Below are 113,484 nucleotides of genomic sequence, written 5' to 3'. Positions count from 1 at the left end.
GCACACGGTTTGCGGAAATCCACACACGTCTTATTTCTCGCAACCTCACGATCATGAGTGAAACCAGCCCACGCCTGCTTGTCGTCTCCCCGCATTTCGACGATGCGGTGTTCGGTTGCGGCGCATTGCTCGCCGCGCATCCGGATGCCGCAGTGTGCACGGTATTCGCCGCGCCGCCCGAGCGCGACATGTGCACCGAATGGGATACGAAAGCAGGATTTACCGGCGCCCATGCGGCGGTCCACGCACGCACGATCGAGGACGACCAGGCGCTGTCCGTACTCGATGCGATTCCGCTGCGCATGCCGTTCCGCGACGGTCAGTACAACGACTCTCCTTCGATCGACACGCTCGCGACCGCGCTCGAGGAAGTGATCTACGGCTCGACCGCGAACACGCTGCTGATGCCGCTCGGCCTGTTTCACGCCGACCACATCCTGGTCTATCGCGCGTGCTGCGAAATCCTGCCGAGGCTCGCGCATCTGTCGTGGTTCGCGTACGAAGACGCGCTGTATCGCCGGACGGCCGGTATCGTGCAGGAACGGCTCGTCGATATGACGCGGCGCGGCATCGTCGCCACGCCCGCGCAACCGGATGAACTGAACACGCTCGATCCGCAGCGTCGCGTGCTGCTCAAGCGCGAAGCCATCGATGCGTACGGGAGCCAGTTGCAGGCGTTCGGCCCTGGCGGCTACGACGATGTGTTCGACGACGAACGCTACTGGCAGCTGAAGGTGTCACGACCGTCAGCGCGACGCAGGACGATCTGACGGTATGCGAACACACGCATGACCGGCACGCATGCGGCACACCGCACAGCGCATTCGCGCGGGATCGCCTACGCTACCTGATAGAGGCACGCGGATGCATGCCTCGCTCACCGAGGCAAAGAGGACGAGGGGCCACGCCATGAACCTCGAGATGCACACCAGTCCGGTTCCCGACCCACTCGCCGATCCGACCCGCGATCCTGAAGGCGATCCGCTGACGCCTCCGCCGCCGGGCCATCACAACGACGAGCCGCAGCGACCCGAAGGTCCGCCGGATAAAGATCCGGTGTAACGCGTTTCGCGAAGCACGCGTCGCGAGCGCCAGAAATAAGCCGGAAATAAAAAAACGCCGGGCGAACCCGGCGCTCACGAAATGGGGAGCCGGTGCCACCGGCACACGCTCCCCCGGACCACAACCGGCGCTACTGCACGAATGCGCCGATCGTCAGGAACGGATTCACTTTGCTCGTATTCGACGGGCTGTTCGTCGTGAACTGCTGGTTCACGCCGTTCATCAACAGACCGTACACCTGACCCACCTTGACGAGCACACCCGTGTCGCCTGCCTGGAAGATCGGCGTCGTGCCGCTCAGCAGATCCTTTGTCGCCGTGACGTTGACGAGGCCGGGCTGTGTCTGCGTGTAGTCGAGCGTGAAGCCGGACGTCACGGTCGCGGTGAACGGTGTCAGCAGCGAACCGTTCGGGTTCTGGAACAGCGTCGCGGTCGAGTTCACGGCTGCGTTGAACGATGCGCTGCCGTCGATGCACGCACCTGCCGACGGGTAGATAACCGAGAACGAGCCATCCGGGTTCGTCACGTTCGTCGCCTGCGCCGACTGTCCAGCGTATTCGACGAGTCCGCATGCCGACGCGCTGTTCGCACCAATGTAGCCGCCCGTCAGCACAGTCGGTGCGATCGTCGTGGCCGGCGCGAGCAGCGAGATGCCGATCTGGTCGTCGAGGATCGACGCGAGCAGATTGCCGTTCGGATCCGAATGGCCCGCACCGACGCGCACGATCACTGGCACCAGCGTCCCGGCCACCTTGCCGACGATCATCACGCCGTGCGCGGTGTTGCCAGCAAACGCAACCTGCAGAGTGCCGACCCCAACCGCCGGATACGTCGACGCGTTCGATGGAATCGCGCTCATGAACACGTTGTCGGCGGAACCGTCCGCGTTGGTCCGCACTACCCACGGCGCACCGGTCGACATACACGAATATTTGGACGTATCGGCCGTGCACGAGCCGTCCGCATTCAGCGTCTCAGAAGCCTGGATCGCGTCCGGCTGCCAGCCGATAAGGCCAGTTATCTGCTGCGCGGGGGTCTCGTTGGGGATGGTCTGGAACGTCGTGCCTTCCGGCGTCATCCGGAAACCAAGCTCGTTGTACTTGCCTGCGACCTGCGAGAAGTCGGTCACCGTCTCGCTGAAACCGATGAACGGGAACGAGTCGAACACGCGGTCCGGTACAACACCAATAAAGATACCCGCTCCGAGTGGTACGCCATTGAACTGGATCTCCGCGCCCGGACTCGAGCCGCCGATGATCCCCTGGCCGACGAACAGCAGCGGCGGATCCTGGAGATTGATGGGGATCTTGTAGCTGCCGTCAGCAGTCTGGCCATCCTTCAGTACGATTGCGCAGCGATTCTGTTCGGCGCTCGGCAGCGCGAGCGGCGCCGTTGTCCCGCCGTCGGTACTGGTGGCCGTGGGCTTGTATGCGTCGGGCGTCGTGTACGAACCCGTGATCGTAAGACCCTGGCGCGTCGCATTGATCTGCCCCGCCCTCGTCGGCACCTCCGATTCGACGAACGTCATCTGATACTGCTTCGTCGCCGAATTGAATTTGGCCTTGATGTATTCGCCGCTGCCCGAGCCGCCGGTGAAGGTCGTCGAGTAGTCGAGTGCGTCGGGGCAGAGTTTGAGCGTCGAGGGCGGCGACGTCGGCGGACCGGACGGTGCGCAGGTGCTGCCCGAGCATTGCGATACGTCGACCGGGCCGGGCGACCCCGGATTACCGCCGCTACAGGCAACCATCAGTACCGCTGCGGCCGCTATGCCAACCAGGTTTGCGACGGCAAAACCGTCGCGCACGATGCGCGCCATCTTATGTCTCCTCCGGATTTATCGTTTGAATAATGCAGCTACTCCGCGCTGTCCGGACTCAATCACCGTTCGAAGCAAAATCGATATGTCGACGAATAATCGGACCGCGCAAATTGGGGAATCTTTTATTTTTAAGGCGGCAGAACGAGGCGATACGAATTCAGCGAAACGTTGCCTCGCATGAGGGTCTCCATTGGCCTGTATTTACTGGTAAGTAGTCGCGCAAAAGTTAAACCGGTTAACGGAGAATGTATATAGAGGCGCCTGTCCAAACCACGGCGAAAGCCGCTGACGGCCTGTACGCGGGCCGCTCGGTCCGTTTCAAACGCTCGTCCATGCGGGATGAATGGCGACAAATCCGCATGCGGCATTGCACCAGAGCGGCTAATGCGCCTCGCACAAGATCTCTGCCGGCGGATATGCCGGTTTCGCGATTCGGCTAACGTCGTCCGGCAAACACCGGGCTCTGCGCCAGTCAAACGGATTTTCGTGGATTCGGTAAAGATGGCGGAATGCCGCGCGCAATGCAGGAATATGTGCCGGGCGATTTATCCGCACGCGCGCATCCGGATGGCTATTGCGCTGCTCGACGCGCCGACGGTCGATCGCTGCGCGGGAATGCGCCACGCGCACCCGATGAAGCGCGGTGCATGCGGATGAAACATTCGTGAGAGGTGGGAAGTGGGAAGCGAGAGAGCCGCGATTGAGGCGACGATGTCACTGCGGATCGTGCTTGCGCCCAACACCGCGCAGCACACGCTAACGGCAGCCTCCCGGCACCACCGTTAGCCGTGTCGCCACAACACCGATATCAACGCGACAGTTCGTCGAACGACGTCAACAGCCGATCGACATCGGCGGCATGAATGTCGCCCATCGTCGAGATGCGGAACAGCTCAGCGGAAAGCCCACCCTGCCCCGCGTAAATCACGAAGCCGCGCGCCTTCAGCGCATCGTGCAGCAGCGGGTACGACACACCGTTCGGCAGACGGTACGCACGCAGCACGACCGACGACTGCTCCGGCGGCAACACGCTGCCGATACCGCGAGTCGCGAGCCCCGCGCGCGCCTGTTCGGCGAGCGCTGCGTAGCGTGCATGACGCGCCTGCCAGCCGCCCTCGTCGTGCATCTCGCGCAGCGCTTCGACCAGCGCGTAATACGCATGCACCGACGGCGTGAACGGCGTATTGCGCTGATCCTGCAGACGCGCGAGCCGCGTCAGATCCAGATAGAACGTGCGGCTCGACGCCTGCGCGAGCGCATCGCGCCGCACGATGACGAATGCCGCGCCCGGCACACCATGCAGACATTTGTTCGCCGTGGCGGCGACCGCTGCGATGCTGCCGTCGTCGAAGTCGATCGCTTCGGCACCGAAGCTGCTCACGCCGTCCACCAGCAGTTGCACGCCCCGTTCGCGGCATGCGGCGCCGAGCGCGCGCAAATCGTTCAGCCGGCCCGTCGTCGTCTCGTGATGGATCACCGCGACGTGCGTGAAGCTGCCGTCCGCGTCGAGCCGCTCGACGATGCGCACGAGGTCCGGCGCTTCCATCCATTCGTGCTTCACGACTTCGTGCGCGATCCGGTACTGCGCGGCGATGTGCGCGATGCGTTCGCCGTACACGCCGTTCTCGACGATCAGCAGTTTGCCGCGTTCCGGCACCAGCGCAGCGATCATGCTCTCGACGGCCGCGGTGCCCGAACCTGTCATCAGCACCGCCGCCCACTTCGCGGGATCGAGCCCGTACACGTCGACGAGCCGCTCGCGCGCCTCATCCTGCAAGTCGAAAAACTCGCTCTCGCGATGGCATAGATCGGTTTGCAGCAGACTGCGGCGCACGCGTTCGGTCAGCGTGACGGGGCCCGGGTTGAGCAACAGCATCAATGCGCTCCTTGCGCGGCGCCGATGTGGCGCATCAGGCGCGTCTTCACGTCGGGCGGGGTAATGGTGGGACGCGGCAGACCGTCGGGCGTGCCTCGCCGGATCGCGAGCCGCACGAAACGCGGACCGCGCTGCGAAGTGGACGCGACGGACGAGACGGGCGCGGCGAGCGCATCGAGGGCTTCGTCGAGCACGGCGAGATCGTCGCCTTCGACTGCCGACGCGTAGCCGCACGCCGCCGCGACACCCGCGAACGACACCTGCGGCGACACGGTGGCCTGGCCGCCGGTGGAATCGTGTGCGCCGTTGTCGAGCAGCACGTGCGTCAGATTCGCCGGTGCATACGCGCCGAGCGTCGCGAACGCGCTCATCCGCATCAATGCAGCGCCATCGCCGTCGAGCGCAACCACCTGCAGGTCGGGCCGCGACAGCGCGAGGCCGAGCGCGAACGGCGTCACGCAGCCCATCGAGCCGACCATGTACAGCTGGTTCGAGCGATCGTCGATTGCGTAGAGTTCGCGGCCGCAAAAGCCGGTCGACGCGAGCACGACCGTCGACTCAGTCGGCGTCCGCGCGATCACGCGCTGCAGTGCCTGCTGACGCGTCGGCAGTGCATCCGCCGACAGACCGCGCGATGTATTGCGTGCGGCAATCGCAGGCGCACGCGTCGGCGTCGCCGCCGCTTTCAGCTCGTACGGCGCGACGCTGCCCTTCTGCATCACGAGCGCATACGGGCGACCGGTTTCATCCATGTGCTTCGTTGCACGATCGAGCGCGGGGCCGATCGCGTCGGCCTCGGTCGGGAAGGTTTCCCACGGGATTTCCATCGTGTCGAGCATCGCGGGCGTCACCGGACCCATCAACGCGTGCTGCGGTTCGTCCGACACGCCGGGCTGGCCGCGCCACGTGACGATCAGCAGTTGCGGCAAACGGAACGTCCACGTGAGCGACGTCAGCGGACTCACCGCGTTGCCGAGCCCCGAGTTCTGCATCATCGTGACGCCGCGCCGGCCATTGCGCGCGCCGAGCGTGACGCCGGCGATCAGCGCGACCGCATCGCCCTCGTTCGCCGCCGACACGTAGTGCAGCGACGGATCCTGCAGCACGTAATTGATGAACGGCGTCAGGTACGAACACGGCACACCGGCATACCAGTCGAAGCCGCGCGTGCGCGCGGCCTCGACGAACTGTGCTGCTTCGATCATTGCGCCGCTCCGCGCGTCGCGTCGCCCGATGCGATCGGCGTCTGCGCATGCGCGAAGTCGCCTGCACGGCGGAAGTCTTCGAGATCGTTGACGCCGCGCCAGTGACCGTGCACGTACTGCACTTCGACTTCCTCGCCCGCTTCGATCAGCGCGTTGAGCAACGCGGGGATGTCGAGCGAGTCGAAATCGGGACGCTGCTGCAATTGCGCGAGCATCGTCTTCAGACGTTCGATGCCGGCGCCGCGCACATTCAACAGACCGATCCACCGGCCGTTCGGCGCGCCATCCGCTTCGTTCGACACGCGGCGCAGCAGCACCTTGTTGCCGAACAGGCCACGATCGTCAGCCGTCGAGCACCACGCGAAGTCGCGCACGCTGCTGTTTTCGGCCTGCGTCAGCGACGAATCGACGACCACGCTGAACGCTGCTTCGCTCTCGACCAGATCGCGCACGATGTAGCTGCGGAACAGCAGATCGCCGTACGAAATGACCGTGTCGTTCTGCAGAGTGCCGGCCGCGCAGGCGAGCGACGCGAGTTCGCCGGTCTGCGCATGGCGTTCGTTGACGACGAGCTTGATGCCAGCCGTGTCGATCGCGTCGGCACGATAGCCGCCGACCACCGTGATGTCATTGACGCCCTGCTTCTTGAAGCCATCGACGAGCCAGCGTAGCAGCGGCTTGCCGGCTACCGGCAGCATCACCTTCGGACGTTCTTCGGTCAGCGCTTCAAGCCCTGCGCCGCGGCTAGCCGCCAGCACGATCGCCGAGCCGCTTGCACGCGACGTCGACAGATAACGGCGCTCGGCTTCCGAATACTCGTCGGCATCCTGCAGGCGGAAAATCTCGTTGACGGTGGCCACGCGGTCTTCGACATCGACCAGCGTTTCGTTGTCGTGGATTTCCTTCGCGACGGTCTGCATCGCGGTGGTCGCCGCGCGCAGCAGATGGTTCGCCCAGATCACCGCGCTGATGCCCGCCTTGCGGAACACTTCGGTCGGCGTGCTGTAGTACTTGGTCGGCACGATCACGAGCGGGCCACGGCCGGCCCATTCCTTCGCGAACGCGAGAATCTCATCGGGACGCGACAGCTTGCTGTGAATCAGGATCGCATCGGCGCCGGCCTGACGGTAGGCTTCCGCGCGCTTCAGCGCTTCGTCCATCCCCCAGCCCGCGATCAAAGCCTCGACGCGCGCGACGATCGAGAAATTCTCGTCCAGTTGCGAGTCCTTGCCCGCCTTGATCTTGCCGCTGAACTCGTCGATTTCCGCGAGCGGCTGACGCTCGCCGTTAATGAAGCTGTTGGTCTTCGGAAACACCTTGTCTTCGATACAGACGCCCGCGATGCCGCGCTGTTCGAGCTTGCGCACGAGACGGCGCATGTTGTTGAAGTTGCCGTAGCCGGTGTCGCCGTCGAGCAGGATCGGCAGATCGCTCGCGTCGGCCATGAACTCGAGCGTATCGACGACCTGAGTCCAGCTCGCCTCGTTGTTGTCGCGCACGCCGAACTGCGCGGAGATCGTCAGGCCCGAGCCCCAGATTGCGCGAAAACCGGCTTCGCGGACGATGCGCGCGGACAGGCCGTTGTGCGCTTCCATCAGGAATTCGAGCTGGTTGCTGGTGAGCATCTGACGCAGCCGGCTGCTGCGCGAAGCGGGAAGGAGAGCGGTGTCGCGTGCGTTCATCTTGTCGAGTACTCCGGTGGCCGCCGTGTGGAGGGCGGCATGTTTGCGGGCCGCGCGGGCGGCCGCTGCGCCGCTCGCCCGCGCGGGTCGCACGGGTTCGGAGAGCGCCAAAAATCGCGACTATAGCGGAAATGAAACGCCGATGTCGCCGACGTGGCGCATTTATGGCAATTGATGTAAATGGTGGGAAAAATGTGGTGTTCAGCACCTGCGTGATGGCCGCTGAGCCCCTGTCCATGCGGGTCTTCGATGATTTGCGGAGCGTCGTCCGCCGGCGCTTTCATTTTGCTTTGGCGAGGCTTTCGCGTGATGGTTCGCGGGTCGCTAAACACGGCCCGTCACGCGTCGAATCGTCGCACGAGATCCGGATCAAACAGCAGAGGAATCAGGGCATACCCGCTCTGCGCCGCGCGCGGCGCGCGCCGTAAACAGAACAAGGAACACCCTTTTTTCCGTTACCCGCATCCGAACGACCGCCATGACCCTGAACAAGAAACTTGCTTCGATGATCGCCGTGCTGTGGATCGGTCTGATCCTGATCGGCGGATTCGGCGCGTGGCAGAACCGCGCGTCGATGATCGCCGACCGGCGCGACCAGTTGACCTCGCTGATCCAGCAGGCGAACGCGATCGTCAACCGCTACTACACGCTGTCGCAGCAACATGTGATGTCCGACGCCGACGCGCGCAAGCAGGCACTCGACACGCTCGCGGCGATACGCTACGGCAAGGACGGCTACATCTCGGTCAACGATTCGCAGCCGGTGATGCTGATGCATCCGATCAAGAAGGAGCTGATCGGCAAGAATCTCGGTCAGTTCACCGACCCGGCCGGCAACCATCTGTTCACCGATATCGTGAAGGCCGGCAATCTCGACGGCGGCGGGTTCGTCGATTATCTGTGGTCGAAGCCGGGACACGACGAGCCGGTCGCGAAGACCAGCTACTCGCTGCGCTTCGCGCCGTGGGACTGGTACATCGTCACCGGCATGTACATGGATGACGTGCAGCACGCGTTTTTCGCGAACCTGCTGCGCTGGCTCGCGATCACCGTCGCGCTCGGCGCGATCGCGACCGTCGTGATGATGCTGGTCCTGCGCAGCGTGAAGCGCGCGCTCGGCGGCGATCTCGAAGTCGCGGTCGAAGCAGCGCAGCGGATGGCGCGCGGCGATCTGTCGGCCGGTGTGCCGCTGCGGCGCGACGATCGCGCGAGTCTGCTGCATGCGTTGCACACGATGCAGCGCGGGCTCGTCGATACGGTGTCGCGTGTGCGGGCCGGCACCGAGAACATCAACGTGGGCGCATCGGAGATCGCGAGCGGCAATACCGATCTGTCGCAGCGCACCGAACAGCAGGCAGCCGCGCTCGTGCAGACCGCGTCGAGCATGGACCAGATGACCGCGAACGTGAAACACAACGCGGACAGCGCGATGCAGGCCGCTCAGCTCGCGGGCCAGGCAGCGGACGTCGCGACGCGCGGCAGCCGCGTCGTCGACGACGTCGTGCGGACGATGGGCGAAATCTCGACGAGCTCGCGGCAGATCGGCGACATCATCGGCGTGATCGACGGCATCGCATTCCAGACCAACATCCTCGCGTTGAACGCAGCGGTCGAAGCGGCGCGCGCCGGCGAACAGGGACGCGGCTTCGCGGTCGTCGCATCGGAGGTGCGCAGCCTCGCGCAGCGCTCGGCCACCGCCGCGAAAGAGATCAAGGCGCTGATCGAAACGTCGACGCACACCGTCGAATCCGGCTCGACGCTCGTCGCGAACGCGGGCTCGACGATGACCGAGATCGTGCAGTCGGTGCGACGCGTGAACGAAATTCTCGAAGAGATCAGCCATGCATCGCGCGAACAGAGCGCGGGTATCGAACAGGTGAATCGCGCGGTCGGCGAGATGGATCAGGTCACGCAGCAAAATGCGGCGCTCGTCGAAGAAGCCGCGGCGGCTGCGCATTCGTTGAAGGATCAGGTGGATGTGCTGCGCGAATCGATCGCGAGTTTCGCACTGCCTGCATGACGTGCGTGCATGCGTGACGCACGCGCAAACTTCATATCAACAGACCTGAAGCAGATAAGCGCAGATAAAAAAGAAGGCGCTCGCGGGAGCGCCTTGAAACACGCCGCGTCGGAGACGACGCTCTTATCGAACGAATCGCCTGCGCGGTTTTTCAATCAGACCAGTTGAATGTGACAGGGGCTTGGCGGGATGCATTCGGTTGTGTGTTCGGTACTGCACACGATGTCGCACCCACGCACGCAGATTAAGCAGAATTTGGCCTTAGCGAATTCTGCTTAATCGAATTTCTTCGGCAGACAGCACTGCCGATAATCGCCGCTTTCGATGCACGGCATCCTGCCGTGCCTTCACGAAGGCCGCGCGATGTTGCTCCACTCCCTCTACTTGCTTGCGATCGTCGCCGAAGCGATGTCCGGTGCCCTGATGGGCATGCGCCGCGGCATGGACCGCTTCGGGTTGTGCCTCGTCGGCACGGTCACCGCGCTCGGCGGCGGCACCGTGCGCGACGTGCTGCTCGGTCATTACCCCCTTGCGTGGATCGCCCATCCAGATTACGTTCTAATTACAATTGGGGCCGCGTCGGTCGCGGCGGCATGCGCAAGGCCTCTGCGGCATCTCCAGGGACTCTTCGTGACCGTCGACGCGATCGGGCTGATCGCGTTCACGATCATCGGCTGCGATATCGCGTCGGCGCTGCAGATCAGTCCGCTGATCGTCGTCCTCGCGGGCGCGATCACCGGCGTATGCGGCGGCATGCTGCGCGACCTGCTGTGCAACGAGATGCCGCTGGTGCTGCGAGAAGACCTGTACGCGAGCATCGCGCTGGCCGCGGGTGCGCTGTATCTCGCGCTGCAATGGGTCGGCGTGGGACGCGGCGCGGCGTCGCTCGTGGTACTCGTCGCGGGGTTCATCGTGCGCATGCTGGCGGTACGTTTCCGCTGGCGGTTGAAGCGTTTCAGTGCCGCCGATGCGGGCACGGGCGGCATGCACTGACGCGCTTCCGGCTGCATCCGCTCATCCGTTTCATGTTTTTTGTCGGGCACCGTACTACTTATGGCACACAGAAAGAAACCGCAGTCTCACGATTCGTACGCTCCCGTCGCGCGCAACGCCGTGCTCGATCCACGTCTGCCGATGTGGCGTTCGAAATTCGTCGTGCTGCTGGTGTTCGCGGCATTCGCTGCGCTCGTGGCCCGCGCATTCTGGGTGCAGGTGGTCAATCAGGACTTCTATGTCGAGCAGGGGCAGAAGCGCTATCAGCGCACGCTCGAACTCGATGCGACGCGCGGCCGCATCGTCGATCGCAACGGCGCGTTGCTCGCCGTGAGTCTCGCGACCTACGAAATCTGGGCCACGCCGAAACTGCTCGACGAAAGCGCTTATCCGCCGCTCGCGAAACTGCTCGACGTGCCGCTTGCCGAATTGCGGCGCCGGTTGAGTCCGGACAAATCGTTCGTGCTGCTGCGGCGCCAGGTCGACGCCGAGACGGCCGGCCACATCGAAAAGCTCGGTCTCGCGGGCATCACGCAGATCGCAGATTCGAAGCGTTTCTATCCGGAGGGCGAATCGGCCGCGCATGTGGTCGGCTTCACCGACATCGAGGACAACGGCCAGGAAGGCGTCGAGCTCGCCGCGAACGAACGGCTCATCGGTGCGCCGGGCCAGCGTGAAGTGATCCGCGATCGACTCGGCCGTGTCGTGTCGGAAACGCGGCCACTCGTGCCGCCGCGCAACGGCGCGACGATTCATCTGACGATCGATCGTCGCGTGCAGCAGCTCGCGTATGCGCAGCTAAAGGCGGCTGTCGCGAAGCACGATGCGCAGGCCGGCAGCGTCGTCGTACTCGACGCGCGCAACGGCGAGATTCTCGCGCTCGCGAACTATCCGAGCTTCGATCCAAACGATCGCGCGCGCCTCACTGGACGGCAGTTGCGCAATCGCGCGGTGGTCGACACGTTCGAACCGGGCTCGACGATCAAGCCGATCGTCGCCGCGCTGTCGATCGACCTGGGCAAGGTCCGTCCGCAAACCCTGATCGACACGTCGCCGGGCTACTACAAGATCGGACCCAGCGTGATCCACGATACGTCGAATCACGGACAGATCACCGTCGCGCAGGCGATCCAGAAATCGAGCAACATCGCGCTCGCGAAGCTCGCGCTGAACCTGCCCGCCGAAACGATCTGGACCAAATACCAGGAATACGGCCTCGGTCACGCGCCCGAGCTGACGTTCCCCGGCGTCGCGACCGGCCGCGTGCGACCGTATAACCGCTGGCGACCGATCGAGCAGGCGACGATGGCCTACGGCTACGGCCTGTCGACATCGCTGCTGCAGATGGCGCAGGTCTACACCGCGTATGCGGGCGACGGCACGCTGCATCCCGCGCATCTGCTGATCGACGACAGCGCAGCCGCTGCGGTGGCCGCATCGCCGACTGGCCGTCAGGTGACGACGCCCGCAACCGCTGCGGCGATCCGCACGATGCTCGAGATGGCGACGGGCGCGGGCGGCACCGGACGCGCGGCAGACGTCGCCGGTTACCGGACCGGTGGCAAGACGGGCACTGCGCGCAAACAGGTGGGCACGTCGTACGCGAAGAACCGCTATCGCGCGCTGTTCGTCGGCATGGCGCCGATGAGCGATCCGCGCCTGGTGGTGGCGGTGATGATCGACGACCCGGCGGGCAAGGCATTTTATGGCGGCACCGTCGCCGGCCCGGTGTTCTCGGCGGTGACGGGCGGCACGCTGCAACTGCTCGGTGTCCCGCCGGACGCTTGACGTGGTGCGGATACCTGTTCGTTGATCAACGCGCAGCGCAAGCGCCTGTACCGCAACATCGCGGAAGGGATCGCGGGCGTGCCGGCCGACATCGTCGAACGGCAACTCGCGCTCTTCGACAAGATCGATCCGGCCTATGGCGCAGGCGTGCGCAAGGCAATCGCTCAGGGTGCCGAAGGATCGGAGACCGCGCTGCCTTGAGGGGCGTGCGGGTTTGGATAGTTCTTCGGATAGTTCGATAGCCGCCGGTCATGTGTGGCCGGCGACATTCACACTGCGGTGTTCATCGCGCAGTGCTCTTAGGTTAACGGCTGATTTCAGGTGCGCTTGAGCGGTATGCGTTGCCGTCCCGCTCAAGCCTCCTCTCGTTTCTTCAGGTTTCCCTCCACTCTCCCCGCCGACGTTTAAATCCCCACGGCACGCCGCGCGTTTTTCGCATCCGCGCGTCACGCCTGCGACGTCTCGCACACCGCGTCGTCACGTCGTTTTAAACGTGCTGTACGCCTAAAGTCCCCCGTCCCCACGCCGATAACAGGTTCGAGGCTCGCACCTCGCCGGTGTCGACGATCGATACCGGCCAACGGAATGCCCGGCCGCACGCCTCGCGCGCGACGGTCCGGAGCAAACCTCCCGAACTGCCCGCATGGCCGCGCAGGCCATGCTGTTTTATCCCGGCATCGCCGGGGACTGGAGATCTTCCATGCGCAGCGTGCGTTCCAAATCGATGGCCGCATGTGCGGTCGTCATGCTGTTCGCTGCCGGTCTGGCCGGATGCGGCGGCGGAGGCGGCGGCGATTCCAGCCCTGCAGCCAGCGGCACCGCCAAAGGCACCGACACCTCGACCAACACTTCAACACCCGCGACGACGACAGCGGTTCTCGCCGACGGCAACATGCACGCAGCCTGCACAGGCTGCGGCGCAAGCGACGACTCCACCTATTCCGGCAGCGGCACCGGCCTCTGGCAGGCACTCAACACGAGCGCAGCAGCGCAGAACGTTCCGGTCTCCATCAAAGGCCTCACGGGGCAGAACGTCACGTTCGTTTTCACGAACGAAAGCACGTCGGCACAGACGGTCGCTGCGCTGAAACTCAACCCGTCGGTCTCGGCTGCTTCGTCGATGTCCGCCGTGATGCGCGCGCAGACGGAGCCGAACGTCGCGACGTCGGGTGCCGGCGAAAACGCAGCGCTCTCCGCGATCCGCGACTTCAACGCGCACGGCTGGGCCGCGTACACATCGAACGCATCGAACCCGTCGGCGGCCGCTTCATCGGTTGCACGCTTCTCGACGGCAGGCACGCCGTCCGCATCGGTCGCATACGCGATCGGCGCACAGCGCACGTTCTACTACCAGGACTTCTCGATCCGTCAGACGACGCTCGAACAGACGGCGACCACGTCCGACGGCACCACCGTGAACCTGTGGGTCGAAAACGGCGAGCTGGGCGCAAGCAAGGTCAGCCCGACGCTGATCAACACGCTGCTCACGCGCTACGCACAGGCGGGCGGCGTGTACGACATGCTGACGCGCATCGGCGGCCCGCTGTACGGCCCGAACTCGCATTCGGAGCTGATCAGCGGTACCGGCCAGCCGATCGATCTCGTCGTGATGAACTTCGATCACAACAACCAGCCGTTCGGTCTGCTCGGTTATTTCTGGGCGCTCAATGACTTCAAGACCGGCTCCGGCCAGCTCGCGTACAGCAATCAGTCGATCTCGCTGTATCTGGATTCCGAAACGCTCTACCTCGGCGGCGCTGCGGGCCTTCAGCAGATCACGACGACGATGGCGCATGAAAGCATGCACATGCAGAACTTCTACCGGCGCGCGGTGCTGATGGGTTCGCAATACGCATTCGATTCGTGGCTCGAAGAAATGAGCGCGATGATGATGGAAGACTGGGCGAGCACGAACCTCGATCCGAGCTACAACGCGATCCGCGATCTGCGCTTCCCGACTTACCTGAATTACGCGGGCCACGGCAGCTACGATTGCGGCCTCACGAACTGGACGCCGTTCGGCACCGATTGCGAAAGCTATTCCGTGTCGGGATCGTTCGGCGGTTTCCTGAACCGGCAGCTTGGGCTGAACTTCTACAAGACGCTGCTGTACGACAAAAACCAGACCGATTCGCTCGCGATCCTGAACGATGCGATCGTCCAGAACCGTGCGGGTTCGAGCGTGCAGCAGGAACTGCGGCACTTCGCCGCGGCGGCGGCCGGCCTCGTGCCGACCACTTCCGCAGGCGTGAGCAATTACCTGTTCGCGGCACGCAGCGAAGGCGGCTTCAATCTGCCCGCGATCGATCCGTCGGCCTATCAGAGCATGCGCGATTTGCCGTCCGCGGTGCCGAGCGCGCTGCCGTCGCTTGGCAACTTCCCGGTGCTGCGTCCTGCCGTCAGCGGAACGTTCAACGAGACGGTGCAGGTGCCGGCGGGGACGACGCTGTCGGTGGTCGTGGACTGACGCTGAGCGGGTCTGTCGTCACGTTGTATCGCAGTAGACTCGAAGCGGCGCAGTGCGCCGCTTCGTCGTTTTCACCGTGCGGTTTTTATTGGATAGCTATCTCAGGCTCCGTCATGCTCAAACGATTTTTTCCGCACGTCACGATGATTGCGCTCGTAGCCGTGCTGCTGGTAGAGACTGCATGTGCGGTTCAGCCTGCTGCGGGGACGTCGACCAGTCGCAGTCCATCCATCGGCCAGTCGATCGAACTCTCCGGCAAGCTCACGTTGCGCGGCAACGAACCGTTCGTCTACCCGGTCGTCCAGGATCCGGGCGGCGTGTGGCAACTCGACGGTCTGTCCGCTGCACGCGCATCGGCACTGCAGAATCAGCAGGTAAAAATTCGCGGCACGGTCGTGAGACTCGATCCCGCTGGCATGCAATTGCCGATGGTGCACGTCGAGTCGCTGACCACGCCCTGACGCTCATCCAGCATGCTGAATACACGCTGATACAGAGCGTCGCCGTGTTTTAAGTCTGGCTTAATTCTTCCCTGCAACCATACGCTCGACATCCCCTGTTGAGCCGCCGGAGTACAGGCGGCACTTTTTTCAGGCTTGTCGCCGCAGCGCCGCACTATCAATCGCATTCCTGCAGGAAAGGAGTCAAACCATGACTGAAGAAGCGGTGTTCACCCATCTGCAGGCCATGTCCGGCAACCTCCATGCCCAGCAGATTCATTCGTGCACGGTCACCGCGCCGCAGCAGCTTCCGTGGGGCCGGTCGTATCGCCTCGTCGAATGGACGCTGAAACACGATCCCGAATGCCGCCGTCTCGCGGTGCCCACCGAATACACGGCTCCCGAAATCGCCGAACTGGTGATCTCGCATGTACCCGGCCGACGGTTTTGCCAGTACACCGAAAACGTGTAGCACCCACGCTTCTTATTTGCTGCGACGGGCCAGTTCCTCGCGATACAACGCGAGTTCTTCGGCCAGCGCCCGTGCCACTGCCGGCCGCTCCACCAGGCGCCGGTAGTAGCGCTCTACTTCCGGCCACTGCGCCAGATCGACGCCACCGTGCGATGCCCAGTTCAGCACCGTCACCAGGTATGCGTCCGCGACGCTAAACGTCTCCACCAGAAATTCATGTGCGTCCAGATGCCGCTGCAGCATGCCCATCCGTGATGCGACCTTGTCGCGCGCGTAGCGTTTCACATCGTCCGATGCATGCCGGTCGAGCAGCGGAACGAACACCGCCTTGTGCAATTCGGTGCTGACGAACCCCAGCCATTGCTGCATCTTCGCGCGCGCCGCCGTGCCCGACACGGGTGCGAGCGCTGCGTCGGGATAACGGTCCGCGACGTACGGCAGGATCGCGGTGTTTTCGGTTAGCAGCCAGCCATCGTCTGTGCGCAGCACCGGCACCTGGCCAAGCGGATTGATCGCGAGAAAGTCGCTGCCGTCGGCAACCTGCTTCGCCTTCGTGTCGACCTGAACGAAAGCCGCATCGGCCCCTGCTTCGTATAGCGAGATCCGCGTCGCGAGCGAACACGCGAGCGGTGAAAAATACAGATCCATCGAATATCTCCGTCGTGATGACGCGTCGATTAGCCTCCGCGTCCTGTTTCTGTACTATATTGGACAAAAATCACCGGCGTCAATAATTTATATGCAAGACAGTACAAAAACCCCAACCCGGCCACGCGGACGGCCGCGTGCATACGATCCGGAACATGCGCTGAAACGCGCGCGCGATGCGTTCTGGCGCACGGGTTACTCGGGCACGTCGCTCGATGCACTCAGCGATGCGACCGGCATGAACCGGCCGAGCCTCTATGCTGCGTTCGGCGACAAGCGCGCGCTTTATCTGGCTGCCGTCGACCGGTATATCGAAACAGGGCGTGACTTGATGCTCGGCGCGCTGAGTCCGGACGTTCCGCTCGCCGACGGATTGCAACAGGTGTACGACGGCGCACTGGCGCTCTACCTGCCGGCCGACGGCGACGCGCGCGGCTGCTTTCTGATCGGCACATCGACGGTCGAAGCGATGACGGACCCCGACGTGCGCGCGCGTCTCGGCGATGCGCTGCGCGCATTCGACCGCGCGTTCGAAAAGCGCTTCAGGCATGCGCAAACCATCGGCGAGATCGATGCGCAGGCGGACGCCGCGCTGCTCGCGAAACTCGCGTCGGCGGTGTTGCATAGCCTCGCGCTGCGCTCGCGTGCGGGCGATACCCGCGCGTCGTTGCGAGCCACTGCGCGCGCGGGTGTGGCGATGCTGTGTGAGACGGTACGTCCTCCGTCTGAAACTTCCGCTGATGGCGAACCCAAGCCTGCTCGCCGCCAAAGCAAACGCCCCCGATAGCAACCCACAGCCAACTTGCCCGCGACCGCAGCAGACAAAGGAGACCCAACACCATGAACGAAAAAAACGCCGCCTTGATCGCCCGCTTCTACGAAGCGTTCCAGCGCCTCGACGCCGACACGATGGCCACGTGCTACGCGCGCGATGTCGTATTCAGCGACCCCGCGTTCGGCGAACTGCACGGCGACGAAGCACGCGACATGTGGCGCATGCTGGCGCAACGCGCGCAGGACTTTTCGCTGACATTCGATGAGGTCGTCGCCGACGATACGACCGGTAGCGCACAGTGGACCGCTCGTTACGTCTTCACGCAAAGTGGACGTCACGTCGTGAACCGGATTCACGCGCGCTTCGTGTTCGCGGACGGATTGATCGCCGAGCACCGCGACACGTTCGATCTGTGGCGCTGGTCGCGTGCGGCGCTCGGCATCAAGGGTGCGCTGCTGGGCTGGGCGCCGTTCGTACAGAACGCAATCCGCGCGCAGGCAAGGAAAGGACTCGCTGCGTTCCGCGCGAAGCGCGGCAACGCGAGTTGACACGAGACGTCAGAGCAGCAGCTTGAGCCTGCGGTCGAGTGGGATGACCAACACGCATGCGAGCAGGCTCAACACGATCGAGATCGCGAACAGCACGGTGCCCGTGTGCATGCCCACGAGTCCCATGAACGCGAAGACGAAAAACGGGTGAATGAAATAGATGACCGTCGAAATCTTCGCGTAACGATCGGTGTTCAGCGTGCCCTTGCGACGCAGCACGAACAGGAAAATCGCCGGACACACGATCAGCAGCGACGCGCAGTTGTCGAAATGGTCCCGCACCGGATGGAAGAAATAGATCGCCGAACTCTCGGCGAGCAGCGCGACGATGCCGACGATCATCCACACGAGCACCGCGCCGTCCGATAGCGCAGCCGCGCGGCCCTTCGCGATCAGATACCCGATCGCGTACATCGGGAAGCCCAGCAGCAGGAAGTTGCGGAACAGCCAGTAGTTGTTGAACAGCTTGTTCAGGTATAGATGGCTGCTGTTCACGTAGTTGAACACGTACTGCGCGATCGCACCGATCACGAACAGCAGCACCGCCGCGGTCAGCAGCTTCGCGTCGGACCAGCGCCGCACCGCATACAGCACGAGCCCCGCGCCGAGCGATCCCGCCAGATACCACAGGTGGTGATAGCCGATCGCGAGCTTCAGCACGAACTCCGCATCCTCCTTCAGCGAATGCGGATGATGCGGGTAATAGAACGGCAGATACAGCACCATCCAGACGACGTAGAGCGTCACCATCCGCTTGACCCACGGCATCAGCGGCTTGCCCTTCGCAACGATGTTGTAGAAGTAATAGCCGTTGATGATGAAGAATACCGGCACCGCCACCCGCAGCAGCCCGTTGACGAAGACGAAGCTGAGGTAGTCGGAGGTTTCCTTGAAAATCTCCGTATGCAGCGCGACCACCATCGCCGCAAGGGCGATCTTGGAGAAATCAACGCTGGCGCTCCGCTGCATACGGTTCCTCGATCGGGTCGGTGGGACCTGCGATCCTAGCCCGGCTCATCGAGCGAAATATCGAACAAAAATGAGAAATAAATGCCGTATTGAGCGCCGCCGCCGGGCCGCCGGCGTGCGATCGCGCGTCAGGTGCGTGGCGGTGCAGACGTGGACGTGCAGCGCGCGAGGGCATCGTCAAGGCGGTCGTTACCCCAGAACATCTCGTCGCCGACGAAGAACGTCGGCGCGCCAAAAATGCCCTTTGCCTGCGCTTCTTCGGTCGCGTGACGCAAAGCCGGCCTGTTTGCATCCGCGAGCGCATCGGCAAGGATCTGCTCTGCGGGCAAACCGAGTTGTGCGAGCACTTCGCCGATATCGGCCGGTGATTCGATATCGCGATCTTCGGCGAAATTGCGCAGCATCACCTGACGGCAATACGCCCCGATCCACGATTCGTGCACGCCGAACGCCGCGACGCGCAGCGCAAGCAGCGGCACGCGCGGAAACACACTGGGCCGAACCCATGGCAAACCGTACTTGCGGCATTCGCGCACCATGTCCTGCCACACGTACGCGCCCTTCTCCTTCTGTTCGACGAACGGGGACGTGTGGTGACCCAGTGCGCGAAAAATCGGCCCGAGCAGAAACGGGTGCCAGCGAACCTCGACGCGCTGCCGCGCCGCGGCTTCCTCGATGCGCATCACACTCAGATAGCTGTAGTTACTCGCGAAGTCGAACCAGAAATCGATCGGGGTCGGCGCGCCGGATGAAGCGGTCTGCATCAGAAGTCTCCTCAACGTCGTGTGCGGGTCATGGGCTTATGCATGACTATCGTAGACGAGAAGCAGCAGACAGCGAAGCACCGCCGATCGATGCCCGCACGCGACGGAGAATAGGGATGAGGACACAGAAGAAGTGTGACGAACCGGCAGATGAGGAGTCCGCCATCGCCCCCAGCCAGGAGCAAGATTCGTCACGGGATTCATTATCCGGCGCGACGCCGGATTCGTCATCGGCTGGCTTCGCAAGAAACCGTTGCCGGATTCGCAGGAATCGCCCTACACCGCCTGCAACGCGAGCACGATCGACACCACCAGCGACACGACAAAAATCGTCGCACCGATCGTGCGACGGCGATTCAGTTCGGTCCACAGAATGACGCCTGTCAGCGACAGCAGGATCATCGCGCCCGCAATCGAATCCGCGAACAGAATCCAGCCGACGCCCGCACCCTGCGAGCGATGCAACCCCTCGAGCGTCGAGATCAGCCCCTGATCGCGGCGTTCGACGTCGACGAACGTGCTGCCCTTCCAGTACTCCGCATCGATCAGATAGCCGGGCGCGACGAAGCGCACGCCCCAGCGCTCCGGCTGAACCACCGACTGATCGCCCCACGTCACTGGACGCGAAGCCTCGCGCAACGTGCGTAGCGGCGGCCGGTCGAGCTTCAGTTCTTCGCGCAGGAACTCGCCGAGCGCCTTCGGGTTTTTCGGCGGCGGGTTCGGCAGCGCGATGTGCACCGTCGATACGATCGGGCCGGCGATCTTGATCTTCATCGTCGCGCGATGGTTCTGCAACAGACCGGTCACACCGAACAGCAGACCGATCACTGCACCCCACAGACCGACCCAGCCGTGAATCTTGCGCAGCCATTTCAGGAATTGGCTGCGCCGCGAACGCGTGCGGTCCGCGGCCTGCTTTGCTGTTTTTTCCAAAACAGCGCCTTCACGCGGCCTGGCATCGACGCGCGTTACGTTGGTACTCATGCTTCTCTCCTGCATGCATTCTCGAATGACCTATGAGCGGCGCGCATCAGAACTCGAGCGTCGAACTCAGTTCGAGCGTCCGCCCAAGACCCACGCCCAGCTGATTCGACCCGGCCGCGCTCCAGTAGCGCTTGTTGGTCGCGTTCTCCAGATTCGCCTGCAGCGACACCTTCTTGCCGTACACGCGAGTCGAGTAACGCAGCCCCGCGGTGAACAACGTGTAGCCGCCGATATACGCCTGGTCCGCGCTGTTCACCGCGCGCGGTCCGATGTAGTACAGACCGCCGTTGACCGACAGCCCCGCCAGCACCGGCACGCGATACTCGGCGAACAGGCTCGCAGTCACGTGCGGCGTGTTTTCCGGGGTCTTGCCGCGCAGCGTCGGGTCCGACGAATCGACCTGCGTCGCGTCGAGATACACCGCCGACGCGATCAGCGACACGTCCTTCGTCACGTCGCCCTGCGCGGAAATTTCGATGCCGCGATAGCGCGCGTTACCGTCCATCACGTACACGTTGTCGGCATTCGTTTCGGCGGCGGGCTGCCGCAGATTGAACAGCGCAAGCGACACGAGCATGCGGTCCGCGACGCGCGTGCGCACGCCGATCTCTTCCTGACGGCTGACCGCTGCCGGCAAAATCTGGTTGGCGTTCGCGGCTGTCGCCGGCGCGCTGCCTGCGGACTCGAGCGCTTCGACGTAACTCGCGTACACGCTCGTGTTCTGCGTGAGCCGGTAACTGAGGCTGCCCGACGGCGAGGTCCGGCTGATGTCCTGATTCGGCGTGCCCGCCTGCGAACTGATGTACTCGGAGCGCCGCACGCCCGCGACAAACTGCAGCCGCGACGTCAGGTCGATCTGGTCGAACGCATAGACGCCGCTGTTGCGCACGTGCTGCGCGAAAAACTGCTTCGGCGTGCCGCTCGCGGTGAGCTTCGTGATCTCGATCGGGTCGTACAGGTTCTGGTTCGCGGTGAAGAAGTACGTCGTGAAATCCGGCTGAAACAGCCAGTTCTGCACGACGCCGGCCGTCAGCGTGTGATTGATCGAGCCGGTTTTGAACGCGCCGTTCACTTCGAGTCGCACGTTCTTGTTCTCGTACATCTGGCCGTTCTGCTCGCTTGCCTGCAGACTGCCCGCGCCCGTCGCGACGTTGTACTTCTGGAACACCCATGCCCAGCGATCGCGTCGCGTGATCGACTGGCCGAGCGTGAAGGTCGCGCTCCAGTTGTCGGAGAACGCGTAATCGGCGCGCAGCAGCTGCGTGTTCGCACTCGACTTCGTCGGATGCACATTGCTGACGAGCAGCTTCGACGGATCGGGCAAACCGGGCAGCGAAATGACGCCGTTCTTCGCCGCGAGCGGCGCGATGCCGGCCTGCTCGACGATGCTCGTCTCGATGTGCTCGAAGTCGTATTGCAGCTTCAGCTTGTTGCTGATCTTCCAGTCGAACGCCGCGCTGATGAACTTGCGATAACCGCGATCGCCGTCGATCGGTGTTTCGACGTGCTCGTCCATCGCGTTCACGCGAATGCCGAACTGATCGTCCTTGCCGAAGCGTCGCGCGATGTCCGCGCTCGTGCCGTACGAGCCGTTCGAATCGCCGAGCACCGACACGCTCGTCACCGGCTCGTCACCCGCGCGTTTCGTGACCATGTTGACGATGCCGGCCGGCGCGCCGAAGCCGTAGTACAGCGCCGATGCGCCCTTCAACACTTCGACGCGCGACTTGTCTTCCATCGGCATCCAGATGTTGTTGTCGATCGGCAGCACGCCGTTGAAGTAGAAGCTCGCGCGGTTGTCGAGCGGGATGCCGCGCACCGACAGGTTGTCGTACGCGAGGCCGCTCAACTGCTGACGCGTGACGCCGGCGACGTTGCGCAACGCGTCGTAGAGTCCGGTGTCCCCCTGCGCATCCATCACGTCGCGTGTGACGACGTTCACGGTGGCCGGCACGCTGAGCGCATCGAGTCCGCGATACGGGCCGGTTTCGACGGTCGCCGGCGCGAAGCGGCGGGTCTTTTCGGCGGTGATTGTCACGGGAGCCAGTTGCTGGCCGTCGGTGGGCGCGGCACTCGTGTCCTTGCTGGCGTCCGCCGTTTCAGCAGAAGACGCGTCGGCGGCATAAGCCCCCTGCATCGACAAACCGATCACTCCTGCCGCCAGCATCGCCCGGTACGACAGCTTTCGCCGCACGCCCGATGAAACCGTCCGTAAAGCCGCGCGCCGCCGTCTGATCCCCGCCATGAAACCGATCCCCGATTGATGAAAGTACTGTCAACAGGGCCGCTTGTTATGCTGAACCGACACTCAGGCGACCCAAAAGGCGCCTATATTAATGCGAATCATTACTATTTGCAGAGAAATTTTACGTACGAAAGCCTTTCATTTTCTCGACATAAAACCGGCTGAAGGAAGGATTCCGAAAGTGGCGAGGCGGAACCGGAAGGAGGCTCGCAGCCCTGGGAGGATCGCTCGGTGCGACGGCATTCGAGGTGCCATGCCGCGCGTCAATGTGCGTGAACGTCACGCGACGCGGAGGAAAACCACATCGACGAATAACGACGGAAACGCGGTGCTTCGACAAGCAAAACACCGCGCCCACCGCATCGTTTTACTTCGACGACTCCAGATACCGCTTCACATCATCGAGCGACACCTTGCCGCTGCCGTTACGATCGATCGCATCGAAATGCGCGGCGACGTAACCGAGTCCCGCCTGCTTCGCCTGCGCACGCGTCATCGCACCTTGTGCCAGCGCGGTGGATTGCAGGCTCGCGTCGAGCCGTGCATTCGCCTGCTGATCGAGTGCTTCGCCGGTCGACGGTGTCTGTCTCGCCGTCGGCAGACGCGACGGAAAAAACGGCCCGTCGACGCCGCCATGTGCGCCCGCATTCGCAGGGGCGATCGCCTGCGTGTCACCTGCCGCGTGCGCGACCGGCAACGTCGCTATCAGTGCCGCGAGCAGTCCCGCGGTCATGCACGTTGTTGTTTTCATACGCATCGTCATTTGCGTCTCCATTGAGTTGAGCGGCGAATGCTGCGACGTCGGACGTCGATCTGCATTCGCTCTGTCTTCATTTCGTCGCGCGTGCCGCAACCTGCGTCGTAGCCGGCGTGTTGGCCGCCGTCGCATCGGGCCACGCGTCGCCGAGACCGGCGAGCGTCGTCGCACCGGTCACCGCGCCCTGCTGGTAGTACTGCACCAGGTCGGGCATCAACTGCTGACGCGAACCGTCGTCGAGATAGATCATGTGGCCGCCGGTGTACTCCTTGATCTGCACGTCGGCCTGCAGATTCACCACCGTCTTCAGACGCGCGAGTTCATGCTCGGTGTTGACGTACGGCGTCGCGAGATCGTGCCAGCCGTGCAGCGTCAGCACCTTGAGCGCCGGGTTCAGCTTGATCGCGGCCAGCAGGTCCGGCACCGTGTCGGGCAGCACCTGGCCTGCATGCGAGAAGTCCCACGCGTTGATGATGTCGTTGTTCAACGGAATGTAGGTCGCGTTCGGCGCCGTGTACTTCAACTCGTTAGGCAACTGCGTCGCGAGCACGTTCGTGAACGGCGTCGAGATCAGGATGTCGGAAGGATCGGAATCGCCTGCCAGTCGCGGGTCGTTGCTCGGCAGCGAGACGCGTCCGTCGTAGCGGCCAATCGTCGAGCCCGGCACCAGTTCCGTGCCGTAGAAGTTCGGCCCGAAATACGCGTTCAGCGCGGACACCGACATACCCGTCAGGCCGCTCCATTGCGAGTACGTGGTCTGATCCGGAAAGACCGGGTTCGTCACCAGCGGCGTGCCGTTCAGTTCGAACGTCTGCCCGTACTTCGCGAGCGTGGTGTACTGGTTCGTGACGAACGCGTTCAACTCGGGTGCGTAGTTGAGCGGACTCGACGGTGCGGGGCTGACCTGGTTGAAGAACGAAGCCACCTGCGCGAACGATGGGAACAACCCGGCCATCGAATCGGTGCTGTACTTGAGCGCCGCGCTGTTGTTGCCGAAATTGCTCGCGAGTCCGGGCATGCCCGAGAAGTAGTTGAGAATCGGCGATTGCAGCACGATGCCGGTCAACGGCACGCCCGCCGTTTCCAGCGACAGCGCGAGCATCGCAGTACGCGGACCGCCGTACGATTCACCGTACAGATAGGTCGGCGAACTGTCGCGATGATTGACCGCGATATAGCGCTTGATGAAATCGCGCATCACGTTGACGTCCGGGTCCGCGCCCCAGAACGTCTTGTTGGTGTTCGGCTCGATCGCTTCGGACAAACCCGTGCCGGGCGGATCGATGAACACCATGTCGGTGGTCGCGATCAGACTTTCCTTGTTCGCGACTTCCGGAAAATTCGGCCAGTTGGTCATATACGGATCGGGCGTCGCGACGCGGGTCGGTGCGAACGAACCGAGGCGCAGCCAGATCGATGCCGAACCAGGGCCGCCGTTATAGAAGAACGTCACCGGACGGGCCACGCCGTTTTGCGCGGGCGCCGTGTACGCGACGTAGGACATCGTCGCTTCGGGATTGCCGGATGCGTCGCGTGCGATCAGGTGACCGGTCGTCGTCGTGTACGCGAGGTTCTTGCCGCTCGCGTCCGTCCATTGATGATTCGCGATCGCGACCTGCTCGTTGGCATCTGACGCGCTCAGGCTGTCGCCGGCCTTGCCGGAATACGCGGCGTTGTCGACCGTCGGTTGATCGCCGGATGCGGTGTTCGCCGTCGTCTGACCGGCAGGCGTATGGATATCGTCACCGCAGCCCGTCAGTGCGAGCAACAGGATCGCTGCGCTCACACTGCCTTGTGCCGCTCGCCGCAGTTTCAGCGGATGTCGTGATCTCACAGTGCTTCGCTTCACATCGTCTCTCCTCGTTAGCGTGCCTCGATCGCCCGGCACTTCGGCGGGTCCGTGTTTTTGTATTCATCCGGTGCGACCTGCGTGCATGACGCACACGATGTTTAGTCGTGTCGACTAAAACTTTTCGTATGCGGTGTCATGCACGCCGGGTCGTCCGGCACGGATGGCGCAGCTTAAGCGGGCGTCTAACGGGAGTGGGTACTTTTGAGCTTCTTTGATGAAGTGTGGAAATGGATTTGTCGTGCGTTGCACAGCGCACGAAATGTTAAGGCAGTAGTACCGTGGCACCCGTCGTCTGCCGCGCTTCGAGTCGCCGATGCGCCGATGCCGCGTCGGCGAGCGGCACGCACGACGGAACCGCAATTTTCACTGCACCGCTCGCGACCACGCCAAACAGTTCGTCGCTCATCGCGAGCACGTCTTCACGCCGCACGAGATGATCGAACAGCAGTTGCGATGTCGCGAAGAGCGAACCCTTCTTCATCAACAGAGCGAGATCGAATGCGTCGATCGCGCCCGACGCCGAACCGAAGTTAACGAAGTGACCGAAGCGTCGCAAGCAATCGAGCGATGCAAGGAAAGTCGCTTTGCCGACACCATCGTAGACGACATGGCAACCCTCGCCGTTCGTGATCTCCTTCACGCGCGCAGCAAAATCTTCGCGTCCATATTCGATCACGTGATCGCAACCGCTCTCGCGCGCGAGCAGCGCTTTTTCCGCCGAACCGACCGTGCCGATCACCGTCGCCCCCAGATGTTTTGCCCACTGCGCGACGATCGTACCGACGCCCCCCGCCGCCGCATGCACGAGCACGGTCTGCCCCGCTTCGACGCGAAACGTACGACGCAGCAGATACTGCGCGGTCAGCCCCTTCAGCATCATCGCGGCGCCGGTCTCGAAGTCGATTGCATCGGGCAGGCGCACGAGAAAATGCGTGGGGACGATGCGCTCGTCGGCATACGCACCGAGCGTGCCGACATACGCCACCCGATCGCCCGGCGCGAAATCCTCGACGCCCGCGCCGACCTCGACGACCTCGCCCGCACCTTCGTTGCCGGGAATGAACGGCAGCGCAGGCGGCGCATACGCACCGGTGCGAAAGTAGATGTCGACGAAGTTCAGACCGATCGCGCGATTGCGCACGCGGACCTCGCCGGGGCCTGGCCGGCCGATATCGACGTCTTCAAACGTCAGCACATCGGGGCCGCCGTGACGATGGACACGGATCGCTTTCATGTTTCCTCCTGGTCGGGCACGGTGTGCGTGCCGGGTTCGGTGCGGGATGGCGTTGTGCACTCGCAGCGAAAGGAAGATAGCGTCCGGTGAACGATGTTTGTAGACTGCTGACGATCACATCAGAGTTCAACGAAAATGATATCGGAGCAAATTGGTCTCGACCTGCTTCGCACATATGTGGCGGTCTGCCGGCAAGGCAGCCTGAATCGTGTCGCGATGCAGACGGGCCGCACGCAGTCCGCGTTGAGCATGCAGATGCGCCGGCTCGAAAGCCTGCTTGAGCGCCGGTTGTTCCAGCGCACCGGACGCGGTGTCGTGCCGACCGCCGACGGCGAGCTTTTTCTCAGCTACGCAACGCGTATCCTCGCGCTGGGCGACGAAGCGGCCGATCGTCTGCAGGAAGCCGCGATCAGCGGCAATGTGCGCATCGGGCTCGCCGAGGAAATCGCCACCGCGACCCTGCCGGCTGCGCTGGGCCGTCTGCATCGCGCGCACCCGGACATTCATCTCGACGTCGTCGTGAACGACAGCCTCGCGCTCGGCACGATCTGGAGCGACGACGCGCTGGACGTGATGATCGCGCCAACCTCTGCCGTGACCGCCGATGCGTTGACGACATGGAACGTCGAACTGCAATGGGTGTGCGCGACAGACTACGCGCCGAACCCCGAACGGCCGCTCGATCTCGTGGCATTCGCGGCGTCCTGCCTGTGGCGTCGACGGATGATCGATGCGCTCGCGGCACAAGGTCGCGAACATCGCGTGACGTTCACCAGTCAGAGCGTGACCGCGCTACACGCTGCAATAGAAAGCGGTCTGGGGATCGGCGTGCTGCCGCCGGAATCGATCGGCACCGCGACGATGCGAACGCTCGATGAGTCAGCGGGTGTACCTGCGCCGTTGCTCGTGCAATACGGGCTCTATGCACGGGACAGGCGGACGACGGTGATCGATGCTGCCGTCGATGGATTGCTCGAAGCCGTGCGAGCAATGAGTCACGCGTGGCCGTCATCCCGATCTGTTGGATAATTCCGGGCTCAGCTTCCTCCACCCGACATGCCCCACTCGCTAGCCGCTCCCACCACTCACGAACTCGACATCCGCAAGAGCCGTTTCATCGGACATGCGATTCCGGTAAACGACCGCGACGCGGCAATGGACGAACTACGCCGCCTGCGCGATGCGCATCCCACGGCGACTCACGTGTGCTGGGCGTTGCTTGCAGGCGGTCAATCGGGCATGTCCGACGACGGCGAGCCGTCAGGCACCGCCGGCCGGCCGATTCTCGAAGTGCTGCGGCATCACGATCTGGAAGGCGTGCTCGGCGCGGTGATCCGCTACTACGGCGGCATCAAGCTCGGTGCGGGCGGGCTCGTGCGCGCATACACCGACGCGATCGCGGGTGCGCTGCTGGACGCGCAGTTGATCGAACGTATCGTGCAGGTGAGTCTGGAGGTTGAAGTCGGGTATGCGGACGAAGCGCGCGTGCGTCGCTGGATCGAACAGCAGCACTACGTGCTTGAAGCGGGCGAACACGGCATGAACGTGCGACTGTCGATCCGTCTGCCGGCAACCGCGCTCGACAGCGCACGCATCGCGTTGCGCGACCTCACACAAGGCCGCGCGATCCTGCCGGAATAAGCGCAGTCCGTCGACAGAAAAAACGCTACGCCGCGCGTGTCGCGAACGCCGGATTCTGCTCGCGACGTCGCGTCACGCTACGTCGTCCATCGACGCTCACCGGCACATCGCCGGCAATCGTCACGCGACGCACGACACGATGCGCGTCGCCATAATCGTTCACTGCGTAATGCTGCGTCGCGCGGTTGTCCCAGATCGCGACATCGCCTGCACGCCAGCGCCAACGCACGATGTTCTCGAGACGCGTCACGTAGCCCTGCAGCAGTTCGAACAGATGCGCGGAAGCGCTCGGCGTCACGCCGATGAAATGCTTGATGAAGTGCCCGAGAATCAGCGTTCTTTCGCCGGTCTCCGGATGCACGCGCACGACCGGATGCTCGGTCTCGTAGCGCGTCGACACGAACTGCTCGCGATACCGCTTCACCGCTTCGACGTCACGGCCACGCTCGCCGCCGCCGTTCGCATGATTCGCGTAGTCGTACTCGTTGCTGTGCACGGCCCACAACTGCTCGGCAAGCGCCTGCAGCGCGGGCGGCAAATCCTGATACGCGGTCGCGGTATTCGCCCACACCGTGTCGCCGCCCACGTCGGGAATCGTCACACCGCGCAGAATCGACGCCTGCGGATAGTCGTCGACGAAGGTCACATCCGTATGCCACGAATTCGCGCGGCCACCGCGATGCGAATCGAGTTCGAGCAGATAGTCGGTGCCGTCGATCACGGGCACCGTCGGATGCGAGACCGGATTGCCGAGCCGTTTCGCGAAGGCTTCCTGCTCGCTGTCGGTCAGATGCGTCTGGTCGCGAAAGAAAATCACCTTGTGACGCAGCAGCGCGGCGCGAATCGCGTCGATCGTCGCGGGCTCCAGTTCGCTGGACAATCGCACGCCATGAATTTCGGCGCCGATGCGGCCGGTCACCGGATGAATGTCGAGTTCGAGTTCGTTCGATGCAGCAAGGCTTAACGTCATCGCGTGTCTCCGTCGGAAAGGGATAATGCCCGTCGACAGATCTAACCAGCGATCGCCGCTGCCGTAAAAGATTTGTTTTTGCTGTGCTTATCAGATGGATGCGGTAATGCATGTGCGTCGGGCGACGCTGCGTGAAGGTGTGAATTCGCACCGGCGCTATCGAAGCGATCGCGATGCGATGGTGGCGCTTTCTTTGTTTGTGTATGTCTGCGATATCGTGGGTGATGCTGCAATCACGTCGATGACTTTTGAGCGCGACCGCGCGCTCAAAAAACTACGCCTTCCAACCCGACGCCCCCGCCTGCCCATCCGCACGATCCAGATCGATGCGCCACCGCCCAGCAACAGACCGCACGCGCAGATTCCGATACTTGATCAGGTAATGCAGCGCCATCGCCGCCGCGCCGAAACCCGATGCCGCGCCGACACACAGCGCCCAGCGCGGCCCCGCCGTATCCGCGATCCAACCCACCAATGGCGCACCGAACGGCGTCGTACCCACTGCGATCGCGAGACGCAGTGCCATCACGCGGCCGCGCATCACGGGCTCGGTGGTCAACTGCATCAGGCTGTTGGTCGAGTTGCTGAAGGTCAACGCGGACACGCCGATCGCCACCAGCGACGCGCCGAACCACCACACGTTCGGTGCCACGACCGCCGCCGCGAAGCCACCGCCGAACACAGCCGCACCGACCACCAGAAACACGAAGCGCGGTCTGTCGCGGCCGGCAGCCAGCAGCGCACCGACCAGCGTTCCCACCGCCATCGTCGACGTCAACAACCCGTATTGATGCGCGTCGCCGTGAAAGACCTTCACCGACATCGTCGAGACGTAGATCGGAAAATTCAGGCCGAACGTGCCGAGCAGAAATAGCATCCACAGGATGATCCGCAGATCCGGTCGCGAGCGCACATAACGAAAGCCTTCGACAAGACTGCCACGTGCGCGTCCCGCACGCACGCCCGCATGCAGATCCGCGACGCGCAGCAACCGCAGCGAACACAGCACCGCGAAAAACGACAGACCGTTGAGCACAAACGCCAAGCCCGAACCGGTCGCGGCGATCACGAGGCCGGCCACTGCCGGGCCGACCATCCGGCCAAGATTGAACGACGACGAATTCAGCGCGACCGCGTTCGCGAGGTCGGTGTCGCCGACCAGATCGGAGACAAAGGTTTGACGCGCAGGCGCGTCGAGCGCGGAGACGCTGCCGGACAAAAACGCGAACACGTACACGTGCCACAACTGGACCCATCCGGTCACCGTCAGCAGACCGAGCGCGAGCGCCAGCACACCGAGCGATGCCTGCGTCGCCATCAGCAGCTTGCGCCGGTCGAAGCGATCCGCGGCATAGCCGCTCAACGGCAGCAGCAAAAGTTGCGGCCCGAACTGCAAGCTCATCACGACGCCGACCGCAGTCGCGCTATGGTGCGTAAGCTGCGTCAGCACCAGCCAGTCCTGCGCGGTGCGCTGCATCCACGTGCCGATATTCGACACGAGCGCACCTGCCGCCCACACGCGATAGTTGTAGACGCGCAGCGAGCGGAACAGCCCTTGCGCCATCGCTCAGGAACCCTTAGGCGTTGGCGCCGCCGTCGGTGCCATTGGTGAGTTGCCGCCGTGGAACTGGCCGAAGTGCCGCGCCGCAAACAGCCCCATCACGAACATGCCGACACCGGCCGCAATCGCATCGCCGGGCACATGCAGATCGAAACTGTCCCTGCCGATCAGCAGCACATACGCGATCACGACGTTCGCAAAACCCCACACGAGATTCACCGTCGACGACGACAGCCCCTTGCCGCGCGGATTCGCGAACGGGCTCTGAAACGGACGCCCCATCATGCCGCTGACGAAATGCGGAATCGCGTTCGCGAAAAACGCACCGCCGAAAAAATACCCGATCATATGCAGCGAGTTCATGCTCACGCTCCCTTTGCGAGCAGATCGAGAATCTGCTGCGTCGTGCCGGTTTCGCCGAACTTCGGAAAGATTCGCGTGGTGCTGTTCGCGTGTGCGTCGATGTCGAGATCGGTCATTGCGTCGATTGCATACGTGACGTTGAAGCCGAGTTCGAATGCGTTGCGCCCGGTCGCCTCGACACCGCTGCTGGTCGACACACCGACGAGCACGATCTGCGTCACGCCTTCGTTGCGCAGATGCGCTTCGAGGTCCGTCTGCGTGAACGCGCCGGGCGTGCGCTTCGTGACGATGTGGTCCTGCGGCTGCGGCGTCATCTCCGGAATGAAGTCGGCGAAACCGGCGGGAAACTCGGCGACGCGACGCGGGTGTTCGGTGCGGCCCTTCGGCACATCGGTCACGTTCACGAGCACGATCGGCAAGCCGCGCTCGCGGAATGCATCGACGAGCGCAGCGGCGCGCGACACGACCCCGTCGATCGGATGCACGACCGGCATCGCGACGATGCCCTTCTGCAGATCGATGACGACAAGCGCGGTCTTCGGGTCAAGCGTGGTGACGGGCATAACGGGTTCCTTCGTGTCGGGTGTCGAATAGGGATAGCGGCACGCGAACGCGATGCACGCTCACGGTTCGCCCAGACGCTTGAACAGCGCAACCGCATCGGCGAGCGTGCGCTGCTCGTCGGGATCGAGCTTCGCGATCGCGGCGATCAGCCAGTCGTGTTTCGCGAGACTGCGCCGGCGCCGCACTTCTGCCCCCTTCTCCGTCAGCGAGAACAGCACCTGCCGGCCGTCAGTGGGATGCGACTGGCGCTCGATCAGCCCTTCCTGCTCGAGATCGGCGAGCGTCGCGCCCATCGACTGCGGCTTGACCATCTCGATGCGTGCCAGTTCGGCCGTGGTCATCGGACCGGCCTTGTCGAGCCGCGCGAGCGCGGACGTCTGCGACCAGCTGAGGCCGCCTGTGTCCGAGCCCTGGCGCAAGCGGCGTAGCAACTGACCAAGCGCAAGCGACAGCTCGGTGACGGTGTGTTCGAGATCGACGGGTTTTTTGCGGGTAGCGTTCATGGCGCAAGTATGGAGTTAAACAGGAAGACTTGCAAGTTTCCCTGTTTAACTAACTCGATCGAGCGGGATCGGCTAGCATAGGCACTCCGCAAAACCGGCACCGCGTTTGTGATGACATTCGATCAGGCAAAGCGACTCACGCTCCCGCATGCGCTCGCGACGATCATGCTGCTCGGCATGCACAGCGGCCTCGCCGCGGCGGATTGCATCGATCCGACCGATCCGTCGCTGGACGGCGTCCGGCGCGGCCAGGTCAATCCGTTCCCCGGCACATCGCCGGTCGTGTGGCGTGCCGCGCAGATGAGCACGGGCCTCGATCAGGCGCAGGTGAGCGTCGATGTCGCGTGGGTCGATCAAGGGGGACAGCGTCGACACCAGACGCTGTTGATGGGCCAGAAGGCGGACCAGGTACCGATCGTCACTCACGACGGACCGGTTCTGATCGTCCACCTCCGTTACTGCGACTTCGCGGGGCCGTGTCGCGCCGGCAACGTGCCGTACGCATGGGATCGCGCGGCACGCCGCTTTATCGCGACGACCACGGTGGGACGGCGGGGAATGGCTGAGGCCGAGGCGTGTGAAGACGGGCAGGAATGAGCCTGCGTCGATGAACGGCTTCGCGATCCGGATCGCGCGGATGCGTTTCGTTTTGCGGTGACACGGATAGATAAGATGCAGGTCGCGAGAAGTCGATGGCTTCGATGACGTCGAACCCGCCGGAGACACGAACAAAGAGCCGAGGCCATCCAGCGACTCGCTCATCGCCATAAAAAACCGGCGGCCCAAACAGCGCCGCCGGCTCCATTCCTTCCCAAACCAAACCCGCCTACCCGATCCCCACCAGCGACCCCGACGGCACCACCTTCAGCGCATCCGGCCGTCTTGCCAGCGGATTCGACCACATCAGATGCATGCTCGCCGGTCCGGTGTTGTGCACGTACTCGACCTTGATCGACACCGGCCGCCGCGTATTCAGCCACGTCGTGCCCTTGACGGTCGACAGCGACGACGTCTTCTTGTTGATGATCTGCACACCGTTGATCCACAGCCGCGCGATGTTGTCGCTGTTGATCGAGAACGTGTAGAAGCCCGGTACCGCCGCCTGGATCGCGCCGGTCCAGCGCACGCCGTAGCCGGTCGCATTGACGCCCGCCGATGCATCCGGCGAATCGGTCCCGCGCTCGGTGTTCAGATCGAAGTCGATCAGCGGCGTGATCGAGCTTTTCACGGGCGCGCTGTTGAACGTCGGGTCGTTGTAGTACGCGACGTTCAACACCGGCAGCTTCACATCGAATCCACCCGTCAGCGCCTGCGTTTCCGATGTCGACCACGGATGGCCGTCGGGGTAGATCGTCCCCTGGAACGGCGTCGCCGGTTCGACGGTCGCGGGTGCGCCCGGCACTTGCCCCCAGTGGAAGCGCGTGTTCGTGCGGCCGATCATCAGTTCCCAGATGATGAAGCCCGTCGTACCGCCGTAGTTCGAGACGATCCCCGACATCGTCTGCCCGGTCGTGCCCGGGAAGCCGCGTTGCAGCGTTTCGGAATTCAGCGCGTTGACAGAGCTGCCGTTCACCGGACCCGTGTACGGATTGTTGTACGGATGGAACGCGTAGAAATCGGAGAAGTACGTGCCCTCGTCTTCCTGCACCTGCGGCGAGTTGATCGGCTGCGTGGCACCGGCGTTCAGGATCGCGATGCGCGCGTCGTTCATCATCACCGCGCGCGTCTCCTGCAGCGAGCCGTTGCCGCTGCAGCCCGGCTCGTTCATCGGCTCCCAGAAAATGATCCGAGGATCCTTGCGGTGCGGCGCGACGAAGTCGGTGATGTAGTTCGCGAGGCTCGCCTTGTACGTGACGTTCGCATTCGACGCGCTCGGCTGGAAGTACGCCTGCTCGATCGGCGTGCCCGGCGACTGCACCCACTGGCTGTTATGCACGCCCCACACCGGCGCGGGCTGCGGACCATACTGCGGCGTCGTGTTCCAGCAGTCGTCGTAGAAGATCGGCGACACCTTGATGCCGTGACGCGCGGCGATCTCCAGCAGGTTCTCGAACTTGCTCAGGAACGCGACGCGGTCGTTGGCCCACACGAGGTAATGCAGATACACGGCGATCGTGTTGATGCCGTAGGTCTGCGCATACGTCAGCTCGCGGTTGACGAGCGCGGGGTCGTAGTTCTCCCAGAAGTCGATCGCGTTCACCGCGTTCGACTGCGTGTACACCATGCCGACGACCTTCGAGAAATCGTAGACCGGTGACTTCACCGCCGGATACGTCTTGATCGTGATGTTGCTGAACGTCGCGCCGACGCCGAAGCGCCGCACGCCGAAGCTGCCCGATGCGAATGCCGCCGGCAGCGCGTTGGTCGCGTCGTTGACGCTGATCGCGCGTTGCCCGTCGAGATCGACGGTGATCGCGGTGCCGCTCGTCGTGACCTTCAGATGATGCGTGCTGCCGCCAACCGCGCTCGCGACCGGATACGCAATGAAGTTGGTCCAGTTGTTGTTCTCGCGGCCGACGACCAGCGAGTGCGAGCCCGTGTCAAGACCGATGAAGTACCCGGTCAGGCTGTCGGGACCACCTGCCGTCGGATTCGTCGTGCGGACGATGAAGCCCGCGTTCGCCGGTCCGTTGCCGACCGGCGCGCTGACGGTGATGTCCGCTTCGTACGACGCGGTCGCATAGGTGCTGCCGAGTGCGACAGCCTTGTCGCCGGCACCGGTGCCGTTGGTGGCCGGCGGCGGAATCGTGATGCTGCCGGCGGACGTGCCCGGCACCCAGCCCTGCGTCGAACCGGCCGCGAGATAGCTCGTGAAATCGCCATAGCCGAGCGTCACGGTCGACAGCGCGCGCGGCGGAGGAGGCGGCACGTACGGCGGCAGATGCTGGTCGGGATCCTTGATCACGACGGGCGGCGTCGACACCTTCATGCCGAGCGGCGTCGCTTGCGTCGCCCTGAATTCGTTGTCGGCATTGGACGCCGCAGCAGCGGAAGCCGCCGCATCGACGACCGGCGTCTGATTGTTCGCCGTCGGAACGGCGGAAGGCGAATCGCCCCCGCCGCCGCACGCGGCCAGCATCGTGGCTGCCGCAAGCACCAGATAATTGCGCACGTCTGTCTCCTCGGTCGATCGGAGCAGGCGCTCCGATCCCATGCAAGATGATTGCTGAGATCCCGTTCAGGAAGCGGTCTAAATTATTATTAATTTCTTGCGTACGCGACCAGCCATCCCACGAGAATTAGACAGGACGCAGAGGAAAGGTCTGGTAATGAATTCGCCGATGAATAATATTATTAGTAAACAGTATCTCTATCGGGACTTACCCTGACCGCTTGAGGCGACCGGACAAACGGGCGATCTAGACCAGACCGTCCGGCGGAAAAATCTCCGCAATCCACCCGACGAACGCCCTCACCGCCGCCGTCGCCTGCCGGGCTTCCGGGTAGACGATCGACACCGGCACGGGTGCGCGACGCATGCCGGAGAGAACCTCCTTCAATCGACCGGTCTCGATGTACGGCGCCGCGACGAACTCCGACATCTGGATCAGTCCGAGTCCTTCGAGCGCGCACTGCACGTACGCCTCGGTTTCGTTGACGGCGAAGCGGCTTTCCATCGTCAGCGCGAGATCTTCGCCGTCGACGGTGAAGCGCCAGTCCATCGGACGACCCGTCGCGTTCGTCACGTAGTTGATCACGCGATGCGTGCGTAGCGCGCTGACGGTCGCGGGTTCGCCGTGCTCTTTCAGATAGCGCGGCGACGCGCACGTCAGCCAGTTCAGTACGCCGAGGCGTCGCGCGATCAGACTCGAATCCGCGAGTTCGCCGGTACGGATCACGCAGTCGATGCCGTCGTAGATCAGATCGGCAGGCCGGTCGCTCAGTCCGAGCACCAGTTCGATATCGGGAAAGCGCTGCTCGAATTCGCGCAGTCTCGGCAACACGATCGCGCGGCCGATCACGCCTGGCATGTCCGCACGCACGCGGCCGCGCGGTAGCGTCGCATCGGTTGCAAGTGCGCCTTCCGCCTGCGCGATCTCCGACAGGATCGCGCGACACGATGCGTAGTAACGCTCGCCCGCCGCAGTCAGGCTGAGTGTTCGCGTGCTGCGTCTGAGCAGCGCCGTGCCGAGATGCTGCTCGAGATTCTTGACCGTCGTCGTGACCGACGAACGCGGCATCGACAGCGTCTGCGCCGCCTTGCTGAAGCTCTGCGCTTCGACGACGCGTACGAAGGTGGTCATCGCGTGAAGTTTGTCCATGAGCGCACGTCCCCGGTTCGGCCATCTAAAGAAAACGCATCTTACCGTCGCAGGAAAGACGGTTCTTCAGCGTTGGCGACACGTTTTATCAATTCCGGCACGGCGAACAATGACGTGGCTGACCGCCCCTACACTTCGCTCGAACCGTCTTCCCATTCCACGAGGTCATCCCCATGTCGCACCCTCATTCCATTCTCGTTCTCGGCGCCGGCGAACTCGGCATGGCCATGCTGCGTGCGCTCGCGCGACGCGCGACAGCCGGCGTGTCCGTCACGGTCCTGCTGCGTCAATCGACAATCGACTCCACCGATCCCGCGCGGCAACGCGACATCGCCGAACTGCGCGCGCTCGGTATCCGGATACTCGCAGGCGATCTGTCGGCGCAGTCGACCGAAGCCCTCGCCGCGACGTTTGCGCCATTCGACAACGTCGTGTCGTGCACCGGTTTCGTCGGCGGTCCCGGCATCCAGCGCAAGCTCGCCCGCGCGGCACTCGACGCGGGCATCAAGCGCTACCTCCCATGGCAATTCGGCGTCGACTACGACGTGATCGGCAGAGGCAGCGCACAGGATCTGTTCGACGAACAACTCGACGTGCGCGACATGCTGCGCGCGCAGCACGACACCGAATGGATCATCGTGTCGACGGGCATGTTCACGAGCTTCCTGTTCGAGCCGTCGTTCGGCGTCGTCGACCTCGACGCCGGCATCGTGCACGCGCTCGGCAGCTGGGACAACGCGGTGACCGTGACGACCGCCGAAGACATCGGCGTACTCACGGCCGAGATCCTGTTCGCCGAGCCGCGCATCGCGAACCAGATCGTGCAAGTCGCAGGCGATACGGTGACGTACCGGCAGCTCGCCGATACCATCGACGCGTTGCTCGGCCTGACCGTGCGTCGCGAAGCATGGAGCGTGCGGCATCTTCTCCAAACGCTCGCCGATGAACCGGGCAACACGATGCGCAAGTACCGTGCGGTGTTCGCGGCGGGAAGCGGTGTCGCGTGGGACAAGGCGGACACGTTCAACGTGCGGCACGGCATCCCGGTCAGCGATCTCGAAGCGTGGATGCATCGCCATTTGATCGCGGCGCCCACGTTTTAGCGAATAGCCTCTCCATCTGGACTACTCTGAATTCCGGAAACAGACGAAAAAATCTTCGATCGACGATGGCGCCGTTGTCGATTTCCGACTGTGCCGTTCGTCGTGCCAGTAGGGACGACGCTTATCGCTATGCAGCGACGCAGCGCGAGCGGCCCCATTCCAGTCCACCCAGAAGGAGATCGTTTATGACTTCGGCAAACGGATCCACACCGACGTTAAAACCCGCAAGCGAGCTGGCCCAGTCGCCGCTGCGTTACCCGGGCGAAAGTGCGGAGTACCGGCGTGCGCGCAATGCGCTGCTGGAGGAGGAAATCGAATTGCGGCGGCACATCGAACGCGTTGCAGTGCAACGCCGCGCGTTGCCGCCTGGCGGCGAGGTGCCCGAGGATTACCTGTTCCAGGGCGAGCACGGGCCGGTCAAGCTCTCGCAGATGTTCGGCAAGTTCGACACGCTCGTCACTTACAACTGGATGTTCGGTCCGCAGCGTGAACAGCCGTGTCCGATGTGCGCGTCGCTGCTGGGCGCACTCGACGGCGAAATGCGCGACATCCTGCAACGCGTCGCGTTCGCGGTGATCGGGCGCGCGCCGGTCGAACGTCTGGTCGCATTCGCGCATGAACGCGGATGGCGCTATCTGCAGTTGTATTCGTCGGGCGGCAACACGTTCAATCGCGACTACGCGCACGAACAGCCAGGCGGTGGCGACAATCCCGCATTCAACGTGTTCACGCGATCGGGCGGCACAGTACGCCATTTCTGGGCTGCGGAACTCGGACCCGAAACCGCCGACCCTGGCGAAGATCCGCGCGGGGCACCCGAACCGATGCCGATCTGGACGATCCTCGACATGACCCCGGAAGGTCGCGCACTGGACTGGTATCCGAAGCTGGAGTACGGGGCGGCGTCGTAGCGCGGGCAGGCGATGGGCTCGTTCGTTGCGATGCGATGTTGCTGTCGATCGTGGCGCTCGAGTCCACTGTCGCGTGAGAAGCGACGCATAACCATTCAGAGATACTTCACAAAAAATCTCGGCCACCAATGAAACACCAGGGTGTCAGTCCATCAAATCAGTCTCCATTTTGAGGCTCGAAAACCAAAATAATCGCACCGACACACATTCCCGCTTGACTTCCCCGCACCTCGGCGACTATCGTTAACCAATAACCAACGGGTTATCAATACGACATGCCGAATGCTCACGATGCGCTCTTCAGGACTCTCGCCGATCCCACCCGGCGGGCTATTTTCGAGCGCCTGTGCCGCGAAGGCGAGCAGACAGTCAGCGCGTTGACGGCGCGTGCCGGGATCTCGCAACCGGCGGTCTCGAAACATCTCGGTGTGCTGAAGCAGGCCGGGCTGGTACGCGATCGTCAGGCGGGCCGGCAGACGCACTACGCCGCGCAGATCGGTGCGCTGGCGCCACTGGCCGACTGGACGAGCGACATGATCGGGTTCTGGCAGAACCGTTTCGACCGCCTCGAAGACCTACTCAAAAGGATGGATCAATGAACAAGCCAACGACCGAAACCCGTTCCGTCATCGTCGAACGCGAGATGCCGTTTCCGCCGGAGAAAATCTGGCGTGCGCTCACGCAGCCGCACCTGATCTCCGAGTGGCTGATGCAGACCGATTTCGAGCCGGTCGCGGATCACCGGTTCAGTCTTCGCGCAGACTGGGGCTCCGTCGACTGCCAGGTTCTGGAGATCGAGCCGCACAAGACGCTGTCCTATACGTGGGCGGCGTATGGCCTGGAAAGTGTGGTCACGTGGACGCTGACACCGACAAAAACCGGAACCCAGCTGCGGATGGAACAGGCGGGCTTCCGGCTGGATCAGGAGCAAGCCTACCAGGGCGCCGGATACGGATGGCAGAAGTTCTTCGCGAATCTCGAACAGACGCTCGCGAAGATCGATTGACGCTTGCATGCACGGCGGCAGTACAGGAGAGATCGAGGAGACAAGGACATGAAGAAAGGCGCGACCGAGGCGGCACCACCCAGCGAATCGGCATCCGAACTGATCGACGCAAAAATCGCCGGGCTGAACGACTGGCGCGGCGAGATGCTCAGCAAGATCCGCGCGATCATCAAGGAAGCGGATCCCGACGTCGTCGAAGAACTGAAGTGGCGAGGCGTGCCGGTGTGGTCGCACGACGGCATGATCTGCACGGGCGAGACGTACAAGAGCGCCGTGAAGATGACCTTCGCGAAGGGTGCATCGTTGAAGGATCCGGCCGGCCTCTTCAACTCGAGCCTCGACGGCAATACGCGTCGCGCGATCGATTTTCATGAGGGCGAGGCCATCGACGCGAAAGCATTGAAGGCGCTTATCCGCGAGGCGGTGACGTTGAACGGATCGAAGGTTCGTCGGTAGTTGGCCTGTGGAAATGGGCGTTGACGGAGCGCCCATTGCCCATTAATCATCGAGACGCTGAGCCAGCGTCTCGATCAAAGCCCACCTCGCCATCACCGCGCAACAGCCGCCGCTCTTGCCGGAACACCCGACAGAATCGTGACCACTGCGACGACCAGCACCACCACTGCGCCCAGGAACACACCTTTCACACCGCTGGCGTCAAAGACGACGCCACCGACCGCCGCCCCCGTCGCAATCGCCAGTTGAACTGCTGCAACGATAAGCCCACCCGCACTCTCCGCTTCGTCGGGCACCGTCTGCGTCACCCACGTCGACCATGCGACCGGCACTCCGCCGAACGCCACGCCCCACAGCGCGATCAGCACCGCATCGGCGATCGGCGCGCGACCGAGTACGACGAGCGCGACGCCAATCACGGCCATCGCGGTCGGCATCACGATCAGCGTCAGCCGCAGACTGCGCTCGAGCAAACGCCCCGCCAGCGACGTGCCGACGAAATTCGCAACGCCATAGCCCAGCAGGATCGCCGACAGTCCGTTCACACCGACGCCCGCGACCCCTTCGAGAAACGGCCGTAGGTACGTGAAGAACGCGAAGTGTCCGGTGAACACGAGAATCGTGCCGAGAATGCCGAGGCCGACCGTCGGACGCATCAGCACGTCGATCAGCGTCCGTAGACGCGTCAAACCGCTCGGCGGCATTTTCGGCAACGTCGCCGCCTGCCAGATGAGCGAGAGGAAGCCGAGCGCGGCCGCGATCAGGAACACGTTGCGCCAGCCGATCAGATTGCCGAAAAAGCTGCCGAGCGGCGCGGCGGCAATCGTTGCGACGGCCACGCCGCTGAAGATGATCGACAGCGCACGCGGCACCATCGCTTCGGGCACGAGCCGCATCGCGGTCGCGGCGGACATCGTCCAGAAACCGCCGATCGCGATGCCGAGCAGCACGCGGCCGATCAGAATCGCTGGCAGGTTCGACGCGAACGCGACGAGGAAATTCGACGCGATCAACAGCACGGAGAACGCGAGCAACACGCGCCGGCGGTCGATGCTGCGCGTGACCGTGGCGATCACGAGGCTCGTCAGCAGTGCGACCGCCGCCGTCGCGGTGACGGCCTGGCCGGCGACGCCTTCGGTCACGCCGAGGCTCGACGCCATCGGCGTCAGCAAGCTCGCGGGCAGGAACTCGGCGGTGACGAGCGCGAACACACCGAGCGCCAGTGAAAAGACGGCGCTCCATGCGGGCTTGCTTGTCGACGTTGTAGACGTGCCCGTAGATTGCGCGGGCGGATCATTTGCGGCCGGCATGGCATCGGCGGCTTGCACGTAGGTATCGCGAGAATTCATTCGGCGTTCCGTTCCGGGAAGCAGGGGTTTCCAAGGGAAATGACAGGATAAGGAGCAGGGTCAAGACGGTCTATGACGTAAAATCCGCTATGCTTGATCGATCGTCCGAACCGTACGGATCACCGACATGTCATCCCCTTCCGACGCCCACGATCTGATCAGCGAACTGCTGCTGGGCATGCGCCTGCTTGGCGTTCAGTACCGGCGCATCCAGGTCAAGCGACCGTTCGGCGTGAGCTTCGGTCACGCGCCGGGCCGCGCGCAGTTCCACTTCGTCGGGCGTGGGCCCGTGCTGTTGCGCAGTACGAGCGGGACGCTCTACCCGCTCGAAACCGGCGACGCACTGCTGCTGCCGCACGGTGGCGCGCACGAGCTGCTGTCCGCCGCGGACGTCCCGAGCCGCGAGATCACTACGTTCGACATGGCGAAAATCTGCGATGCGATTGCGTCGGTGGAAAACGCGAAGCACTGCGCCGCGCACGCCGAAGCAAACGGTTCATACCCGCCCGTCCCACCGGACGATGCGCTGATGTTCAGCGGCTGCATGGAATTCGATCTCGGCAGCATGCAACCGCTCGTCACGTCGATGCCCGAGGTGATGCACGTGGGCACACTGCTCGGCCGATATCCGGAGATCCAGCCGATGCTCGACGCAATGGAGCGCGAGTCGCGCACCGAACGCGCGGGCTACGCGGGCATCCTCGCGAGACTCGCGGACGTCGTGGCCGCGTTTATCGTGCGCGGCTGGGTCGAATGCGGCTGCGGCGACGCGATGGGCTGGGTGCAGGCGCTGCGCGATCCGCGGCTCGGCCGGGCGATCGTCGCGCTGCATCGCGATCCGGGGCGCAACTGGACCGTCGCCGAACTCGCGTCCGAGATGGGCAGTTCGCGCTCCGTTTTTGCCGAGCGATTTCTCGCGGCGACCGGCATGACGCCCGTCCGCTATCTGACCGAACTGCGCATGCGCCTCGCCGCGCAGTGGATTGGTCACGATCGCGAAGGGATCGAGAGCGTCGCGTATCGGCTGGGGTATGGGTCGCTCGCGGCGTTCAGTCGTGCGTTCAAACGGGTGGTGGGGCATTCGCCCGGCGCGGTGCGCGCGCAGGGTGGTGCGAAGAGTGGGCAAGGTAAGGCGGTGCCGGCGTAGACAGGTGCTACGCGCCCAATTCAGCGCACCGCAGCACAAATCACTGCTTCACATGCGTCTTGTGCAGCTCGGCCTGCAACGTCTTCCACAACGCCGGACCACCCTTCTCCAGCCGCGCTGCAGCAGCGGCGCTTTCCTTCGTCACCGGTAGATGCTTGCGGCCCCAGATGCCGATCTGCGCGAGCACAGGCAGCAGATCGATGCCCATCGGCGTCAGGCTGTAAATCGCCTTCTGCCGGTGCGTCGGGTCGTCCGCCTTCGTGAGGATGCCCGCGTCGACCAGCCTTCCGAGCCGCTCGGCGAGGATGTTCGACGAAATTCCCTCTTCCGCCTGCAGCAGCTCGCGGAAATGCCGCCGGTCGGCGAACATCAGGTCGCGAATGATCAACAGGCTCCATTTGTCGCCGATGATTTCGAGCGCAAGATTGATCGGACAAAGCGATCGGTGATTGTCCATGACTGATCCTCTTATAAAACCGCTTGCATTTTAGGATCATTGAAACTAATCTGCAACTGCTTGCACAACACAACCAGTCAATGTCGCCTCGACGTCGCCCTTCCGAAGGAGGAGCAGATCATGGACACATCCGTTGAAAACCGTCTTTACACGGTAGTGGGCGCGACCAGCACGGTCGGAAGCGCGATCGTCGAACGGCTGACGGCAGCGGGCCACAGGGTGCGGCCCGTCTCGCGTGCAGCCGGTGTTTCGCTGGACGACACATCGGCGTTGCGCGACGCGTTCGCGGGCGCCGACGGCGCCTTCGTGATGATCCCGTTCGACTGGGCAGCGAGCGATCTGCACGAGCGCGAACGCGAGATCGGCGAGAAGCTGGCCGATGCGGTGCGGGCCGCGAACGTGCGTCGCGTGATCCTGCTGAGCGGTCTGAACGCGCCGCTGAAAAAAGGCACGTCGCTCGGCGCTGCGTTGATGGAGGATCGTCTGAACGCGCTCGCGATCTCCGAACTGCTGCATCTGCGCGCCGGCTTCTTCATGGAAAATTTCCAGAAGGGACTCGCGTTCGCCGCGCAGGCGGAAAGCGGCAGCTTCGCTACGCCGTTTAGAGGCGACCGGCCGATGCCGATGATCGCGTCGCGCGACGTCGGCGTCGTCGCGGCGGATCTGCTGACCGCGACGTCGTTTCCCGCGTCGAAGGTCCGCGAACTGCACGGTGCCGGCGACTACACGCTCGCGCAAACCACCGCTATCCTCGGCAATGCACTCGGCAAGCGGGACGTCGAGTACGTGCAGGTGCCGCTCGATGCCGCGCGTGCCGGGATGCTCGAAACCGGAATGTCGACGAGCTTCGCCGATGCCGTGATCGAAACGGCGCGCAGCTTTAATGATGAAGAGCGCTGGGCGGTTGAAACGCGGAATGCCGGCAATACGACGCCGACCACGCTGGAACAATGGGCTCGCGAGGCGTTTGGCAGTGCAGCCTGATCGCGGTCGATAGCAGATCTTTTTATGGAACCCTGGTAAGGAGACTCCCATGAGAAAGCTGATCGTACAAATGCAGATGTCGATAGACGGCTATGTCGGCGCAGCCGACGAATCGCTCGACTGGCAGGTGTGGAACTGGGGCGACGACTGGACCTGGGACGAGGCGCTCAAGCGCGACTTCAACAAGATCTTCGAATCGATCGGCACCATTTTGTTGAGCCGCCCGATGATCGAAGAAGGCTACCTCGATCACTGGGGCCACGCGGCCACGCGCTTTCCCGCTGACCCGGACTACGCATTCGCGCAACGCATCGTCGACACGCCGAAAGTCGTTGTCACGGACAAGCTCAGCGAATCGCGATGGGAACGCACGACGATCGCACACGGCGGCCTCGCGAGCAACGTCGACGCGCTGAAGCAACAGCCGGGCGGCGACATGATCACATTTGGCGGCACGGGGTTCGTGTCGGCGCTGATCGCCGAAGGGCTCGTCGACGAGTTCCAGTTCTTCGTGAACCCGACCGCAGTCGGCAAAGGTGACGCGCTCTTTCACGACACACGACGCGGCACGAAATTACGGTTGATTCGCTCGGACAGCTACGCAAGCGGGATCGTCGTGAACCGGTACGCGCGAGTGGCGTGAAGCTTGTGAAGCACGCAAAAGAAAACCCCGCATCGGATCACCGGGCGAGGCAAAGGAATGAGAGCATCATTCCGAGGGATGCATCCCGGAGTTCGGACCGGAATGCATGCGAGATCATTTCACGCCGCTCGGCAAAATGACTGAAGAAGCCTGAAGCGACGATGCGAAATGCGAACCTCGGAAACCTCAACAATCAGGACCGCACACCGCCTTCGGGTCCGAAGAAAATCACCCACGTTCTGAAATCGTCGGTGAAGCGCTCGAAGCGATGGTCGACGTGAGCCGGCACGAACAGCAGATCGCCTGCACGAAACTCGCACGTTTCGTCACCGCGACGGAACGTGCCCGATCCCGACGACACGATATACAGCTCGTCGCGCGCATGAGGCGTCTGCGTATCGACGCCACGCGGCGCGAACAGTTCGACGGACACATCGCCGCGTTCGAACAGAACGGCAAACGGCACAGGTAGCGCGGCCAGCGCGAGTGCAGCGGCGGCTTCGTCGAGATGAAGCGGATCGGCGATCATGCGATCCTCCTTGTGGGGATGAAAACATCAAAGCACCAAAGCAGCGGACGATTCTAGCGAAGGCTTCACCGCGAGCAACAGATACACCCACGCACAAAACCAGCAGACACAGCGCACAGCCGGCGCACGCCCCCAATCCGTACAGGACATCATCCTCAAAATCGTACCGGTACTGTACAGGCCATCCCCGATAGACTGCATGCAACGACTCTCATCGGAGCCTTTCATGCTGTCCATCGAAACCCTGAGCGCACTGCCCGCCGGCATCCTGTTCGCGCTCGTCACGACGATCACGCCTGGACCGAACAACACGATGCTGCTCGCGTCGGGCGTCAATTTCGGTTTTCGCCGCACGCTGCCGCATATTCTCGGCATCAGCCTGGGCGTCGTGCTGTTGATGCTCGCGGTCGGCTTCGGACTCGGCGAAGCGTTTCATCGCTGGCCGCTGCTGTACACGGTGCTCGAAACCGCGAGCGTGGTCTATCTGCTGTACCTCGCGTGGAAGATCGCGACGTCGGGGCAGGTGCAGGTGCGCAATGGCGATCGTCGTCCGATGCGCTTTCACGAAGCGATCGCGTTTCAGTGGATCAATCCGAAGGCGTGGATGATGGTGCTGACCGCCGCGACGACCATCCATCTGAGCGCCGACTACGGTCTCAACGCGACGCTGATGGCCGTGCTGTTCTACGTGATTGGGCTGCCGTGCATCTGTTTGTGGGCGGCGTTCGGCACAGCAATGCGTCGGCTGCTTGCGAAGCCGGTGTGGCTGCGTGCGTTCAATCTGGTGATGGCGCTGCTGCTCGTCGCGACGTTGTATCCGATTGCGTTGAAACTACTCGCGTAACGAACGCGAGCTAGCGAATCTTCTCGATAAACCGCCACAACGCGTCGTCCGTCGAGTACGGCGCGTTGAAACGGAACCACGCGCTCGGCGCGTCGTCGGGACGGAAGTACGAGCCCGGCGCGAGCCAGATGCCGTCGGCGAGCGCGGCGGTCGCGATATCGGCGGCACGTTCGGGTTCGACCGGCAACTTCGCCCACAGGAACAACCCCGCGCGCGGCCGGTGAAACACGTCGAGCCCGAGCGCATCGAGCCGCGCCTCGACCGCGAGATGTGCGGCCTTCAGCCGCTCGTTCACCGCGTCGACGTGACGCGCGTAGCGCCCCTCCAGCATCACCTTGTCCACTATCCGCTCAATCGTCTCCGACGACGTGAGCCCCACCGCCATCTTCGTCCGCGCGAGTTCGCGCAGTACGTCGCGTTCGGCGACGACGTAGCCGCAGCGCAGCGCGGGCGTCACCGTCTTCGAAAAACCACCGACGTACAGCACGCGCCGCAGACCTTCGAGCGCAGCAAACAGCGGCGCACCGGGCGGCGCGAGTTCGCGGCTCACATCGTCTTCGATCACCCACATCCCGTGCCGCTCCGCGACCTGCAGCAGACGAAACGCGGCGGCCATGTTGAAGGTCGCGCCGGTCGGATTCTGCAGCGTCGTGTTGACGAAGATCGCTTTCGGCCGATGCGCGGCGACCAGCGTTTCGAGCGCGTCGGTATCGATGCCGGCCGGCGTGCGCGGCACGCCGTGCACGCTTAGCCCGGCGAGCTTCAGGATCTGCAGCAGATTGCAGTAGCCCGGATCTTCGACGATCACTGCATCGCCCGCGCGCAGCAATGTCCGCACGATGAGGTCGAGCCCCTGCGTCGCGCCCTGCGTAAGCAGCACGTTCGCGACGTCGACGGGCAAGCCGTGACGGTCGAGCTGTTCCGCGATCCGCTCGCGCAGCGGCACGAAACCGTATGGCTGTCCGTAGTCGCCGAGGCGCGCGGCCGGCACGCGCGACAGCGCGCGCAGCGCGTGCTGCAACCCGCTCTCGTTGATCCACTCGTTCGGCAGCCAGCCGCCGCCCGCCTTGATCGGCACCGAGCGATCGGCGAACACGTCGGACAGCAGCCACGTCGCGGTCAGACTCGGCGGCTGCCATGACTGCCACTGGCCGGCGCTCGCGCGCGGCGCATCGCGCGGTGCGACGCGATAACCGGACCCGCGACGCGCGACCACGAGACCCATCGAAACAAGACGGTTGTACGCCTCGGTGACGGTAAAGGTGCTCAGCTGATAACGCTGCGCGAGCTGCCGCACCGACGGCAGCAACGCGCCCGCGCGCAGCGTGTGCGCTTCGATCGCGTGCGCGAAGCCCTGCACCAGTTGCTCGACGAGCGTCGGCGCGGTACGTCGGTCGCGATCCAGTTCCAGTTCGATCATGGGGAAAAAAGCCAATGGAGCAGCACAGTTCACGCCGTTTCGCCAGCACAGTCAGCAGCACAATGGGTGAACTGTTTATGTGCGTCATTTAACCCCGGGCGCTACAGTTGCGCAACGTCCAACGTCTCGTCCCACGCGCCCTTCAAGGAGAATTTCATGACTTCGCGCCCCGTCATCGACGACCTGTCGTCTTTCTGGATGCCGTTCACCGCCAATCGCCAGTTCAAGGCCGCGCCGCGCATGCTGGAATCGGCGAAGGGTATGTACTACCGCACGACCGACGGTCGCGAAGTCCTCGACGGTTGCGCCGGTCTGTGGTGCGTGAACGCGGGTCACAGCCGCGACGAGATCGTCGCCGCGATCACGCAGCAGCTCTCGACGCTCGACTTCGCGCCGACCTTCCAGATGGGTCACCCGCTCGCGTTCGAAGCAGCGTCGAAAGTCGCGGAGCTGATGCCCACCGGACTCGACCGCATCTTCTTCACGAACTCGGGTTCCGAATCGGTCGACACCGCGCTGAAGATCGCGCTCGCGTATCACCGCGCGCGTGGCGAAGGCCAGCGCACCCGCTTGATCGGTCGCGAGCGCGGTTATCACGGCGTGGGCTTCGGCGGGATTTCGGTCGGCGGGATTGCGCCGAATCGCAAGACGTATTCCGGCGCGCTGCTGCCGTCGGTCGATCATCTGCCGCACACGCACAACCTCGAGCACAACGCGTTCTCGAAGGGTCAGCCCGCGTGGGGCGCGCATCTCGCGGACGAACTCGAACGCCTCGTCACGCTGCACGACGCATCGACGATCGCGGCCGTGATCGTCGAGCCGGTCGCCGGTTCGACGGGCGTGCTGATTCCGCCGCAGGGCTATCTGCAACGTCTGCGCGACATCTGCACGAAGCACGGCATCCTGCTGATTTTCGATGAAGTGATCACCGGTTTCGGCCGCCTCGGCAAAGCGACGGCGAGCGAGTATTTCGGCGTGACGCCCGATCTGCTGACGATGGCAAAAGCGATCAACAACGCCGCGATTCCGATGGGCGCGGTGGCCGCGAGCCGCACGATCCACGACACCGTCGTGAACGGCGGTGCGCCGGGCGCAATCGAACTGTTCCACGGCTACACGTATTCGGCGCACCCGGCCGCGGCAGCCGCCGCGATCGCGACGCTCGACCTGTATCGTCGCGACGATCTGTTCGCGCGCGCCGCCGGCCTCGCACCGGCATTCGAAAACGCCGCGCACGCGTTGCGCGACGCGAAGCATGTGAAGGACGTCCGCAATCTCGGGCTCGTCGCCGGTATCGAACTCGAATCGCGCGACGGCGCGCCGGGCGCACGCGCGTACGAAGCGTTCGTCAAATGCTTCGAGGCGGGCGTGCTGGTGCGCTTCACCGGTGACATTCTGGCGTTCTCGCCGCCGCTGATCGTCGATGAGGAACAGATTGCGCGGATCTTCGGGACGGTGCGTGAGGTGCTGGCTACTGTGCAGTAAGCGTAGCGGTGTTGCGCCGGGCGTCGGTTGATCCGATTGCCCGGCGCGGTTCTTTGAGGCGAAAACGTTTAGCGATGCGCGCGCGCTGCCCGCGTCTGCGCCGCCTTCTTCGCAGCCGCCGACCGCCCCGCCGCCCCCTTCGTCTTCGCTGCTTTCTTCGCCGCAGCTGAGCGGCTTGCCGCCGGCCGATGCGCCGCCGCCGACTTTGCCTGCTTCGACATCGACGCGCTCGACGCTCCCCGACCGCTCTCTCGCTTGAGCACCGCTTCGCTGGTGCGGGCGCGCTTCGCCGTCGACTCGCTGCTCGCACGCTTCTTCTTCGCGGTCCCCTCGTGCTGACCGGCAGCATGATCGGCTGCGGCTTTGCGGCGAGTCGTTTCGCTCGTCGCCCCCTTCTTCGGAGCCTTCAGATCGACGCCCGCGCGACGCGCTTTCGACAGTCCGATCGCTATCGCCTGCTTTGCCGATTTCACGCCGTGCTTGCCGGCGCGAACGCGATCGACCTCGTCCTTGACGAACTCACCCGCCTGCGTACTCGGGGCGTTGCCCGCGCGCTTGTCGGCGCGGGCGCGTGACACGGTTTGCCTGTCGGGCATGACAGTCCTCCGGAAATATGCTGTGGGTCCTGTCATGCAGCAACGCGCGTGCCTTGTCGTGTCGGCGCTCGATGCACACACGGGATCACGTGCATCGCCCGCGACGACGGCGTATGGTGATGAAACCGGCCGGCACATTGTCCGGCCCGATCGGAAAACGGGAGACGTCGCATGAAACCACCGTCAGTCCGGGCGGGCGCCCATATCGAAGGAATTCACTGGATCGCCGAATACGCGGGGGGTCTGCACGAAATCCGCATCTACCGCGAAGGGTACGAAGTCGACGTGCACGATGCGCCGCCGACGCTGTTCGGCGACGAAGAGAACGCGGGATCGAAGAGCCCCGCGGATCATCGCGCGACGGAAGCCGCCGTGCTCGCGTATCTGCGGCGCTTCGTCGCCGAACACGATGCGGAGGAGTGACGGATCGTCGGGATGAATGCGTCGGGTTGCGTGCATCAGCAGCAACCCGACGCGGCATGCGCTACTACAGGTACCGCAAAAAGCAGATCACTCCGCCGGCCGCAGCTTCTTCACTTCGGCATCCGACGGCTGCACGCTCGCACCATCGATATAACGGTACGACGTCATTATGCCCTTGCCGTCCTTCACGCCGGTCACGCCTACGTACGCGCCCATCGTCGACTGGTTGTCCTGCGCGCGGTACGTGATCGGTCCGAACGGCGTGTTCACGTCGAGTCCCTTGAACGCGGCGGCCAGTTTGTCCGGATCAGTCGAACCAGCCTTCTTGATCCCGTTCGCGATCGACATCAACGCCGAATAACCGACCACCGATCCCAGCCGCGGATAGTCGTGATACTTCGCGCGATACGCATCGACGAAAGTCTTGTTCGCCGGCGTGTCGATCGAATACCACGGGTAGCCGGTGACGATCCAGCCGGTCGGCGCTTCGGCGCCGAGCGGGTCGAGATAGTCGGGCTCGCCGGTCAGCAGCGACACGACACTGCGATCCTTGAACAGACCGCGCGTATTGCCCTCACGAACGAACTTGCCGAGGTCCGCGCCGAACAGCACGTTGAAGATCGCATCGGGCTTCGCGTCGGCGAGCGCCTGGGTCACGGCGCCGGCGTCGAGATTGCCGAGCGGCGTCGCCTGTTCAGAGACGAACTGCACGTCGGGTTGCGCGGCCTTCAGCAGTTTCTTGAACGTCGCGACCGCCGACTGCCCGTACTCGTAGTTCGGATACACCACCGCCCAGCGCTGCTTGTGCAGCTTCGCCGCTTCGGGCACGAGCATCGCGACCTGCATGTACGTCGACGGACGCAGCCGGTACGTGTACTTGTTGCCGTCGGCCCAGACGATCTTGTCGGTCAGCGGTTCGGCGGCGAGGAAGAAAATGCGACGCTGTTTCGCGAAGTCGGTCAGCGCGAGACCGGTGTTCGACAGGAAGCCGCCGAATAGCAGTTGCACCTGCTCGCGCGCGATCAGTTCCTGCGCGACGCGGATCGTGTCGCCCGGATTGCCGTTGTCGTCGCGCGAGACGACTTCAAGCTGTTTGCCGAGCACGCCGCCCGCCGCGTTCACCTGATCGAGCGCGAGATTCCAGCCGTTCTTGTAGGGCCCGAGAAAGGCGGGCTGCGCCTTGTAGCTGTTGATCTCACCGATCTTGATCGTCTGCTGCGCGAGCGCGCCGGTGGCGGCGAGCGTCAGCGTTAACGAGACAGTAAGCGAGACAGTCAAGCGGGTCATCCATCGTGCGCGCGTGGTCATGCTTTTTCTCCGTTATCGAAGGCATTGCGGGAAAGCGGTTACGGACTGCAAAAACAAAGCGGCTGATACGACATCGACAACATCGCGCTCACTCTGCGCGCGGCGCCGCGCGAACTCGCGCGACTGTTGCCTCGACGTTCTGCCATTCGGGCTTGCCGCCCGCGAACTGGCGTCGCATGTACGACACGAGTTCGGCGATCTGTTTATCGTTGAAACTGTCGCGGTAAGCCGGCATCGTACCGAGTTCGGGGCGAGCCGGCGAGCCGATCCCGTCGAGAATCACGCGAATCAGATTATCCGGCGCCGCGCCGTGCAGATTCGTATTGAGCGCAAGCGACGGATGCGCGCCGAACAGCTGCGGTCCGCTGCCGGTGTGATGACACGCGGCGCACGCGCCGTCGAAGAGCCGCGCACCGACGCCCGTCGACATCTCGACCGCGACGCGGCTGCCGGCCGCCTGTTCGTATGCCTGCGCGAGCGCATGCGGATTCGCATTCGGCTCCGCCGGATTAAACGATGCGAGGTAGCTCGCCATCGCGCGAATGTCGCTGTCGGGCAGTTCGGCCAGTTCGCTGACGACAGGCGCCATCGGCCCTGCCGCGACACCGTGCAGCGGCGCATGGCCATGCCGCAGATAACTGAACAGTTCGTCCTCGTTCCACGGCACCGGCGCATCCGACAGCGACGTCAACGCAGGCGCATGCCAGCCGTCCGCTTCGCCGCCGCCGAGAAACGCGGCGCCCGCTTTCTCCGCGCCGAATGCATTGCGCGGCGAATGACACGCGCTGCAATGACCGAGTCCGTTGACGAGATACGCGCCGCGATTCCATTGCGCGCTCTGCGCGGGCTGCTCCGCGAATGCGGTGCGGCGCAGGAACAGCCCGTTCCACGCGGCCATCAACGGACGCATGCTGAACGGGAATGCAAGCGACGTCTGCGGCGGTCTCGAGCGCACCGGCGTCTGCGCCATCAGGTACGAGTACAGCGCTTTCATGTCGTCGTCGGAGACGTTCTGGAATGCGGTGTACGGAAACGCGGGGTACAGGTGCCGGCCGTCGCGATGGATGCCTTTGCGCATCGCGCGCGTGAACGCTTCGAGCGACCAGTTGCCGATGCCGGTCTGCGAATCGGGCGTGATGTTAGTCGTGTAGATGGTGCCGAACGGCGTGTCGAGCGGACGGCCGCCCGCATTCGGCACGCCGTGACTCGCGGTGTGGCACACCGCGCAATCGCCGGCTGCGGCGAGCAGCTTGCCGCGTGCGATCAGCTCGGGCGCGAACGAACTCGCGAGCGGCGGCGCGATCGGTGCAATCGGCGCGGGTGCAATCGACCACGCGCCGAGCCACCCCGCCGCCCCCGCCGCGAGTGCGCCGAGAAACCCGAAACGCCAGCGCTTGCGACGACGCGCCTTCGCTTCTTCGGCCTGCGCATCGGCGAGCGCCGCGCGGATCACATCGGGCGTGAACGGCGGCCTCCGAAAGCGCACGCCGGTCGCGTCGTACAGCGCGTTCGCGATCGCGGCGGCGCCGGGCAGCGACCCCGATTCGCCGGCGCCCATCGGCGGCTCGCCGTGACGCTGCATCATCACGACGTCGATCACCGGCACTTCGCGGAACGTGAGGATCGGATACGCGCCCCACTCCTGGCTCGTCACCGCGTTGTCGCCGAACGTCACGCGTTCTTTCAGCGCGCGGCTCGTCGCCTGGATCACGTTGCCGTGGATCTGGTGACGCACGCCGTCGGGGTTCACCATCGTGCCGGTGTCCTGGCCGGCGACGACGCGCGTCACCATCAGCTCGCCGCTGCGCCGGTTCACTTCGACGTCGGCGACCCATGCGGACCATGCGGCGCCGAAGCCGGGGAATTTGCTGTGGACGTAGCGTGCGTAGGCGAAGCCTCGGCCGCGCAGGATATCGCTTGCGGGTTCTGCTTCTTCTGCACGCTCGCGGTTCTCAGTCGCGTTGCGTGGCGTCCACTCCGCCTTCTCCGCAACCGCTTTCACGAGATCGATCGCGCGCGGATCGGTCAGATGCTTCAGGCGGAATTCGACCGGATCGACGCCGGCCTGCGCGGCGAGTTCGTCGATGAACGATTCGTGCGCGAACGTGTTCGGCAACGCCGATACGCCACGCAGCCACGATGCACGCACGATCGGCGGCGTATCGTCACAGACGATCCGCAGGCTGCGGTAGTCGTACGGCGGCACTGCCGTCCGGTCGCCCATCTCGAACACCTGCGGCTGCGGCGAGATTGCACCGGTCAGCAGCAGTGCGAGCGTCGGTGCATCGTTCGACGGATAGCGTGTCGCGAAGTCGTAGCCCGCGAGTTGTCCGTCCGCGTCGAGCGCGCCGCGTACGTCCATCAATTGCGCGGCACCCTTCGGTTCCCACGCGTGCTCGTCCTCGCGCGACAACTGCACGCGTACCGGCTGCCCGACCGCGCGCGACAGCAGCGCGGCATCGGCGGCGACGTCGTCGGCACAATTGCGGCCATAGCAACCCGATGCATCCTTGCGCACGACGTCGACACCCGCTTCGTCGATGCCGAGCAGCAGCGCGAGATCGGCGCGCAGCGAATGCGGATTCTGCGTCCCCGACCAGACCGTCACCGCGCCTTCGCGATAATCAGCCACCGCACACGACGGTCCGATCGATGCATGCATCTGAAACGGCCACACGTACGTGCGTTCGAGCGTCTGACCGGTCTGCGCAAGCGCCGCGTCGACGTCGCCTTCGATCACCAGATCGCGCCGCTTCGCCGGATTCGCACGCAACGCAGCCTCGACCGCTTCGCTTGTGTCGAGCGGCGGCAGCGCTTCGTGCGCATCGGGTTTCCAGCGCACGTCTAGCTGTTTCGCGGCCTGCTGTGCGATCTCCTCGCGCTCGGCCACCACGCCGACGAAATCGCGAATCACCACCACCTTCACGATCCCCGGCAGATGCGCGATCGATGCCTCGTCGACCCGCAGCAGCGAGTGTCCGATGAAATCGCCCTGCGCGACGCCCGCATACGGCGGGCGCACGACGCGTCCGTGCAGCATGCCCGGCACGCGCACGTCGTGCACGAACGCCGGCTCGCCGACGGCCTTCGCGGGAATGTCGATGCGCGGCGTCCGGCGTCCAACGATGCGGTAGTCCTCCGGTGCTTTCACCGGCGTATCGAGTGCGAGCGGTAGTTCGATCCGGCGTCCCGCGATCAGCTCGCCGTAGCCGATGCCTTGCGCGGGCGTTGAATCGCGCGGATAGACGATGCCGTCGCGCACGTCGAGCGCAGTCACGTCGCACGCGAAATGTGTGGCCGCTTCGGCGATCAGAAAGCGGCGCGCCTGCGCAGCGGCCGCACGCAACGGCACGGCGGAAATCTGGATCGTCGCGCTCGCGATCGTCGGGCCCTGGTTCGGCACGTCGCCGGTGTGGCCGAGCACGATTGATATGCGCGACAGCGGCACGTCCAGTTCTTCGGCGACGATCTGCGCGAGCGCGGTACCAATGCCGGTGCCGAGATCGACGTGCCCGTTGAACGCTACGATGCTGCCGTCGCCACACACTGCTATGAACCGTTCCGCCGCAGTCGGCACATACGAAGAGCGCGAACCCGGCTGACCCGGCGCGGGCTTCACCGGCGCCTGGGGCATGCGCGAGACGATCAGCACGTTCGATTCGAGATCGAGTCGACGTGTGCCTGGCGACTGAGGCTGCTGCGGCCCGCGCGACACGCCGAAGTCGGGGCCGGTCATGAGCGATCCCCGGTTGCGTTTTCGTGTACTGCCGTCTGCGCGACTGCCGATGCCTTCGCTCGCCGTTCGTCAGCTAGCAACTCCACCGCCCGCTGCACCGCGCGCAAAATCTCGACATGCGTCCCGCAGCGACACAGATTCCGCGACAGCTCGCGCCGGATCGTCTCCATGCTCGGCTGCGGATCGCGATCGAGCAGCGCCTTCGTCGTCATGATCATGCCGTTCAGGCAGTAGCCGCACTGCGCGGCGTCTTCGTCGATGAATGCCTGCTGCACCGGATGCAACGCCGCGCGCGTGCCGAGCCCTTCGAGCGTGACGATCGCGCGACCCTGCGCGACGCGCGCGGTCGTCACGCAAGAGCGCGTCGGCATGCCGTCGAGCAGCACCGTGCACGCACCGCACTCGCCGAGCCCGCAGCCGAACTTCGGACCGTTCAGCGCGAGATCGTTACGCAGCAGATACAGCAGCGGCGTATCGGGATCGACGGCGAGCGAATGCGTCGCGCCGTTCACGTCGAGCGTCAGGGGCACGGGGCGGTTCATCGGCGTAGACGCGCGGTACGTTACAGCACGACCGGTACTTCGGTCGCGGGCGGCGTGTTGCGGCTGCGCCGGCAGCGGATCAACCCGTCGATCATCACCATCCCCACGCCCGGAATATCGCCGAGCTGCACGCTTTCGAGCAGCGTGTCGGCCGCCGTGTGCTGTGCGCGGTCCATGAACACGAGGTCGGCGGGACGGCCGGCTTCGATCAGTCCTTGACGCAGATTGCGTTGCCGCGCGGTGTTGCCGGTCGCGAAGCAGAACGCGATTTCGGCGGGCACGTCGGCGAGGCTCGAGATCAGCGCGATCATCCGCAGGATGCCGAGCGGTTGCACGCCGGAACCGGCCGGGCTGTCGGTGCCGAGGATGATCCGGTGCGGACACTTCAGTTCGATCGCGTGACGCGCGGTGAGCAGCGCGATGCGTTCGTTACCGTTGTGGACGATTTCGAGCGCGCGGGTGGATTGCTCGCACAGATCGCACACGTGCCGGTACGACAGCGACGTGTGCCCGCCGTTGACGTGGCCGATCACGTCGGCGTCGGCTTCGAGCACGACGTCGCGATCGATCAGCCCCGAGCCGGGAATCGACGGACCGCCCGTGTGGATCGTGCTCTGGATGCCGTACTTGCGCGCCCACGCGACCATCTGCGCCGCTTCCTCGCCGGCCTTCACGCTGCCGAGTCCGACTTCGCCGAGCAGCTTCACGCCCGCGTCGGCGAGTTCCTTGAAGTCGGCCTCGACCATCCCCTTCTCGATCACCGGCGCGCCGGCCAGCACCTTCACGCCGCCGCCGACACCCGCGCCGCGCATCCCTTCGAACGAGCGCTGCGCGGTGATCGCGAGCGCCTTCAGACCGACGATATCCTTCGGGCGACCCGGCAGATGCACTTCGCCGGCGGAGATCATCGTCGTCACGCCGCCGTTCAGATTCGATTCGATCCAGCCCATCTGGTTTTGCCGGGGCGTCCAGTCGCCGAACACCGGATGCACGTGCGAATCGATCAGCCCTGGCGCCACCGCCGTGCCCTTGCAATCGATCGTCGTGCGCGCGCCTTCGGTGTCGCAGTCCTTCTCCTTGCCGACCGCGACGATCGTGCCGTCGTCGATCACCAGCGTGTCCGCATCGAGCACGGGATTGTCGATGTCACCGGACAGCAGCAGTCCGATGTGCTTCACGACGACCTTGCCCGATGTGCCTGCCAACGTCTCTACCGCCATCTGTCTCTCTCCTTTGAACAGCTCGCGCACAGCGCGACGTTACGGCGTCAGACACTCAGATAAGCGCGCCTGACCGTTTCGTTCCGCGCGAGTTCGTCGATCGTGCCGCCGAAGCGGATCTGCCCTTTTTCGAGCACGTACGCGCGATCGCTGACCAGCTCGGCGAAGTGCAGGTTCTGTTCGGACAACAGGATCGACAGCCCCTCGCGCTTCAGTTCGAGAATCATGTTCGCCATCTGCTCGACGATCACCGGCGCTACGCCTTCCGACGGTTCGTCGAGCAGCACGAGGTACGGATTGCCCATCAGCGTGCGCGACACGGTGAGCATCTGCTGCTCGCCGCCGCTCATCTGGCCACCGGGGCGCTTCGGCATTTCGCCGAGATTCGGAAACAGGCGGAACAGTTTGTCGGGCGTCCATTGCGGCGCACCGTCGCGCGGCGGCTGACGACCCGTGTCGAGATTTTCCAGCACGGTCAGATCGCTGAACACGCGCCGGTCCTCGGGCACGAAGCCCATGCCCATCCGCGAGATGCGATACGGCGGCAGCGTGCCGATGTCGGTGCCGCGAAACGTCACGTGTCCTTCGCGACGCGGCAGCAGACCCATCACCGCTTTCATCGTCGTCGATTTACCCGCGCCGTTGCGGCCCATCAGCGCGACGACTTCGCCGCGTCCGACTTCGAGGTTCACATCGAACAGGATGTGCGCGCGGCCGTAGAACGCGTTGAGGCCGGAGACTTTCAGCAGCGGCTCGCTGGTTGTGGTCATTGCAGCGCTCCCGATCCCGACGCGGACGATGCAAGCGGCGCACGCGGCTGAAACGTCTTGCCCGTGCCGAAGTAGACCTCCTGCACGCGCGTGTCGTTGCGGATCGATTCGGCGTCGCCTTCGGCGATCAGCTTGCCGCGCGCGAGGACAATCATTTTGTCTGCGTAAGCGAACACGACGTCCATGCTGTGCTCGGTGAACAGCACACCGATGTTGCGTTCGATAACCAGCCGCTTGGTCAGCGCCATCAACGCGTTGCGTTCCTGCGGCGCCATGCCGGCGGTCGGCTCGTCCATCAGCAGCAATTTGGGACGATTCGCGAGCGCGATCGCGAGTTCGACGCGCTTCACGTCACCGTACGCGAGCACGCCGCACGAACGATGCGCGTCCGCGGCCATGCCGACCTTTTCGAGCAGTTCGAGCGCTTCGTCCGCGTGCCACGATGCGGCCGGTTTCCAAAGACCGAACAGCTTGCGTTCGCGCGACACCAGCGCCATCTGCACGTTTTCAAGCACGGTCATCGAATTGAACGTCGCAGCGATCTGGAACGTACGGCCGACGCCGAGCCGCCAGATATCGCGCGGCCGCATGCCAACCAGTTCGTGACCGTCGAGCTGGATCGATCCCGCCGACGGACGCAACTGTCCGTTGACCATGTTGAAACACGTCGACTTGCCCGCGCCGTTCGGCCCGAGCAACGCCAGCAGTTGACCGGCGGCGAGATCAAAACTCACGTCGTCGACAGCGGTCAGTCCGCCGAACGCTTTCGATAAACCCGCGACGCGCAGCAGGCTCATAGGCCCTCCTTTATCGCGGTGGGTTGTGCGTGCGCAGTTGTATTGGGCGCATCGCCATTCTTCGTATCGGCATCGGAGTCGCCACCAAAGCGCTCGCGCACGAACCCGACAATCCCCTGCGGAAACGCAATCACAAGCAGCAGGATCGCGGCGCCGAGCAGCGCCTGCCAGTAATCCGTTTGACGCGCGACAGTGTCCTGCAGCCACGTGAACACGGCAGCACCGACCACCGGCCCGGTCAACGTCTGCAATCCGCCGAGCAGCACCATCACCAGACCGTCGACCGAACGGCTCACGCTGATCACTTCCGGCGAGATCGTGCCTTTCGAGAACGCGTACAGCGAACCGGCGAGTCCGCAAAACAGCGAAGCAACGACGAACGCGGCCCATTGCACGCGCTTCACGTCGATACCGATCGCTTCCGCACGCAGCACCGAATCGCGCGACGCGCGCATCGCATAGCCGAGCGGCGAGAACAGCATTCGACGCAGCAGCCACACGCCGATCGCCGCGCACACGAGCGTCAGGTAGTAGTACGCAACCGGCGACGACAGCCAGTTCGACGGCCACAGTCCGAGCAGCCCGTTGCTACCGCCCGTCACGTCGTCCCACTGAAACACGACTGACCAGACGATCTGCGCGAACGCGAGCGTCAGCATCGCAAGATAGACGCCCGACAGCCGCACGCAGAACCAGCCGAACACAAGCGCGCCACCGGCCGCGAGCAACGGACCGAGCAGCAATGCCGCTTCCATCGGCAGCGCGAGCACCTTGAGGAATAGCGCGGCACCGTATGCACCGAGCCCGAAATACGCGGCATGCCCGAACGAATGCATGCCGCCGGGGCCCATGATGAAATGCAGGCTCGCCGCGAACAGCACCGCGATCAGGATTTCGACGAGCAGCACCGGCATGTACGGAAACGCGTTGGCCGCGAGCGGAGCGAGCGCGAGCACCGCAAGGACGAGTACCGCGAGCCAGCGCAGCCGTTTTCCTGCGGGACGCAACGGCGCCTCGGGCGCAGCCATCGCGCGCACCGCTGCGCTCGCACGACCGAGCAAACCCCACGGCCGCACGACCAGCACCACCGCCATCACGACGAATTCAGCCACCAGCGTGAAGCGGCTCAACGACAGGTCGAGGCCAAAGATCGATACATGTCCGATGCCGATGCACAGCGCCTTGATCTCCGCGATCAGCAGCGCGGCGACGAACGCGCCGGGAATGGAGCCCATCCCACCCACGACGACGACGACAAACGCATTACCGATCGTATCGAGATCGAGCGACAGATTTGCGGACATCCGCGGCACCTGCAACGCACCGCCGAGCCCCGCGAGAAACGCGCCTGCGAAGAACACGCCGGTAAAGAGCCACGCCTGATTGATACCGAGCGCACCAAGCATCTCGCGATCCTGCGTCGCCGCACGCACCAGCGTGCCCCAGCGCGTGCGCGTGAGTGCGTACCAGAGCAGCAGCAACACAACAGGGCCGATCACGATCAACGCGATGTCGTAAGTAGGCAGCGCATGACCGAGCAGTTGAACCGAGCCCGACAGATGCGGCGCACGCGGGCCGAACAGATCCTCCGGACCCCACAGCCACAAAGTCGCATCGCGAAAGATCAGCACGAGTGCGAACGTGGCGAGCAGATGGAACAGCTCGGGTGCCTGATAGATCCGCCGCAGCACGACGAATTCGACGAGCGCGCCGAGCACCGCGACCGCGAGCGCCGCACCCACCACCGACAGCCAGAATCCGCCGAACGTCGCGCCGAAACGGGTCGTCAGCGTGTACGCGACGTACACGCCGATCATGTAGAACGACCCATGCGCAAAGTTGACGATGCGCGTCACGCCGAAGATCAGCGACAGGCCCGCCGCGACGAGAAACAGCGCAGACGCGTCGGCGAGTCCGTTGACGAGTTGTACCAGCAGATTCGAAAGCATCGGGTCCTCAGCTTGCCCGGACGTCGTACGGTACGGGTCCATCGATACCGCGGAGCCGCATGAAGCGCGGCGCTCCACACGACACTACCAGCGAAATAAATCAGCGCAAACCGTCTTCGCCCTTGATCTCGCTCACCTGCAACCCGCCGATGCGCGGCAGCGGACGGCCGCCCGCCGTCACCGCGACCGCGACGACGATCTCGTTCGCGCGCGGCGCGTCGGAAACACGGGCTTCGATCGCATCGAAATGGCTGCGCACGAAGGCGGCGTCCTTGTGGCCGAGCGGCACATCGATCGCGGTGCCGAGCGTGCCCATCTTCTTCGCCGACGGCACGAGCGCCGCGCCTTTCTGCACTGCGGCGCGCAGCGGCGTGCCGAGCTTCGGATGCAGGATCGCCGCCGCGTGTTCAAGCTCACCCGCCTCGCCGACGATCGCAGCCTTGCCGTAGCTCTGCGCGTCGCCGGGTGCGATGCCGAGCGCTTCGACGCAGCGCTGGCCGAGCAGTCCGCCGAGTTCTTCGCCGGCTTCGATCAGCGCGTCGAGTTTAGGCGCATAGCTGCCTGCATAAGGATTGTCGATCACCGCGATTGCGACCGCGCGGCGCACCGGCGGATCGATCGTCTGTCCCATCTCGATGCACGTCTCGTCGACCTGCACGATCAGCTTGCGAAGCTTGATTGCCATGTTGTTCTCCGGGTTCTTTCGGTGTTTCTGTTCTGCGTTTGCGTGTGCATTGCCGGTGCGTTCAGCGCAAGCCGTCCTTGCCGGTAATCGCATCCTTCGACAGCCCGCCGACGCGCGCATGCACGCGCTGTCCGGTGCTCATCGCCAGGATGTACACCACCTCGTCGGCAGCGGGTGCGCCGGGTACGCGGACTTCTATCGCATCGAAATGGCTGCGCACGTAGCTCGCGTTCACATGCGTCATCGGCACGTCGAGCGCGGTGGACGGCGCGCCGACTTTTTTCGTCGACGGGACGATTGCGTTGGTCGGCACGCCGTGTTTTTCCAGTAGCTCTCGCATCGCGTAACCGCCCGGTACATGCCACAGCGCACCGTGTTCAAGTTCGCCCCTCGACCCCACGATTGCTCCCTTGCCATAGCCCTCAATCGCCTCGTGCGGAACCGCCATCGCTTCGAGCAATCGATTCGCAAGCGCAACGCCAATCGGTTTCAGCAGTTCCATCGCGTGATCGATCTGCGGCTCGTACCGGCCCGCGAACGGATTAGTCATCACCGCGGCGAGCGCGCCGCGTCGCAGCGGATGCGCGGGCGGCGGCCCGAATTCGTGAAAAATGTCTTCGACGTGCGTCAGCACGCGGCGTATTTCGAACACGACGCCTCCATTGGGTCGGGGGTGCGGGCCGGTTGGGTGTTGTCCGACTCGGTAAGAGATGGGTCGCGCGCAGCGATGCCTGTTGCACGCGCTCGACGTTGCAGAAAGAGTGCTGCGCCCGCGATCGTGCCGTCGTCGCACAGACGCTGCGCGACGCGCGCGCCACGTTCAAGCGCGAAGTCGACGAGCGGCGGCGGTAGCAGCGGCACGTCGACAGTAACGGGTAATTCGCCGAGATCGCTGTCGTCCTTCAGCGACGATGCGGGACGTCGCACGATGCCGGCGTGATCGAGATCGACTGCGTTCGCGACAATCGTCGCAGCGGCGTCCGCGTCCGCCGCACTGTGTGCGAGCACGGTCGCGCTGTCGGCGATACCGAGGCTGAAGCTGCGGCCACGCCAGCCGCTCGTTGCGATGCCGCGTATGGGCATCGATGCATCGAGTGTCAGGTGTGCGTCGAGCGTGTTCGTGATGCTGCCATCAAATGCGGCGAGATCGGCGAATACGCCGATGCGGTAATGCTCGCCGTCGGTCAGATGCAGCGCGATGTCGCCGCCGTTGTTGACGAATGCACGCGTGACGCCTGGCCGCGCAAATGACGCGATCAGTTCGTCGGCGACGCTGCCCGCGACTGCGGCCATCGGCGTGATGTAGTGCGCGCGATGGGGATAGCAAGCGGACCACATGCGGCGTGCGATCGGGCCGGTGCATGGGTTGTCATCCAGCGTTGCGTCGGCACACAAAGGCCGGCGCAGCAGCGGCAATTCACCGACCAGTTCCGCAAGTACGTCAGCGAAGCGTTGCCAGCATGCGTCGTGTGCTGCTTGCAACGCATCCGCATTTCCGTCCGCGCCCACGATGATATCAATCGGACCATGCTGCAAATGCCAGCGACCGTCAGCCAGACGCGCACGCGTCGCACCGCTTGCTGCCGTTTCGACGGTGGCAAGCGTGACGGGCGTAGCAGTGGCAACGGTCGCGTTCATCGTCATCACCCAAGCATCGGCGAAATGCCAAGCGGCCACGGATTGTCCGGATGCCGCGCAATCGTACGACGCGCAAGCGGCGCACCTTCGACATGTTCCGGCCCACGCGCGAGCACCGTTTCGATCGGCTGCACCGCTTCCATATGACCGCCGAGATCGCGATACGCATCGAGCGTCATCGAGAATTCGATCGGCGCGACGATCGCCGGAGTCGGCACCGTGCCGAACGAATGGTCCGGCATCCGCGCGACATCGACCATCACGGTGATGCCGCCACCCGGCCACACATACGCGGGCGCACCACCGCACGTCACGTTGACGAGCCGGTCCTTGATCGCGCGCGTGAGACGCACCGGATTCTCGGTCGCGCCCGCGCGCAGACTGCCGCCCGCGCCGCCGATGAACAGCACCGTCGCCAGCGACGGCTCGCAGTTCTCGCCGATCCGCTCGACCGTGCTGCGCACCGCGTCGGGCATCTCGGCCGGTTGAGGCACGAGGTTCGCGTCGAGTTCATACCACTGCGCGTGTTCGCCGGTCGTCGACACCATCAGCACGCGCATGCCGGGCCGCGCGACCTCCGGATCGAAACCTTCGACAATCGCCAGCGGATCCTGAATGTCGGTACCGCCCCAGCCGATGCCCGGATTCGCGACCTGAAAATAGCGGCCCGGCGTCGATTTTCGGCCGCGAATTTTCAGGCCCGAGCGCGTCATGCCGAGGCAACGTCCGGCCTGATGTTCGGTCAGCACACCGGTGATGTGATCGTCGACGACAACCACTTCGTCGACATGACCGAACCATTGCTTCGCGAAGATGCCGATCGTCGCCGACCCGCAGCCGACGCGCATGCGTCGTTCCTCGACACCGTCGACCACCGGCGCCGCGCCCGCGCGGATCACCAGACTCGCGCCGCCGTCGATCGTCAGCTCGACTGCTTTCTTGTTGCCGAGCGCTTCCATCATGTCGCACGTAACGCGCCCTTCTTTCTTGCTGCCGCCGGTCAGATGATGAACACCACCGAGGCTCAGCATCTGCGAGCCATATTCGGCCGTGCTGACGTGCCCGACGATTTCGCCATGACAGCGCACGTTCGATTGTTCCGGGCCAAGAAAGCGGTCGGTGTCGATCTTCACCTTGAAGCTGCAGTAGCTGAAGATGCCCTCGGTGACGACCGTCACCATGTCGACGTTGTCCTGCCGCGACGACACGATGAACGGCGCGGGCTTGTAGTCGGGATAAGTCGACGATGCGCCGACGCCGGTGACGAAGAGTGATGCATCGGCGGCCGCAGGGGATGTCGCGCTGGACGCATCGAATTCGATCGCAGCCGCTTCATCCGCGACCGCCCCGCGCGACACGAAGCACACCGGGTCAACGCGGATCAACCGGCCATCCGCGTTCGCATAGCGATCGCACGCGCCGGTCCGTCCTTCCGAGATCTGGCACAACACAGGACACGCGTTGCATTCGATCTTGTTGGTCGCCATCCGCTCGCTGCGCGGCGCGGCTTTTTCGAGCACGGTGGGTCCCGGCGTCGTGGCGGTAGCACCGTCGACGCGATCTGCACCGAAATCGACCTTCGTATGTTCAGTCATGGGTGGGGTTCCATACGACGACATTACATCAGGTCCTGCGTGGCGAAAAAGTACCTTGTTTCATGGCACTTTTCTATGACACGCCGCATTTTCAATTTTGAAAAATGTTGCGGTCACTTACCATTCGTGTAGTATCCGCTACACCAAACTTGATTGAAATCTACTCGATCAAAATAGACTGCGCAACGTCTTTTCCCCTACACGCGCCAATGCTGCGCCGCGCCATTTCACGCGCTCAGCACCCTGTCGAAGGAGTCTTGCCATGACTCATGTCGTGACCGAAGCCTGCATCCGCTGCCGCTATACCGATTGCGTCGATGTCTGTCCGGTGGACTGCTTTCATGCCGGACCCAACATGCTCGTGATCGACCCCGACGAATGCATCGACTGTGCGGTGTGCATTCCGGAGTGCCCCGTCAATGCAATTTACGCCGAAGACGATCTGCCTGCCGGTCAGGAAGCTTTCGTCGGGCTGAATGCCGAACTCGCCGTCGTGTTCCCTACGCTGACGAAAGCCGGGCCGCCGTTGCCCGACGCCGATGCGTGGAAGGACGTGACCGGCAAGCTGTCGCTGCTCGAGCGCTGAGCCGGGCGAGCGACGCATCGCTGTACCGCTGTCGTTCCTTCCACTCATCTGAAATCCGAAGCAGGAGAACCCCATGAACGAGGTCGCCGACCGTCCGACCCAGCACGTCACCCCCGCCGAACCGCCAACGCCCATCGAGACCGACGCATTGATCGTCGGTGCCGGGCCGGTCGGCCTCTTCCAGGTGTTCGAGCTGGGCCTATTGGAAATCCGCGCACATGTGATCGATTCGCTGCCCGTCGTCGGTGGGCAATGCGTCGAGCTGTACCCCGACAAACCGATCTACGATATTCCCGCCGTGCCGATGTGCACCGGCCAGGAACTCGCCGACAACCTGATGAAACAGATCGAGCCGTTCGGCGCGACGTTTCACCTGAGCCAGGAAGTGCAGATCGTCGAACGACTCGACGACGGCCGCTTCTTCGTACGGACGAGCCGCAACACCGAATTCATCGCGAAGACGATCTTCATCGCCGCCGGCGTCGGCTCGTTCCAGCCGCGTACGCTGAAGGTCGCCGGCATCGACCGGCATCATGGGCGGCAACTGTTCTACCGGGTACGCGACCCGGAACTCTTTCGCGACAAGGACATCGTGATCTGCGGCGGCGGCGATTCGGCGCTCGACTGGGCGCTCAATCTCGTCGACGTCGCGCAGAGCGTCGTGCTCGTGCACCGCCGCGACGATTTCCGCGCGGCGCCGGCGTCGGTCGCGAAGATGCGCGCGCTGTGCGACGAGATGTCGATGCAATGCCTGATCGGCCAGGTCAACGGTTTCGAGGATCGCGGCGATGCGCTGCACCGGCTCAAGGTGACGGGCGGCGACGGCGTCACGCGCACGCTCGAACTCGATCACCTGCTGGTGTTCTTCGGACTGTCGCCGCAACTGGGCCCGATCGCGCAATGGGGACTCGGCATCGAGCGCAAACAGATCGGCGTCGACACCGAAAAATTCCAGACGAACGTGCCGGGCATCTTCGCGGTCGGCGACATCAACACCTATCCGGGCAAGAAAAAACTGATCCTGTCGGGCTTCCACGAAGCGGCGCTCGCCGCATTCGGCGCGGCGCCGTACATCTTCCCGGACAAGAAGATCCACATGCAGTACACGACGACGAGCACGAAGCTGCACAAGGTGCTGGGCGTTGAAACGCCAGTGTTCGACTGACGTGTGGTTGGTTATGATGGCAGCGCGCTCGCTTCTTATGCAGCCGGCGCGCTGCCATCACCATTATCGTCATCCGATTTTCAAGCGAGGCTGTCCATGAGTCCTACCGCTGTCCGCAAGCCCGGTGCTACCGGCATCCGTGCGAAACAGGCGCAGGACACGCGCGCGAAGATTCTGAAAGCGGCAATTAGGGTGTTCGCGAAACAGGGTTATGCGAGCGGGCGCATAGAGAGCATTTCGAAGGCCGCTCGGTCCCATGACCGAATGATTTATTACTACTTCGGCAGCAAGGAACAACTCTTCATCGAAGTACTGGAAACGATCTACACGCAGTTCAACGAAGCAGAAAGCCACCTGAATCTCGATCTCGACGACCCCGTACACGGCCTGTCGCAGATGGTCGAATTCGTCTGGCAGTATTACCTCGATCATCCGGAGTTCGTCACGCTGCTGTCGAGCGAGAACCTGCACCAGGGCAAGCACGCGAAAAAATCGTCGAAGCTAAGGGAGATTTCCGGTTACGCGATCTCGGTCGTGCAGAAGCTGCTCGACGCGGGCCGCGCACAAGGTGTGTTCCGCGAACACATCGCCGCGCGCGACGTGTACATCATGATCGCGTCGCTCGGCTACTTCTACAACGCGAACCAGTACACGCTGAGCGCGTTCCTCGGCGAAACGCTGATGGACAAGACAGCGCTCGCGCACTGGCGCGAGACGATCAAGGAGACGGTGTTGCGGGCGGTGTTGTTGAACGTGCCGGTCGATGGCGCAACGACGTAACGCGGCGGTCTGAAACTTCAGCCCTGTGCCGCGTCTTCTTCGCGGAACACTTTGTCGGCAAGATGAAACGCCGAATTCGCCGCTGGCACGCCGCAGTAGATCGCGGTCTGCAGCAGCACTTCCTTGATCTCGTCGCGCGTGACGCCGTTGTTCTTCGCTGCGCGCAGATGCAGCGCGAGTTCTTCGGTGCGGTTCAGCGCGACCATCATCGAAATCGTCAGCAGGCTGCGCGTGTGACGCGGTAACCCTTCGCGCGTCCAGATTTCGCCCCACGCGTAGCGCGTGATCAACTGCTGGAATTCCTCGGTCAGATCGGTGCGGTTCGCAAGCGATCGGTCGACGTGTGCATCGCCCAGCACCGCGCGCCGCACGTCGAGCCCGGCTTCGTAGCGTTCGTCTTCGGTCATCGCGGCTCCGTCAGGAAGTCGAGCAATGCGGCGGTGAACGCATCGGCCTGCTCGATGTTCGAAATGTGCGACGCGTCCAGTTCCAGATAGCGCGCGCCGGGAATCGCGTCGGCGAGTTCGCGGCCCTGAGCGGCGGTCGCGGCGAGATCGTGCGTGCCCGAGATCACGAGCGCGGGCACGCGGATGCCGGGTGCTTCCGGGCGCAGATCGGTTGCGTCGAGCGCTTCGCAGTTCAGCGCGTAACCTTCGCGGTCGGTATGCACGAACACGTCGCGCACGAAGCCCACCGCGCGCGGTTCGCGGGCCGCGAACGCTTCGGTGAACCAGCGGGTCAGCACGACGTCGGCAAGTGCGCCCATGCCTTCGCTGCGGGCGCGTGCGGCGCGCGGCACCCACACTTCCGGCGAGCCGATCCGCGCGGCGGTATTCGCGAGCACGACGCGATCGATCCGCTCGCTGTGACGCGCGGCGAGCGCGATGCCGGTGAGACCACCCATCGACACGCCCGCGAAATGCGCCCGCGCGATCTTCAGCGTGTCCATCAGGCCGAGTACGTCGCCGGCTAATTTATCGATCGAGTACGGCCCCTGCGGCGCTTCCGAATGACCATGGCCGCGCGTGTCGTAACGCAGCACGCGAAAGCGCTGTGCGAGCGCGGCGATCTGCGGCGTCCACAGCGACAGGTCGCTGCCGAGCGAATTGGACAGCACGATCCACGGCGCGTTGCCGTGACGGTCGCCGTCGATCCGGTAATGAAGCTCCGTGCCGTTGACTGCGGCGTAAGGCATGCCGTTACTCCTTTGAAGGCTGATGTGCGGTATGAAGCGCGAGCACCGCATCGACATATGCGTGCGCCGAGCCGACGCAGTGAGCGGGATCGAGCAGACGCTTCAACTCGTCCGGCGACAGGTGCTGCATGATTTCCGCGTCGGCGCACAGTGCGTCGAAGAGCGTCTGCCCGTCGCGCACCGCCGCTTTCGATATGGCTTCGACACGACGATGCGCATCGAGCCGTCCGATCCGGTCACCGAGCGCGAGCATCACCGCTTCGCCGAGAATCAGTCCATGCGTCGCGTCGAGATTCGTGGCGAGCCGTTCGCGGTTCACGTCGAGCCCCGCGACGATCTGTCCGATGTTCGCAAGCGCACCGCCCGCGAGCCGCGCGAGATCCGGCAGCGCGTCCCATTCGGCCTGCCAACCGCCGAGTGCGCGTTCGTGCTCCTGCACCATGCCGGCGAGCACCGTCGCGACGAGGCCGGGTGCACGCGTCGCGGCAGTCAGCACCGCCGCGCAGCCGACCGGGTTGCGCTTGTGCGGCATCGTCGACGAACCGCCTTTGCCGGCCGCGGCCGGTTCGGCCAGTTCGCCGATTTCGGTCTGCATCTGCAGCGAGATGTCGCGTGCGATCTTGCCGAGCGTGCCGATCAGCATGCCGAAGAACGACGCGGCATCGGCGATGCGGTCGCGCTGCGTGTGCCACGGCAGCGCCGGTTCCGCGAGACCGAGACCCTGTGCGAGCGAGCGCGTGACCATCGGCGCCGCGTCCCGCAGACTCGCGAGCGTGCCGGCCGCGCCGCCGAACTGCAGCACCAGCGTCCGCTCGCGCAATGCAGCGAGCCGGTCGCGATGACGCAGCAACGCGTCGAGCCATTGAGCGAATTTCAGTCCGAGCGTGATCGGCAGCGCTTGCTGTAGCCACGTGCGGCCGACCGCGGGCGTCGTGCGATGCGTGGTCGCGAGTGTCGCCAGCGACGCGCACGTCGACGCGAGCATGCCGTCGAGCAGATCGAATGTCGCGCGCAGTTGCAGCACCGTCGCGGTATCGATGATGTCCTGGCTCGTCGCGCCCCAGTGCACGTATTTCGCGGCCTGCGCATCGGTGGCCTGCACGCGGGCGGTGAGCTGTTTGACGAGTGGAATTGCGAGGTTGCCGCCGAGCGCCGCGTCGCGCACGAGCGCGTCGGCATCGAGTTGATCGGCGTGACACGCGGCTTCGATCGATGCGACCGCTGTTTGCGGAATCACGCGATGCGCGGCCGACGCGCGCGCAAGCGCCGCTTCGACGTCGAGCATCCGCTGCAACGTCGCATGCGGCGACCAGATGTCGTTCATCGGCTGCGTGCCGCAGATGAGGCCGGTCAGACGGGCGCTGTCTTCGAGCATGGTGGCTTGGTCGGCAAGACGAAAGAAAACACGGCGTTCGGACTCATTGTCTCCGAACGCCGCGTGCAGGTCACGCGGCGCGCGCCGCCTGCGTGCCGTCGATCAGCGCGATGCCGGTCAGCTTTTGCAGCGCGGCGAAGTCGATGTCCGACACGATCTCCCGCACGACGAGCCCTTTGTCCGTCACGTCGATCACCGCGAGGTCCGTGTAGATGCGATCGACGCAGCGCACGCCCGTCACCGGGTACGAGCATTCGGCGACGATCTTGCTTTCGCCCTGCTTCGTCAGATGCTCCATCATCACGTACACCTGCTTCGCGCCGATCGCGAGATCCATCGCGCCGCCGACCGCCGGAATCGCATCGGGCGCACCCGTGTGCCAGTTCGCGAGATCGCCGGTCGCCGACACCTGGAACGCGCCGAGCACGCAGAAGTCGAGATGGCCGCCGCGCATCATCGCGAACGAATCCGCGTGATGGAAGAACGCGCCGCCGGTGAGCAGCGTGACGTGCTGCTTGCCGGCGTTGATCAGCTCGTCGTCTTCTTCGCCGGGCGCGGGCGCGGGGCCCATGCCGAGCAGACCGTTCTCGCTGTGCAGGAAAATTTCCTTGCTCGGATCGAGATGGTTCGCCACCAGCGTCGGCACGCCGATGCCGAGATTCACGTACGCGCCTTCGGGGATGTCCTGGGCGACACGTTGCGCCATTTCATCGCGGGTCAGTTTTTTCATGGAATGGGTCTCCGGCTCAGGCGGCTGCAGTTGCGTCATGCGTGGCGTGCGCCGCTTGCGGCACTGCGATCACGCGCTGCACGAAGATGCCTGGCGTAACGATGTGTTCGGGGTCGAGCGCGCCGAGCGGCACCACTTCCGACACCTGCGCGATCGCGACCTTCGCCGCGCTCGCCATGATCGGCCCGAAGTTGCGCGCGGTCTTGCGATAGACGAGGTTGCCCCAACGGTCGCCGCGATGCGCCTTGATCAACGCGAAATCCGCATGCAGCGGAGACTCGAGCACGTAATGCCGGCCGTCGATCAAACGCGTTTCCTTGCCTTCGGCCAGCTTCGTGCCGTAGCCGGTCGGCGTAAAAAAACCGCCGATGCCCGCGCCCGCCGCGCGAATCCGCTCCGCGAGATTGCCCTGCGGCACGAGTTCGAGTTCGATTTCACCGGCGCGGTACAGCGCGTCGAATACGTATGAATCGGTCTGACGCGGGAACGAGCAGATGATCTTGCGCACGCGCTTCGCCTTCAGCAGCGCCGCGAGGCCGATGTCGCCGTTGCCCGCGTTGTTGTTGACGATCGTGAGGTTGCGCGCGCCCTGTGCGATCAACGCGTCGATCAGTTCGGACGGCATGCCCGCCGTCCCGAATCCGCCGATCATCACGGTGGCGCCGTCGTGCACGTCGGCCACCGCCGACTGCAGGGAATCGAAAATCTTGTCGATCATGCCGGATGTCCTTGAATGACACTGCGCCCGCGCTGCCGAACGCCTATGGCCTGTTGCCTATTGGATACCGAGTCGGTTCCGGTTGCAGCGAAGCCCACAAAGTTCATAATACGAACACAGATTCGTTTAGCGAACCTTTGCCGCATTATGGTCGGGGCGGCTTCGCGCTGTCAAGGCGGCGTCTCGCTTCATCCCGACCCACCCCGGCTTTCCCCAATATCCGCAAGCGAGATTTTCGCGCTAGCGTGTATACGGTTTGCCCATAGCGGTTTATCCCTTGTCGCGACACCGTTGTCGCGTTGTCGCGGCCCCTCCCCGCTCATGCCCGAACTCGATCTCAACCTGATCCCTTACCTCGTCGCGATGGAAGAGACGCGCAACGTGAGCCGCGCGGCCGAACGTCTCGGCGTGAGCCAGCCGCGCGTGAGCACTGCGCTCGGACGGTTGCGCGAGTACTTCAACGATCCGCTGTTCGTGCGAACGTCGCGCGGCATGGAGCCGACGCCGCGCGCGCTCGCGCTGATTCCCGCCGCACGCGACGCACTCGTGCGCATCGAGAAAGGCATGCTCGACGCGCAGGCGTTCGATCCCGCGACGAGCACGCACACGTTCTCGATCGCGCTGTCCGATGTCGGCGAGATCGTGTTTTTGCCGCGACTGTTGCAGCTGTTCGCGCAGCGCGCGCCGAATGCGAATCTGCGCTCGGTGTCGCTGCCGCATGCGCATGTCGAGCGCGGGCTGGAGTCGGGAGACATCGATCTGGCCGTCGGTTATTTTCCCGACCTCGGCGGCAATAACTTCTTTCAGCAGCGTCTGTTCACGCATCGGTTCATCTGTCTGATGCGCAGTGACCATCCGTTTGCAGGCGCGCCGTTGACGCTCGCGCAATTCGTCGCGTCAGGGCATGCGGTGGTGCGCTCCGAAGGGCGCAGTCAGGAAGTGCTCGAAAAATTTCTCGAGAAGAAACGCATTCATCGTCGCGCGGTACTCGAAACGCCGCACTTCATGAGCCTGCCGTTCATCCTCGCGCGCACCGATCTGCTCGCGACGGTGCCGCACGCGATCGGCTTCGCGTACGTGTCGGAACATGCGTCGATCACGCTCGTCGAACCGCCGCTCGACTTGCCGCGCTTCGATCTGCGGCAGCACTGGCATCGCAAATATCACAACGATCCGCGCACCGGATGGCTGCGTGGGGTCGTCGGCGAGCTGTTCAACGATGCGCTCGACGAGTGGCCGAAGTAGTGCGAAGCTAAAATCGAAGCGACCCGTCGATACGTAAGGTCGATGCGCGCACGGACACGAAACATGGAACAATGCCCCACCTGCAGCCGGGGTCGGCGACGATGCAACAGGAGCGAAGGATGGCCAGCAAGCCCAGAAAAACGAAGGACGTGAAGCAACCCGCGCAACCCGCAGCACCCGTGCGCCCGACTCGCGAAGAGGCCGAAGACGCGGTGCGTACGCTGCTGCGCTGGGCCGGCGACAATCCGCACCGCGAAGGATTGATCGATACGCCCGCGCGCGTGGTCCGCTCGTATGAGGAGTTTTTCGCGGGCTATACGGTCGAGCCGCGCGATATCCTCGCGCGCACATTCTCCGAAGTGGACGGCTACGACGAGATGATCGTGCTGAAGGACATCCGCTTCGAAAGCTATTGCGAGCATCACATGGTGCCGATCATCGGGCGGGCGCACGTCGCTTATCTGCCTCAGCATCGCGTGGTGGGCATCTCGAAGCTCGCGCGACTCGTCGATGCATTTGCGAAGCGTCTGCAGATCCAGGAGAAGATGACCGTCCAGATCGCCGACACGCTGAACGATGTGCTGCAACCGCGCGGCGTCGGCGTGATTCTCGAAGCGTCGCATCAGTGCATGTCGACGCGCGGTGTGCATAAGGCGGGCGCGTCGATGGTCACGTCACGGATGCTCGGCACGTTCCGCAGCGATCCGTCAACGCGGCGGGAGTTTCTGTCGATCGTTGGGGCGACGTCGACGGTGAATGTCGGGACGACCTGAGCGTTCGCGTCAAGGTCGGCGTCGCATGACCTGTAACCATGGCATCGGGCACGAAAGATTTTAGTGGGGCACGTCGGTGCTTGCGGTCGTCGTCGCCCGTCTGCCCCGCCCTCTGCCGCCGAGCGTCGCGAGCCACACCGCGCCCAGCACGCACGCGACACCCGCCAGTTGCGCGCCGGTAATCGGTTCGTGCAGCACCAGCGCCGCGAGCGCAACCGCCGACACAGGTACAACGGCCGTCATTAACCCGGCCTCCGCGCCGCTGATCCGCGCGGCCCCCGCGTACCACAGCACGAATCCCGCGACGGTCGGCACGAGCGCGTAGTACACGACGCCCGCGAATGCGCCCGTATCGAAAGGCAGCGTCCACGGCTTTTCGAAGCACGCGGGCACGATCGCGACCGCGAGCCCGATACCTGACATCAGCGCGGACAGCGGCAATGCATCGACGGGTCGACTGAGCTTGCGATTCAGCAGGATGAACAGCGATTCGCAGACCACCGCCGCGAACACCAGCAGATTCCCATCAAGCGACGCGACGCCGCGCGCCCCCATCAGCGCGCCGAAGCGCACCGTGCACGCGAGCACACCCGCTGTCGCAAGCGCGATCGCACCGAGCAGCGCAGGCGCAGGACGCTCACCGAGCGCAAGCACCGCGACGAGCGCCGACACCGCGGGCAACGTGCCCGCGATCACGCCCGCATCGGCAGCCGAAGCGAGCTTCATCCCACTGATCAGAAACACTGTGTAGCCGACGCTGCCCGCACCGGCCTGCGCGATTACAAGCCATACGTCGCGACCGCGCAGGCGCGGCCAGCGCACGCGCTGTGCGCGCATCACGATGACGAATATCGGGAACGCGATCGCGAAGCGCAGCGCGGTCGCGGAAAACGGCGGCAACCCAGCCGCGATCGTCTTGCTGACCACAACCGTACTGCCGACACCGAGCATCGCGAGCGCGCAGAACAGATAACCAAGAGAACGCTGATTCATGCTGCTGCTTCCTTTCGTGATGAGTGAGCATGCAGCGTAGCGTTCGCACGAACGCATCGTCTTGAACGAAATTGCAGCGTGAGGGAGCGGTGACGCGACGCGGGCTCGACCCGCAAAACTAGCGGACGGCGCTGGCGTACGCAGCAGGCGTCACGCCGAAGAGACGCACGAACGCGCGCGTCATGTGGCTCTGGTCGGCGAACCCGGCGGCTGCCGCGACGTTCGCAAGACCGAGCCCGGGTTCGATCCGCGATGCGATCAGTCTGCGCGCGAGCCTCACGCGTTGCTGCAACTGGTAAGCGTGCGGCGGCAAACCCGTTTCGCGCGCGAACGCACGCAGCAGCTGGAAGCGGCTCATGCCTGCTTCGGCGGCGAGTTCGGCGAGCGTCAATGCGGCGGCGGGCTCGTCGTCGATGCGCGCTCTCGCACGCGTAACCAGAGCGTCGATATCGCGGTGTGCCGGAGTGGCTTGCGTCGTGTGATGACGACCGACGTGCTCGATCAGTGCGAACAACGCTTCTTCGCATGCAAGCGGGTTGGGGGCACCCGCTTTGGCGTCGACGTGGACGGCAAGCGCGAACAACTGCTCGAAGCGAGCCTTCAACAGCGGATCGCGTGCAACAGGCGCGGTCAGTTCGAACGATTGCGACGCCGAGCCGTTCAGTTCGGCGAGCGCGCTGCCGAGCAATGCCGGTTCGAAATAAAACATGCGCCACGTGCGGCCGTGTTCGTCGAGCGGACTGCCGTCGTGGACTTCGCCGGGATTCACGGTGATGACGTCGTTCGCGCGCGCTTCGACGGGGCCGCGTCCGCTTGCGGAACGTTGCCCGCCGCTCGCCATCACGCCGATGCCGAAGCGGTCGTGCGAATGGCGCGGAAACGTCTGCGCGGTCTGCGCAATCGTCGCCTCGATGCCCGCAATCGCGCAACGCGGCATGCGGACACGGGTGGATTTCACGAGCGGCTCCATGTGCGCACGATGCAGCGCATCCGGCACGCGCGGACAAACACCGCGCTCATCCGCGCTTCCCTTCGTCGCTGCGATCGCCTTCGCGAATCTTGCCTTGCGACACGCTGCTGCCCGGCGCCACGCTATGCGTGAGCCACACGTTGCCGCCGATCACCGAGCCGCGTCCAATCGTCACGCGACCGAGGATCGTCGCGCCCGCATAGATCACGACGTCGTCCTCGACGACCGGATGGCGCGCGTTGCCTTTCACAAGCGCACCGTCGACATCCGCCGCGAAACTCTTCGCGCCGAGCGTCACCGCCTGGTACACGCGCACGCGCTCGCCGATGATCGCCGTTTCGCCGATCACGACACCGGTGCCGTGGTCGATGAAGAAGCTCGGGCCGATCTGCGCGCCTGGGTGAATGTCGATGCCGGTCGCCGAATGCGCGATCTCGTTGATGAAGCGCGCGAGCAACGGCACGCCGAGCCGATGCAACGCGTGCGCGAGACGGTGATGCATCATCGCGAGCACGCCGGGATAGCAGAGCAGGATTTCGGTGATGTGCTGCGCGGCGGGATCGCCGGCGTACGCGGCCTGAATGTCGCTCACCAGCAGCGCGCGGATGCTGGGCAACTGGCCGCCGAATTCGCGCGCGACATCGAATGCGCGGGCGCGGAGTATGTCGTCGGCGGTGTCCGCATGTTCGGGCAGAAAGCGCAGTGCGCGGCGGATCTGTTCCGAGAGCAGACGCAACGTGCTTTCGAGCGTATGGCCGACGTAGTAGTCGACGCTTTCGTCGGTCAGATCGGGCGCGCCGTAGTGCGTCGGGAACATCGCCGCACGCAGGCCGACGACGATCGAGCACACTGCATCGCGCGACGGCAGTTCGCGGATACCGCGCGGATGGCGCGTGCGATGCAGTTCTTCGCGCGACGCACGCAGATCGGCGACGATCTGTTCGAGGCCCCAGTTGTGGGAAGCATTTGACATGGCGGGCACGGTGCCGTGCGGCGGCACGGTCAGAGTGAAGTGTCCCGAGAGATTACCGCGTTTTGCAGCGTGTCGCGCGGCGTAGGCGGCACGCTCAACGTGAGGCTCAGATCGTCACGCTGCTCGCGTCGATCCAGCGCACGGCCCAGTCGCGCGCATGCGCGATCGCAGCGGCTTCATCGGGAAAGCGGAGATCGGTAGGAAAGAAACGGTTGGCAACCAGCTCGCCATCGCTCGAACGGGAGATCACGACATAAGGTTGCCAGCAGCCGTCGCCTGAACGCGCAGGCGCGCAGTTCAGCAAATAGCCGCGATGTGTGAATGCAGCATCGAAGTGCATGAGTCACCCGCCCTGACTGCCTCGTATGATGGTTCGAAAGGCGCGCTGCTGGAATGCATCGGCCGCTCTGCGACAACCCGTATTTCGTTGCTGTACCATGGGCTGTCGGGGACCTGAATAAGTGTCCGGTGCGCGCCGGCTCGTCGGAGTACGATCATACTCTGTCGAAAAGAACCGTCCATTAAAAAAGCAAAAATTTGACGTTTGGTTCATGGTGCGAACGCGTCATCATGCCGCCCGGTTCGCGTCGCGGCGCCCTCTCTTCCGCGCATGCACGCTCGCACTTTCATCGCGCCGTTATAGCGTCGTTATTGCGCGGCTCATTGCACCGTTCATCGACTACCCGGAACGGGTTTTGCTCCAGAGTTAACTCACTCGTCTTCGACGGCCGCCATGCACATGCGCGATCGCGCCGACGAATTTCAGATGGAGGAATCGCGATGGACACGACTCATGCAGACAAGCCCGACGACACGCCGCTCACGCAACCCGCCGAGCGCGGACTGAGCGCGGCGATCCACAACGATCGCACACACGACAGCACGGTCGACACCGACGGCAAGAATCGCGAGGCCGCGCGGCTCGCCGGCGACGGCCCGATCGCTGCCGACGAAATTACCGGCAGCGATGCGACGCTCGACAACAGCGTCGCCGAGGCACGCGACGGGTTCGCGGGTTTCGACAGCCGGCGCGGCGGCAATCACCTGATGCTCGCGTTGCAGCCGGGCTATCGCGTGATCGATCACGGGATGGTCGACCCGGACCCGGACGCCGTGCGCGAACACCGCCTCGACATACTCGATCCGCCCTCCGCCCCCAATGCACGCGGCCGCATTCACTACGCGCTGAATCACGTCCGACCCGCGCGGATCATCGAACTGGAGCGTGTCAAATGAGCGCGCAACAATGGTGCGGTTAGCAAACATTGTTTGACTCGATCCGCGTGTGGCCCGACCCACGCGGATGCGCAGAACGCAGACCGTTTTATTGTTCGCGCGGCGGTCTTCGCGTGAGGCCGTCGGATTCGAAACTCCAGGTTTCGGCACTTCAACCCGAGGCCGCCTTGTTCGTCCGCCTTCGCGCCGCCACAATCGGTTCGACCTCAAACCTTCGCAGGAGCAGCAGATGAAAAAGATCGTCGTCATCGGTGCCACGGGCACACTCGGCCGCGCGGTCGCCGCGGAACTCAAGGCACGTCACGAGGTGATCGAAGTGGGTGCGACGCGCGGCGCGCATCGCGTGGACGGTACGGACCCGGCGAGCATCGAACGGCTGTTCGCGGAGATCGGGCACGTCGACGGGATCGTCACGGCGACCGGCAAGGTTCACTTCGGCCCGCTGCCCGAAATGACCATCGAGCAGTTCTGGACCGGCCTGCGCGACAAGCTGATGGGCCAGATCAATTTCGTGCTGGCCGCGCAGCGTTATGTGAACGACGGCGGTTCGTTCACGCTGACGGGCGGCATTCTCGCCGACGAACCGATCCGCGAAGGCGCGAGCGCGACGACGGTGAATTTCGCACTCGAAGGATTCGTGCGCGGCGCGGCGATCGAACTGCCGCGCGGCATCCGCATCAATGTGGTCAGCCCGACGGTGCTCGCCGAATCGATGGACGCGTACGCGCCGTACTTCCGCGGCTTCGAGCCCGTCACCGCACAGCGCGCCGCACTGGCGTACCTGCGCAGCGTGGAAGGCGCGCAGACGGGGAAGGTGTATCGCGTCGGGTATTGATATTGAGTGGCGTCACGCGTGAAGCGTGGCGCTAGCCGCCCTTCACGCCCTGCGTATTCACATACAGCGAATAGAGGCCGTGCGCGGCCGCCATGAACAGGCGGTTGCGATGACGGCCGCCGAAGCACAGGTTCGCGCAACGCTCAGGTAGCGCGATGTGTCCGATCGCTTCGCCTTGCGCGGTGAACACGCGCACGCCGTCCAGTTCGTCGGTGCCCATCCCCCAGCCGCACCACAGGTTGCCGTGCACGTCGACGCGAAAGCCGTCGGGCGTGCCCGGGCCCGCGTCGATCAGCACACGATCGTTCGACAGCGAGCGGCCGTCGGCGGAGACGTCGAATGCGCGAATCTTGCGCGGCTCGCCGCGCGATTCGACGATATACAACACCGACTCGTCCGGCGAGAACGCCAGGCCGTTCGGCCCGAGGATCGAATCGGCGACGACGGTAATCTCGCCGGTCTGTCCGTCGACGCGGTACACGCACGGCGTCAGTTCAGAGTCGTGCTTCTCGCCTTCGTAGTAGCCGTCGATGCCGAAGGTCGGATCGCTGAACCAGATCGACCCGTCGGATTTCACGATCACGTCGTTCGGCGAATTCAGTGGCTTGCCGCGATACTGGTCCGCGAGCACGGTGATCGTGCCGTCGTATTCGGTGCGCGTGACGCGGCGCGTCAGATGCTCGCACGTGACGAGCCGCCCTTCGCGATCGCGCGTGTTGCCGTTCGCGTTATTCGACGGCCGGCGAAACGGCGTCACCGCGCCGGTCTCTTCGCCCCAACGCAGGATGCGGTTGTTCGGAATGTCGCTCCACAGCAGATAGCGCCCGTCGCCGAACCACACCGGCCCCTCGGACCAGCGCGTGCCCTGGTACAGACATTCGACCGATGCGAGCGCGACGCGCAATGCGTTGAAGCGTGGGTCGAGAATACGGACGGCGGGATCGGGATAGCGGCGGCTGGCGTCGGTCATGGCGCAGTCAGAAATTTTAGGTTGAGAGGCAAACGATCGCTAAACACAGGCGCGTTCGTGCGCTGTGTTTAGCGGTTCGTGGTTTGTGGTTCTTCATGCGGCGGATGCTTCGTCGATGCTGCACCCGCCGCACGAGCCTGCATTACTCCCGGCCGAGCTTGCCGTCGCGCAGGCGCCAAAGCTTCAATGGGTTGCCGTCGCGCAGCGACTCGGGCAGCAGATCAGCCGGCAGATCCTGATAGCAGACGGGCCGCAGGAACCGGTCGATCGCCGTCGCACCCACCGACGTCGCACGCGAATCGGACGTCGCCGGGTACGGGCCGCCGTGCACCATCGCATACGACACCTCGACGCCGGTCGGGAAACCGTTCGCGAGAATGCGGCCGGCCTTGCGTTCGAGCACCGGCAGCAGTTGCCGCGCGAGCGGATAGTCGTCCGCGTCCAGTTGCAGCGTGACCGTCAACTGCCCTTCGACGTAGCGTGCGACCTGCAGCATGTCGTCGAACGTCGGGCAGATCACGATCAGCGAAGTCGGTCCGAAGATTTCATCCTCGAGTTGCGGCGTCGCGAGAAACTGCATCGCGGTCGTCGTGAACAGCGCGGGCAGCGCCGAGCACGATGCGTCGCTTGCCATGCCGCGCGCGACGCTCGTCACACCGCGCTGTTCGCCGCGCTGCAGGACGCCGTCCTTGTACGCGCTCGCGATGCCGGCCGTCAGCATCGTCTGTGCACTTTTCTTCGACAGCGCCTGCGCGGCGACATCGATGAAGCGCTGCGTGTCCGCGCCTTCGAGCGCGATCACGAGGCCGGGATTCGTGCAGAACTGACCGACGCCGAGCGTTACCGATTCGACGAAGCCTGCGGCGATTTCGTCGCCGCGCTGCTTCAACGCCGCCGGCAGCAGAAAGAACGGATTCACGCTGCTCATTTCGGCGAAGACCGGAATCGGCTCGCGACGCTTCGCCGCGATATCGACGAGCGCGAGACCGCCGCGTCGCGAACCGGTGAAGCCGACCGACTTGATCGCCGGATGCGCGACCAGCGCTTCGCCGATCTCGTTGCCCGCACCGATCAGCAGCGAGAAGACGCCTTCCGGCAGATTGCAGTCGATGACCGCTTTCTGGATCGCACGCCCGACGAGCTCAGACGTGCCAAGATGCGCGGGATGCGCCTTGACGACGACCGGGCAACCCGCCGCGAGTGCCGACGCGGTGTCGCCGCCGGCCACCGAAAACGCGAGCGGAAAATTGCTCGCACCGAACACGGCAACCGGTCCGACCGGAAGCTTCTGCAAGCGCAGATCGGAACGCGGCAACGGCTTGCGATCGGGCAGCGCGGAATCGAGCGTCGCGGTCAGCCAGCGGCCTTCGCGCACGAGCGACGCGAACAGCTTCAACTGGCCGACAGTACGACCGCGCTCGCCTTCGAGTCGCGCTTTCGGCAGCGCGGATTCGGCCTGCGCGCGCTCGATCAGCGCATCGCCGAGCGCGAGGATGTTCTCGGCGATCGATTCAAGAAAGTGCGCGCGCGTCTCGAGCGACGCCTGACGGTATGGATCGAATGCGCGTGCGGCGAGGTCGCATGCCTGATCGACATCGGTCGTGCCGCCCGCGCCGAAGGTCGGCTCGATCTCGGCGTTGCGGGCCGGGTCGAACGCGCGCAGCGTGCCCTTGGTGCCGCGCACCGCCGACGCGCCGATCAGCATGTCTCCGGTAATCTGCATGTTGCTGCTCCTGTGAGGCGCCGCGCCGCCGCGGTCGATGCCGCTCGCGCGCTGCGCAAAAAATAAAAAGGGAAACTGCGTCGCCTGTATTCAGCGAATTGTGCGCTGTGTGGCGAGACGATGCTCGAACGCGAGTAGTGCCCGCGTCTCGGCGTCGATCTTCGCATGATGCGCGGCCGGCGTCGAACTCAGCAACGGCAGTAGCGGCCCCATGTCGGCGATCCCTGAAAACGTTACCGCGTCGTGCAGCACGCGAATCAGCGAGATCTCGTCGCGCAGCGTTTCGAGCGGCAGGAATGCGTCGTACAGACGCTGCGCTTCGTCGTCGCGTCCTGCCTGGAGCGCGTGCAGCAGTGCCGTCACCGCATGCGGCGCGATGCAGCCGGAACCCGTCGTCCATGCGGCCAGTCCGAAATCTCTCAGATGCACGAGCGCGGCCCGCTCGCCCATCCCCGAAATCACCCGCGACGGACTGACGTTTTGCAGCAGCCGGCGCAGGTACTCGTCGTGCGCGGGATGCTCGCGCACGATCGCGTATTTCACAGCAATCAACGTGCCCCGATCGACGAGCCGCGCGAGCGTCTCGACATCGACATAGTCCTCGTGTTTGATGTACAGCGTGAGTGGGATGCCGGCGATATCGGCGATTCTCGTGAGGCCGTCTTCGATCCCCTGCGGCGTCGTGAAGCCGGCGAGCGGAAGCACCATCGCGGTACGGTAGGCGGTCTGCGAAAGGATGCGCGCCTGATCGAGCATCTTGCCGTAGTCCGGTCCGATGGCGGGGATCACGCGTGTGTCGGGGCGGGTGCTGTCGGCGAGCAGATCGAGCAGTTCGCGGTACTCGCTGACCGGCAGGTGGTACAGGTTTGCGTTGCCGCCATACAGCAGCGTGCGTACGCCGCCTGCTTCGATGTGACGGATCAGCTTGTGGTTTTGCGCGGCGTCGAGCGTGAAATCGGCGCGGCGCGCGAGCGGCGGCACGACCATCACGGTGGTCGCGAATTCGCTTTCGGACAACGGGGAAATGTTCATCTGTCGGAGGCCGTGCGGGAGTCGGCCTCACGCTAGCATCGGCGTCCGAATGTTGTCAAACAACAGCTGCAAAATTTGTCCAATCGACCTTGACAACTGATATCGGCAATTCTGTCTATCGTGCACTGCGCCAATCGGTATTAACGACTTTTGAGTGTGCTTTTCTGTGATCTTTTGACGGCCGATTTTGCAATTTGGCGAGTTACGGACAATTGCCGACTTATCTTTCTATTCGGTCGAGCGAAACAATAAGCGCTTTATTTTGAGCACACCGAACAGTTGCCGGACAACAGTCCCAGCAAAGGTTTGCGCGTCGATCGACGAACCGCCCCGGCAATGCGTTTTTTTTGACATTCGGATCGATCATTCCACGGGTGGACGTCCCGAATAACGTAAAGGTTATTCAATTCCAATTTCTACTGTTTCTGAAATGATGATAAATTCCCACCCATGCAAGATACCGGAGCGTACCCCGCACCGCCGTCTTGGGCAGTCGGGCCACGCAACCTGAGAGAACTGACGTGTCGCTACACTTTATCGAGCAGATGTCACCGGTGCTCAATACCCCGGACGAATCAGCATGGTTCGGTACGGTAAGCAACCTCGCCGAGAAGTGGGGGTTTAACCAGGTATTCGTGGCAATCCTGTTACGCCCCGGCACCCGGTTCGAAGATGCGTTCATACGCAGTACGTATGCGCCGTCGTGGCGACGGATCTACGACGACAGGAAACTCTCGAATGTCGACCCCGTCGTGTCTCACTGCTCGACACATACCTCGCCGATCGCCTGGTCGCAGGAGTTATTCGCCACCGCTCCTGCCCCGCAGCAAGCGATGTTCGAGGAGGCGCGATCACATGGCCTGCGCGTCGGTATAACGCTGCCGATCCATGGACCCAAACAGGAATGGGGCGGGCTGTCTTTCGTCAGCGACCGCACTCCGACCGACGATTTCTGGCGTCAGGTCGATACGGCGCTACCCAATCTCATGCTGCTGCGCGACCTGGTGGTAGATACGAGTCAGCGGCATCTGAAGGCGCATGCGCAACCGCTGATCCCGCAATTGACGCCTCGCGAACGCGAGTGTCTGGTCTGGACTGCTCAAGGCAAGTCCACATGGGAAATCTCACACATCCTCAACTGCTCGGAAGCCGTTGTGAACTTCCACGTCAAGAACATCCGGGCAAAGTTCGGCGTCAATTCACGGCGGGCAGCCGCCGTGATTGCGACGCAACTCGGACTTATTGACCCAGGCTGATCAGGGATCTCGATTCCTGGCTGTAGAGCACCCGCTCAGCACGCCCCAGATCTCCGTCGGAGATCGTCTTCGTAAAGTAGAGCCCAAGCAGGATCGACACCGGTGCCGGAATTTCCGCGCCCGATTCGAACCGGCTGCCGCGCGACTGCGTCACGCCGAAGCGCGCCCAGAAACGTCGCTGGCTCTCTTTCTTCTTTTTCCGGTAAGCGATTATCAGCACGCGGTCGACAGCAGACGACACCTCCGGTGACCGTTCCTGAATGCCTGCTTGCCAATGATTTTCCAGTAGTTCCATGGTGTATCTCTCGCTGTGATAGTTAGCTGCCGGCGACTCATCAATCTGTTTACCGGTTATCCCAATTTTGCTGGAGGACGGCCGCCGAGACACCTACCCAAGTGGATAGTTAGCTGCCGGCGATTCATCCATCCGTCGACCGGTCATCCCAAATTTTGCTGGAGGGCGCCCTTGCCGACACCTACCCATATGAGTAGGTGCAATCTATATCCGGAGCGCATACGTTTCGCCCCTGTCGGACGACCAATACGCTCAGGAGAGAACGCGCCATGCAAACTACGATTCGGGTTGGAACGAGGCAAGACTTCCACAGAGAACATCTCAAGGAGATGTACCGGCTACGCGCCCGGGTATTCAGTGCACGTTTAGGTTGGGATGTTCCGATCATCGACGGCATGGAGATCGACGGCTACGACGCGCTTGAACCCCACTACGTAGTGGCTCAGGACGAAACCGGCCGTGTTCGGGGTTGCTGCCGCCTGATGCCGACGGAAGGCCCCAACATGCTGCGCGACACCTTCCCTCAGACACTGCACGGCGCGGCGGCACCTACCGGACGGCATATCTGGGAACTCAGCCGGCTTGCAGTTGATACGGAGGGCGAAGAACAGGGCTTCGGCTTTAGCGATCTGACTATCCGTGTGTTTCAGACCGCCATGACCTTTGCACAGCGGATGGGGGTGACGAGTTATGTAGTCGTGACGACCATGCCGATCGAGCGAATGCTGCGCCGCGCCGGTGTCGAGATAGATCGCCTGGGAGCGCCTGTGCAGATCGGCATAGAACGCTCAGTTGCTCTAGACTGGGCGGTCAGCCCTCAAACGTTGACGGCACTGTTCGGATCGATGGCGATCGCAGCCTGATTGCGGGCTGGCGGCAACGCGAGGAAAATTCGGATCACTCGGGGCCGATCGACGTCAACCCGGTCACATACCGGCGCAGCGGATGATTGCCCCGGAGCATGCAGACGCCAGCCCAACATCGCCAGGAATTCAGAGGAAGCTTCAAATGGAAATAACCGAGAGCCACGAGCTCATACCGACAGTTCTGGAAATTGGCACGCTCGAAGATCCCGATATGCTCGGACAGGCCATTGTCCGCCTGGGTCGAAAGCTGGGATTCGATTCCATGCTGTACGGTGGCCGGTTCGCAATGGACAGCGCTCGAAATATCGAACAACGAGTCACGTCGAACTATCACCCAAACTGGCGCGCGACATACGACCAGGAAAACTACATTGCGCTAGACCCCGTTGTCGTCCACGCGATGAACTCGCTAGCGCCGATCGTGTGGTCGAGCGCCATGGGCGGCTCGCCCGGACAGAAGCAATTCTGGGAGGAAGCGAGCGGCTACGGACTAAAAGCAGGCGTGTCTTTCTCCGTGCAGACGAGAGATGGCGACTTCGGAATATTGAGCCTGGCGCTGGACAAAAACGGGCGAGATGCGCAGAGACAGATCGCGACTAACATCATGTGGGGACCGCTGATTGTCACGATGGCGCAGGAAGCCATGCGCCGCATCGTCAAGGGTTCACAACCGCAGTTGCGCCCCCGGCTCACACCGCGCGAATGGGAAATACTACGCTGGCTGGCAGCAGGCAAGTCAACCGAGGAAATCTCCGTGATACTCAGCGTTTCAGAGCATGGAGTCGTGTATCACGTGCGCAACCTGCTGCACAAGTTTGGCACCCGAACGCGCGGGCAGATTGTGATCAAGGCGATGTCGTTAGGGATGCTGTGACTTGATAGTGAGTCGCGTTGCGTCAGGCTGCCCCACGATTCAAACCACAAACCCGCAACCAGAAGCCCCTCAACTCCGCCGAAACGTGATCTGCGAAATCCGCCGCACGGTCAATGCCGCGGCCAGCGCCGCGGCACCGGTCAACAGCACACCGATGTGTATCGATTGCACCAGCACGTGTCTCGCCGCGTCGACAAGCGCGGGGCCTTCGAGCCCCGCGTTCTTCAGCTCGACCAGCAGCGCGTCGCGCAGCGCCGGGTCGATCAGGATGCGCGGATCGCCGAGCTTCGGCAGCCACGTGGACACCACCGGCTCGCCGAGCACCTTCAACGCATCCTCGACCCCCGACGTATAGCGCCGATTCACGATCGTCGCGACGATGCTCGTGCCGAGCATGCCGCCCACCATCCGCGTCGATTGCAGTAGCGCCGTCGTGATGCCGAAGCGCTCGCGGCCGGCGATCTCCTGCGCGAACACGTTCAGGTTGTTGAGGATGAAGCCGAGCCCGATGCCGACCGCGCCCATCGCGACCTCGAGCCAGAGATGCGGCGTAGCCGGCGTCGCGAATCCAATCCCCAGCGATGCAGCAACGAGCAGCGAAAAACCGATCGACAGGATCAGCGTCGGCTTCGGCAGATGGATCACGATGCGCGTGTTGATCAGGCTGCCGATCGCGATGCAGGCCGCGATCGGCGTCGCGAGCAGGCCCGCCTGCTGCGGCGACAGACCGAAGCCGCCCTGCAACAGCAGCGGCGCGAAGAAGATCAGCGAGAACATCACGAAGCCGGACAGCAGCGACAGCGTGAACAGCGTCACCAGCTGCGCGTCGCGGAACAGGTCGAGCGGGACGATCGGATGCGTCGCGCGCCGCTCGCAGATCAGCAACGCGACCGCACCCAGCACCACCAGCGCAGCGAGCACGAGATTGCCGCTCGTCAGGCCGTCTTTCGGCACGGCTTCGATGAACGCCTGCAGGCCGCCGAGCACAAGCGCGACGAGCGCCGCACCGGTCCAGTCGATCCGCACGTCGCCGGTTGCGGCGCGCCGGTAGGACGGCAGATGCGCCCAGATGAAATACAGCGCGAGCGCGCCGACCGGCAGGTTGACGAGGAACGTCGAGCGCCAGCCGAAATGCTCGCTGAGCCAGCCGCCGAGCGACGGCCCCGCCGCCGTGCCGATCCCGTACGCCGCCGCCATCACGACCTGCCAGCGCACGCGGGCGCGCGGATCGGGAAACAGATCGGGAATCGACGCGAACGCGGTGCCGACCATCATGCCGCCGCCGACGCCCTGCAGCCCGCGCGCGATCGCGAGAAACGGCATGCTCGTCGCGACGCCGCACAGCGCCGACGCTGCGGTGAACACGATCACGGCGGCGATCACGAAGCGCTTGCGCCCGAAGTAATCGCCGAGCCGGCCGAACACCGGCACCGTCACGACCGATGCGAGCAGATACGCGCTCGCGATCCACGCGTAGTACTCGAAACCGCGCAGCTCGGACACGATCGACGGCAGCGCAGTACTGACGACCGTCTGATCGAGTGCGACCAGCATGTTGACGAGGCCGATGCCGAGCATGGCCAGCAGCGCGTCGCGAAAAGGCAGGGGGCGGGAAGCGTTCACAAAAGACGACCTGGGCGCGAGAGGCGCAAAACGGAAATGGATAGGGCGGAAAAAGCCGGGCGAAAGCGCCGGCCCTGACACATGCGATGACTGCGATTACGAGCCGAACATCCGGTCGCGCGCGTTCTCGAGATGCGCGCGCATCGCTTGCGCGGCCGCGGCGGCATCGTGGTTGCGAATCGCCTCCAGCACCGCGAGATGCTCGGCCTGCACGAGACGCTGCCGCTCGATCGTCTTCACCAGCGACAGATTGCGCGACAGGTTCATGCTGAACACGATCTGCTCGTCGATGAACGTCATCACCGTGATGAAGAACGGATTCTTCGACGCGCGCGCGACCGCGACATGGAACGCGAAATCGTCCTGCGCGCCGATGCCCTGCGTCTCGATGACCCGTTCGAGCTGGTCCCACGCGCGCTGGATCGCGGCGATGTCGTCCGCGTCCGCGTGCTGCGCGGCGAGCGCGGCGCCGCCCGCTTCGGTGACGATGCGAAATTCGTAGCAGCGTCGAATGTCGGACAGCGTTTCGAGCGGCGCGAAGCGGCGCACGTCCGGGTCCGGACGACGCGCGACGGTCGTACCCGAGCCGTGCCGCGTGACGATGATGCCGTCGGCGCGCAGCCGCGCGAGCGCTTCGCGCACCGTCGGCCGCGAGGTCGCGAAGCGTTCGGCCAGCGCATGCTCGGTCGGCAGGCGGGCGCCTTCCGGGTACTCGCCCTCGAGAATGCGGTTGAGAATGTCGCCGTAGATCTTGTCGGGCAGCCCCAACGTTTTACGCTCGTTCATCATCGACGGATCGGCTTGTCTGAATAGATCCGGATTGTAAGGCAAACCCGCGCGATTTTCGGGCGAATAACCTGTCGCAAATCGCGATACTTATCGCAAAAAGCCAGACGAGTCAGGTGCTTGGGCGCCAGCACGGATGACTCGCGAATTTGCCAGGCGGCCGCTTGACATCTCACCACGCTGCACGGATGCGAGCCATCATCTAAGCTCGGTGCAAGGCGACCGACCTCCTGGCCTGGCCGCCCCTCCCCCTTCAATGCGGAGAGCTTCATGTACACACGCATCCTCGTAGCCGTCGACGGCAGCCACACGTCGCGTCGCGCGTTCGACGCGGCACTCGGACTCGCTGCGGCACCGGGCGCCGTGCTGCAGCCGTTCTACGTGATCGAGAACACGCCGCTGTATTTCGAGTCGCCGGGTTACGACCCGTCCGTGCTGCGCACGCAACTGGTCGAACAGGGCAACGAGCTCGCCGCCGAACTTGGGGCTGCGATGCGCGAGCGCGGGGTCGCCGGCGAACTCGTCACCTCAGAGGCATCGTCGCTCGACGACGTGCCCGCACTCGTGCTGAAAGCCGCCGACGCATTCCACGCCGATCTGGTCGTGATGGGTACGCACGGACGACGCGGATTTCAGCGGCTGATTCTCGGCAGTGTGGCCGAGCGTTGCGTCCGTCAGTCGACGTTGCCGGTCCTGCTGATTCCATCGGCGGGCGACGGAGACGAAGCAAAGGCGGACTGACGCGCGATGCGTTGCTCGACGCGAACATGACAGCTACTGCCATCTCGTCGAGCGACGCACAACACGTGGCTATTCGTCGGCGGAAATCAATCTGGGGACGACAAGCGGAACCACTCACCGCACCGTGTCAGGTTTTCAAAAGCGTGGACGGATCGACACACGCGGCAGACCACGCGTCTCGTCGATCTCGTCGTGCGATATCGCGTGCGGCGGCCCGCTGCATAACGTCAGTTGCCGTCAGCAGCAGCCTGCACATGCCGTGGCACGTCTCGTGCAAACACGGTAAAGTTCAAGACCGTCCCCCAGCAAGGAGACCCGGCGACATGAAACGCGACCTCGCCTTCCAGCATCCGCTCGTTCAGCGCCTCATTGCCGCGCGCGACGTCACGGATGCGCTCTTCGCGATCGTCAAACCCGAATTTCTCTACGAGCGGCCGATCCGCGAGCGTCACCGCATCGTCTTTTACATTGGCCACCTCGAAGCGTTCGACCGCAATCTGTTCGACGAACGGCTGTGCGCGCTGCCTGCGTTCGAGCCCGAGCTCGACACGCTGTTCGCGTTCGGCATCGATCCCGTCGACGGAGGCTTTCCGACCGACGAACCCGCCGACTGGCCGACGCTCGACGTCGTGCGTGCCTATGGACAACGCGCGCGCGAACAGATCGACCACGCACTCGGCACACTTGACTTCGCGCAGGACGGCATGGCGACGAGTTCGCCCGCGCAACTGCTAAACGTCGCGATCGAACATCGGCTGATGCACGCGGAAACGCTCGCGTACATGCTGCATCAACTGCCGCTCGCACAGAAGATCGCGAACCCCGTCACGGCCACGCCCGCACAGGCGAGCGACGCCGTGCGCCATCTTCCCGCGCCCACGATGATCGCGATTCCCGCAGGCCCGACCGTACTCGGCCTGACGAAGGAAAGCGGACAGTTCGGCTGGGACAACGAATTCGGCGAGCTGCGCGTCGACGTGCCCGCGTTCGAGATCGACCGGCACATGGTGACGAACGGCGACTACCGCGCGTTCATCGAGGCCGGCGGCTACAACGAACGTGCGTGGTGGAACGACAAGGACTGGGCGTGGAAAGAAGCGGAGCACATCGAACATCCGGTGGGCTGGTCGCGTGAATCGCGCGAGTCCGATAGCGACGCATGGCGGTTGCGCACGATGTTCGACGACATCGCACTACCGCTCGACTGGCCCGTCTATGTCAGCCACGCGGAAGCGAGCGCCTACGCGCGCTCGAAGGGCAAGACGCTGCCGACCGAAGCGCAATGGCAACGCGCCGCTCACGGTGCGCCGCATGGCGCATCGGGCAATTTCGATTTTCGTCACTGGGATCCGCAGCCGGTCGACGCGCATCCGGACAACGTCAGTGCATTCGGCGTCGAAGGCCAGTTCGGCAACGGCTGGGAATGGACGTCGACGTTGTTCGCAGCGCTACCTGACTTCGAAGCGTTTCCGTTCTATCTGGGTTACTCAGCGAACTTCTTCGACGACCAGCATTACGTGCTCAAAGGCGGCTCGGCACGCACCGCGCAATGCATGTTGAGGCCGGCGTTCCGCAACTGGTTTCAGCCGCGGTATCAGCATGTTTATGCAGGGTTTCGGTGTGTGCGGGGCGGCACATAAAGCGACGGTCGATTCAAACATCGTGCGTCACGCGACGTTGCAGCCAGGGCCCGGAATCGCGACCCGGGTTGTATAAAGCGCGGACAGTCGCTTGCCGGTCATCAGATCTTCGGGTGGGCCATCGAACGTGATGCAGAACAGCGTTCGCCCATCTTCTCCGCCTAGCTGGCACGCGAGCGCGCGCTTGTTGCCGACGGAAATCCGGTCCGTCACGACGCCACCTTCGAGAATGCGGACCACTTCCCCGGTGTTGAAGTTCGGCACCCAGATGCCGCCTTCGCGATCGACGCAAATGCCGTCCGGCTGCCCGTCGCCCATGTCGGCATAGAGACGGCCGTTCGACAGGTTGCCGTTATCGTCGCGATCGAAAGCGGTCAGCCGGTTCGACCACGATTCGGCAACGACAAGCGTGCGGCCGCCGTCTTTCAGGACCACGCCGTTCGGGAAGTCGAATCCGCCTGCCGCGACGCGCGCCGAGCCGTCAGGCTCCACGACAAAGAGATCTGCTGGACGCTTCGGCGCACCGCCGAAGAGGTCGTAACCAAAGTTGCCGACATAGATGCGGCCGTCGTCATCGACGACGAGATCGTTCAGGTCGGCCGGCGCAAGCGCGGACAGGTCCGCGTGCAACACCAGCTTGCCATCGACGACTCGCATCAACCGACGGTCGGTCATCGACACGACAACAGGCGTGCCGTCAGGCAGAAAGCCGATGCCCGAAGGACGATGCGGCACGTCGCAGATCACTTCGCGCGTACCGTCCATCGCGATCCGATAAAGCTTCATACCGGTGATGTCCGACGCCCAAAGATGATTGCGATACCAGCGCGGTCCTTCGAGAAACGCAAAATCGTCGGCGAGTAGCGACAGGGGTTCGATGTTCATTTCGGTGTCTACTCCATGCAAGGGTGACGCTAGACGTAGCGATTCGCACGCTCCGTAAACGCGTCGTAGCCCAGTCTCGCTTCGAGCACGTCGGCAGGTTCCAGATAGACATCCGTGCTGTCGACGCTGGGCGTCGCGCGATAGGCAGACAAAGCCGTCGTCAACGATTTCGCCACGGCCTGCAGGCAAAATCCATAGTCGAGCACGATGTCCGCTGCACCGTTCCATTCGCTGCGGTCGCGCACATCAGGATGCTGGATCGTGACGTAGCGGGCCGGCACCGCGCGGCGAAACCGTCGCAATATGTCGGGCGTCGCGCCATTCGCAAAGATGTACTCGATGCCGATATCGAAGAACGCCTTGACGCGACGAATCGCCTCGTCTTCGTCGTGCACCGCCCAGATCGCGTCGGTTCTTGCCATCACGATGAAATCGGTGGAATTGCGCGCGTCGAGAGCGGCACGCAACCGGGCCAGCACCTGATCGAGCGCGACGAGGCGTTGCGGCAGCTGGGTGTGCTTGCCTCCCGCGTGATCTTCGATATGAATGGCGGCGACGCCGGCCTGCTCGAATTCGCGCACGGTTCGCCAGATATTGCCCGGCTCGAAGAAACCGCCTTCCGCATCCGCGATCACCGGAACCGACACTGCGGCGACAACCTTGCGTGCGTGATCGACGAGCTGGTCCAGTGTCAGAGCGCCAACGTCGGGCATTCCGTACGCAGCCGCGGCCGTCGCATAGCTGCCGACATACACCGCATCGAATCCGGCGTGCTCGACGAGCTTCGCGCTAAAGGCGTCGTAAGCGCCGGGAATGACTTGCGCGCGGTCGCGGTGTGCGAGGTTCAGCAATGCACGGGACGCTTCGCCGGGCTGGGCAACGCGGGGGAATGAGTTCATCGGTTGGTTGTTCATGAGCGGTCGCAGGATAAAGACTGAAGATATTTGACGAGGCCGCCGGCGCCGAGAATGTCCCTTTCCGAACGGGTCGGTGGATCGAATGGCAACGCGGCGCCGGTGGCAAGATTCCTGACGAGGCATTCGTCCCAGACGACCTCGATCGGATCCCAGCGTCGAACCTGTTCGAGAATGCCCGCGCAGGCGATCTGCGGAAATCCTTCCGCCATTTCGCCCCACCAGTAGCCGGGCGAAAACGATTCGGCAATGACGCACGAAATGCCGAGGTCGCGCATCGCGATCATCGGCGGATAGTGCGGGTGGCCGTAACCGAAGTTGCGTCCACCGATCAGCACGTCGCCCGGTTGTACCGTCGCAGCGAAGTCGGGATCGACTGCCTGCATCACGATGCGTCGCAGCGCGTCCGGGTCCTGAACCCGAATGTTTTTCACACCGACGATCTGGTCGACGTCGTAGTCGTCGTCGGCAAAGATGAACGCGACGCGGCCCGCAAGATTCTTCAGGTTCATGCCGATGCTCCGAGGTAGGGACGAGGATCGGCAAGGCGTCCTTCGATTGCCGACGCAGCGACGACGGCCGCGTTGCACAGATAGATCTCGGCGTCGGTGCTGCCCATGCGTCCAGGCACGTTGAGTGTGCCGGTCGATACCGCGCGCTGGCCGGCGGTGATCGTACCCATGCGTCCATAGCAGTAGTCGCAGCTGGGCGACGACAGGAACGCGCCTGCTTCCACGAGCGTGGAGAGCAGGCCCGCGCGGGACGCTTCGAGCATGATCTGCTGCGACGTTGGAACGATGTTCAGACTGAAGCCCTCTGCGACGTGCCGGCCGCGCAACACGGCGGCGGCCGCCTGCAGATCCTCGAGGCGACCTGACGCGCAGGACCCGAGGTAGCCTGCCTGCACGGGCACGCCGAGATGATCGCGTAACGCGCGCGTATTGGCGGGACTCGGCGGTATGACGACAATTGGTTCGATCGCGCCGAGGTCGATTTCATGCACAGCAAAGTAGTGCGCATCGGCGTCGCTGTAAAGCGGCTCGATCGTCTTCCTCGCGCGCGGAAGTGCATAGCGCAGCCGCGCCTCGTTCGGGTTAACGATGGCCGAAATTGCGCCGACGAACATCGCAAGACCCGTGATGGTTTGCAGTCCGTCGATCGACAGCGTATCGAGTCCGGGACCCGCAAGCTCCATCACCTTGAACCGGCAGCCGTCCGAACCGATCTGTCCGACGATATGATGAAACACGTCACGCGCCATCACGCCGGGGGTGAGCGAACCTTTGAGCTCGATGCGCACCGTATGCGGCACACGGAGCGCAATGCGTTCGCGCGAATAGGCTTCGAGCATGTTCCGGTGAATGCCGAGGCCGAGCGTTCCAAACGTACCCAACTGGCTGATGTGCGGATCGAAGTGAACCACCAGCGCGCCGGGAACCGCATAGCCGACTTCGGCCGCGACCTGGTGACCGATGCCTTTGCGTTCGAAGAGCGGGACGCTGTTCTCCGACGTCCATTGCCGCGTCTCGATGTGGAACGCCTCTTCATCGACGGACGCGGCCGGAACCATGTGATCGATAAAGATTCCGAACCGTTCGGGTTCGGCGATCCGCTCGATATGCAGATCCTCTTTCAGTTGTCTGAAGTAAACGTTCGTGTAGCCTGGGAAGTCGTAGGCGAGTACGAAGTCGGGCTTGACCATGACTTCATCGCCTGGCGCAACCGAAACAAGGCCCGCTGCGCGGGCAATAATTTTCTCAGTGATCGTCGCGCCCATGATCGCCTCTCCGGATAAACCGGTTCGCGAAAGACGCGAACACCGGTTACACCCATTATGTGGATCGACGCGTGCGGGTTGAAGCGCAAAGTTCGAATGGCTGCCAGTGGCATTGCATCTGGATAGATCGCGGTCTAGATGTGGCGCGGCTTTGTGTGAGCGGCAAGATGCATTAGGCGCATCGCCAGCAAAAGTGCTTTATCGAATCGACGCTAATTCGAGTCGGAGGTTCGAAGCGCTAGAACGAGCACATCGTGTGTGCGGGGGAGTGAGCAGGATCGCGTCGAGTGACGCGATCGATCGAGGTCACCTCGCGCGATCACCGATTCGATTGAAGCGGATTTCCGCAATCGTCTGCAGCAGCAACCAGAAACAGCACCACGCAATGCCAAACCGCTCCAACCATATGGCGTTGCGTGCGTTGTTCGCAGTCCGTCGATCGAGAGACTGCTGCGTAAGATGGAACACTTCCTCACCCGAAATGGTTAGACGGGCGCCCCGGCCGGCGCAGAACTCCGCACGAACGGGAGCACCGGTATGCCCGTCAAGCATCTCTTGCTGAAACGGTCCGCAGCCACTCTTCGAACAACTCGACAGCGTTGTAATGCCGCCAGGCCCCTCGACAAAGTAAGAACCGACGAAGTGCGATATGCGCCCGACAGCGACCTTGTCTATGACGACATTGCCGGACGCGTCCACGTTGCACATGTCCGACAGCTTGAACGAAGGCGACGGTATCAACATCGACGAAACCATGCCGACCAACGCGACGGCAGTCATGGTCAACGTAAAGCGACGCCACTTCGCAATATCGAATCTTGTTGTCATCGTGCGGATTCGCAGTGAGCGCTCTCATCGTCAGTTGAAGGGGATTTTCGACCATTCGTGAATGGGTGTCGACTGGCTGCCCATCCTCGATAGCCACCCGATTCTGCGGCTTCCAGAAGTTCAGGTACATTAGTCTCCGATCAAGCAACCGTGCCGCTCCCATGCCGGACTCCCCTCTCCCGATCGACCTGTCGAACCTCGCTCAAAGCCTCTACGCGCAAGGCAGCGAAGAAAGCATCCTGTCGCGCCTGCTGGAACGGATCGCACCAACCAGCCGCTTCTGCGTCGACATCGGTGCAAGCGACGGCCTGCGCAACAGCAACACCGCGCGGCTGCTCCGCGAATACGGCTGGCAGGGTCTGCTGATCGAAGGGAGCGACTACCGCTTCGGAAAACTCGAAGCACACTACGGTCGCGCGGATGGCGTCCGTTTGCGTCACGAACGCGTGCAGCCCGATACGGTGGATCGGCTGCTTGCCGAGGCCGGCGTCCCTATCGATTTCGATCTGCTGTCGATCGACGTCGACGGCAACGACTACTGGATCTGGCGTGGCCTCGAAGCGCACCAGCCGCGCATCGTGATCATCGAATACAACCCGTACTACACGCCGCCCGAGCGCTGGGTCATGTGCTTCAATCCGGACCACGAATGGGACGGCTCGACCTATTACGGCGCGAGCCTCGAATCGCTGCATCACCTCGGCAAGCAGAAAGGCTACGAGCTGGTGTGCTGCGATGACATGGGCAACAACGCGTTCTTCGTCAGACGCGACCTGTACCCGCTCCTCGGCATCGCCAGTAACGATCCATCGGTCGTGTTCCGGCCCGCGATGTACAAGCTGCGCTACGTCGGCCACAACACGTTTCTGAGCGGCCATCCGTATCGCCACGGGCCGGCCGAGCAGATCTGAATGAACGATCGGGCCGCCACCTTCGACGCGATCTGCGCAGCGTATGCCGTCACGCGCAATGGACCCGCACGCCAGGTCAGCGAGCGCGTATGGCGCCTGCCGACCGACGCAGGCGACCTGGCCGTCAAGCTCTACACAAGCGACCAGCACGCGAGAGCGACAAGAGAGGCCGCCGTGCTCGCGCATCTGCACGCACACGACGATGCCCGCTTCCGCGTCCAGACACTGTGCCTCACGACGACCGGCGAAGCTCTGTGGACCGGCCTCGACTCACACGCGATGCTGACGCAGTGGGGGACAGGGCAATTCAAGACCTACGATACGTTCACACCCGATCAATGGGCCGCACTCGGCGCGAGTCTCGCGGCGCTGCATCTGAGTCTCGACCGGCTGCGTCTGCCGGCACTCGACACGCTCCACGCACGCCTCGCTGCAATCGATGTCGATCACGTGCGCAGCAGCCTGGTCGACGCGCTCGACCACCCACCACCCGACACCGACACATCGCACCTGCGCACCTATGTCGATACGAGCCTGCGCCTGATCGACGAACACTATCCCGGCAGCATCGACGCGTTTCCCGTCGACGACCCGCAGCATCCGATCCACAACGACTACAACCAGTTCAACTACCTGTTCGATTCCGATGCCGAGCGAGATCGCGGCCTGCCTCCTGTGATTCTGGATTGGGAAGCCGTGATCGGCGCGCCACGGGAATTCGAACTTGTCCGCTGTCTGAATCATCTGCCGCTGGAAGCGCCGGCACTCGCCGAGGTTTTCGTGCACGCGTATCAGCAAGTCCGTCCGGTACGTGTCGAGCGAATCGCGTGGGCCGTCGACGCAGCCTGTCTGCAACATGCGCTCAAGCTGTGGGTCGTGCGCGGCTGGCTGGCCGATCCGCCGCGCTACGATGCGCATCTGCGTGGAGCCGCGACGATGGCGTCGACGATGGCCGACGCGCGCGGCCAGTTGATCGATTTCTTTTCCCGTTGCGTGGAAGCAGGAAGCTGACGTGAGTGCAAACATGAACCCTCCCTCGACCAGCGCGTCGCCCAACGGCCGGCAGCATGTCTTCCCGCCGCCGCTCGAACGCAACTACCGCGTGCAGGACGGACGCGTGCAGACGCGCTCGCTGGAAGCGCACATCGTCGATCACTGCAACCTGACGTGCGCGGAGTGCTGTTCGCTGTCGCCGTTGCTGCCGGCCTGGTACGCGAGCCCCGAATCGGTTGCCGACGATCTGCGCAAAGCCGTCAAGGTGCTGAATCCGCGCGTGTTCAAACTGGTCGGCGGCGAACCGCTGCTGCATCCCGAGCTGGTCGAGTTGATCAAGCGCGTGCGGGACACCGGCATCGCGCCCGTCATTTCCGTGACGACGAACGGGACGAAACTCGGAGACATGTCGAATGCGTTCTGGCAAACAGTCGATGCGTTGACGATCTCGCGCTATCCGAAGCCGTCGCTCGCGTCGGACCTGGTCGCGTACATCGAGAAGCAGGCGGGGCGCTTCGCAGTACGCCTGAACTGGAAAGTGCAGGACGTGTTCACGACGATGAATCGCGCGGAGCTCAGCACCGATGACGAAGCAAAGCGCATCTATCACGACTGCTGGATTCGCGAACGCTGTCACATGATCCGCGATGGGATGTTCTATACGTGCACCCGTCCCGCGCATTTTCATACGCTGTACAAGGGCACTCAAGATTTCCAGTCCGATGGTCTGCCGCTGCGCGACGATGCCTGCATGCTCGACGCGATGCTCGCGTACCTGCAGCGCGAAACGCCGCTCGAAGCCTGCCTGCACTGTCACGGCGGCAGTGCGGTCGTGGCGCCGCACCGGATCATGAAGCGCATCGAGGTGGAGACACTGAAGGCGTGCTATCCATGATCGTCGGCACGCGAGACTTCTTCGGCTTCGAGCGGCTGCACTACCATCCGCGCAGCGGCGCGTCGGCAGGCGGCATCCTGCAGGTACTACGGGCCTCCGGGCAACCCGCCGGTCCACCCGACGTGACCGCGATTGCCGGCTATCTGAGCGGCGAGCGCGTCGTCGGTCGTACGGTGTTGCGGGACGTGCTGGCGGTACCGCCCGGTCACGCGCTGATCCGTTCGTCGCAGGGTCTGGAAGTGCATGCCGCGCCGTCCGAACCCGTGCGCGCCGATCTGGAGACCGTGCTGCGCGACGCACTGCAACGCGCACTCGACAGCGGCAAGCGCGTCGCACTCGCATTGAGCGGTGGGCTCGATTCCGCGCTGCTGCTCGCGCTGTTGCGCGAACTCGGTGCGCACCGGCACGTGACGTCCTACATCCTCGCCACCGACATGCCCGACTACTGCGAGCTGGACGCCGCACTCGAACTAGCCGACCAGATGCAGGCCAGCGTGAAGATCGTGCGCGCGTGCGAAGCCGATTTCGTCGCCGCGTTGCCGAGGACCACGCACGCAGTCGAAGAGCCGATGTTCAACCTGCACCCGGTAGCAAAACTACTGCTGGCCGAAGCGATGGCGGCAGACGGCATCGAACTGGCGATCACCGGCGACGGCGCGGACCAGGTGCTGCGCCGCGACCAGTCGGCCAACTATCTGCCGTTGTGTCACGCGCTGTTCGATGCGGCGTCGGTGAGCCTGTGTCCGCCGTTCGTGGACCTGGCTGTCGTCAACCACCTGACCAGCATTCCGCCCGATCCCGACAAGCACTGCCTGCGCGAACTAGGCGCACGGCTGAACCTGCCGGATCGTCTGGTACGCGGTCCCAAGCGTGGCCGGCTCGCACCCGCGATGAACCTCGATGCACTGCTCGATCGCGACCGCATCCCCATGCTCGCCGACACGTTGAACCTTCCCGCTCCCACGCTGCAACCGGACACCGAGCGCGTGCTATGGACGACCCTCACGCTGACGCTCGACCACCTCGGCGCAACGCTTCCCACCCACGTAGCCCGCCCATGACCCGCATCCTGTTCTGCGTCGTGCCCGAGAAAGGGCACGTCAATCCTTGCATCGGACCGGCCCAGCATCTGCGAGCCGCCGGCTTCGACGTCGCCTTCTACGCGCCCGCCGACATCAGCGATCAGCTCGACGGCGCCGGCACTTTCACGTTCCTCGGGCCACGCGAAACGCCCGAACGACATGATCTGTCTCGCGGCGCGACATTCGCCGCGAACATTCGCGACGCCGCGTGGCTGCGACAGTGGATCCGGACGCTGCTGATCGATCTGGCGCCTGCCCAGACCGACGGCATCCGCGCCGTGATGCACGCGTGGCGACCCGACGTGGTCGTGATCGATCCACTGCTGTACGCCGCGGCCATTGCGGCCGAGCTGGAAGGATTGCCGTGGGTCGCGATGTCCAACTCGCTGAATCCCGTGTTGCCGGACGATCTCGACTCGGAGCTGTTGCGCACGGTGCGCTGGCTCGCGCCGGAACGCGATCGCCTGTTCGCGCGCTACGGTCTCGACGCGCGCTTTCGCGGTTGCGACATTCTCTCGCCGCATCTGACGCTCGCGTTCACGACAGAAGAACTCGTCGGCAAGCCGCCGGTCGGCGTCGAGCTGGTTGGCCCGGCGCTACCGTCGGGTCCTCGCGGTGACGAGACGTCTTTCCCGTGGGAACGCATCGACGCCGACCGTCCGCTCGTCTATATGTCGTTAGGCAGCCAGCTTTACTACCACCCGGATCTGTTCGCGAAGGTCATCGACGCGACACGCAAAACGTCCGCGCAACTGGTGCTGTCGGCAGGCGAACTGGTCGACGCCGACGTGCTGCCTACCGACGACGAACGCGTGATCGCCGTGCGCTACGCGCCGCAACTCGCGTTGCTGCAGCGAACCCACGCGTTCATCAGCCATGGCGGCGCGAACTCGGTGATGGAAGCGCTCGCATCCGGCGTCCCGATGCTGCTGTCGCCGTTCTGCAATGACCAGTTCCACTCCGCGCACTTCGTCGAACGGGCGGGAGCCGGATACCGGCTGGATCTGGAGCACGCAACGGTGCAGGACATCGCGGATGCAATCGGGCGCGCGCTGCGCCCCGGTCCGCTGCACGACCGCGTCGCGCAGATCCGTGCGAGCTATACGCGTGATGGGTCGGCCGAAGCGGCTCGCCTGATCAGCGAACTCGCTTCAGGAAGCCGCCTGGCGACAGGGTCATGATCACGCGATCCTCGATTTCTTCGTCGACCTCGAAGCGGTCGTCGTCCGCGAGAAACGCGCGCACCGCCGTCGCCGGGTTGTTGCCTTTTCCGTAGGGCTTGCCGTCGAACATCGACTCGGGCAGATACTCCATGATCGTGTCCATCACGACCACGTAGCTGCCCGGCGTCACGAGTCCCGCGTAACATTCGAGCTCGCGCAACACGTGCTCGTGTGTGTGCGTGAGATCGAGAATCACCATGACGCGCGAACAGCCGCGAATCTGCTCGCGGACCGATTCGAGCGTCGCGTCCGAACACGATTCGCCTTCGATCAGCACCATCCGATGAGCAAGACGATGCGATTGCAAACGCTGCCGGACGTCGTCGCGCAAACGCGGTTCGACGGCGACGACGCGGCCATCACCGGCGACCAGTTCCAGCATCGACGCGGAGAACACGACACCGCCGCCGGCCGCGATACCCGTCTGCACGATGCAGTCGGGACGCTCGCGCCAGACCAGTTCCTGGATCGCGAGCATGTCGCCCGGCAGATGGAAGAAGCGCTCGCCGAGCCAGCGCGTCTGAAACAGATGGTCGAATTCAGCTGCACGCGTCAGCCATTCGATATTGATGTCCCGCATGCGGGCGGAAATACGCTCAGACATGATCCCTGCAACGAGTAGGAGTGACGTGGAAACGCTCGAACTTTTGCTTCACCGGCACTGGGGCATCCGGCCCGCGCGCCTGCACGCGATGTCGTCGGGGCATACTAACAAAACGTATATCGTCGATTGTGATTCGCATCGCTCGGTGCTGCGTGTGTCGTGGCCCGGTAAATCGATCGAACAGGTTCGGCGCGAGGCGCTGGTGCTCGATCATCTTGGCGTTCTCAGCGTGTCTGCGAAGCTTCCCGCACTACCCCGGCTCCAGCCGACGACAGGCGCCCAACCCGGCGTACAGACGCCCGACGGAAGCTGGCTGCATCTGTTCGACTACATCGACGGCATCCCCGGCCTGCCCGCCGATGCAGAGTCCGGCACCACCGACGCGATGCACACCCTGGCCCGTCTGCACGCGGCCATGGGGACGATGCCCTTGCCCTCGCCTTCGCCTTCGCCCTCTACCGAATCCAGCCCCGTCGCGTGGTTGCGCGAACGCTATACGCGGGTGGCGAGGCGCGCGGCACCGACATTGCCCGCTGACCTGCCCGATCGCTACGACGTGCTGCTCGATCGCATCGGCGCCAGTCTCGATGCGGCGACCGCCTGGGTGACCGGTCCGACACACTGGCTGCACGGCGACTATCACGCGGGCAATCTGCTGTTCGTCGATGGGCGGGTGAACGGCGTGCTCGATTTCGACGACGTCGGGCAAGGTTCGCATTGGCTCGAAACCGCGTTTGCGCTGTTCGCGCTTTCGCGTGACGCGACCATTGACGATCGTTTCGTTTTCGATGCCCGGCTGTGGGACACGGGTCTGCTTGCATACGCCGCTATGCAACCTCACGCGGTGCCACAGTGGATGCACGAAAACCGCGACGCGCTGATGGTTCTGTTCTGCGCGGATCAAGTGCTGATTCATCTGGAAGCAGCGCAGCGCGGCCTGTGGATGCCCGGTCCCGGCATGGGATTTCTTGCGTGCTGGCGGCAGTTACTGGCCGACGTCTAGCAGGCTGCGTCGCCCGTCCGGATGGTCGAGCAGCAGACGCACCGCCTCGACCGTCTCGGGATGCGCTTCGCCGTGCCGCGAACTGTCGTGCAGACACAGCAGCGCATCCTGCCGCTGCGCCACGCGCTCGACGATGTGCTGACGCATCGCTTCGAATAGCGCGTGCGGCGACGGCGGCGGGCGGCACCAGTCGTCGAAGAGCGCAGTCCAGCCGATGTGATCGCGTTGCAAATGCAGCAGCACACGGCTGCGGACATCCTGCGCCTCGAGTCCATACGGAAGGCGCAACGGAATAGCGTCCGGCGCAGCGAAACCGGCAGCCCGATACGCGTTGCGGATCAGTGCGTCGGTCGCCTCGATCTCATCGATCAACGCTTCGTCCGACAACGCACCCGGCCGCGCATGCGACCAGGTGTGATTGCCCAATAGATGACCTTCGCGGACCATCCTCGCAGCGACGTCGGGCGCGTGCTCCAGGTTCTTTCCAAGCAGAAAGAACGTTGCGTTGCACGAGGCTGCGCGTAATACGTCGAGTAACGACGGAGTCGAAGGCCCTGGGCCGTCGTCAAAACTTAAGCGCGTTGGCATCGTGTGTCGAGGGGCGCGAAGATTGAAATGGAATCGAAACGATAGCGTAACCGGCCGGCTCGATGATGCAAAAAGCTTTCGCGTGAATCGCAGATCGACGACTACCTGCCAGCACGTCCCCGCGAACATCGACGACCATGCAGCGTATGCTAGCTGCAAACTGACTCCCCCAATCCCCCATCGCGCTCAAGGAGCCCATCGACATGTCGAAGCAGATCCGCATCCCCGCCGCCGAAACATCGTTCGACGCGTACGTCGCCCTGCCGGAAGCCGGGCATGGCCCGGTCATCGTGCTGCTGCAGGAGATCTTCGGCGTGAATGCCGAGATGCGCGAGGTCGCGGACCTCTACGCGGCCGAAGGCTACGTCGTCGTCGTGCCGGACCTGTTCCATCAATTCGCGCCGAACATCGAACTCGGCTATAGCGAAGCCGATCACGCGAAGGCCTACGACTACTACGCCCGCTTCGACGTCGCGCGCGCGATGCGCGATATCCGCGCGACAGTCGATCACGCGCGCACGCTGCCGGAATCGACCGGCAAGGTCGGCGCGCTCGGCTTCTGCCTCGGCGGCAAGCTCGCGTATCTGGCGGCAGCGGAATGTGGCGTCGATTGTGCGGTCGCTTATTACGGCGTCGGCATCGAGAAGTCGCTCGATCTCGCAGACAAAATCACCTGCCCGCTCGTGCTGCACTTCGGCACAACCGATCCGCTCAATCCGCCCGATGCCGTCGCCGCGATTCGCGACGCGCTGGCCGGCAAGTCCAACGTAAAACTATACGAGTACCCGGACGCTGGTCACGCATTCAGCCGCAGCGGCCCGACCTTCGTGAAGACCGCAGCAATGCCGGCTCACACGCGCAGCCTCCAGGGGTTCCGCAGGGTGATGGGACCCGACTACGATCTCGGCGCGATCGCCGATCATCATTTCTATCTGGAGTTCGCCGCACGCGACGCCGAAGAGACGATGAAAACGATGGTCCCCGAACCGTACGTGAACCACGTCCCCACGATGACCGGCGGCACCGGCCACGACGAACTGAAGCGCTTCTACGCGCATCACTTCATCCCCGGCAATCCGGACGACATGAAGATGACGCCGATCTCGCGCGTGATCGGCGTCGATCGGATGGTCGATGAATTCATTCTGAGCTTCACGCACGATCGCGAGATCGACTGGCTGCTGCCCGGCGTTGCGCCGACCGGCAAGCGGGTCGAGATTCCGATGCTGGTGGTCGTCGGGTTTCGCGGGCCGAAACTCTACAACGAACACATCTACTGGGATCAGGCCAGCGTGCTCACGCAGATCGGCCTGCTCGATCCGACCGGACTGCCGGTCACGGGCGTCGAGGCCGCGCGCAAGCTGCTCGATGAAAAGCTGCCGTCGAATACGTTGATGGCGCGGTGGAGCACCAGCAAGCCTGCGTGATGCCAGGTAGGCGGCGACGCGCAGCTGCATTGTGGTGAGTGCAAGTCAGAGCGAAGTCGGACTCGTTCAGGCTTGCACGGAGCACCATTCGCAGCGTCACGCTGCGCGGCGAACCGCACAGCCGCCCTCCTTTAAATCACCCTTCGATCAGATGAGTCCCATGCGTGATCGCCGCGCCCGCACGCAACGCCGCAGCGATAAACGTGACCTCCGCGAGTTCGACTTCGGTGGCGCCTGCCTTGATCGCGGCGCCCTTGTGAATCTCGAGGCAGTACGGGCATTGCGTCGTCAGTGCAACGGCGAGTGCCATCAGTTCCTTGTACTTGCGGGGGATCGCACCGTCGGCCAATGCGGCCTTGTCGAACGCAACGAAAGCGTCCCATGTGGCGGATGCTTTAGCGCCTAGTGCGGGCAATTTCTGCATGTTCTTCATGTCGTACATGTCGTCCTCCTGGTTCGCGGTGAAATGCCGCGTCGAGTGCCGCGCCGAAATGGCGATGGCGTCTTGTCCCCGGGGTAGAACTTTTTGCCGGCGCACGCATGGCAGTACGGCATGATGAATCGCGTACGCAGATTCTTATGCAGCCAAAGACGGCTGCCTGTCGGTCATTTTCAAGTTCCGTTTGCCTCAGGCAAGAGTATGCGCGCATGCGTCCGGACAGCAATCGATCGTGCCTGCGCGACGAACGCCGTCCGCAACCGGTCAATACAACGGCTGCGTAAAGTGCTTGCTGAACTCCCCTGCTGCCCAATCGAGGAACGCGCGCACACGCGGCGACAACTGCCGCGTGCGTGAATAGAGCAGAGACACCGGCGCCGACGGCGGCGGCGCGTCCTTGAAGATTTCGACCAGATCGCCGCGACGCAGATCGCCTTCGACGTGAAAGCGCGGCACCTGCGCGATCCCCAACCCGAGACGAATGCCAGCGAGATAACTCTCGGTGCCGGTGACCGTTAGCACCCCGCGCGGCGACACGGTGTGCACGCCATTGCCCACCTGAAATTCGAGCGGCGTGACGAGGCCCGTCGTGATCGAGCGCAGACCGACCATCCGATGTGCGTCGAGTTCGTCGATGCCGGACGGCGTACCGAACTTCTCCAGATACGCGGGCGTCGCGCAGGTCAGCCGGTCGAGCGTAGCCACCTGCCGCGCGACCAGTTCGCTGTCGCGCAACCGACCCCAGCGCAGCGCGCAATCCACGCCCTCCTGGACCAGGTCGACCCAGCGATCGCTCTCGCTCATCGACAGTTCGATCTCCGGGTAACGCTCGAAGAACGCGGGCAAACCGGGCATCAGAAAGTGACGCGCGAGCGTGCCCTGCACCTCCACGCGCAGCAACCCCTTCGGCTGCACGCCGAGGAACGCGCCCTCCGCATCTTCGACGTCGTCGAGGATGCGCACGCAGCGCTGGTGGAACGCCTCGCCGTCGAGCGTCGGACGCACGACCCGCGTGGTTCGCTGCAACAAACGCACACCCAGCTTGGCTTCCATTTCCGCGATCACCTTGGTCGCGGTGGAACGGGGAATCTCCATATCGTTGGCCGCGAGCGTGAAGCTGCGCCGCTCGACGATCCGTACGAAAAGCCGCATCGAGTCAAACCGGTCCATGCCAGAGCCCTATTCCCGTTGTTCGCTATTGTTCGTACCAGAGAAACAGCAACGTGCATTTTATACAGATTATCTACACTGGGATAAGTAGCATAGTTACCTCACCGCAACGCAGCGGCACCCACCCAGGAGAGAGATCATGAGCACCAGCAACCAGCAAAAAGTCGCCATCGTCACCGGCTCGTCACGTGGTATCGGCGCTGCGATTGCCACCCGTCTTGCAGCCGACGGCTTCACCGTCGTGATCAACTACGCCGGCAGGGCCGCCGAAGCCGAGCAACTCGCGAACACGATCGAAAAATCCGGCGGCCACGCGATCGCAGCTCAGGCCGATGTCAGTGATGCCGCCGCCGTCGCCCGTCTGTTCGATGCAGCCGAAGCTGCCTACGGCGGCGTCGACGTACTGGTCAACAACGCCGGCATCATGAAGCTCGCGTCGATGGCCGACAGCGACGACGCGCTGTTCGACAGCCAGATCGCGATCAACCTGAAGGGCACGTTCAACACGTTGCGCGAAGCCGCGCGCCGTCTGCGCAACGGCGGACGCATCGTCAATCTGTCGACGAGCGTGGTCGGCCTGAAGCTCGAAACGTACGGCGTCTACGCCGCGACGAAGGCAGCGGTCGAAACCATGACGGCGATCCTGTCGAAGGAATTGCGCGGCCGCTCGATCACCGTGAATGCCGTGGCCCCTGGCCCGACCGGCACCGATCTGTTCCTGAACGGCAAGTCGCCGGAACTGATCGAGCGCATGTCGAAGATGAATCCGCTCGAACGTCTCGGCACGCCGGCCGACATCGCAAATGCAGTCGCGTTCCTCGCCGGTCCCGACGGCGGCTGGATCAACGGCCAGGTTCTGCGCAGCAACGGCGGCATGGTTTAACCCCCTTGAACAAACAATCGATGCGCCCGTTAGCCGGCGCAAGCGTACCCAACGCCCTTTCAGGGAGCAGCATCATGAGCAAAGTCATCGTTGTTACCGGCGCATCCAGCGGCTTCGGCCGTCTCTCGGCCGAGGCACTCGCTAAAGCCGGCCACACCGTCTACGCGTCGATGCGCAACACGACCGGTCGCAACGCGCCGGTAGTCGAACAGATGGCCGCGTGGTCGAAGGAACACGGCGTCGATCTGCGTACCGTCGAAATGGACGTGCAGTCGCAGGATTCCGTCGATGCGGGTGTCGCGAAGGTCATCGCCGACGCAGGCCGTATCGACGTGCTGATGCACAACGCCGGTCACATGGCGTTCGGTCCCGCCGAATCGTTCACGCCGGAGCAGTACGCACATCTCTACGACGTCAACGTGCTCAGCACGCAGCGCGTGAACCGCGCGGTGTTGCCGCATATGCGCAGTCGCGGGCAAGGTCTGCTCGTGTGGGTATCGAGCAGCAGCTCGGCAGGCGGCACGCCGCCGTACCTCGCGCCGTACTTCGCCGCGAAGGCCGCGATGGATGCGATCGCCGTGCAGTACGCCCGTGAATTGTCGCGCTGGGGTATCGAAACGTCGATCATCGTGCCGGGCGCGTTCACCAGCGGCACGAACCATTTCGCGCACAGCGGTGTACCCGCCGACACGGCACGCGCGGCCGAGTACGACGCAGGTCCGTACGCAGGTTTCGGCGAACAGGTGCAGAAGGCTTTCGCGGAAATCGTGCCGCCGGATGCGGACGTGGGCCTCGTGGCCGAAGCGATCGTCGATGTGGTCGCGAAGCCGTTCGGCACGCGTCCGTTCCGCGTGCATATCGATCCGACGCAGGACGGTGCCGACCTCGGCTTCGCGGTGCTCGACCGCGTGCGGGCGGAAATGCTTCACCGGGTGGGTTTGTCGGATCTGTTGAAGCCGCGTATCAACGGCTGATGATCCGATCGATTGAAGTCGGGCAGGCCAGGTGCGAGAGCATCTGGCCTCAACGCATGTTCATCCTACCTTCCCCGGCATCCGCCATTGCACGTTCAGCAGATGGTCACGCATCCGTGCCGCTGCCGTTTCGCTATCGCGATCCTTCATCGCGTTCACGATCGCCTGATGCTGTTGCGCGAAGTGCCGGCGCGTTTCTTGATCCGCCGTTCTTTCGCGCAGGTTCGGTGTCATGCGCATCGCGTTGACCGCTTCCATCAGCGCGATGATCGCCGCGTTACGCGTGGCCTGTGCGATCAGCAGATGAAACCGGTGATCCCATTGCTGCCACTCGTAATCGTCGTTCACGATCGCATTGCGCTTCGCGCACTTTTCGAGTTCGGCGAGATCGTCGGCGCTGGCCTTGCGCGCGGCAAGTTCCACTAAAGCCGGTTCGAGCACGAGGCGCATCTCGGCGATGTCGGCGGGACTCGATCCCGCACGCAGACTGCGCAATGACGCCGCGAACTTCAACGGTCGCGCACCGAGATACGTGCCGCGTCCCACACCACGCCACACGCGGCCGGACGCTTCCATCGTCGCGAGCGCGCCGCGCAGATCCCGTCGACTGATACCGAGCGCTTCGGCGAGCTTTCTTTCCGGCGGCAACGCGTCGCCGTCTCTGAGGTTGTGCTCCGACAGGTAGTCGAGCAGCTTGTCGAGCGAAAGTTTTTCCATATTCCTATCTGCACCAATCAATACGTACCAATCAATATTGGTTCGAATCCTAACAGAAACGCGAATCACCGCGAACGGATTGCGCTACTTTTTACGGTGCAGTATCTTTGCGACATTCGTGGTGACTGCAGGAAGTTTGTTGCGTAACTCGCTCTATCGAGGCACGCCGAACCAATATCAAATGGTTTGTGTTTTATCGCAGTCCCGCCACCGACAACCTGGAACGACCGCATATGGCTTTCACGACACGCCCGGAACTGATCGGCACCTTCGGCATGGTCGCCTCGACGCACTGGCTCGCCAGCGCATCCGCGATGGCGGTCCTCGAAAAAGGCGGCAACGCATTCGACGCAGCGGCTGCGGCAGGCTTCGTGCTGCAGATCGTCGAACCGCATCTGAACGGGCCAGGCGGTGAATTGCCGGTGGTGTTCTACAGCGCGAAGGAAGATCGCGTGCGCGTGCTGTGCGGGCAAGGCGTGACGCCCGCCGCGATGACCATCGCACGCATGCAGGAACTCGGGCTCACCGTGATGCCCGGTACCGGCTTGCTGCCGGCGGTCGTGCCCGGCGCGTTCGGCGGCTGGATGACGATGTTGCGCGACTACGGCCAGTTGCCGCTCGACGACGTGCTGAGCTACGCGATCGGCTACGCGGAGCATGGCTATCCGGTGCTGCCGCGGATGGCCGCGTCGATCCTCGCGATCCAGGATTTCTTCCGCACGGAATGGCACACGTCCGCCGAGCAGTGGCTGCGCAACGGCGAAGCGCCGCGCCCCAATCACCTGTTCGCGAACCCCGCGATCGCCGACACCTACCGGCGCATCCTGCGCGAAGCCTGCACACACGGTGACCGCACGGAGCAGTGCGAGCGTGCGCGCACGGCGTTCTATCGCGGCTTCATCGCCGATGCGATCGACCAGTATTTCCGCTCGACCGACGTGCTCGATACGTCGGGCCAGCGCAATCGCGGTCTGCTGACTGCCGACGATCTCGCGCGCTGGGAACCGACGTACGAAGACTCGGTGTCGTACGAATACGAAGGTTTCCGCGTCCACAAGACGGGACCGTGGGGACAGGGGCCGATGTTCCTGCAGCAGCTCGCGTTGCTGAAGGGCTTCGATCTCGCGGCGATGGATCCGTTGGGACCAGACTTCGTGCACACGGTGATCGAGTGTTCGAAGCTCGCGTTTGCGGACCGCGAGGTGTTCTACGGCGATCCGAACTTCTCCGACGTGCCGATGGACACGTTGCTCAGCGATGCGTACAACGACACACGTCGTCGAGAAATCGATCCGCGCCGCGCGTCGTTCGAATTCCGGCCGGGTCGTCTCGGCGACAGCGAAGCGCGTGCCGCAAAGATTCTCGCGAACGCGGGACGTCAGCAGCCCGGTGGTTTCGGCCAGGGCGAACCGACCTTCGCGCCGCTGCCCGAACTGCGCGGCGACACGGTGCATCTCGATGTCGTCGACCGGTGGGGCAACATGGTGTCGGCGACGCCGTCGGGCGGCTGGCTGCAGGCATCGCCAGCAGTGCCGGGACTCGGCTTCAACGTGACCACGCGCGGCCAGATGTTCTGGATGGAAGAAGGTCTGCCGTCGTCGCTCGGTCCGGGACGGCGTCCGCGCACGACGCTGTCGCCGACGCTCGTCACGCGCGACGGCAAGCCGTACGCCGCACTCGGCACGCCGGGCGGCGATCAGCAGGATCAATGGTCGTTGCAACTCTTCCTGCGTCACGTGCATGGCGGGATGAACCTGCAGGCCGCCGTCGATTCGCCGACGTTCCAGACCGCGCATTTCCCCGGCTCGTTCTATCCGCGCGACATGCAGCTCGGCAAGATGTCAGCCGAAGGCAGCTTCCCGCAAAGCACGCTCGACGAACTGCGCGCGCGCGGCCACGACCTCACGGTGGCCGAGCCGTGGTCGCTCGGTCGCGTGTGCGCGGTCGGTATCAGAAACGGCCTGCTGCGCGGGGCGGCGACGCCGCGCCAGATGCAGGCATATGCAATCGGACGCTGACGCGAACCGCACTCCCCGCTCTGGAGACTCCTCACTATGTCCGTTGTTGCTGCCCGCCTTGAACGGCTGCCGCTTTCCGGTTTTCATCGCAAACTGCTGTTGATCGGCGGGCTGGGCTATATGTTCGACGGCCTCGATTCGTCGTCGCTGGCTTTTCTGCTGCCCGTCGTCAGCAAGATGTGGCAACTGACGAGCGCGCAGACCGGCCTCGTCGCGAGCAGTACGTACATCGGCTATTTCTTCGGCGCGTTTCTGTCCGGCGTGCTCGCGGACGTGATCGGCCGCCGCAAGATCATGATGAGCGCGCTCGCGATCTATTGCGTCGCGTCGCTCGGCAGCGCCACGTCGCACGACTGGCACACGTTCTTTGCGTGGCGTGTCGCAGCAGGTTTCGGTTCGGGTGCGGAGACCGTCGTGATCGCACCGTTCCTCGCGGAGTTCGTGCCGCGTCGCTATCGCGGGATGTTCTGCGGCGCGCTCGTCGGCTTCATGTCGTTCGGCTATCTGAGTTCGTCGATTCTCGGCTACACGGTCGTGCGTAATTTCCCGGACGGCTGGCGTTACCTCGCGGTGATCACGTCGCTGCCAGTGTTGATGCTGCTCTGGTGGCGCCGCACGTTGCCCGAGTCGCCGCGCTGGATGGAAAGCCAGGGGCGTACCGTGGAAGCGGATCGCATCGTCAGCGGCATCGAGTCGTGGTACGCGCTGCGCGGCATCGCGCTTGCGCCGCTCGCGGCCATCGGCAACATTCCGGCCGCCGCGCGCAGCAGCGGCAGCGCATTGCAGAACGTGATGACGTTGTGGTCGCGACGGCTCGCGGGCACGACCGCGGTCAGCTGGCTGATGTGGTTCTCGGTCGCGTTCGCGTATTACTCGTTCTTCTCGTGGATTCCCAGCCTGCTGCTGAAAGAAGGGCTGACGATGACCAAAAGCTTCGGCTTCTCGATCGCCATATACGGTGCGCAGATTCCGGGCTACTTCTCGGCGGCGTGGCTCAACGAAAAGATCGGCCGTAAGGGCGTGGTTGCGGCGTACATGACGCTCGGCGGGCTCGCCGCGATCATGCTGTCGCTGTCGCACACGGGTCCGCAGATCATCGCGGCGGGGATCTGTCTGTCGTTCTTCATGAACGGTGCGTTCGCGGGCGTCTATGCGTACACGCCGGAAATTTTCCCGACCGCTGTTCGCACGACGGGGACGGGTTCATCGTCGTCGTTCGGACGGATCGGTTCGGTGAGCGCGCCGATACTGGTCGGGCTCGTCTATCCGGCGTTCGGTTTCTTCGGCGTGTTCGCGATGACGACCGTCGTGCTGCTGGCCGGCGCATGCGTGGTGTTCTTTCTCGGGATCGAGACGCGCAACCGGTCGCTCGAGGACATCGAGATCAACGGCGCGACGGGTAGCGATGGACGCGAAGCGCTCGCGCCGACGCATCTTCGCGGCTAGGCGTTTTCGCTGCGCCTCTTAGCCTCTAACCAGACACCACCATGCAAGACACAGCAGACCATGCCGATTCGCGCACGACCCGCCAGCTGCAGGTACAAGATCTACAACGACTCGCGATCGCGATGCGCGAGTCCGGTCAACCGGCTGCACTCTTTCGCGCGGTCGAAGCGGTCGCCGCCGAGACGATCGGCTTTCGCCTGTTCACGATCATGACATACGACGCGCAGCAGCATGAAGTCGAGCGCGTCTACACCAACATGCCCGAGATCTATCCGACCGGCGGCCGCAAGACAAAACGCGACACCGCATGGGCGACGCAGATCATGCAGGAACTGCGGCCGTTTCGCGGCGAGACGTCGCACGACATCCGCAATGCATTCGACGATCACACCGTGATGACGGAGATGGGCCTCGGCTCGATCCTCAACATTCCGATCGCCTGGGACGGTCGGTGCATCGGCACGATGAACCTGACGCACGTCGAGCACTGGTACACACCGCAGCATGAAAACGCAGGCCTGCTGCTGGGCTCGTTTCTCGCGCCCGCGTTGCTGGCGTGCCGGGAAGTTCAACCATGAACAACGCGTCCGCACCGTCGGCCCACCGATGGCTGATCGTCTTCGCGCTCGGCTACCTCGCGCTGCTGGTCGACGGCGCGGACGTGATGATGTACGGACTCACGCTCACACGCATCAAGAGCGAGTTCGGTCTGACCAACGTCGAGGCAGGGGCGCTCGGTAGCCTGACGCTGATCGGTATGGCGGTGGGCGGTATTCTCGGCGGGTGGGCGAGCGATTCGTTGGGTCGCGTGCGCGTCGTCGTGTGGGCGCTTGCGCTGTTTTCGCTTGGCGCGGGTTTGCTGGGCTTCACGCACAGCTTCCTGCAGTTCGCAGTGGTCCGATTGATCAGTTCGTTCGGCATCGGTTGCATGGTGCTCGTCAGCACGCTGGTCGCCGAGTATGTGCCGACCGAACGGCGCTCGCTGATACTCGGCATGTTGCAGACCGGTGTGTCGGCGGGCTATATCGTCGTCATCGCGCTGAGCAGCTGGATTCTGCCGCACTATGGCTGGCGCATGCTGTTCTACGTCGCGACGGTGCCCGTTTTACTCGCGATCGCGATTCACCGGTTCGTGCCCGAGCCGCCGGTATGGCGAGCCAGCGAAGCGACCGACGGCGCGACCGCAACGCGCAATAGACGCAACTGGCGTGACAACCGCTACTACCTGATCTTCACCGACCGCGAAGCGCGCACGATGTTCGTGCTGTGGGCGCTCGCGTCCGTCTTCGCGCTGTCCGGTTTCTATGGCTTGAACAACTGGCTGCCGACTTACCTCGAGAAAGAGCTGCACATACGCTTCGGTTCGATGGCCGGCTACATGATCGGCACGTACGTCGTTGCGTTCATCGGCAAGATCGCGGCGGGCTGGCTCGGCGATGCATGGAGCCGGCGTGGCGTCTACGTAATCGGCTGTATGGCCGCGGCGCTGTTTCTGCCGGTGATCATCTTCTTTCACACGCGCGAGAATATCGTCTGGCTGATGCTTTTCTTCGGCTTCCTGTATGGCGTTCCGCTCGGCACGATGGGCGCGTTCATGTCCGAGAGCTTCGCGACGCGGGTGCGCGGCACTGCTGTCGGTGGATCGTATAACGTGGGACGGTTTTGCTCGGGCGCGGCGCCGGTTGTGATCGGTTATCTTGCGACACAGTTTTCACTTGGCATGGGGTTTCTCGTCGTCGGTGCGGTGTTTTTTCTGAGCGGGGTCTGTGCGCTGTTTATTCCGGATCGGTTGCACGATACGAGTGCGAGGGAGCCTGCGGGTGACAGCGCGCTCGCGCGGCGCGATGCTGCTGTGGATGGGCGAGTGGTTGAAGCGCCGGGGGCTTGATGGTGTAGCAGCCTGAGTAACCTGATCGCTCGATGCAACGTCGAGCGAATCTTTCCGGCGACGTGTGTGGCAATCTGTCGCGATGATCTCCGGCTTTAATCACTGCTCGTGGCGACGTCATCCGTCGTCGCGCGCAAAGTCCTGTGGGCTGCGTGGCTTTTGCACGCTATCGGCCACTCCTCCCCGTTTCCATACAAACATCTAGCAGATCGCGTCCTCGCGGCACGGCATACATGCGTACGCGCACCACTCAAACGATCAAAACAAAGGCTTTTGAAGCGGTTGCTGCGCTTCCGATTATTGACGGCCTTTGAATTAACAAGCCAATCCCCGTGTATTTATCGATCGACCGTCAACCGACATCATGGATACCACGATGTCTCCCCCCACTCGACGGAAATCATTCGATGACTACCAGCAAGCATTCCTCCACGATATCGACCGATCAGACGGCGATCGTCACCGGCGCATCCCGAGGCATCGGTCGTGCGATTGCACTGCGCCTCGCAGCCGATGGCTTCCGCGTCGCCGTCAATTACGCGGGTAACGCAGCGAAGGCTCAGGAAGTCGTCGCTGAGATCGAAGCGGCAGGCGGCAAAGCGATTGCGGTGCAGGCCGACGTGTCGAACCCCGACGATGTGCAGCGGCTTTTTGCCACGACGCTCGAAGCGTTCAGCACGATCGATGTCGTCGTCAACAGCGCGGGTGTGATGTCGCTCGCACCGATCGCACCCGACAGCATCGACACCTTCGACCGCGTAATCCATACGAATCTGCGCGGTGCGTTCCTCGTGTTGGGTCACGCAGCGAAGCATCTACGGGACGGTGGCCGCATCGTCGCAATCTCGACCAGCGTGATCGCGAAGTCGATCCCGCAATACGGCGCCTACATCGCGGCCAAGTCGGGGGTCGAAGGACTCGTCCGTGTGCTCGCCAACGAACTGCGCGGACGCAACATCACGGTCAATGCAGTGGCACCTGGCCCGGTCGCGACCGAACTGTTCCTCGAAGGCAAGACCGACGAACAGGTCGCGCAGTTGAGCAAGGCCGCACCGCTCGAACGACTCGGGAATCCCGACGACATCGCACGCGTGGTGTCGTTCCTCGCGGGTGCCGATGGCAGATGGGTCAATGCGCAGATCGTGCGCGCTAATGGCGGATTCGCCTGAGTTCAACCATTCAACCAGCAACGGTTACTGAATCGTCGATGCGCTGCGCGGGTCGCATCGACGCAAAGCTTTCTCCCGCATCGGCGTGGCCGCTTTTTATCTCTCGCTTTTTATCTTTCGTTAATTCACAACATACAGGGAGTTGAATCATGACCCGTCATTCTCTTTCCAATAACCTGAAGGTGGTGATCGGCGAATCGGTCATCGCGACGT

The 113,484-nt window shown here is 63.7% G+C and carries 114 protein-coding genes (1 of these 114 cut by a window edge); 53 read left to right on the top strand and 61 right to left on the bottom strand.

Annotated elements, in window-relative coordinates; all coding sequences use genetic code 11:
- The first annotated feature begins 53 nt into the window (after positions 1–53).
- Together E1748_RS10515 and E1748_RS31450 are read left to right on the top strand one after the other, a co-directional pair.
- Positions 54–770 carry a PIG-L deacetylase family protein gene (locus E1748_RS10515; RefSeq protein ID WP_133647020.1) on the top strand — a complete coding sequence of 239 codons (717 nt, stop codon included), beginning with the start codon at positions 54–56 and terminating at the stop codon, positions 768–770.
- Positions 771–909: 139 nt separating this feature from the next.
- The gene (locus tag E1748_RS31450) at positions 910–1,062 is read left to right on the top strand and encodes a hypothetical protein (RefSeq protein ID WP_166653536.1); all 153 of its coding nucleotides are present in this window, start codon (positions 910–912) and stop codon (positions 1,060–1,062) included.
- Positions 1,063–1,192: 130 nt separating this feature from the next.
- Here the strand turns inward: E1748_RS31450 and E1748_RS10510 are convergent, their stop codons facing one another.
- The 4 genes from E1748_RS10510 to aepX form a co-directional block, all read right to left on the bottom strand.
- The gene (locus E1748_RS10510) at positions 1,193–2,878 is read right to left on the bottom strand and encodes a DUF2957 domain-containing protein (RefSeq protein WP_133647019.1); all 1,686 of its coding nucleotides are present in this window, start codon (positions 2,876–2,878) and stop codon (positions 1,193–1,195) included.
- Positions 2,879–3,689: 811 nt separating this feature from the next.
- Positions 3,690–4,757 carry a 2-aminoethylphosphonate aminotransferase gene (locus tag E1748_RS10505; protein ID WP_133647018.1) on the bottom strand — a complete coding sequence of 356 codons (1,068 nt, stop codon included), beginning with the start codon at positions 4,755–4,757 and terminating at the stop codon, positions 3,690–3,692.
- Positions 4,757–5,962 carry a phosphonopyruvate decarboxylase gene (aepY, locus tag E1748_RS10500; protein WP_133647017.1) on the bottom strand — a complete coding sequence of 402 codons (1,206 nt, stop codon included), beginning with the start codon at positions 5,960–5,962 and terminating at the stop codon, positions 4,757–4,759. Before aepY ends, E1748_RS10505 begins: the two co-directional genes overlap by 1 nt.
- A complete protein-coding gene (gene aepX, locus E1748_RS10495) occupies positions 5,959–7,644 on the bottom strand; it encodes a phosphoenolpyruvate mutase (protein ID WP_133647016.1) in 1,686 nt (561 codons plus the stop codon). Before aepX ends, aepY begins: the two co-directional genes overlap by 4 nt.
- 164 nt (positions 7,645–7,808) lie before the next feature.
- On the opposite strand from aepX, the gene E1748_RS10490 reads away from it, so the two are divergent.
- From E1748_RS10490 to E1748_RS10455, 8 genes are all read left to right on the top strand, one after another.
- Entirely contained in the window at positions 7,809–8,072 is a 264-nt protein-coding gene (locus tag E1748_RS10490; protein WP_133647015.1) for a hypothetical protein, read from the top strand.
- A 50-nt stretch (positions 8,073–8,122) separates the two neighbouring features.
- Positions 8,123–9,664, top strand: a complete 1,542-nt coding sequence (locus E1748_RS10485) for a methyl-accepting chemotaxis protein (RefSeq protein WP_133647014.1) — start codon at positions 8,123–8,125, stop codon at positions 9,662–9,664.
- A 363-nt stretch (positions 9,665–10,027) separates the two neighbouring features.
- Entirely contained in the window at positions 10,028–10,657 is a 630-nt protein-coding gene (locus E1748_RS10480; RefSeq protein WP_133647013.1) for a trimeric intracellular cation channel family protein, read from the top strand.
- Between the two features lie 60 nt (positions 10,658–10,717).
- On the top strand, positions 10,718–12,445 hold the full coding sequence (locus E1748_RS10475; RefSeq protein WP_133647012.1) for a peptidoglycan D,D-transpeptidase FtsI family protein: 1,728 nt from the start codon (positions 10,718–10,720) through the stop codon (positions 12,443–12,445).
- Between the two features lie 21 nt (positions 12,446–12,466).
- Entirely contained in the window at positions 12,467–12,646 is a 180-nt protein-coding gene (locus E1748_RS10470; protein ID WP_133647011.1) for a catalase-related domain-containing protein, read from the top strand.
- Between the two features lie 499 nt (positions 12,647–13,145).
- Entirely contained in the window at positions 13,146–14,912 is a 1,767-nt protein-coding gene (locus E1748_RS10465; protein ID WP_133647010.1) for a M30 family zinc metallopeptidase, read from the top strand.
- Positions 14,913–15,025: 113 nt separating this feature from the next.
- The gene (locus E1748_RS10460; protein WP_133647009.1) at positions 15,026–15,373 is read left to right on the top strand and encodes a hypothetical protein; all 348 of its coding nucleotides are present in this window, start codon (positions 15,026–15,028) and stop codon (positions 15,371–15,373) included.
- 190 nt (positions 15,374–15,563) lie between these two features.
- The gene (locus E1748_RS10455) at positions 15,564–15,824 is read left to right on the top strand and encodes a DUF2866 domain-containing protein (RefSeq protein WP_133647008.1); all 261 of its coding nucleotides are present in this window, start codon (positions 15,564–15,566) and stop codon (positions 15,822–15,824) included.
- A gap of 12 nt (positions 15,825–15,836) precedes the next feature.
- On the opposite strand, the gene E1748_RS10450 is transcribed toward E1748_RS10455, so the two are convergent.
- Positions 15,837–16,472, bottom strand: coding sequence for a glutathione S-transferase N-terminal domain-containing protein (locus E1748_RS10450; protein WP_133647007.1), 636 nt, complete (start codon positions 16,470–16,472; stop codon positions 15,837–15,839).
- A gap of 91 nt (positions 16,473–16,563) precedes the next feature.
- On the opposite strand from E1748_RS10450, the gene E1748_RS10445 reads away from it, so the two are divergent.
- Both E1748_RS10445 and E1748_RS10440 read left to right on the top strand, forming a co-directional pair.
- Positions 16,564–17,259 carry a TetR/AcrR family transcriptional regulator gene (locus tag E1748_RS10445; RefSeq protein WP_133647006.1) on the top strand — a complete coding sequence of 232 codons (696 nt, stop codon included), beginning with the start codon at positions 16,564–16,566 and terminating at the stop codon, positions 17,257–17,259.
- Positions 17,260–17,312: 53 nt separating this feature from the next.
- A complete protein-coding gene (locus tag E1748_RS10440; RefSeq protein ID WP_133647005.1) occupies positions 17,313–17,795 on the top strand; it encodes a nuclear transport factor 2 family protein in 483 nt (160 codons plus the stop codon).
- Between the two features lie 9 nt (positions 17,796–17,804).
- Here the strand turns inward: E1748_RS10440 and E1748_RS10435 are convergent, their stop codons facing one another.
- From E1748_RS10435 to E1748_RS10405, 7 genes are all read right to left on the bottom strand, one after another.
- Complete coding sequence (locus E1748_RS10435; RefSeq protein ID WP_133647004.1) at positions 17,805–18,764, bottom strand: acyltransferase family protein; 960 nt, start codon at positions 18,762–18,764, stop codon at positions 17,805–17,807.
- Positions 18,765–18,892: 128 nt separating this feature from the next.
- Positions 18,893–19,528 (bottom strand): 2-hydroxychromene-2-carboxylate isomerase, encoded by a 636-nt coding sequence (locus E1748_RS10430; protein WP_133647003.1) that lies wholly within the window; start codon positions 19,526–19,528, stop codon positions 18,893–18,895.
- 276 nt (positions 19,529–19,804) lie between these two features.
- Positions 19,805–20,512 carry a PepSY-associated TM helix domain-containing protein gene (locus tag E1748_RS10425; protein ID WP_133647002.1) on the bottom strand — a complete coding sequence of 236 codons (708 nt, stop codon included), beginning with the start codon at positions 20,510–20,512 and terminating at the stop codon, positions 19,805–19,807.
- A gap of 46 nt (positions 20,513–20,558) precedes the next feature.
- On the bottom strand, positions 20,559–22,679 hold the full coding sequence (locus E1748_RS10420; RefSeq protein WP_240766440.1) for a TonB-dependent siderophore receptor: 2,121 nt from the start codon (positions 22,677–22,679) through the stop codon (positions 20,559–20,561).
- Positions 22,680–23,124: 445 nt separating this feature from the next.
- Entirely contained in the window at positions 23,125–23,508 is a 384-nt protein-coding gene (locus E1748_RS10415; RefSeq protein WP_240766439.1) for an EF-hand domain-containing protein, read from the bottom strand.
- A gap of 79 nt (positions 23,509–23,587) precedes the next feature.
- Positions 23,588–25,363 carry a S10 family serine carboxypeptidase-like protein gene (locus E1748_RS10410; protein ID WP_240766437.1) on the bottom strand — a complete coding sequence of 592 codons (1,776 nt, stop codon included), beginning with the start codon at positions 25,361–25,363 and terminating at the stop codon, positions 23,588–23,590.
- Between the two features lie 265 nt (positions 25,364–25,628).
- Complete coding sequence (locus E1748_RS10405) at positions 25,629–26,600, bottom strand: quinone oxidoreductase family protein (protein ID WP_133647000.1); 972 nt, start codon at positions 26,598–26,600, stop codon at positions 25,629–25,631.
- Positions 26,601–26,735: 135 nt separating this feature from the next.
- Here E1748_RS10405 and E1748_RS10400 point away from each other — a divergent pair, with 135 nt between their 5' ends.
- Both E1748_RS10400 and E1748_RS10395 read left to right on the top strand, forming a co-directional pair.
- Positions 26,736–27,629 (top strand): LysR substrate-binding domain-containing protein, encoded by an 894-nt coding sequence (locus E1748_RS10400; protein WP_133646999.1) that lies wholly within the window; start codon positions 26,736–26,738, stop codon positions 27,627–27,629.
- A gap of 27 nt (positions 27,630–27,656) precedes the next feature.
- Entirely contained in the window at positions 27,657–28,241 is a 585-nt protein-coding gene (locus tag E1748_RS10395) for an IMPACT family protein (RefSeq protein ID WP_133646998.1), read from the top strand.
- Positions 28,242–28,266: 25 nt separating this feature from the next.
- Here E1748_RS10395 and E1748_RS10390 read toward each other — a convergent pair whose 3' ends face one another.
- From E1748_RS10390 to E1748_RS10370, 5 genes are all read right to left on the bottom strand, one after another.
- Positions 28,267–29,211, bottom strand: a complete 945-nt coding sequence (locus tag E1748_RS10390) for a TauD/TfdA dioxygenase family protein (protein ID WP_133646997.1) — start codon at positions 29,209–29,211, stop codon at positions 28,267–28,269.
- Positions 29,212–29,485: 274 nt separating this feature from the next.
- Positions 29,486–30,775 carry an MFS transporter gene (locus tag E1748_RS10385; RefSeq protein WP_133646996.1) on the bottom strand — a complete coding sequence of 430 codons (1,290 nt, stop codon included), beginning with the start codon at positions 30,773–30,775 and terminating at the stop codon, positions 29,486–29,488.
- A gap of 3 nt (positions 30,776–30,778) precedes the next feature.
- Positions 30,779–31,135, bottom strand: a complete 357-nt coding sequence (locus E1748_RS10380) for a hypothetical protein (protein ID WP_133646995.1) — start codon at positions 31,133–31,135, stop codon at positions 30,779–30,781.
- Positions 31,136–31,137: 2 nt separating this feature from the next.
- Positions 31,138–31,698: an isochorismatase family protein gene (locus tag E1748_RS10375; RefSeq protein ID WP_133646994.1), complete on the bottom strand. Its 561-nt coding sequence runs from the start codon at positions 31,696–31,698 to the stop codon at positions 31,138–31,140.
- 60 nt (positions 31,699–31,758) lie between these two features.
- Positions 31,759–32,202: a MarR family winged helix-turn-helix transcriptional regulator gene (locus tag E1748_RS10370; protein WP_133646993.1), complete on the bottom strand. Its 444-nt coding sequence runs from the start codon at positions 32,200–32,202 to the stop codon at positions 31,759–31,761.
- A 111-nt stretch (positions 32,203–32,313) separates the two neighbouring features.
- Here E1748_RS10370 and E1748_RS10365 point away from each other — a divergent pair, with 111 nt between their 5' ends.
- Positions 32,314–32,799, top strand: coding sequence for a hypothetical protein (locus tag E1748_RS10365; RefSeq protein ID WP_133646992.1), 486 nt, complete (start codon positions 32,314–32,316; stop codon positions 32,797–32,799).
- Positions 32,800–33,028: 229 nt separating this feature from the next.
- Here the strand turns inward: E1748_RS10365 and E1748_RS10360 are convergent, their stop codons facing one another.
- Together E1748_RS10360 and E1748_RS10355 are read right to left on the bottom strand one after the other, a co-directional pair.
- Positions 33,029–35,314 carry a PA14 domain-containing protein gene (locus E1748_RS10360; protein ID WP_240766433.1) on the bottom strand — a complete coding sequence of 762 codons (2,286 nt, stop codon included), beginning with the start codon at positions 35,312–35,314 and terminating at the stop codon, positions 33,029–33,031.
- A 247-nt stretch (positions 35,315–35,561) separates the two neighbouring features.
- Positions 35,562–36,464, bottom strand: coding sequence for a LysR family transcriptional regulator (locus E1748_RS10355; RefSeq protein WP_133646991.1), 903 nt, complete (start codon positions 36,462–36,464; stop codon positions 35,562–35,564).
- A gap of 173 nt (positions 36,465–36,637) precedes the next feature.
- On the opposite strand from E1748_RS10355, the gene E1748_RS10350 reads away from it, so the two are divergent.
- The 5 genes from E1748_RS10350 (at position 36,638) to E1748_RS10330 (ending at position 39,940) form a co-directional block, all read left to right on the top strand.
- The gene (locus E1748_RS10350; protein WP_133646990.1) at positions 36,638–37,567 is read left to right on the top strand and encodes an aromatic alcohol reductase; all 930 of its coding nucleotides are present in this window, start codon (positions 36,638–36,640) and stop codon (positions 37,565–37,567) included.
- A gap of 185 nt (positions 37,568–37,752) precedes the next feature.
- Entirely contained in the window at positions 37,753–38,478 is a 726-nt protein-coding gene (locus E1748_RS10345; protein ID WP_133646989.1) for a DUF899 family protein, read from the top strand.
- 275 nt (positions 38,479–38,753) lie between these two features.
- Positions 38,754–39,077: an ArsR/SmtB family transcription factor gene (locus tag E1748_RS10340; RefSeq protein WP_133646988.1), complete on the top strand. Its 324-nt coding sequence runs from the start codon at positions 38,754–38,756 to the stop codon at positions 39,075–39,077.
- A complete protein-coding gene (locus tag E1748_RS10335; RefSeq protein WP_133646987.1) occupies positions 39,074–39,484 on the top strand; it encodes an SRPBCC family protein in 411 nt (136 codons plus the stop codon). The genes E1748_RS10340 and E1748_RS10335 overlap by 4 nt, the downstream gene beginning before the upstream one ends.
- A gap of 48 nt (positions 39,485–39,532) precedes the next feature.
- Positions 39,533–39,940, top strand: coding sequence for a DUF1801 domain-containing protein (locus E1748_RS10330; RefSeq protein WP_133646986.1), 408 nt, complete (start codon positions 39,533–39,535; stop codon positions 39,938–39,940).
- A gap of 92 nt (positions 39,941–40,032) precedes the next feature.
- On the opposite strand, the gene E1748_RS10325 is transcribed toward E1748_RS10330, so the two are convergent.
- Entirely contained in the window at positions 40,033–41,250 is a 1,218-nt protein-coding gene (locus E1748_RS10325; protein ID WP_133647328.1) for an MFS transporter, read from the bottom strand.
- Between the two features lie 166 nt (positions 41,251–41,416).
- Here E1748_RS10325 and E1748_RS10320 point away from each other — a divergent pair, with 166 nt between their 5' ends.
- Positions 41,417–42,436, top strand: coding sequence for an AraC family transcriptional regulator (locus E1748_RS10320; RefSeq protein WP_133646985.1), 1,020 nt, complete (start codon positions 41,417–41,419; stop codon positions 42,434–42,436).
- A 40-nt stretch (positions 42,437–42,476) separates the two neighbouring features.
- Here the strand turns inward: E1748_RS10320 and E1748_RS10315 are convergent, their stop codons facing one another.
- Positions 42,477–42,893 carry a winged helix-turn-helix transcriptional regulator gene (locus tag E1748_RS10315; protein WP_133646984.1) on the bottom strand — a complete coding sequence of 139 codons (417 nt, stop codon included), beginning with the start codon at positions 42,891–42,893 and terminating at the stop codon, positions 42,477–42,479.
- Between the two features lie 120 nt (positions 42,894–43,013).
- Between E1748_RS10315 and E1748_RS10310 the strand changes: the two genes are divergently transcribed.
- Positions 43,014–43,877: an NmrA family NAD(P)-binding protein gene (locus E1748_RS10310; RefSeq protein WP_133646983.1), complete on the top strand. Its 864-nt coding sequence runs from the start codon at positions 43,014–43,016 to the stop codon at positions 43,875–43,877.
- 49 nt (positions 43,878–43,926) lie between these two features.
- On the top strand, positions 43,927–44,520 hold the full coding sequence (locus tag E1748_RS10305) for a dihydrofolate reductase family protein (protein ID WP_133646982.1): 594 nt from the start codon (positions 43,927–43,929) through the stop codon (positions 44,518–44,520).
- Positions 44,521–44,713: 193 nt separating this feature from the next.
- On the opposite strand, the gene E1748_RS10300 is transcribed toward E1748_RS10305, so the two are convergent.
- Positions 44,714–45,049, bottom strand: a complete 336-nt coding sequence (locus E1748_RS10300; RefSeq protein WP_133646981.1) for a cupin domain-containing protein — start codon at positions 45,047–45,049, stop codon at positions 44,714–44,716.
- Between the two features lie 229 nt (positions 45,050–45,278).
- Here E1748_RS10300 and E1748_RS10295 point away from each other — a divergent pair, with 229 nt between their 5' ends.
- Positions 45,279–45,893, top strand: a complete 615-nt coding sequence (locus tag E1748_RS10295) for a LysE family translocator (protein ID WP_205965241.1) — start codon at positions 45,279–45,281, stop codon at positions 45,891–45,893.
- A gap of 10 nt (positions 45,894–45,903) precedes the next feature.
- Here the strand turns inward: E1748_RS10295 and E1748_RS10290 are convergent, their stop codons facing one another.
- Entirely contained in the window at positions 45,904–47,313 is a 1,410-nt protein-coding gene (locus tag E1748_RS10290) for an aminotransferase-like domain-containing protein (RefSeq protein WP_133646979.1), read from the bottom strand.
- Positions 47,314–47,469: 156 nt separating this feature from the next.
- On the opposite strand from E1748_RS10290, the gene aptA reads away from it, so the two are divergent.
- Positions 47,470–48,798, top strand: coding sequence for an omega-aminotransferase AptA (gene aptA, locus E1748_RS10285; protein WP_133646978.1), 1,329 nt, complete (start codon positions 47,470–47,472; stop codon positions 48,796–48,798).
- Positions 48,799–48,866: 68 nt separating this feature from the next.
- Here the strand turns inward: aptA and E1748_RS10280 are convergent, their stop codons facing one another.
- On the bottom strand, positions 48,867–49,394 hold the full coding sequence (locus E1748_RS10280; protein WP_133646977.1) for a DUF6496 domain-containing protein: 528 nt from the start codon (positions 49,392–49,394) through the stop codon (positions 48,867–48,869).
- 171 nt (positions 49,395–49,565) lie between these two features.
- Here E1748_RS10280 and E1748_RS10275 point away from each other — a divergent pair, with 171 nt between their 5' ends.
- Complete coding sequence (locus tag E1748_RS10275; RefSeq protein WP_133646976.1) at positions 49,566–49,817, top strand: hypothetical protein; 252 nt, start codon at positions 49,566–49,568, stop codon at positions 49,815–49,817.
- Between the two features lie 87 nt (positions 49,818–49,904).
- Here the strand turns inward: E1748_RS10275 and E1748_RS10270 are convergent, their stop codons facing one another.
- The 11 genes from E1748_RS10270 to E1748_RS10220 form a co-directional block, all read right to left on the bottom strand.
- Positions 49,905–51,125, bottom strand: a complete 1,221-nt coding sequence (locus tag E1748_RS10270; RefSeq protein WP_133646975.1) for an ABC transporter substrate-binding protein — start codon at positions 51,123–51,125, stop codon at positions 49,905–49,907.
- A gap of 88 nt (positions 51,126–51,213) precedes the next feature.
- Positions 51,214–54,861: a molybdopterin cofactor-binding domain-containing protein gene (locus tag E1748_RS10265; protein WP_133646974.1), complete on the bottom strand. Its 3,648-nt coding sequence runs from the start codon at positions 54,859–54,861 to the stop codon at positions 51,214–51,216.
- Entirely contained in the window at positions 54,858–55,403 is a 546-nt protein-coding gene (locus E1748_RS10260) for a (2Fe-2S)-binding protein (RefSeq protein ID WP_133646973.1), read from the bottom strand. The genes E1748_RS10265 and E1748_RS10260 overlap by 4 nt, the downstream gene beginning before the upstream one ends.
- 20 nt (positions 55,404–55,423) lie before the next feature.
- Positions 55,424–56,623, bottom strand: a complete 1,200-nt coding sequence (locus tag E1748_RS10255; RefSeq protein WP_133646972.1) for an amidohydrolase family protein — start codon at positions 56,621–56,623, stop codon at positions 55,424–55,426.
- A gap of 47 nt (positions 56,624–56,670) precedes the next feature.
- Entirely contained in the window at positions 56,671–57,393 is a 723-nt protein-coding gene (locus tag E1748_RS10250) for an ABC transporter ATP-binding protein (RefSeq protein WP_133646971.1), read from the bottom strand.
- The gene (locus E1748_RS10245) at positions 57,390–58,190 is read right to left on the bottom strand and encodes an ABC transporter ATP-binding protein (protein ID WP_133646970.1); all 801 of its coding nucleotides are present in this window, start codon (positions 58,188–58,190) and stop codon (positions 57,390–57,392) included. Before E1748_RS10245 ends, E1748_RS10250 begins: the two co-directional genes overlap by 4 nt.
- Positions 58,187–60,139, bottom strand: a complete 1,953-nt coding sequence (locus tag E1748_RS10240) for an ABC transporter permease (RefSeq protein ID WP_133646969.1) — start codon at positions 60,137–60,139, stop codon at positions 58,187–58,189. The genes E1748_RS10245 and E1748_RS10240 overlap by 4 nt, the downstream gene beginning before the upstream one ends.
- Positions 60,140–60,239: 100 nt before the next feature.
- Positions 60,240–60,824, bottom strand: a complete 585-nt coding sequence (locus E1748_RS10235; RefSeq protein WP_133646968.1) for an amino acid synthesis family protein — start codon at positions 60,822–60,824, stop codon at positions 60,240–60,242.
- Positions 60,825–60,885: 61 nt separating this feature from the next.
- Entirely contained in the window at positions 60,886–61,476 is a 591-nt protein-coding gene (locus E1748_RS10230; protein ID WP_133646967.1) for an amino acid synthesis family protein, read from the bottom strand.
- Complete coding sequence (locus E1748_RS10225; RefSeq protein ID WP_133646966.1) at positions 61,452–62,462, bottom strand: UPF0280 family protein; 1,011 nt, start codon at positions 62,460–62,462, stop codon at positions 61,452–61,454. Before E1748_RS10225 ends, E1748_RS10230 begins: the two co-directional genes overlap by 25 nt.
- Before the next feature lie 5 nt (positions 62,463–62,467).
- Positions 62,468–64,057 (bottom strand): 6-hydroxynicotinate reductase, encoded by a 1,590-nt coding sequence (locus tag E1748_RS10220; RefSeq protein WP_133646965.1) that lies wholly within the window; start codon positions 64,055–64,057, stop codon positions 62,468–62,470.
- A gap of 262 nt (positions 64,058–64,319) precedes the next feature.
- Here E1748_RS10220 and fdxA point away from each other — a divergent pair, with 262 nt between their 5' ends.
- The 3 genes from fdxA (at position 64,320) to E1748_RS10205 (ending at position 66,588) form a co-directional block, all read left to right on the top strand.
- On the top strand, positions 64,320–64,643 hold the full coding sequence (fdxA, locus tag E1748_RS10215; RefSeq protein ID WP_133646964.1) for a ferredoxin FdxA: 324 nt from the start codon (positions 64,320–64,322) through the stop codon (positions 64,641–64,643).
- 73 nt (positions 64,644–64,716) lie between these two features.
- On the top strand, positions 64,717–65,808 hold the full coding sequence (locus tag E1748_RS10210; RefSeq protein ID WP_133646963.1) for an NAD(P)/FAD-dependent oxidoreductase: 1,092 nt from the start codon (positions 64,717–64,719) through the stop codon (positions 65,806–65,808).
- Between the two features lie 96 nt (positions 65,809–65,904).
- Positions 65,905–66,588 carry a TetR/AcrR family transcriptional regulator gene (locus E1748_RS10205; protein ID WP_133646962.1) on the top strand — a complete coding sequence of 228 codons (684 nt, stop codon included), beginning with the start codon at positions 65,905–65,907 and terminating at the stop codon, positions 66,586–66,588.
- A gap of 17 nt (positions 66,589–66,605) precedes the next feature.
- Here E1748_RS10205 and pcaC read toward each other — a convergent pair whose 3' ends face one another.
- The 5 genes from pcaC to E1748_RS10180 all read right to left on the bottom strand — a co-directional run bounded on the left by pcaC (position 66,606) and on the right by E1748_RS10180 (position 70,606).
- A complete protein-coding gene (gene pcaC, locus E1748_RS10200; protein WP_133646961.1) occupies positions 66,606–66,995 on the bottom strand; it encodes a 4-carboxymuconolactone decarboxylase in 390 nt (129 codons plus the stop codon).
- Complete coding sequence (gene pcaD, locus E1748_RS10195) at positions 66,992–67,783, bottom strand: 3-oxoadipate enol-lactonase (protein ID WP_133646960.1); 792 nt, start codon at positions 67,781–67,783, stop codon at positions 66,992–66,994. Before pcaD ends, pcaC begins: the two co-directional genes overlap by 4 nt.
- A 4-nt stretch (positions 67,784–67,787) precedes the next feature.
- On the bottom strand, positions 67,788–69,158 hold the full coding sequence (locus tag E1748_RS10190) for a 3-carboxy-cis,cis-muconate cycloisomerase (protein ID WP_133646959.1): 1,371 nt from the start codon (positions 69,156–69,158) through the stop codon (positions 67,788–67,790).
- Positions 69,159–69,228: 70 nt separating this feature from the next.
- Entirely contained in the window at positions 69,229–69,888 is a 660-nt protein-coding gene (locus tag E1748_RS10185) for a 3-oxoacid CoA-transferase subunit B (RefSeq protein WP_133646958.1), read from the bottom strand.
- Between the two features lie 16 nt (positions 69,889–69,904).
- Complete coding sequence (locus tag E1748_RS10180; protein WP_133646957.1) at positions 69,905–70,606, bottom strand: 3-oxoacid CoA-transferase subunit A; 702 nt, start codon at positions 70,604–70,606, stop codon at positions 69,905–69,907.
- A gap of 321 nt (positions 70,607–70,927) precedes the next feature.
- Between E1748_RS10180 and E1748_RS10175 the strand changes: the two genes are divergently transcribed.
- Positions 70,928–71,851 (top strand): LysR family transcriptional regulator, encoded by a 924-nt coding sequence (locus E1748_RS10175; RefSeq protein WP_133646956.1) that lies wholly within the window; start codon positions 70,928–70,930, stop codon positions 71,849–71,851.
- A gap of 119 nt (positions 71,852–71,970) precedes the next feature.
- Positions 71,971–72,624: a GTP cyclohydrolase I FolE gene (gene folE, locus E1748_RS10170; RefSeq protein ID WP_133646955.1), complete on the top strand. Its 654-nt coding sequence runs from the start codon at positions 71,971–71,973 to the stop codon at positions 72,622–72,624.
- A gap of 60 nt (positions 72,625–72,684) precedes the next feature.
- Here folE and E1748_RS10165 read toward each other — a convergent pair whose 3' ends face one another.
- The 4 genes from E1748_RS10165 to E1748_RS10150 all read right to left on the bottom strand — a co-directional run bounded on the left by E1748_RS10165 (position 72,685) and on the right by E1748_RS10150 (position 75,900).
- Positions 72,685–73,617: a DMT family transporter gene (locus tag E1748_RS10165; protein WP_133646954.1), complete on the bottom strand. Its 933-nt coding sequence runs from the start codon at positions 73,615–73,617 to the stop codon at positions 72,685–72,687.
- Between the two features lie 118 nt (positions 73,618–73,735).
- Positions 73,736–74,587: an AraC family transcriptional regulator gene (locus E1748_RS10160; protein WP_133646953.1), complete on the bottom strand. Its 852-nt coding sequence runs from the start codon at positions 74,585–74,587 to the stop codon at positions 73,736–73,738.
- A gap of 46 nt (positions 74,588–74,633) precedes the next feature.
- The gene (gene epsC, locus E1748_RS10155) at positions 74,634–75,560 is read right to left on the bottom strand and encodes a serine O-acetyltransferase EpsC (RefSeq protein ID WP_133646952.1); all 927 of its coding nucleotides are present in this window, start codon (positions 75,558–75,560) and stop codon (positions 74,634–74,636) included.
- A 106-nt stretch (positions 75,561–75,666) separates the two neighbouring features.
- Complete coding sequence (locus E1748_RS10150; protein WP_133646951.1) at positions 75,667–75,900, bottom strand: hypothetical protein; 234 nt, start codon at positions 75,898–75,900, stop codon at positions 75,667–75,669.
- Positions 75,901–76,340: 440 nt separating this feature from the next.
- On the opposite strand from E1748_RS10150, the gene E1748_RS10145 reads away from it, so the two are divergent.
- Both E1748_RS10145 and E1748_RS10140 read left to right on the top strand, forming a co-directional pair.
- A complete protein-coding gene (locus E1748_RS10145; protein ID WP_133646950.1) occupies positions 76,341–76,796 on the top strand; it encodes a DUF3005 domain-containing protein in 456 nt (151 codons plus the stop codon).
- Between the two features lie 229 nt (positions 76,797–77,025).
- Complete coding sequence (locus tag E1748_RS10140; RefSeq protein WP_133646949.1) at positions 77,026–77,631, top strand: short chain dehydrogenase; 606 nt, start codon at positions 77,026–77,028, stop codon at positions 77,629–77,631.
- Between the two features lie 31 nt (positions 77,632–77,662).
- Here the strand turns inward: E1748_RS10140 and E1748_RS10135 are convergent, their stop codons facing one another.
- The 3 genes from E1748_RS10135 to E1748_RS10125 form a co-directional block, all read right to left on the bottom strand.
- Entirely contained in the window at positions 77,663–78,601 is a 939-nt protein-coding gene (locus E1748_RS10135) for an SMP-30/gluconolactonase/LRE family protein (protein WP_133646948.1), read from the bottom strand.
- 142 nt (positions 78,602–78,743) lie between these two features.
- A complete protein-coding gene (locus tag E1748_RS10130; protein WP_133646947.1) occupies positions 78,744–80,324 on the bottom strand; it encodes an aldehyde dehydrogenase (NADP(+)) in 1,581 nt (526 codons plus the stop codon).
- Positions 80,325–80,414: 90 nt separating this feature from the next.
- Entirely contained in the window at positions 80,415–81,356 is a 942-nt protein-coding gene (locus tag E1748_RS10125; protein WP_133646946.1) for a dihydrodipicolinate synthase family protein, read from the bottom strand.
- Between the two features lie 545 nt (positions 81,357–81,901).
- On the opposite strand from E1748_RS10125, the gene E1748_RS10120 reads away from it, so the two are divergent.
- Positions 81,902–82,612, top strand: coding sequence for a helix-turn-helix transcriptional regulator (locus tag E1748_RS10120; RefSeq protein WP_133646945.1), 711 nt, complete (start codon positions 81,902–81,904; stop codon positions 82,610–82,612).
- On the opposite strand, the gene E1748_RS10115 is transcribed toward E1748_RS10120, so the two are convergent.
- Positions 82,596–82,907 (bottom strand): helix-turn-helix domain-containing protein, encoded by a 312-nt coding sequence (locus E1748_RS10115; protein WP_091015078.1) that lies wholly within the window; start codon positions 82,905–82,907, stop codon positions 82,596–82,598. The two genes, E1748_RS10120 and E1748_RS10115, sit on opposite strands and share 17 nt — an antisense overlap.
- A gap of 269 nt (positions 82,908–83,176) precedes the next feature.
- Between E1748_RS10115 and E1748_RS10110 the strand changes: the two genes are divergently transcribed.
- Both E1748_RS10110 and E1748_RS10105 read left to right on the top strand, forming a co-directional pair.
- Positions 83,177–83,770, top strand: coding sequence for an acyl-homoserine-lactone synthase (locus E1748_RS10110; protein WP_133646944.1), 594 nt, complete (start codon positions 83,177–83,179; stop codon positions 83,768–83,770).
- Positions 83,771–83,915: 145 nt separating this feature from the next.
- Positions 83,916–84,647, top strand: a complete 732-nt coding sequence (locus E1748_RS10105; RefSeq protein ID WP_166653535.1) for a LuxR family transcriptional regulator — start codon at positions 83,916–83,918, stop codon at positions 84,645–84,647.
- 69 nt (positions 84,648–84,716) lie between these two features.
- Here the strand turns inward: E1748_RS10105 and E1748_RS10100 are convergent, their stop codons facing one another.
- Together E1748_RS10100 and E1748_RS10095 are read right to left on the bottom strand one after the other, a co-directional pair.
- On the bottom strand, positions 84,717–86,225 hold the full coding sequence (locus E1748_RS10100; protein WP_133647327.1) for an MFS transporter: 1,509 nt from the start codon (positions 86,223–86,225) through the stop codon (positions 84,717–84,719).
- A 141-nt stretch (positions 86,226–86,366) separates the two neighbouring features.
- Positions 86,367–87,056 carry a FadR/GntR family transcriptional regulator gene (locus E1748_RS10095; protein WP_133646942.1) on the bottom strand — a complete coding sequence of 230 codons (690 nt, stop codon included), beginning with the start codon at positions 87,054–87,056 and terminating at the stop codon, positions 86,367–86,369.
- Positions 87,057–87,326: 270 nt separating this feature from the next.
- On the opposite strand from E1748_RS10095, the gene E1748_RS10090 reads away from it, so the two are divergent.
- Positions 87,327–87,797 carry a universal stress protein gene (locus E1748_RS10090; protein ID WP_133646941.1) on the top strand — a complete coding sequence of 157 codons (471 nt, stop codon included), beginning with the start codon at positions 87,327–87,329 and terminating at the stop codon, positions 87,795–87,797.
- Positions 87,798–88,120: 323 nt separating this feature from the next.
- Positions 88,121–89,437 (top strand): SUMF1/EgtB/PvdO family nonheme iron enzyme, encoded by a 1,317-nt coding sequence (locus E1748_RS10085; RefSeq protein ID WP_133646940.1) that lies wholly within the window; start codon positions 88,121–88,123, stop codon positions 89,435–89,437.
- Positions 89,438–89,464: 27 nt separating this feature from the next.
- On the opposite strand, the gene E1748_RS10080 is transcribed toward E1748_RS10085, so the two are convergent.
- The 5 genes from E1748_RS10080 to E1748_RS10060 form a co-directional block, all read right to left on the bottom strand.
- Positions 89,465–90,322, bottom strand: coding sequence for an SMP-30/gluconolactonase/LRE family protein (locus E1748_RS10080; RefSeq protein ID WP_133646939.1), 858 nt, complete (start codon positions 90,320–90,322; stop codon positions 89,465–89,467).
- A 29-nt stretch (positions 90,323–90,351) separates the two neighbouring features.
- On the bottom strand, positions 90,352–91,221 hold the full coding sequence (locus tag E1748_RS10075; protein WP_133646938.1) for an isocitrate lyase/PEP mutase family protein: 870 nt from the start codon (positions 91,219–91,221) through the stop codon (positions 90,352–90,354).
- Positions 91,222–91,232: 11 nt separating this feature from the next.
- Positions 91,233–91,748, bottom strand: a complete 516-nt coding sequence (locus E1748_RS10070; RefSeq protein ID WP_133646937.1) for a 3-isopropylmalate dehydratase small subunit — start codon at positions 91,746–91,748, stop codon at positions 91,233–91,235.
- Complete coding sequence (locus tag E1748_RS10065) at positions 91,745–93,013, bottom strand: 3-isopropylmalate dehydratase large subunit (RefSeq protein ID WP_133646936.1); 1,269 nt, start codon at positions 93,011–93,013, stop codon at positions 91,745–91,747. The genes E1748_RS10070 and E1748_RS10065 overlap by 4 nt, the downstream gene beginning before the upstream one ends.
- Positions 93,014–93,319: 306 nt before the next feature.
- Positions 93,320–93,841, bottom strand: a complete 522-nt coding sequence (locus tag E1748_RS10060) for a hypothetical protein (protein ID WP_133646935.1) — start codon at positions 93,839–93,841, stop codon at positions 93,320–93,322.
- Positions 93,842–94,002: 161 nt separating this feature from the next.
- Here E1748_RS10060 and E1748_RS10055 point away from each other — a divergent pair, with 161 nt between their 5' ends.
- The 5 genes from E1748_RS10055 to E1748_RS10035 are packed head-to-tail and all read left to right on the top strand — an operon-like array spanning position 94,003 to position 98,903.
- Positions 94,003–94,752: a class I SAM-dependent methyltransferase gene (locus E1748_RS10055; protein WP_133646934.1), complete on the top strand. Its 750-nt coding sequence runs from the start codon at positions 94,003–94,005 to the stop codon at positions 94,750–94,752.
- Positions 94,753–95,763: an aminoglycoside phosphotransferase/kinase family protein gene (locus E1748_RS10050; protein ID WP_133646933.1), complete on the top strand. Its 1,011-nt coding sequence runs from the start codon at positions 94,753–94,755 to the stop codon at positions 95,761–95,763.
- Between the two features lies 1 nt (position 95,764).
- A complete protein-coding gene (locus tag E1748_RS10045; protein ID WP_420819297.1) occupies positions 95,765–96,640 on the top strand; it encodes a 4Fe-4S cluster-binding domain-containing protein in 876 nt (291 codons plus the stop codon).
- Positions 96,637–97,701: an asparagine synthase-related protein gene (locus E1748_RS10040; RefSeq protein ID WP_133646931.1), complete on the top strand. Its 1,065-nt coding sequence runs from the start codon at positions 96,637–96,639 to the stop codon at positions 97,699–97,701. Before E1748_RS10045 ends, E1748_RS10040 begins: the two co-directional genes overlap by 4 nt.
- Positions 97,698–98,903 (top strand): glycosyltransferase, encoded by a 1,206-nt coding sequence (locus E1748_RS10035; protein ID WP_133646930.1) that lies wholly within the window; start codon positions 97,698–97,700, stop codon positions 98,901–98,903. The genes E1748_RS10040 and E1748_RS10035 overlap by 4 nt, the downstream gene beginning before the upstream one ends.
- Here E1748_RS10035 and E1748_RS10030 read toward each other — a convergent pair.
- A complete protein-coding gene (locus tag E1748_RS10030) occupies positions 98,860–99,549 on the bottom strand; it encodes a cephalosporin hydroxylase family protein (RefSeq protein ID WP_133646929.1) in 690 nt (229 codons plus the stop codon). The genes E1748_RS10035 and E1748_RS10030 overlap by 44 nt on opposite strands.
- Before the next feature lie 25 nt (positions 99,550–99,574).
- On the opposite strand from E1748_RS10030, the gene E1748_RS10025 reads away from it, so the two are divergent.
- Positions 99,575–100,552 carry a phosphotransferase gene (locus tag E1748_RS10025; RefSeq protein WP_133646928.1) on the top strand — a complete coding sequence of 326 codons (978 nt, stop codon included), beginning with the start codon at positions 99,575–99,577 and terminating at the stop codon, positions 100,550–100,552.
- On the opposite strand, the gene E1748_RS10020 is transcribed toward E1748_RS10025, so the two are convergent.
- Positions 100,535–101,140: a polysaccharide deacetylase family protein gene (locus E1748_RS10020; protein ID WP_133646927.1), complete on the bottom strand. Its 606-nt coding sequence runs from the start codon at positions 101,138–101,140 to the stop codon at positions 100,535–100,537. The genes E1748_RS10025 and E1748_RS10020 overlap by 18 nt on opposite strands.
- A 203-nt stretch (positions 101,141–101,343) precedes the next feature.
- Between E1748_RS10020 and E1748_RS10015 the strand changes: the two genes are divergently transcribed.
- Positions 101,344–102,567, top strand: a complete 1,224-nt coding sequence (locus E1748_RS10015; RefSeq protein ID WP_133646926.1) for a dienelactone hydrolase family protein — start codon at positions 101,344–101,346, stop codon at positions 102,565–102,567.
- Between the two features lie 136 nt (positions 102,568–102,703).
- On the opposite strand, the gene E1748_RS10010 is transcribed toward E1748_RS10015, so the two are convergent.
- Together E1748_RS10010 and E1748_RS10005 are read right to left on the bottom strand one after the other, a co-directional pair.
- Entirely contained in the window at positions 102,704–103,009 is a 306-nt protein-coding gene (locus E1748_RS10010) for a carboxymuconolactone decarboxylase family protein (RefSeq protein ID WP_133646925.1), read from the bottom strand.
- A gap of 261 nt (positions 103,010–103,270) precedes the next feature.
- On the bottom strand, positions 103,271–104,176 hold the full coding sequence (locus E1748_RS10005; protein ID WP_133646924.1) for a LysR family transcriptional regulator: 906 nt from the start codon (positions 104,174–104,176) through the stop codon (positions 103,271–103,273).
- 139 nt (positions 104,177–104,315) lie between these two features.
- Here E1748_RS10005 and E1748_RS10000 point away from each other — a divergent pair, with 139 nt between their 5' ends.
- Together E1748_RS10000 and E1748_RS09995 are read left to right on the top strand one after the other, a co-directional pair.
- Positions 104,316–105,059, top strand: coding sequence for an SDR family oxidoreductase (locus E1748_RS10000; protein WP_133646923.1), 744 nt, complete (start codon positions 104,316–104,318; stop codon positions 105,057–105,059).
- A 74-nt stretch (positions 105,060–105,133) separates the two neighbouring features.
- Positions 105,134–106,033: an SDR family oxidoreductase gene (locus E1748_RS09995; protein WP_166653534.1), complete on the top strand. Its 900-nt coding sequence runs from the start codon at positions 105,134–105,136 to the stop codon at positions 106,031–106,033.
- Positions 106,034–106,093: 60 nt separating this feature from the next.
- Here the strand turns inward: E1748_RS09995 and E1748_RS09990 are convergent, their stop codons facing one another.
- Positions 106,094–106,750: a FadR/GntR family transcriptional regulator gene (locus E1748_RS09990; RefSeq protein ID WP_133646922.1), complete on the bottom strand. Its 657-nt coding sequence runs from the start codon at positions 106,748–106,750 to the stop codon at positions 106,094–106,096.
- 233 nt (positions 106,751–106,983) lie between these two features.
- Between E1748_RS09990 and E1748_RS09985 the strand changes: the two genes are divergently transcribed.
- The 5 genes from E1748_RS09985 (at position 106,984) to E1748_RS09965 (ending at position 113,271) form a co-directional block, all read left to right on the top strand.
- Positions 106,984–108,768 (top strand): gamma-glutamyltransferase family protein, encoded by a 1,785-nt coding sequence (locus E1748_RS09985; RefSeq protein WP_133646921.1) that lies wholly within the window; start codon positions 106,984–106,986, stop codon positions 108,766–108,768.
- A 36-nt stretch (positions 108,769–108,804) separates the two neighbouring features.
- The gene (locus tag E1748_RS09980; RefSeq protein WP_133646920.1) at positions 108,805–110,214 is read left to right on the top strand and encodes an MFS transporter; all 1,410 of its coding nucleotides are present in this window, start codon (positions 108,805–108,807) and stop codon (positions 110,212–110,214) included.
- A gap of 41 nt (positions 110,215–110,255) precedes the next feature.
- Complete coding sequence (locus tag E1748_RS09975; RefSeq protein WP_133646919.1) at positions 110,256–110,792, top strand: GAF domain-containing protein; 537 nt, start codon at positions 110,256–110,258, stop codon at positions 110,790–110,792.
- Positions 110,789–112,102 (top strand): MFS transporter, encoded by a 1,314-nt coding sequence (locus E1748_RS09970; protein ID WP_133646918.1) that lies wholly within the window; start codon positions 110,789–110,791, stop codon positions 112,100–112,102. The genes E1748_RS09975 and E1748_RS09970 overlap by 4 nt, the downstream gene beginning before the upstream one ends.
- Before the next feature lie 407 nt (positions 112,103–112,509).
- Complete coding sequence (locus E1748_RS09965) at positions 112,510–113,271, top strand: SDR family oxidoreductase (protein ID WP_133646917.1); 762 nt, start codon at positions 112,510–112,512, stop codon at positions 113,269–113,271.
- 10 nt (positions 113,272–113,281) lie between these two features.
- Here E1748_RS09965 and E1748_RS31445 read toward each other — a convergent pair whose 3' ends face one another.
- The gene (locus tag E1748_RS31445) at positions 113,282–113,422 is read right to left on the bottom strand and encodes a hypothetical protein (RefSeq protein WP_166653533.1); all 141 of its coding nucleotides are present in this window, start codon (positions 113,420–113,422) and stop codon (positions 113,282–113,284) included.
- Here E1748_RS31445 and E1748_RS09960 point away from each other — a divergent pair.
- Positions 113,421–113,484: the 5' portion of a DUF1097 domain-containing protein gene (locus E1748_RS09960; protein WP_133646916.1), read on the top strand. The gene runs 428 nt beyond the window's last position; the window shows 64 of its 492 coding nt (coding positions 1–64); the start codon lies at positions 113,421–113,423; its stop codon lies beyond the right edge, outside the window. The genes E1748_RS31445 and E1748_RS09960 overlap by 2 nt on opposite strands.

Source organism: Paraburkholderia flava, assembly GCF_004359985.1.
GTDB classification, from domain to species: domain Bacteria; phylum Pseudomonadota; class Gammaproteobacteria; order Burkholderiales; family Burkholderiaceae; genus Paraburkholderia; species Paraburkholderia flava.
The sequence above is the reverse complement of the archived record's forward strand: the minus strand, read 5'-3'. Positions and strand labels throughout refer to the sequence as shown.

Coding starts and splice junctions, on each gene's coding strand:
- E1748_RS10515 (WP_133647020.1), top strand. CDS start 54: ATGAGTGAAACCAGCCCACGCCTGCTTGTCGTCTCCCCGCATTTCGAC.
- E1748_RS31450 (WP_166653536.1), top strand. CDS start 910: ATGAACCTCGAGATGCACACCAGTCCGGTTCCCGACCCACTCGCCGAT.
- E1748_RS10510 (WP_133647019.1), bottom strand. CDS start 2,878: ATGGCGCGCATCGTGCGCGACGGTTTTGCCGTCGCAAACCTGGTTGGC.
- E1748_RS10505 (WP_133647018.1), bottom strand. CDS start 4,757: ATGCTGTTGCTCAACCCGGGCCCCGTCACGCTGACCGAACGCGTGCGC.
- aepY (WP_133647017.1), bottom strand. CDS start 5,962: ATGATCGAAGCAGCACAGTTCGTCGAGGCCGCGCGCACGCGCGGCTTC.
- aepX (WP_133647016.1), bottom strand. CDS start 7,644: ATGAACGCACGCGACACCGCTCTCCTTCCCGCTTCGCGCAGCAGCCGG.
- E1748_RS10490 (WP_133647015.1), top strand. CDS start 7,809: ATGGCAATTGATGTAAATGGTGGGAAAAATGTGGTGTTCAGCACCTGC.
- E1748_RS10485 (WP_133647014.1), top strand. CDS start 8,123: ATGACCCTGAACAAGAAACTTGCTTCGATGATCGCCGTGCTGTGGATC.
- E1748_RS10480 (WP_133647013.1), top strand. CDS start 10,028: ATGTTGCTCCACTCCCTCTACTTGCTTGCGATCGTCGCCGAAGCGATG.
- E1748_RS10475 (WP_133647012.1), top strand. CDS start 10,718: ATGGCACACAGAAAGAAACCGCAGTCTCACGATTCGTACGCTCCCGTC.
- E1748_RS10465 (WP_133647010.1), top strand. CDS start 13,146: ATGCGCAGCGTGCGTTCCAAATCGATGGCCGCATGTGCGGTCGTCATG.
- E1748_RS10460 (WP_133647009.1), top strand. CDS start 15,026: ATGCTCAAACGATTTTTTCCGCACGTCACGATGATTGCGCTCGTAGCC.
- E1748_RS10455 (WP_133647008.1), top strand. CDS start 15,564: ATGACTGAAGAAGCGGTGTTCACCCATCTGCAGGCCATGTCCGGCAAC.
- E1748_RS10450 (WP_133647007.1), bottom strand. CDS start 16,472: ATGGATCTGTATTTTTCACCGCTCGCGTGTTCGCTCGCGACGCGGATC.
- E1748_RS10445 (WP_133647006.1), top strand. CDS start 16,564: ATGCAAGACAGTACAAAAACCCCAACCCGGCCACGCGGACGGCCGCGT.
- E1748_RS10440 (WP_133647005.1), top strand. CDS start 17,313: ATGAACGAAAAAAACGCCGCCTTGATCGCCCGCTTCTACGAAGCGTTC.
- E1748_RS10435 (WP_133647004.1), bottom strand. CDS start 18,764: ATGCAGCGGAGCGCCAGCGTTGATTTCTCCAAGATCGCCCTTGCGGCG.
- E1748_RS10430 (WP_133647003.1), bottom strand. CDS start 19,528: ATGCAGACCGCTTCATCCGGCGCGCCGACCCCGATCGATTTCTGGTTC.
- E1748_RS10425 (WP_133647002.1), bottom strand. CDS start 20,512: ATGAGTACCAACGTAACGCGCGTCGATGCCAGGCCGCGTGAAGGCGCT.
- E1748_RS10420 (WP_240766440.1), bottom strand. CDS start 22,679: ATGCTGGCGGCAGGAGTGATCGGTTTGTCGATGCAGGGGGCTTATGCC.
- E1748_RS10415 (WP_240766439.1), bottom strand. CDS start 23,508: ATGAAAACAACAACGTGCATGACCGCGGGACTGCTCGCGGCACTGATA.
- E1748_RS10405 (WP_133647000.1), bottom strand. CDS start 26,600: ATGAAAGCGATCCGTGTCCATCGTCACGGCGGCCCCGATGTGCTGACG.
- E1748_RS10400 (WP_133646999.1), top strand. CDS start 26,736: ATGATATCGGAGCAAATTGGTCTCGACCTGCTTCGCACATATGTGGCG.
- E1748_RS10395 (WP_133646998.1), top strand. CDS start 27,657: ATGCCCCACTCGCTAGCCGCTCCCACCACTCACGAACTCGACATCCGC.
- E1748_RS10390 (WP_133646997.1), bottom strand. CDS start 29,211: ATGACGTTAAGCCTTGCTGCATCGAACGAACTCGAACTCGACATTCAT.
- E1748_RS10385 (WP_133646996.1), bottom strand. CDS start 30,775: ATGGCGCAAGGGCTGTTCCGCTCGCTGCGCGTCTACAACTATCGCGTG.
- E1748_RS10380 (WP_133646995.1), bottom strand. CDS start 31,135: ATGAACTCGCTGCATATGATCGGGTATTTTTTCGGCGGTGCGTTTTTC.
- E1748_RS10375 (WP_133646994.1), bottom strand. CDS start 31,698: ATGCCCGTCACCACGCTTGACCCGAAGACCGCGCTTGTCGTCATCGAT.
- E1748_RS10370 (WP_133646993.1), bottom strand. CDS start 32,202: ATGAACGCTACCCGCAAAAAACCCGTCGATCTCGAACACACCGTCACC.
- E1748_RS10365 (WP_133646992.1), top strand. CDS start 32,314: ATGACATTCGATCAGGCAAAGCGACTCACGCTCCCGCATGCGCTCGCG.
- E1748_RS10355 (WP_133646991.1), bottom strand. CDS start 36,464: ATGGACAAACTTCACGCGATGACCACCTTCGTACGCGTCGTCGAAGCG.
- E1748_RS10350 (WP_133646990.1), top strand. CDS start 36,638: ATGTCGCACCCTCATTCCATTCTCGTTCTCGGCGCCGGCGAACTCGGC.
- E1748_RS10345 (WP_133646989.1), top strand. CDS start 37,753: ATGACTTCGGCAAACGGATCCACACCGACGTTAAAACCCGCAAGCGAG.
- E1748_RS10340 (WP_133646988.1), top strand. CDS start 38,754: ATGCCGAATGCTCACGATGCGCTCTTCAGGACTCTCGCCGATCCCACC.
- E1748_RS10335 (WP_133646987.1), top strand. CDS start 39,074: ATGAACAAGCCAACGACCGAAACCCGTTCCGTCATCGTCGAACGCGAG.
- E1748_RS10330 (WP_133646986.1), top strand. CDS start 39,533: ATGAAGAAAGGCGCGACCGAGGCGGCACCACCCAGCGAATCGGCATCC.
- E1748_RS10325 (WP_133647328.1), bottom strand. CDS start 41,250: ATGCCGGCCGCAAATGATCCGCCCGCGCAATCTACGGGCACGTCTACA.
- E1748_RS10320 (WP_133646985.1), top strand. CDS start 41,417: ATGTCATCCCCTTCCGACGCCCACGATCTGATCAGCGAACTGCTGCTG.
- E1748_RS10315 (WP_133646984.1), bottom strand. CDS start 42,893: ATGGACAATCACCGATCGCTTTGTCCGATCAATCTTGCGCTCGAAATC.
- E1748_RS10310 (WP_133646983.1), top strand. CDS start 43,014: ATGGACACATCCGTTGAAAACCGTCTTTACACGGTAGTGGGCGCGACC.
- E1748_RS10305 (WP_133646982.1), top strand. CDS start 43,927: ATGAGAAAGCTGATCGTACAAATGCAGATGTCGATAGACGGCTATGTC.
- E1748_RS10300 (WP_133646981.1), bottom strand. CDS start 45,049: ATGATCGCCGATCCGCTTCATCTCGACGAAGCCGCCGCTGCACTCGCG.
- E1748_RS10290 (WP_133646979.1), bottom strand. CDS start 47,313: ATGATCGAACTGGAACTGGATCGCGACCGACGTACCGCGCCGACGCTC.
- aptA (WP_133646978.1), top strand. CDS start 47,470: ATGACTTCGCGCCCCGTCATCGACGACCTGTCGTCTTTCTGGATGCCG.
- E1748_RS10280 (WP_133646977.1), bottom strand. CDS start 49,394: ATGCCCGACAGGCAAACCGTGTCACGCGCCCGCGCCGACAAGCGCGCG.
- E1748_RS10275 (WP_133646976.1), top strand. CDS start 49,566: ATGAAACCACCGTCAGTCCGGGCGGGCGCCCATATCGAAGGAATTCAC.
- E1748_RS10270 (WP_133646975.1), bottom strand. CDS start 51,125: ATGACCACGCGCGCACGATGGATGACCCGCTTGACTGTCTCGCTTACT.
- E1748_RS10265 (WP_133646974.1), bottom strand. CDS start 54,861: ATGACCGGCCCCGACTTCGGCGTGTCGCGCGGGCCGCAGCAGCCTCAG.
- E1748_RS10260 (WP_133646973.1), bottom strand. CDS start 55,403: ATGAACCGCCCCGTGCCCCTGACGCTCGACGTGAACGGCGCGACGCAT.
- E1748_RS10255 (WP_133646972.1), bottom strand. CDS start 56,623: ATGGCGGTAGAGACGTTGGCAGGCACATCGGGCAAGGTCGTCGTGAAG.
- E1748_RS10250 (WP_133646971.1), bottom strand. CDS start 57,393: ATGACCACAACCAGCGAGCCGCTGCTGAAAGTCTCCGGCCTCAACGCG.
- E1748_RS10245 (WP_133646970.1), bottom strand. CDS start 58,190: ATGAGCCTGCTGCGCGTCGCGGGTTTATCGAAAGCGTTCGGCGGACTG.
- E1748_RS10240 (WP_133646969.1), bottom strand. CDS start 60,139: ATGCTTTCGAATCTGCTGGTACAACTCGTCAACGGACTCGCCGACGCG.
- E1748_RS10235 (WP_133646968.1), bottom strand. CDS start 60,824: ATGGCAATCAAGCTTCGCAAGCTGATCGTGCAGGTCGACGAGACGTGC.
- E1748_RS10225 (WP_133646966.1), bottom strand. CDS start 62,462: ATGAACGCGACCGTTGCCACTGCTACGCCCGTCACGCTTGCCACCGTC.
- E1748_RS10220 (WP_133646965.1), bottom strand. CDS start 64,057: ATGACTGAACATACGAAGGTCGATTTCGGTGCAGATCGCGTCGACGGT.
- fdxA (WP_133646964.1), top strand. CDS start 64,320: ATGACTCATGTCGTGACCGAAGCCTGCATCCGCTGCCGCTATACCGAT.
- E1748_RS10210 (WP_133646963.1), top strand. CDS start 64,717: ATGAACGAGGTCGCCGACCGTCCGACCCAGCACGTCACCCCCGCCGAA.
- E1748_RS10205 (WP_133646962.1), top strand. CDS start 65,905: ATGAGTCCTACCGCTGTCCGCAAGCCCGGTGCTACCGGCATCCGTGCG.
- pcaC (WP_133646961.1), bottom strand. CDS start 66,995: ATGACCGAAGACGAACGCTACGAAGCCGGGCTCGACGTGCGGCGCGCG.
- pcaD (WP_133646960.1), bottom strand. CDS start 67,783: ATGCCTTACGCCGCAGTCAACGGCACGGAGCTTCATTACCGGATCGAC.
- E1748_RS10190 (WP_133646959.1), bottom strand. CDS start 69,158: ATGCTCGAAGACAGCGCCCGTCTGACCGGCCTCATCTGCGGCACGCAG.
- E1748_RS10185 (WP_133646958.1), bottom strand. CDS start 69,888: ATGAAAAAACTGACCCGCGATGAAATGGCGCAACGTGTCGCCCAGGAC.
- E1748_RS10180 (WP_133646957.1), bottom strand. CDS start 70,606: ATGATCGACAAGATTTTCGATTCCCTGCAGTCGGCGGTGGCCGACGTG.
- E1748_RS10175 (WP_133646956.1), top strand. CDS start 70,928: ATGCCCGAACTCGATCTCAACCTGATCCCTTACCTCGTCGCGATGGAA.
- folE (WP_133646955.1), top strand. CDS start 71,971: ATGGCCAGCAAGCCCAGAAAAACGAAGGACGTGAAGCAACCCGCGCAA.
- E1748_RS10165 (WP_133646954.1), bottom strand. CDS start 73,617: ATGAATCAGCGTTCTCTTGGTTATCTGTTCTGCGCGCTCGCGATGCTC.
- E1748_RS10160 (WP_133646953.1), bottom strand. CDS start 74,587: ATGGAGCCGCTCGTGAAATCCACCCGTGTCCGCATGCCGCGTTGCGCG.
- epsC (WP_133646952.1), bottom strand. CDS start 75,560: ATGTCAAATGCTTCCCACAACTGGGGCCTCGAACAGATCGTCGCCGAT.
- E1748_RS10150 (WP_133646951.1), bottom strand. CDS start 75,900: ATGCACTTCGATGCTGCATTCACACATCGCGGCTATTTGCTGAACTGC.
- E1748_RS10145 (WP_133646950.1), top strand. CDS start 76,341: ATGGACACGACTCATGCAGACAAGCCCGACGACACGCCGCTCACGCAA.
- E1748_RS10140 (WP_133646949.1), top strand. CDS start 77,026: ATGAAAAAGATCGTCGTCATCGGTGCCACGGGCACACTCGGCCGCGCG.
- E1748_RS10135 (WP_133646948.1), bottom strand. CDS start 78,601: ATGACCGACGCCAGCCGCCGCTATCCCGATCCCGCCGTCCGTATTCTC.
- E1748_RS10130 (WP_133646947.1), bottom strand. CDS start 80,324: ATGCAGATTACCGGAGACATGCTGATCGGCGCGTCGGCGGTGCGCGGC.
- E1748_RS10125 (WP_133646946.1), bottom strand. CDS start 81,356: ATGAACATTTCCCCGTTGTCCGAAAGCGAATTCGCGACCACCGTGATG.
- E1748_RS10120 (WP_133646945.1), top strand. CDS start 81,902: ATGTCACCGGTGCTCAATACCCCGGACGAATCAGCATGGTTCGGTACG.
- E1748_RS10115 (WP_091015078.1), bottom strand. CDS start 82,907: ATGGAACTACTGGAAAATCATTGGCAAGCAGGCATTCAGGAACGGTCA.
- E1748_RS10110 (WP_133646944.1), top strand. CDS start 83,177: ATGCAAACTACGATTCGGGTTGGAACGAGGCAAGACTTCCACAGAGAA.
- E1748_RS10105 (WP_166653535.1), top strand. CDS start 83,916: ATGGAAATAACCGAGAGCCACGAGCTCATACCGACAGTTCTGGAAATT.
- E1748_RS10100 (WP_133647327.1), bottom strand. CDS start 86,225: ATGCTCGGCATCGGCCTCGTCAACATGCTGGTCGCACTCGATCAGACG.
- E1748_RS10095 (WP_133646942.1), bottom strand. CDS start 87,056: ATGAACGAGCGTAAAACGTTGGGGCTGCCCGACAAGATCTACGGCGAC.
- E1748_RS10090 (WP_133646941.1), top strand. CDS start 87,327: ATGTACACACGCATCCTCGTAGCCGTCGACGGCAGCCACACGTCGCGT.
- E1748_RS10085 (WP_133646940.1), top strand. CDS start 88,121: ATGAAACGCGACCTCGCCTTCCAGCATCCGCTCGTTCAGCGCCTCATT.
- E1748_RS10080 (WP_133646939.1), bottom strand. CDS start 90,322: ATGAACATCGAACCCCTGTCGCTACTCGCCGACGATTTTGCGTTTCTC.
- E1748_RS10075 (WP_133646938.1), bottom strand. CDS start 91,221: ATGAACTCATTCCCCCGCGTTGCCCAGCCCGGCGAAGCGTCCCGTGCA.
- E1748_RS10070 (WP_133646937.1), bottom strand. CDS start 91,748: ATGAACCTGAAGAATCTTGCGGGCCGCGTCGCGTTCATCTTTGCCGAC.
- E1748_RS10065 (WP_133646936.1), bottom strand. CDS start 93,013: ATGGGCGCGACGATCACTGAGAAAATTATTGCCCGCGCAGCGGGCCTT.
- E1748_RS10060 (WP_133646935.1), bottom strand. CDS start 93,841: ATGACAACAAGATTCGATATTGCGAAGTGGCGTCGCTTTACGTTGACC.
- E1748_RS10055 (WP_133646934.1), top strand. CDS start 94,003: ATGCCGGACTCCCCTCTCCCGATCGACCTGTCGAACCTCGCTCAAAGC.
- E1748_RS10050 (WP_133646933.1), top strand. CDS start 94,753: ATGAACGATCGGGCCGCCACCTTCGACGCGATCTGCGCAGCGTATGCC.
- E1748_RS10040 (WP_133646931.1), top strand. CDS start 96,637: ATGATCGTCGGCACGCGAGACTTCTTCGGCTTCGAGCGGCTGCACTAC.
- E1748_RS10035 (WP_133646930.1), top strand. CDS start 97,698: ATGACCCGCATCCTGTTCTGCGTCGTGCCCGAGAAAGGGCACGTCAAT.
- E1748_RS10030 (WP_133646929.1), bottom strand. CDS start 99,549: ATGTCTGAGCGTATTTCCGCCCGCATGCGGGACATCAATATCGAATGG.
- E1748_RS10020 (WP_133646927.1), bottom strand. CDS start 101,140: ATGCCAACGCGCTTAAGTTTTGACGACGGCCCAGGGCCTTCGACTCCG.
- E1748_RS10015 (WP_133646926.1), top strand. CDS start 101,344: ATGTCGAAGCAGATCCGCATCCCCGCCGCCGAAACATCGTTCGACGCG.
- E1748_RS10010 (WP_133646925.1), bottom strand. CDS start 103,009: ATGTACGACATGAAGAACATGCAGAAATTGCCCGCACTAGGCGCTAAA.
- E1748_RS10005 (WP_133646924.1), bottom strand. CDS start 104,176: ATGGACCGGTTTGACTCGATGCGGCTTTTCGTACGGATCGTCGAGCGG.
- E1748_RS10000 (WP_133646923.1), top strand. CDS start 104,316: ATGAGCACCAGCAACCAGCAAAAAGTCGCCATCGTCACCGGCTCGTCA.
- E1748_RS09995 (WP_166653534.1), top strand. CDS start 105,134: ATGAGCAAAGTCATCGTTGTTACCGGCGCATCCAGCGGCTTCGGCCGT.
- E1748_RS09990 (WP_133646922.1), bottom strand. CDS start 106,750: ATGGAAAAACTTTCGCTCGACAAGCTGCTCGACTACCTGTCGGAGCAC.
- E1748_RS09985 (WP_133646921.1), top strand. CDS start 106,984: ATGGCTTTCACGACACGCCCGGAACTGATCGGCACCTTCGGCATGGTC.
- E1748_RS09980 (WP_133646920.1), top strand. CDS start 108,805: ATGTCCGTTGTTGCTGCCCGCCTTGAACGGCTGCCGCTTTCCGGTTTT.
- E1748_RS09975 (WP_133646919.1), top strand. CDS start 110,256: ATGCAAGACACAGCAGACCATGCCGATTCGCGCACGACCCGCCAGCTG.
- E1748_RS09970 (WP_133646918.1), top strand. CDS start 110,789: ATGAACAACGCGTCCGCACCGTCGGCCCACCGATGGCTGATCGTCTTC.
- E1748_RS09965 (WP_133646917.1), top strand. CDS start 112,510: ATGACTACCAGCAAGCATTCCTCCACGATATCGACCGATCAGACGGCG.
- E1748_RS31445 (WP_166653533.1), bottom strand. CDS start 113,422: ATGATTCAACTCCCTGTATGTTGTGAATTAACGAAAGATAAAAAGCGA.